Source organism: Parageobacillus galactosidasius, assembly GCF_002217735.1.
Classification (GTDB): Bacteria; Bacillota; Bacilli; order Bacillales; family Anoxybacillaceae; genus Parageobacillus_B; species Parageobacillus_B toebii.
In genome coordinates this window covers 1,091,394-1,206,736 of record NZ_NDYL01000001.1, presented here as the reverse complement: position 1 = coordinate 1,206,736, position 115,343 = coordinate 1,091,394, and the positions used below count along the sequence as shown (strand labels likewise).

At 43.4% G+C, this 115,343-nt stretch carries 117 protein-coding genes and 1 other annotated feature (2 of these 118 cut by a window edge); of the genes, 4 read left to right on the top strand and 113 right to left on the bottom strand.

Annotation, left to right across the window (positions count from 1 at the left end; translation table 11 throughout):
* The 46 genes from flgD to B9L23_RS06165 all read right to left on the bottom strand — a co-directional run.
* Window positions 1–270 carry the 5' portion of a flagellar hook assembly protein FlgD gene (flgD, locus tag B9L23_RS06390; protein ID WP_081188581.1) on the bottom strand. It extends 153 nt beyond the left edge of the window, so the window shows 270 of its 423 coding nt (coding positions 1–270); it begins with the start codon at window positions 268–270; its stop codon lies beyond the left edge, outside the window.
* 11 nt (window positions 271–281) lie between these two features.
* Window positions 282–1,505, bottom strand: a complete 1,224-nt coding sequence (locus B9L23_RS06385; RefSeq protein WP_089097072.1) for a flagellar hook-length control protein FliK — start codon at window positions 1,503–1,505, stop codon at window positions 282–284.
* Window positions 1,502–2,155, bottom strand: a complete 654-nt coding sequence (locus B9L23_RS06380; protein ID WP_089097071.1) for a MotE family protein — start codon at window positions 2,153–2,155, stop codon at window positions 1,502–1,504. The genes B9L23_RS06385 and B9L23_RS06380 overlap by 4 nt, the downstream gene beginning before the upstream one ends.
* Window positions 2,156–2,158: 3 nt before the next feature.
* On the bottom strand, window positions 2,159–2,602 hold the full coding sequence (gene fliJ, locus B9L23_RS06375) for a flagellar export protein FliJ (RefSeq protein WP_089097070.1): 444 nt from the start codon (window positions 2,600–2,602) through the stop codon (window positions 2,159–2,161).
* Between the two features lie 5 nt (window positions 2,603–2,607).
* Window positions 2,608–3,888, bottom strand: a complete 1,281-nt coding sequence (gene fliI, locus B9L23_RS06370) for a flagellar protein export ATPase FliI (RefSeq protein WP_245842298.1) — start codon at window positions 3,886–3,888, stop codon at window positions 2,608–2,610.
* Between the two features lie 10 nt (window positions 3,889–3,898).
* Window positions 3,899–4,687: a flagellar assembly protein FliH gene (gene fliH, locus B9L23_RS06365; RefSeq protein ID WP_089097068.1), complete on the bottom strand. Its 789-nt coding sequence runs from the start codon at window positions 4,685–4,687 to the stop codon at window positions 3,899–3,901.
* Window positions 4,671–5,690 carry a flagellar motor switch protein FliG gene (gene fliG, locus B9L23_RS06360; protein ID WP_015863445.1) on the bottom strand — a complete coding sequence of 340 codons (1,020 nt, stop codon included), beginning with the start codon at window positions 5,688–5,690 and terminating at the stop codon, window positions 4,671–4,673. Before fliG ends, fliH begins: the two co-directional genes overlap by 17 nt.
* A gap of 12 nt (window positions 5,691–5,702) precedes the next feature.
* Window positions 5,703–7,289, bottom strand: coding sequence for a flagellar basal-body MS-ring/collar protein FliF (gene fliF / locus B9L23_RS06355; protein ID WP_089097067.1), 1,587 nt, complete (start codon window positions 7,287–7,289; stop codon window positions 5,703–5,705).
* Between the two features lie 32 nt (window positions 7,290–7,321).
* Window positions 7,322–7,621, bottom strand: coding sequence for a flagellar hook-basal body complex protein FliE (gene fliE / locus B9L23_RS06350; protein ID WP_089097066.1), 300 nt, complete (start codon window positions 7,619–7,621; stop codon window positions 7,322–7,324).
* 19 nt (window positions 7,622–7,640) lie between these two features.
* Window positions 7,641–8,093: a flagellar basal body rod protein FlgC gene (gene flgC / locus B9L23_RS06345; protein ID WP_089097065.1), complete on the bottom strand. Its 453-nt coding sequence runs from the start codon at window positions 8,091–8,093 to the stop codon at window positions 7,641–7,643.
* Between the two features lie 2 nt (window positions 8,094–8,095).
* On the bottom strand, window positions 8,096–8,488 hold the full coding sequence (gene flgB, locus B9L23_RS06340) for a flagellar basal body rod protein FlgB (RefSeq protein WP_081188591.1): 393 nt from the start codon (window positions 8,486–8,488) through the stop codon (window positions 8,096–8,098).
* A 253-nt stretch (window positions 8,489–8,741) separates the two neighbouring features.
* Window positions 8,742–9,521 (bottom strand): GTP-sensing pleiotropic transcriptional regulator CodY, encoded by a 780-nt coding sequence (gene codY, locus B9L23_RS06335; protein ID WP_062753404.1) that lies wholly within the window; start codon window positions 9,519–9,521, stop codon window positions 8,742–8,744.
* Between the two features lie 27 nt (window positions 9,522–9,548).
* Complete coding sequence (gene hslU, locus B9L23_RS06330) at window positions 9,549–10,946, bottom strand: ATP-dependent protease ATPase subunit HslU (RefSeq protein ID WP_062753406.1); 1,398 nt, start codon at window positions 10,944–10,946, stop codon at window positions 9,549–9,551.
* Between the two features lie 19 nt (window positions 10,947–10,965).
* Window positions 10,966–11,508, bottom strand: coding sequence for an ATP-dependent protease subunit HslV (gene hslV, locus B9L23_RS06325; protein WP_015863438.1), 543 nt, complete (start codon window positions 11,506–11,508; stop codon window positions 10,966–10,968).
* A 33-nt stretch (window positions 11,509–11,541) separates the two neighbouring features.
* Window positions 11,542–12,444, bottom strand: coding sequence for a tyrosine recombinase XerC (xerC, locus tag B9L23_RS06320; RefSeq protein ID WP_081188593.1), 903 nt, complete (start codon window positions 12,442–12,444; stop codon window positions 11,542–11,544).
* Between the two features lie 39 nt (window positions 12,445–12,483).
* Window positions 12,484–13,806 (bottom strand): FADH(2)-oxidizing methylenetetrahydrofolate--tRNA-(uracil(54)-C(5))-methyltransferase TrmFO, encoded by a 1,323-nt coding sequence (gene trmFO, locus B9L23_RS06315; protein ID WP_062678230.1) that lies wholly within the window; start codon window positions 13,804–13,806, stop codon window positions 12,484–12,486.
* Window positions 13,807–13,824: 18 nt separating this feature from the next.
* Window positions 13,825–15,900 (bottom strand): type I DNA topoisomerase, encoded by a 2,076-nt coding sequence (gene topA / locus B9L23_RS06310; RefSeq protein ID WP_062678231.1) that lies wholly within the window; start codon window positions 15,898–15,900, stop codon window positions 13,825–13,827.
* Window positions 15,901–16,000: 100 nt separating this feature from the next.
* Complete coding sequence (dprA, locus tag B9L23_RS06305) at window positions 16,001–16,885, bottom strand: DNA-processing protein DprA (protein WP_089097064.1); 885 nt, start codon at window positions 16,883–16,885, stop codon at window positions 16,001–16,003.
* Window positions 16,886–17,017: 132 nt separating this feature from the next.
* Window positions 17,018–17,920 carry a succinate--CoA ligase subunit alpha gene (sucD, locus tag B9L23_RS06300; protein ID WP_015863433.1) on the bottom strand — a complete coding sequence of 301 codons (903 nt, stop codon included), beginning with the start codon at window positions 17,918–17,920 and terminating at the stop codon, window positions 17,018–17,020.
* Between the two features lie 17 nt (window positions 17,921–17,937).
* Window positions 17,938–19,098, bottom strand: a complete 1,161-nt coding sequence (gene sucC / locus B9L23_RS06295; RefSeq protein ID WP_015863432.1) for an ADP-forming succinate--CoA ligase subunit beta — start codon at window positions 19,096–19,098, stop codon at window positions 17,938–17,940.
* A gap of 141 nt (window positions 19,099–19,239) precedes the next feature.
* Window positions 19,240–19,512, bottom strand: a complete 273-nt coding sequence (locus B9L23_RS06290) for an EscU/YscU/HrcU family type III secretion system export apparatus switch protein (RefSeq protein WP_015863431.1) — start codon at window positions 19,510–19,512, stop codon at window positions 19,240–19,242.
* Window positions 19,509–21,083 (bottom strand): PLC family EF-hand domain-containing protein, encoded by a 1,575-nt coding sequence (locus tag B9L23_RS06285; protein ID WP_211278797.1) that lies wholly within the window; start codon window positions 21,081–21,083, stop codon window positions 19,509–19,511. Before B9L23_RS06285 ends, B9L23_RS06290 begins: the two co-directional genes overlap by 4 nt.
* Entirely contained in the window at window positions 21,040–21,873 is an 834-nt protein-coding gene (locus B9L23_RS06280) for a ribonuclease HII (RefSeq protein WP_015863429.1), read from the bottom strand. The genes B9L23_RS06285 and B9L23_RS06280 overlap by 44 nt, the downstream gene beginning before the upstream one ends.
* Window positions 21,874–21,955: 82 nt before the next feature.
* Window positions 21,956–22,807, bottom strand: a complete 852-nt coding sequence (gene ylqF / locus B9L23_RS06275) for a ribosome biogenesis GTPase YlqF (protein ID WP_375216525.1) — start codon at window positions 22,805–22,807, stop codon at window positions 21,956–21,958.
* 15 nt (window positions 22,808–22,822) lie between these two features.
* Entirely contained in the window at window positions 22,823–23,374 is a 552-nt protein-coding gene (lepB, locus tag B9L23_RS06270; protein WP_081188601.1) for a signal peptidase I, read from the bottom strand.
* A gap of 102 nt (window positions 23,375–23,476) precedes the next feature.
* On the bottom strand, window positions 23,477–23,824 hold the full coding sequence (gene rplS / locus B9L23_RS06265; RefSeq protein WP_041269613.1) for a 50S ribosomal protein L19: 348 nt from the start codon (window positions 23,822–23,824) through the stop codon (window positions 23,477–23,479).
* Between the two features lie 137 nt (window positions 23,825–23,961).
* Window positions 23,962–24,696: a tRNA (guanosine(37)-N1)-methyltransferase TrmD gene (gene trmD / locus B9L23_RS06260; RefSeq protein ID WP_169712545.1), complete on the bottom strand. Its 735-nt coding sequence runs from the start codon at window positions 24,694–24,696 to the stop codon at window positions 23,962–23,964.
* The gene (rimM, locus tag B9L23_RS06255; RefSeq protein ID WP_062753418.1) at window positions 24,696–25,214 is read right to left on the bottom strand and encodes a ribosome maturation factor RimM; all 519 of its coding nucleotides are present in this window, start codon (window positions 25,212–25,214) and stop codon (window positions 24,696–24,698) included. Before rimM ends, trmD begins: the two co-directional genes overlap by 1 nt.
* A gap of 14 nt (window positions 25,215–25,228) precedes the next feature.
* Entirely contained in the window at window positions 25,229–25,615 is a 387-nt protein-coding gene (locus B9L23_RS06250) for a YlqD family protein (RefSeq protein ID WP_062753420.1), read from the bottom strand.
* A 52-nt stretch (window positions 25,616–25,667) separates the two neighbouring features.
* Entirely contained in the window at window positions 25,668–25,904 is a 237-nt protein-coding gene (locus tag B9L23_RS06245) for a KH domain-containing protein (RefSeq protein ID WP_081188617.1), read from the bottom strand.
* A gap of 14 nt (window positions 25,905–25,918) precedes the next feature.
* Window positions 25,919–26,191 carry a 30S ribosomal protein S16 gene (rpsP, locus tag B9L23_RS06240; protein ID WP_015863421.1) on the bottom strand — a complete coding sequence of 91 codons (273 nt, stop codon included), beginning with the start codon at window positions 26,189–26,191 and terminating at the stop codon, window positions 25,919–25,921.
* A gap of 94 nt (window positions 26,192–26,285) precedes the next feature.
* Window positions 26,286–27,626 (bottom strand): signal recognition particle protein, encoded by a 1,341-nt coding sequence (gene ffh / locus B9L23_RS06235; protein WP_015863420.1) that lies wholly within the window; start codon window positions 27,624–27,626, stop codon window positions 26,286–26,288.
* A 17-nt stretch (window positions 27,627–27,643) separates the two neighbouring features.
* Window positions 27,644–27,976 (bottom strand): putative DNA-binding protein, encoded by a 333-nt coding sequence (locus B9L23_RS06230; protein ID WP_062753422.1) that lies wholly within the window; start codon window positions 27,974–27,976, stop codon window positions 27,644–27,646.
* A 161-nt stretch (window positions 27,977–28,137) separates the two neighbouring features.
* The gene (gene ftsY / locus B9L23_RS06225; RefSeq protein WP_062678234.1) at window positions 28,138–29,127 is read right to left on the bottom strand and encodes a signal recognition particle-docking protein FtsY; all 990 of its coding nucleotides are present in this window, start codon (window positions 29,125–29,127) and stop codon (window positions 28,138–28,140) included.
* 21 nt (window positions 29,128–29,148) lie between these two features.
* The gene (gene smc, locus B9L23_RS06220) at window positions 29,149–32,712 is read right to left on the bottom strand and encodes a chromosome segregation protein SMC (protein ID WP_089097062.1); all 3,564 of its coding nucleotides are present in this window, start codon (window positions 32,710–32,712) and stop codon (window positions 29,149–29,151) included.
* 91 nt (window positions 32,713–32,803) lie between these two features.
* Entirely contained in the window at window positions 32,804–33,544 is a 741-nt protein-coding gene (gene rnc, locus B9L23_RS06215; protein ID WP_062678236.1) for a ribonuclease III, read from the bottom strand.
* Between the two features lie 151 nt (window positions 33,545–33,695).
* The gene (locus B9L23_RS06210; RefSeq protein WP_003251806.1) at window positions 33,696–33,929 is read right to left on the bottom strand and encodes an acyl carrier protein; all 234 of its coding nucleotides are present in this window, start codon (window positions 33,927–33,929) and stop codon (window positions 33,696–33,698) included.
* Between the two features lie 74 nt (window positions 33,930–34,003).
* A complete protein-coding gene (gene fabG / locus B9L23_RS06205; RefSeq protein WP_089097061.1) occupies window positions 34,004–34,744 on the bottom strand; it encodes a 3-oxoacyl-[acyl-carrier-protein] reductase in 741 nt (246 codons plus the stop codon).
* 3 nt (window positions 34,745–34,747) lie between these two features.
* On the bottom strand, window positions 34,748–35,689 hold the full coding sequence (fabD, locus tag B9L23_RS06200; RefSeq protein WP_015863413.1) for an ACP S-malonyltransferase: 942 nt from the start codon (window positions 35,687–35,689) through the stop codon (window positions 34,748–34,750).
* Between the two features lie 14 nt (window positions 35,690–35,703).
* Window positions 35,704–36,693 (bottom strand): phosphate acyltransferase PlsX, encoded by a 990-nt coding sequence (gene plsX, locus B9L23_RS06195; RefSeq protein WP_062753429.1) that lies wholly within the window; start codon window positions 36,691–36,693, stop codon window positions 35,704–35,706.
* Complete coding sequence (gene fapR, locus B9L23_RS06190; RefSeq protein ID WP_015863411.1) at window positions 36,677–37,273, bottom strand: transcription factor FapR; 597 nt, start codon at window positions 37,271–37,273, stop codon at window positions 36,677–36,679. Before fapR ends, plsX begins: the two co-directional genes overlap by 17 nt.
* Window positions 37,274–37,393: 120 nt before the next feature.
* Window positions 37,394–39,442, bottom strand: coding sequence for an ATP-dependent DNA helicase RecG (gene recG, locus B9L23_RS06185; RefSeq protein WP_089097060.1), 2,049 nt, complete (start codon window positions 39,440–39,442; stop codon window positions 37,394–37,396).
* Complete coding sequence (gene sdaAA / locus B9L23_RS06180; protein WP_041269848.1) at window positions 39,432–40,322, bottom strand: L-serine ammonia-lyase, iron-sulfur-dependent, subunit alpha; 891 nt, start codon at window positions 40,320–40,322, stop codon at window positions 39,432–39,434. Before sdaAA ends, recG begins: the two co-directional genes overlap by 11 nt.
* A gap of 34 nt (window positions 40,323–40,356) precedes the next feature.
* Complete coding sequence (gene sdaAB / locus B9L23_RS06175; RefSeq protein ID WP_062753433.1) at window positions 40,357–41,019, bottom strand: L-serine ammonia-lyase, iron-sulfur-dependent subunit beta; 663 nt, start codon at window positions 41,017–41,019, stop codon at window positions 40,357–40,359.
* Between the two features lie 66 nt (window positions 41,020–41,085).
* The gene (locus B9L23_RS06170; protein ID WP_089097059.1) at window positions 41,086–42,762 is read right to left on the bottom strand and encodes a DAK2 domain-containing protein; all 1,677 of its coding nucleotides are present in this window, start codon (window positions 42,760–42,762) and stop codon (window positions 41,086–41,088) included.
* Between the two features lie 17 nt (window positions 42,763–42,779).
* A complete protein-coding gene (locus tag B9L23_RS06165; protein ID WP_015863406.1) occupies window positions 42,780–43,142 on the bottom strand; it encodes an Asp23/Gls24 family envelope stress response protein in 363 nt (120 codons plus the stop codon).
* A gap of 239 nt (window positions 43,143–43,381) precedes the next feature.
* On the opposite strand from B9L23_RS06165, the gene rpmB reads away from it, so the two are divergent.
* Window positions 43,382–43,567 carry a 50S ribosomal protein L28 gene (gene rpmB, locus B9L23_RS06160; RefSeq protein WP_015863405.1) on the top strand — a complete coding sequence of 62 codons (186 nt, stop codon included), beginning with the start codon at window positions 43,382–43,384 and terminating at the stop codon, window positions 43,565–43,567.
* A 46-nt stretch (window positions 43,568–43,613) separates the two neighbouring features.
* Here the strand turns inward: rpmB and spoVM are convergent, their stop codons facing one another.
* From spoVM to B9L23_RS06075, 17 genes are all read right to left on the bottom strand, one after another.
* On the bottom strand, window positions 43,614–43,694 hold the full coding sequence (gene spoVM, locus B9L23_RS06155) for a stage V sporulation protein SpoVM (RefSeq protein ID WP_003394991.1): 81 nt from the start codon (window positions 43,692–43,694) through the stop codon (window positions 43,614–43,616).
* Between the two features lie 69 nt (window positions 43,695–43,763).
* A complete protein-coding gene (locus tag B9L23_RS06150) occupies window positions 43,764–44,411 on the bottom strand; it encodes a thiamine diphosphokinase (RefSeq protein WP_081189366.1) in 648 nt (215 codons plus the stop codon).
* Between the two features lie 37 nt (window positions 44,412–44,448).
* Complete coding sequence (rpe, locus tag B9L23_RS06145; protein WP_015863403.1) at window positions 44,449–45,114, bottom strand: ribulose-phosphate 3-epimerase; 666 nt, start codon at window positions 45,112–45,114, stop codon at window positions 44,449–44,451.
* A 2-nt stretch (window positions 45,115–45,116) separates the two neighbouring features.
* On the bottom strand, window positions 45,117–45,998 hold the full coding sequence (rsgA, locus tag B9L23_RS06140) for a ribosome small subunit-dependent GTPase A (protein ID WP_015863402.1): 882 nt from the start codon (window positions 45,996–45,998) through the stop codon (window positions 45,117–45,119).
* A 4-nt stretch (window positions 45,999–46,002) separates the two neighbouring features.
* Window positions 46,003–47,964, bottom strand: a complete 1,962-nt coding sequence (pknB, locus tag B9L23_RS06135; protein WP_089097058.1) for a Stk1 family PASTA domain-containing Ser/Thr kinase — start codon at window positions 47,962–47,964, stop codon at window positions 46,003–46,005.
* 5 nt (window positions 47,965–47,969) lie between these two features.
* Window positions 47,970–48,719, bottom strand: a complete 750-nt coding sequence (locus B9L23_RS06130; RefSeq protein ID WP_015863400.1) for a Stp1/IreP family PP2C-type Ser/Thr phosphatase — start codon at window positions 48,717–48,719, stop codon at window positions 47,970–47,972.
* Window positions 48,720–48,723: 4 nt separating this feature from the next.
* On the bottom strand, window positions 48,724–49,803 hold the full coding sequence (rlmN, locus tag B9L23_RS06125; RefSeq protein WP_373467267.1) for a dual-specificity RNA methyltransferase RlmN: 1,080 nt from the start codon (window positions 49,801–49,803) through the stop codon (window positions 48,724–48,726).
* A 20-nt stretch (window positions 49,804–49,823) separates the two neighbouring features.
* Window positions 49,824–51,167: a 16S rRNA (cytosine(967)-C(5))-methyltransferase RsmB gene (rsmB, locus tag B9L23_RS06120; RefSeq protein ID WP_089097057.1), complete on the bottom strand. Its 1,344-nt coding sequence runs from the start codon at window positions 51,165–51,167 to the stop codon at window positions 49,824–49,826.
* The gene (gene fmt, locus B9L23_RS06115) at window positions 51,157–52,113 is read right to left on the bottom strand and encodes a methionyl-tRNA formyltransferase (RefSeq protein ID WP_015863397.1); all 957 of its coding nucleotides are present in this window, start codon (window positions 52,111–52,113) and stop codon (window positions 51,157–51,159) included. Before fmt ends, rsmB begins: the two co-directional genes overlap by 11 nt.
* Before the next feature lie 11 nt (window positions 52,114–52,124).
* On the bottom strand, window positions 52,125–52,598 hold the full coding sequence (gene def / locus B9L23_RS06110; protein WP_062753439.1) for a peptide deformylase: 474 nt from the start codon (window positions 52,596–52,598) through the stop codon (window positions 52,125–52,127).
* 14 nt (window positions 52,599–52,612) lie between these two features.
* A complete protein-coding gene (gene priA / locus B9L23_RS06105) occupies window positions 52,613–55,027 on the bottom strand; it encodes a primosomal protein N' (RefSeq protein ID WP_089097056.1) in 2,415 nt (804 codons plus the stop codon).
* Window positions 55,024–56,229, bottom strand: coding sequence for a bifunctional phosphopantothenoylcysteine decarboxylase/phosphopantothenate--cysteine ligase CoaBC (coaBC, locus tag B9L23_RS06100; protein ID WP_089097055.1), 1,206 nt, complete (start codon window positions 56,227–56,229; stop codon window positions 55,024–55,026). The genes priA and coaBC overlap by 4 nt, the downstream gene beginning before the upstream one ends.
* Window positions 56,230–56,286: 57 nt before the next feature.
* A complete protein-coding gene (gene rpoZ, locus B9L23_RS06095) occupies window positions 56,287–56,484 on the bottom strand; it encodes a DNA-directed RNA polymerase subunit omega (RefSeq protein ID WP_015863393.1) in 198 nt (65 codons plus the stop codon).
* A 3-nt stretch (window positions 56,485–56,487) separates the two neighbouring features.
* Window positions 56,488–57,102, bottom strand: coding sequence for a guanylate kinase (gene gmk, locus B9L23_RS06090; protein ID WP_015863392.1), 615 nt, complete (start codon window positions 57,100–57,102; stop codon window positions 56,488–56,490).
* 14 nt (window positions 57,103–57,116) lie between these two features.
* Entirely contained in the window at window positions 57,117–57,380 is a 264-nt protein-coding gene (remA, locus tag B9L23_RS06085) for an extracellular matrix/biofilm regulator RemA (RefSeq protein ID WP_015863391.1), read from the bottom strand.
* A 56-nt stretch (window positions 57,381–57,436) separates the two neighbouring features.
* Window positions 57,437–58,312 (bottom strand): YicC/YloC family endoribonuclease, encoded by an 876-nt coding sequence (locus B9L23_RS06080; protein WP_089097054.1) that lies wholly within the window; start codon window positions 58,310–58,312, stop codon window positions 57,437–57,439.
* Window positions 58,313–58,400: 88 nt separating this feature from the next.
* Window positions 58,401–61,073: a calcium-translocating P-type ATPase, SERCA-type gene (locus tag B9L23_RS06075; RefSeq protein ID WP_062753445.1), complete on the bottom strand. Its 2,673-nt coding sequence runs from the start codon at window positions 61,071–61,073 to the stop codon at window positions 58,401–58,403.
* A 104-nt stretch (window positions 61,074–61,177) separates the two neighbouring features.
* On the opposite strand from B9L23_RS06075, the gene B9L23_RS06070 reads away from it, so the two are divergent.
* Window positions 61,178–62,890, top strand: a complete 1,713-nt coding sequence (locus tag B9L23_RS06070; protein ID WP_089097053.1) for an Rqc2 family fibronectin-binding protein — start codon at window positions 61,178–61,180, stop codon at window positions 62,888–62,890.
* A 42-nt stretch (window positions 62,891–62,932) separates the two neighbouring features.
* On the opposite strand, the gene B9L23_RS06065 is transcribed toward B9L23_RS06070, so the two are convergent.
* The 47 genes from B9L23_RS06065 to B9L23_RS05830 all read right to left on the bottom strand — a co-directional run bounded on the left by B9L23_RS06065 (window position 62,933) and on the right by B9L23_RS05830 (window position 110,756).
* Window positions 62,933–63,496: a Uma2 family endonuclease gene (locus B9L23_RS06065; RefSeq protein ID WP_089097052.1), complete on the bottom strand. Its 564-nt coding sequence runs from the start codon at window positions 63,494–63,496 to the stop codon at window positions 62,933–62,935.
* A 126-nt stretch (window positions 63,497–63,622) separates the two neighbouring features.
* Window positions 63,623–64,246 (bottom strand): orotate phosphoribosyltransferase, encoded by a 624-nt coding sequence (pyrE, locus tag B9L23_RS06060; protein ID WP_081189372.1) that lies wholly within the window; start codon window positions 64,244–64,246, stop codon window positions 63,623–63,625.
* A complete protein-coding gene (gene pyrF, locus B9L23_RS06055) occupies window positions 64,243–64,962 on the bottom strand; it encodes an orotidine-5'-phosphate decarboxylase (RefSeq protein WP_089097051.1) in 720 nt (239 codons plus the stop codon). Before pyrF ends, pyrE begins: the two co-directional genes overlap by 4 nt.
* On the bottom strand, window positions 64,934–65,875 hold the full coding sequence (locus tag B9L23_RS06050) for a dihydroorotate dehydrogenase (RefSeq protein ID WP_089097050.1): 942 nt from the start codon (window positions 65,873–65,875) through the stop codon (window positions 64,934–64,936). The genes pyrF and B9L23_RS06050 overlap by 29 nt, the downstream gene beginning before the upstream one ends.
* Window positions 65,872–66,645, bottom strand: a complete 774-nt coding sequence (locus tag B9L23_RS06045) for a dihydroorotate dehydrogenase electron transfer subunit (RefSeq protein ID WP_089097049.1) — start codon at window positions 66,643–66,645, stop codon at window positions 65,872–65,874. Before B9L23_RS06045 ends, B9L23_RS06050 begins: the two co-directional genes overlap by 4 nt.
* Window positions 66,642–69,839, bottom strand: coding sequence for a carbamoyl-phosphate synthase large subunit (gene carB / locus B9L23_RS06040; protein ID WP_089097048.1), 3,198 nt, complete (start codon window positions 69,837–69,839; stop codon window positions 66,642–66,644). Before carB ends, B9L23_RS06045 begins: the two co-directional genes overlap by 4 nt.
* Complete coding sequence (locus tag B9L23_RS06035) at window positions 69,832–70,926, bottom strand: carbamoyl phosphate synthase small subunit (protein ID WP_089097047.1); 1,095 nt, start codon at window positions 70,924–70,926, stop codon at window positions 69,832–69,834. Before B9L23_RS06035 ends, carB begins: the two co-directional genes overlap by 8 nt.
* The gene (locus B9L23_RS06030) at window positions 70,927–72,210 is read right to left on the bottom strand and encodes a dihydroorotase (protein ID WP_089097046.1); all 1,284 of its coding nucleotides are present in this window, start codon (window positions 72,208–72,210) and stop codon (window positions 70,927–70,929) included. It lies immediately after the preceding gene.
* Window positions 72,173–73,102: an aspartate carbamoyltransferase catalytic subunit gene (locus tag B9L23_RS06025; RefSeq protein WP_015863379.1), complete on the bottom strand. Its 930-nt coding sequence runs from the start codon at window positions 73,100–73,102 to the stop codon at window positions 72,173–72,175. Before B9L23_RS06025 ends, B9L23_RS06030 begins: the two co-directional genes overlap by 38 nt.
* A gap of 178 nt (window positions 73,103–73,280) precedes the next feature.
* Window positions 73,281–74,585, bottom strand: a complete 1,305-nt coding sequence (locus tag B9L23_RS06020; RefSeq protein WP_089097480.1) for a solute carrier family 23 protein — start codon at window positions 74,583–74,585, stop codon at window positions 73,281–73,283.
* A gap of 136 nt (window positions 74,586–74,721) precedes the next feature.
* On the bottom strand, window positions 74,722–75,261 hold the full coding sequence (gene pyrR / locus B9L23_RS06015; RefSeq protein WP_089097045.1) for a bifunctional pyr operon transcriptional regulator/uracil phosphoribosyltransferase PyrR: 540 nt from the start codon (window positions 75,259–75,261) through the stop codon (window positions 74,722–74,724).
* A 189-nt stretch (window positions 75,262–75,450) separates the two neighbouring features.
* Complete coding sequence (locus tag B9L23_RS06010; RefSeq protein WP_015863376.1) at window positions 75,451–76,365, bottom strand: RluA family pseudouridine synthase; 915 nt, start codon at window positions 76,363–76,365, stop codon at window positions 75,451–75,453.
* Window positions 76,365–76,832 (bottom strand): signal peptidase II, encoded by a 468-nt coding sequence (gene lspA, locus B9L23_RS06005; RefSeq protein ID WP_015863375.1) that lies wholly within the window; start codon window positions 76,830–76,832, stop codon window positions 76,365–76,367. Before lspA ends, B9L23_RS06010 begins: the two co-directional genes overlap by 1 nt.
* Window positions 76,833–76,949: 117 nt before the next feature.
* On the bottom strand, window positions 76,950–79,721 hold the full coding sequence (gene ileS / locus B9L23_RS06000; protein ID WP_062753463.1) for an isoleucine--tRNA ligase: 2,772 nt from the start codon (window positions 79,719–79,721) through the stop codon (window positions 76,950–76,952).
* 105 nt (window positions 79,722–79,826) lie between these two features.
* Window positions 79,827–80,044: a binding site (T-box leader), on the bottom strand.
* A 46-nt stretch (window positions 80,045–80,090) separates the two neighbouring features.
* Window positions 80,091–80,603 (bottom strand): DivIVA domain-containing protein, encoded by a 513-nt coding sequence (locus tag B9L23_RS05990; protein ID WP_015863373.1) that lies wholly within the window; start codon window positions 80,601–80,603, stop codon window positions 80,091–80,093.
* Window positions 80,604–80,677: 74 nt separating this feature from the next.
* Entirely contained in the window at window positions 80,678–81,451 is a 774-nt protein-coding gene (locus B9L23_RS05985) for a YlmH family RNA-binding protein (protein WP_062678258.1), read from the bottom strand.
* 48 nt (window positions 81,452–81,499) lie between these two features.
* Window positions 81,500–81,769 (bottom strand): YggT family protein, encoded by a 270-nt coding sequence (locus tag B9L23_RS05980; RefSeq protein ID WP_062678259.1) that lies wholly within the window; start codon window positions 81,767–81,769, stop codon window positions 81,500–81,502.
* Window positions 81,770–81,775: 6 nt separating this feature from the next.
* Window positions 81,776–82,210, bottom strand: coding sequence for a cell division protein SepF (locus tag B9L23_RS05975; RefSeq protein WP_015863370.1), 435 nt, complete (start codon window positions 82,208–82,210; stop codon window positions 81,776–81,778).
* Window positions 82,211–82,222: 12 nt separating this feature from the next.
* On the bottom strand, window positions 82,223–82,900 hold the full coding sequence (locus B9L23_RS05970) for a YggS family pyridoxal phosphate-dependent enzyme (protein ID WP_041269847.1): 678 nt from the start codon (window positions 82,898–82,900) through the stop codon (window positions 82,223–82,225).
* Window positions 82,901–82,903: 3 nt separating this feature from the next.
* The gene (gene pgeF / locus B9L23_RS05965; RefSeq protein ID WP_015863368.1) at window positions 82,904–83,722 is read right to left on the bottom strand and encodes a peptidoglycan editing factor PgeF; all 819 of its coding nucleotides are present in this window, start codon (window positions 83,720–83,722) and stop codon (window positions 82,904–82,906) included.
* 93 nt (window positions 83,723–83,815) lie between these two features.
* Window positions 83,816–84,058 (bottom strand): YlmC/YmxH family sporulation protein, encoded by a 243-nt coding sequence (locus tag B9L23_RS05960; protein ID WP_015863367.1) that lies wholly within the window; start codon window positions 84,056–84,058, stop codon window positions 83,816–83,818.
* Between the two features lie 89 nt (window positions 84,059–84,147).
* Window positions 84,148–84,927 (bottom strand): RNA polymerase sporulation sigma factor SigG, encoded by a 780-nt coding sequence (gene sigG, locus B9L23_RS05955; protein WP_062753466.1) that lies wholly within the window; start codon window positions 84,925–84,927, stop codon window positions 84,148–84,150.
* Between the two features lie 119 nt (window positions 84,928–85,046).
* Window positions 85,047–85,766, bottom strand: coding sequence for an RNA polymerase sporulation sigma factor SigE (gene sigE / locus B9L23_RS05950; protein WP_015863365.1), 720 nt, complete (start codon window positions 85,764–85,766; stop codon window positions 85,047–85,049).
* A 51-nt stretch (window positions 85,767–85,817) separates the two neighbouring features.
* Window positions 85,818–86,744: a sigma-E processing peptidase SpoIIGA gene (gene spoIIGA, locus B9L23_RS05945; protein ID WP_089097044.1), complete on the bottom strand. Its 927-nt coding sequence runs from the start codon at window positions 86,742–86,744 to the stop codon at window positions 85,818–85,820.
* A 591-nt stretch (window positions 86,745–87,335) separates the two neighbouring features.
* A complete protein-coding gene (gene ftsZ / locus B9L23_RS05940) occupies window positions 87,336–88,469 on the bottom strand; it encodes a cell division protein FtsZ (RefSeq protein ID WP_062753470.1) in 1,134 nt (377 codons plus the stop codon).
* A gap of 25 nt (window positions 88,470–88,494) precedes the next feature.
* Window positions 88,495–89,769: a cell division protein FtsA gene (ftsA, locus tag B9L23_RS05935; RefSeq protein WP_015863362.1), complete on the bottom strand. Its 1,275-nt coding sequence runs from the start codon at window positions 89,767–89,769 to the stop codon at window positions 88,495–88,497.
* A gap of 283 nt (window positions 89,770–90,052) precedes the next feature.
* On the bottom strand, window positions 90,053–90,415 hold the full coding sequence (locus tag B9L23_RS05930; RefSeq protein WP_015863361.1) for a small basic family protein: 363 nt from the start codon (window positions 90,413–90,415) through the stop codon (window positions 90,053–90,055).
* A 1-nt stretch (window position 90,416) separates the two neighbouring features.
* Window positions 90,417–91,136, bottom strand: coding sequence for a DUF881 domain-containing protein (locus B9L23_RS05925; protein WP_089097043.1), 720 nt, complete (start codon window positions 91,134–91,136; stop codon window positions 90,417–90,419).
* A gap of 31 nt (window positions 91,137–91,167) precedes the next feature.
* A complete protein-coding gene (locus B9L23_RS05920; protein ID WP_081189425.1) occupies window positions 91,168–91,875 on the bottom strand; it encodes a DUF881 domain-containing protein in 708 nt (235 codons plus the stop codon).
* A complete protein-coding gene (locus B9L23_RS05915) occupies window positions 91,856–92,650 on the bottom strand; it encodes a cell division protein FtsQ/DivIB (protein WP_062753478.1) in 795 nt (264 codons plus the stop codon). The genes B9L23_RS05920 and B9L23_RS05915 overlap by 20 nt, the downstream gene beginning before the upstream one ends.
* A gap of 143 nt (window positions 92,651–92,793) precedes the next feature.
* On the bottom strand, window positions 92,794–93,705 hold the full coding sequence (gene murB / locus B9L23_RS05910) for a UDP-N-acetylmuramate dehydrogenase (RefSeq protein ID WP_062753480.1): 912 nt from the start codon (window positions 93,703–93,705) through the stop codon (window positions 92,794–92,796).
* A 176-nt stretch (window positions 93,706–93,881) separates the two neighbouring features.
* Complete coding sequence (gene spoVE / locus B9L23_RS05905; RefSeq protein ID WP_062753483.1) at window positions 93,882–94,982, bottom strand: stage V sporulation protein E; 1,101 nt, start codon at window positions 94,980–94,982, stop codon at window positions 93,882–93,884.
* Window positions 94,983–95,035: 53 nt separating this feature from the next.
* Window positions 95,036–96,391, bottom strand: coding sequence for a UDP-N-acetylmuramoyl-L-alanine--D-glutamate ligase (gene murD, locus B9L23_RS05900; protein ID WP_081189426.1), 1,356 nt, complete (start codon window positions 96,389–96,391; stop codon window positions 95,036–95,038).
* Window positions 96,392–97,366: a phospho-N-acetylmuramoyl-pentapeptide-transferase gene (gene mraY, locus B9L23_RS05895; protein ID WP_062753487.1), complete on the bottom strand. Its 975-nt coding sequence runs from the start codon at window positions 97,364–97,366 to the stop codon at window positions 96,392–96,394.
* A complete protein-coding gene (locus B9L23_RS05890) occupies window positions 97,360–97,815 on the bottom strand; it encodes a hypothetical protein (protein WP_062753489.1) in 456 nt (151 codons plus the stop codon). Before B9L23_RS05890 ends, mraY begins: the two co-directional genes overlap by 7 nt.
* Window positions 97,809–99,281: a UDP-N-acetylmuramoyl-L-alanyl-D-glutamate--2,6-diaminopimelate ligase gene (locus B9L23_RS05885; RefSeq protein WP_062753491.1), complete on the bottom strand. Its 1,473-nt coding sequence runs from the start codon at window positions 99,279–99,281 to the stop codon at window positions 97,809–97,811. The genes B9L23_RS05890 and B9L23_RS05885 overlap by 7 nt, the downstream gene beginning before the upstream one ends.
* Window positions 99,282–99,409: 128 nt before the next feature.
* Window positions 99,410–101,350: a stage V sporulation protein D gene (locus B9L23_RS05880; protein WP_089097042.1), complete on the bottom strand. Its 1,941-nt coding sequence runs from the start codon at window positions 101,348–101,350 to the stop codon at window positions 99,410–99,412.
* A gap of 71 nt (window positions 101,351–101,421) precedes the next feature.
* Window positions 101,422–103,635, bottom strand: a complete 2,214-nt coding sequence (locus B9L23_RS05875) for a penicillin-binding protein (protein WP_089097041.1) — start codon at window positions 103,633–103,635, stop codon at window positions 101,422–101,424.
* A 6-nt stretch (window positions 103,636–103,641) separates the two neighbouring features.
* On the bottom strand, window positions 103,642–103,995 hold the full coding sequence (ftsL, locus tag B9L23_RS05870) for a cell division protein FtsL (protein WP_015863349.1): 354 nt from the start codon (window positions 103,993–103,995) through the stop codon (window positions 103,642–103,644).
* 43 nt (window positions 103,996–104,038) lie between these two features.
* Window positions 104,039–104,971, bottom strand: coding sequence for a 16S rRNA (cytosine(1402)-N(4))-methyltransferase RsmH (gene rsmH, locus B9L23_RS05865; protein WP_081189430.1), 933 nt, complete (start codon window positions 104,969–104,971; stop codon window positions 104,039–104,041).
* A 334-nt stretch (window positions 104,972–105,305) separates the two neighbouring features.
* The gene (gene bshC, locus B9L23_RS05860; RefSeq protein ID WP_081189431.1) at window positions 105,306–106,934 is read right to left on the bottom strand and encodes a bacillithiol biosynthesis cysteine-adding enzyme BshC; all 1,629 of its coding nucleotides are present in this window, start codon (window positions 106,932–106,934) and stop codon (window positions 105,306–105,308) included.
* A 103-nt stretch (window positions 106,935–107,037) separates the two neighbouring features.
* The gene (locus B9L23_RS05855; RefSeq protein WP_062753499.1) at window positions 107,038–107,424 is read right to left on the bottom strand and encodes a DUF3397 domain-containing protein; all 387 of its coding nucleotides are present in this window, start codon (window positions 107,422–107,424) and stop codon (window positions 107,038–107,040) included.
* Window positions 107,417–108,316, bottom strand: coding sequence for a 2-dehydropantoate 2-reductase (locus B9L23_RS05850; protein WP_081189437.1), 900 nt, complete (start codon window positions 108,314–108,316; stop codon window positions 107,417–107,419). Before B9L23_RS05850 ends, B9L23_RS05855 begins: the two co-directional genes overlap by 8 nt.
* 96 nt (window positions 108,317–108,412) lie before the next feature.
* The gene (locus B9L23_RS05845) at window positions 108,413–109,006 is read right to left on the bottom strand and encodes an RsfA family transcriptional regulator (RefSeq protein WP_089097040.1); all 594 of its coding nucleotides are present in this window, start codon (window positions 109,004–109,006) and stop codon (window positions 108,413–108,415) included.
* Window positions 109,007–109,076: 70 nt separating this feature from the next.
* Entirely contained in the window at window positions 109,077–109,841 is a 765-nt protein-coding gene (locus B9L23_RS05840; protein WP_089097039.1) for an enoyl-CoA hydratase/isomerase family protein, read from the bottom strand.
* A 132-nt stretch (window positions 109,842–109,973) separates the two neighbouring features.
* Window positions 109,974–110,147 (bottom strand): 50S ribosomal protein L32, encoded by a 174-nt coding sequence (rpmF, locus tag B9L23_RS05835; RefSeq protein WP_003251950.1) that lies wholly within the window; start codon window positions 110,145–110,147, stop codon window positions 109,974–109,976.
* Between the two features lie 63 nt (window positions 110,148–110,210).
* Window positions 110,211–110,756 (bottom strand): YceD family protein, encoded by a 546-nt coding sequence (locus B9L23_RS05830; RefSeq protein WP_062753505.1) that lies wholly within the window; start codon window positions 110,754–110,756, stop codon window positions 110,211–110,213.
* Between the two features lie 145 nt (window positions 110,757–110,901).
* On the opposite strand from B9L23_RS05830, the gene B9L23_RS05825 reads away from it, so the two are divergent.
* Entirely contained in the window at window positions 110,902–112,107 is a 1,206-nt protein-coding gene (locus B9L23_RS05825) for a nucleotidyltransferase (protein WP_062678276.1), read from the top strand.
* Window positions 112,108–112,124: 17 nt separating this feature from the next.
* Here the strand turns inward: B9L23_RS05825 and B9L23_RS05820 are convergent, their stop codons facing one another.
* Together B9L23_RS05820 and B9L23_RS05815 are read right to left on the bottom strand one after the other, a co-directional pair.
* A complete protein-coding gene (locus B9L23_RS05820; protein ID WP_089097038.1) occupies window positions 112,125–113,138 on the bottom strand; it encodes a SepM family pheromone-processing serine protease in 1,014 nt (337 codons plus the stop codon).
* Window positions 113,138–113,923 (bottom strand): patatin-like phospholipase family protein, encoded by a 786-nt coding sequence (locus B9L23_RS05815; protein ID WP_081189433.1) that lies wholly within the window; start codon window positions 113,921–113,923, stop codon window positions 113,138–113,140. Before B9L23_RS05815 ends, B9L23_RS05820 begins: the two co-directional genes overlap by 1 nt.
* Window positions 113,924–114,074: 151 nt before the next feature.
* Here B9L23_RS05815 and ylbJ point away from each other — a divergent pair, with 151 nt between their 5' ends.
* On the top strand, window positions 114,075–115,295 hold the full coding sequence (gene ylbJ / locus B9L23_RS05810) for a sporulation integral membrane protein YlbJ (RefSeq protein ID WP_089097037.1): 1,221 nt from the start codon (window positions 114,075–114,077) through the stop codon (window positions 115,293–115,295).
* A 44-nt stretch (window positions 115,296–115,339) separates the two neighbouring features.
* Here ylbJ and coaD read toward each other — a convergent pair whose 3' ends face one another.
* On the bottom strand, window positions 115,340–115,343 hold the final stretch of the coding sequence (coaD, locus tag B9L23_RS05805) for a pantetheine-phosphate adenylyltransferase (protein WP_015863337.1). Its footprint extends 506 nt past the window's final position; 4 of the gene's 510 nt are visible here — the last part of the coding sequence; its start codon lies beyond the right edge, outside the window; its stop codon occupies window positions 115,340–115,342.

The window sequence follows — 115,343 nt, the reverse complement described above, 5'->3', positions numbered from 1 at the left end:
TTCGCTGTAACGAAGCAGGGCATGATCATGTTGTGTTTTTATAAATTGTTCGATCATGCTTGAAATATTGATCATTTGTTCCAAAGAGGAAAAGCTCGCCATTTGCGCAATAAACTCTTTATCCTCCATTGGATTTAACGGATCTTGGTTTTGCAATTGAACAAGCAAAATTTTTAAAAAATCATCTTTTCCTAATATTTGATTTCCCGTTTTCCGCTCGGGCGGCTTATAGTTATCCAATAGCAAACTTGAATCAATTCCATTTGTCACGCTTTTCCCTCCTATACTTTCCTATCGATCATTTCTGACATCAACGTATGGAAAGGAGGCTGTTTTTTCGCTTTCTCTTCTTTTCGCTGCTGCCGTTCTTTTTGTTCATGCCCGCGTTCTTCTTGATAAAATGCAGGCGCATGGCGATCTTGCGTCAATACATTCCATTTTTCCACCGTTATATTTTCCGTTGACAAAACTTGCTGAAGTTGCGATAAATTTGCATCTAAAAGCTCTTTTGCCGAATCCGTCGAAGCGATTAGCTTTGCTGTTAATGTCCCATGTTCCCGTACAATCTTTATGGTCAATGTTCCTAAATGTTCAGGATAAAGGCGAATGACAAATTGCGCATTTCCGTTTTTGAAACGAGTAAATCGGCCTGATTGGATAATATTTGTAAATTGTTGAAGAAATGCCTCATTTGCCTTTTGTTCTGACAACGTTTGATCAACGGCAATAATCGGTACGTTCTCTTTCGACATCATGATATTTCCATTTGGCAACAACCTATTAAACGGTTGTATAAGGGATTCTTTCTGTCTCTCTACGTTTTCAGCAGCCGCTTTGTCTCCTAATGTGGAATCAAAGCTTTTACTAAAAGCAGATGAAAGTGAAAACCGATTTTGCAACATCGATCTTTCTGTTTTTTTACTTTTCTCTTCTTGCCTATCCAATCTTGTCAGCACTTCTCGCAAAAACGATTGTATATCGATCTGTTTTTCACTTTCTTTCATGATGCTGTTTTGCTGCAAAGGCTGTATATCGTTATCAAAAAAGGAATACAAACGGGACGCTACTTCGTCATTTATAACATTGCTTATTTGTTCTACTGACATATCTTTATCCGCAACATTGCTTATTTGCTGGATTAACTGTATGATCGCTTCTTTATCTACTACATTATTTAACTGTTCGATTGAACGGTTGGGAAAAATAGAATGAAAATTAGTTTGATTGGTATCTATCATGTTGTTCAACAGGAAAAGAAGAAAAGAAAACGATTCTTCTATCCTAAATTCGCCGGTTACGTCTTCCTGTTCTTTCGATGGCGTGGAAAAACGCTCATTAGAAACAAGAACGTTTCCTTCTTCATTTTTTGCATCCGTTTCGATCATCGCCAGCAGCTGCTGAAACGGACTGCATTCCTCTTTTTCCCCTGCTAGCTTAAGAGTTGATTTTTTTGGCGGTCCTACTATTGGTTGACCGAACTGTTGATAGCTAGTTCCAATTTTCACCTTGCCGCCTCCTCAACGGGTGGATTTTCTTCAGCGCGTTTTGCCAGCATCGACGTATATTTTGCCGCATCATCTGGCGGCATTTTCTCTAAAATGGCCGCCGCTTTATCACTGTCTAGTGAGGATAAGATCGTCAGTACATCGCTTTCCGGCATTTTTGTTAAAATCATTGCAGCGTTTTTCTCTGACATCGTTTCATACATGCTCGCAATGTCTTCCATCGTTGTGTTGTTCGTTGTGTTCATCGTTGCGGCTTGGTCTTCAGGAAGTTCCTCTTTGTTTGCTTCCATCAATGATAATTGCTCCTCCAAACGTTCCATCTCTTTTTTTAGCCGGTCCACTTCCTGTTGTTTCGCCGATAATTCATTTTCCAGCTCGTTAATTTTCTTTTTTTGTCTGTCGATTATTTCGTTTTGCTTTTCAATCGTTGTTTCTAACTTTCTTTGTATTTTGTGCACATCTACCAATTGCGAGATAATCGGAATATTTTTGCTGAATGTTTTTACCGTATCAAGAACGTTAACTCCCGCAATGGTCATAATGACAAGAGCTAATGCCGCCGCAAACAACGATGGAATGACAATGATAAATAAAAACCATTGGAGTTTGCTTTCTTTTTCTTCTCTCTCCATTTCTTGATTTTGTGCCATCTTCTAATCTCCCCGATGTACAAAACGTTGAATCGAAATTTCATCCATCCATTTATTTTCTGCGGTTCTTTCCGCATCGAAAGCAACTTGTATATATTTTTCTTTCATTTTTTCATATTTTTTTACTTCTATGTTAAGCTCTGTTAATTTCATTTGCTTCCGGTGCATTTGTTCTCTTGCTTGCATCACTAGAAGCTGATAATGGTGGATCGTTCGTTCAAGATTGGAAATAAACTGCTGGAAGTGGCGAATTTCTTGAATGGACAATCCTGATTGAAGTTTTTGTTTATGGATTTCTTCATATTGTTCTTTTTGCTTAAGAAAGTGGTATAATTTTTCCGCCACTTCCTCAAAGCGCCGTACGGCTTCATTGTATTCTCCTGCTGCTTGATGTTTCTCATTTTCTTTCATTGTTAAAACTTTTTGCAGCTTAAATGCGTATCCCATTTTTTTCACCCTGCATGGATTAGGTCAATTAGCATTTCAATGCTTTTGTCTTTTGTTATTTTTTCATGAATATCTTGTTTGCAAAAGGAAATGATTTTTGGATAATAACGAATCGCTTCATCAATTTCGTTTGACGATCCTCGTTTGTACGCCCCTATATTGATTAAGTCTTCCGAATTAATATAAGTGGATAGAAGCTGGCGCAGTTTATCTGCCGCTTGCCGATGTTCTGGTGTAATAATATGATTCATTACGCGGCTAACGCTTTTCAATACGTTAATGGCTGGATACTGTCCCCTATTGGCTAAGCTGCGTTCAAGGACGAAATGCCCGTCCAAAATGCCGCGTACCGTATCAGCAATCGGCTCGTTCATGTCATCGCCGTCAACAAGTACGGTATAAAATGCGGTAATAGTGCCGTAAGCGCTTGTCCCTGTACGCTCTAATAATTTTGGTAAGATAGCAAACACGGACGGAGTATACCCTTTTGTTGTCGGCGGCTCGCCGATGGCTAGTCCAATTTCTCGCTGCGCCATGGCAACGCGTGTGACAGAGTCCATCATAAACATCACATCCATCCCTTGGTCGCGGAAATATTCCGCAATCGCTGTGGCGGTATACGCTCCTTTTACACGCATGAGCGCAGGCTGATCAGAAGTGGCAACGACAACGATAGAACGGGCCAAACCTTCCGGACCGAGGTCCCGTTCAATAAATTCACGGACTTCACGTCCGCGCTCACCAATTAATGCGATAACATTTATATCCGCATTCGTGTGACGGGCAATCATCCCCATTAACGTGCTTTTTCCAACTCCCGAACCGGCAAAAATTCCGACGCGCTGCCCTTTGCCAACCGTTAACAAGCTGTCAATGATCCGAACCCCAACTTCGATCGGTTCGTTGATCGGCGGCCTTGCAAGCGGATTGGGCGGATTGCGCTCAATCGAAATAGGATGCAATCCCTTCGGCAATGGGCTGCCATCTAGTGGATAGCCGAGAGGGTCAAGCACTTGCCCGATTAATGGCGAGCCAACGTGAATTTGCAACGGTTTTCCAGTTGCTTCAACAATACATCCTGGTGAAATATGCTGAACAGTCGAAAACGGCATTAACAATACATGTTGCTCTTTAAATCCAACTACTTCTGCCGCAATCAATTGTTTTTGCCTGCCGCTTCTAGTGTGAATATAGCAAATGTCGCCGACTGAGCTTTCCGGTCCTTTCGCTTCAATCATTAAGCCAATGACCCGTGAAACTTTGCCAAACCGTTTATAAGTGTCCATCTCGTCGATTTCATCGAGCAGAGCTTGCCAATTCAGTGGATACCCCCTCCTTCATTCGTTCGAACAGCTTCTCTTTTATTTGCTCAAGCTGTGTATCAACACTTGCATCGATGCGTCCGAACGGGGTTTCAATGATGCAGCTATATTCCGCAAGCTGCAAATCTGGATGAATGAACACATCCGCTTCATGGTGAAATAACGCTTTTAATTCTTCTTTTTGTTGCACGACCGTTTCATAAGAAAGCGGATGGACGTAAATCGTTACTTCCGTTTGTTCCCGAACTTCTTTAATCGCCCGCTTTACTAGTGATAAAAAATAGTCGTGATTTTCCGCTAATTTTTCACCGATAATACGCTCTGCTACTTTCATTCCAATGCGGAGGATCGTTTCTGCGGATGCATTGATTTGTTCATAAAATTGAACATTTGCTTTTTCTGTAATTTGTCTCGCCTGTTCAATCAGCTCGCGATAACGATGCAGCGCTTCTTCTTTTCCTTGATGAAATCCGTCTTGATATCCTTCTTCACGCGCTGATTGGATAAGCTGCTCCTTTTCTATATGCCACGCTTCTTGTTCTTTCAACAATTGCTGCCGAATAGATTCATAATATTGTTCTGCTTCCCGTTTGATTTGTTCCGCCTCATACTTGGCGTGTTCAATAATGGTCTCATGATTTTCTTGCTGTTTTGCCGTTTCGTTTTGCTGTTCAAGAAAAAGTCGTTTAATTTCAATCGTTTTTTTAGCAGTACGATTTGTTTTTGTAAAAGGAGCTTTAATGACGTTAGACAATAATATCATCTCCCCCACCGCGTGCAATCACAATTTCCCCTGCTTCTTCCAGGCGGCGAATCACTGCGACAATCCGTGACTGCGCTTCTTCAACATCACGTAAACGGACAGGACCCATAAATTCCATTTCTTCCTTAAATGTCTCTGCCATGCGCGTGGACATGTTGCGAAACACAATCTCTTTTACTTCATCGCTTGCCACTTTGAGCGCTAGCATTAAATCATTGTTATCCACTTCACGAATCACGCGCTGGATTGCGCGATTATCAAGAGTGACGATATCTTCAAAGACAAACATTCGTTTCTTAATTTCTTCGGCAAGTTCAGGATCTTGAATTTCAAGGGCATCGAGAATCGTCCGTTCTGTGCTGCGGTCCACCTGATTTAACACTTCCACTACCGCTTCGATGCCGCCGGCTTGTGTATAATCTTGCACAACCGTTGTCGATAGTTTTCGTTCTAAAATTTGCTCCACTTCATTAATAATGTCAGGAGATGTGCTATCCATTAACGCGATGCGTCGCGCAATATCCGCCTGCATTTCTTGCGGCAGTGCCGATAAAATTTGTCCTGCTTGCGCCGGTTCAAGATAAGAAAGAATAAGGGCAATCGTTTGTGGATGTTCGTTTTGAATAAAATTTAATAGTTGCGTTGGATCCGCTTTACGGGCGAAATCAAACGGCCGCACCATCAAGGCGGACGTTAACCGGTTAATAATATTCATCGCTTTTTCCGGACCGAGCGCCTTTTCCAGCACTTCTTTTGCATAAGCGATCCCGCCTTGTGCAATATAATCTTGTGCCAGTGCAATTTGATGAAATTCTTCCAGCACTTCTTCCTTTGCGTCTGCTGTCACTTGCCGCATATTCGAAATTTCTAACGTTAGTTTTTCAATTTCTTCTTCTGACAAATGTTTATAAACGGAGGCGGACACATCTGGACCAAGGGAAATGAGAAGGATCGCTGCTTTTTGTCTCCCTGTTAACCCTCCTTTTTTGTCGCGCTTTGCCATTTTCCGTTCCTCCTACTCTTCCGATAGCCATGTTCGCAACAGCTTTGCAAATTCGTCCGGCTTTTCTTTCGCTAATTTTTCCAGCTGCTTGCGGCGCATCGTCGATTCTGTTTCGTGCTCTTCGCGAATATCCGGAATTTCTTGAACCATTGGCTGCTCCAAAACGTCTTCCTCTTCTTCCTCTTCTTCCTCTTTACGTCTGCGCCACAATAAGATGAGCAATGCAATAAGAAGAACAAGGCCAATTCCACCGATGATGTATACCCACATTGGAATCGTCTGTTTTGGTTCCGTAAATGTTGGTTTTCCGTTAAATTTCTGAACAGAAACAACGATGCGATTTTGAATATCCTGATCGGTTAATGTTTGGCCATCTTGCTTATTAATCGATGTTCTGACAATCGTTCCTAATATTTTTTGAATATCGTCGATCGTTTGCTGTGACAAAGAGTTTGGATTTTTCGGATTTGGCGGCTCAACCATTACTTGAATGCCTAAATCACGAATTTTATATGGACTTTCGACGATATGTTTTTTGATCTTATTCACTTCGTTATTAATCGTTTCCTCGGTTCGCTCATAATCTCCATTTGTCTCGCTTGCTCCAGCCTGATAGCTTGGCACTTCGTTTTCTCCCGTACCAGCCACGCCTCCCGGCTGCGCTCCGTTTCCAGAGTACGTTTCTTTAATGCGTTGCACGCTGACGGCAATGCCTTCGTTATTTTTTTCATCCACCGGAGCAACAAGGTTTTCTTCCCGGTTTTCCTGCGTAAAGTCCACATCAGCCGTTACGGATACAACGACTTTATCCTGCCCCATCATTGTTCCTAACATTTGCTGTACTTGCCGTTGAATATCTCGTTCAATTTGTTTTTTAATTTCTTGCTGTGTGGCAAACGTTGTGCCTGTCGAAAAATTTTCGTTATTTTTCAAATCAAAATACTCAAAAAACTGGTTCATAATGACGATATTATCTGTAGGAAGGTTAGGAACACTTTTAGAAACAAGATGGTACAACGCCCTAATTTGCTGATCGCTAAATTGATAACCAGGTTTTGTTTTTAGCACGATCGATGCTGAAGCTTCCCCCTGATGTTCAGAAACAAACACGCTCGGCTGTGGAAGATTAATCATTACTTTTGCGTCTTCTACACCATCGATGCTTTTAATTAAATTTGCCAGCTCATTTTGCATTGCTTCGAGTTTGACAACATTAAACTCGTTATCCGTCATTCCGAAGCTTGCATTTTTTCCAAAATAAGAATAATCAATGGTGCCGCTGTTTGGAATTCCTTCTGCCGCTAAATCAACTTTTAAGGAGTTTACTAACTCTTTTGGCACTTTAATCGTGGTGCCGTTATCTGCTACTTCCGATTTGATTCCTCGCTGGTCTAACGTTGCTTTAATTTGCCCCGCTTCCTGTGGTGTTAAATTGCTATATAACGGCACAAACTCTGTTCTTGTCGCAAAAAAGATGGCTGCGCCAGCCATAAGCAAGAAAAGAGCGAGGCTAGCAATGATCATCCATTTTTGTTTTTTTGTTCTCTCTTTCCAAAATAAGGTAAATCGACTTAGCCATTCTTTTAATTTGTTGCTCATACTATTCCCCCGACTATTTCACAATCCATATGCTATATTTGCATTCGCATCATTTCTTGATATGCTTCAATCACTTTGTTGCGCACTTCCAGCGCAAGCTGCAAGGAAATGCTTGCTTTTTGCGCAGCAATCATTACTTGATGCAAATCGACATTTTCGCCTTTCACCAGCTTTTCTGTCAGCTGATCAGCCTGTACTTGCTGTTCATTTACTTTATTCAGCGCATCTTTCAAAAACGCGGAAAACGCCTTTTGCGCATCAGCTGGTTTCGTCGCTTGTGAAGCAGCGTTTGCCGCCTCTGAAAATAAAGTGCGATGAATTCCTTGTACCATCACGCATACCCCTTTATTTTTACTTTCCGATTTCTAATGCTTTCATTAACATTCCTTTTGTCGCGTTAAAAACCGTTACATTCGCTTCATATGAACGTGTTGCGCTTATTAAATCGACCATTTCCTTTAACGGATCGACATTAGGAAGACGTACATATCCGTCGCGGTCTGCGTCAGGATGAGAAGGATCGTAAACAAGTTTAAAAGGAGTTTGATCCTCCATAATTTTTGTTACTTTCACTCCGTTGCCAACGGAAGCACGGCTATTCATCGCGGTTTGTAAATATGTAGAAAATCCTTCCTGACGCGGTTCCATCACAACGAGCTTGCGCCGATACGGTTCCCATTGTCCATTAACGAATCGAGCGCGAGTCGTATCGACATTGGCCATATTGGAGGAAATTACATTCATGCGCAACCGCTGCGCCGTGAGCGCAGATGCTGTTATATCTAAACTTTGAAAAATAGACATAATTATTTTCCTCCCTTAATGACCGTTTTTAACGTTGTGAACTTTCCGTTCAATTGCTCGACTAAAGCGTTGTAATAAATTTGATTTTCTGCCAAATATGACATTTCTTGATCAATATCAACATTATTTCCATTATGATTGTATACTACATTGGTCCTTGACGTCACGAGAAATTTGTTTGTCATTTGACGGGTAAACGGAAGATGTTTCGGATTTGTTCGCTTTGCTTCTAGCGGTTGAAGCGCTCGGTCTAGTTCTGCCCGAAACCGCACTTCTTTTGCCTTATAATTGGGCGTGTCTACATTGGCGATATTGTTTGCAATCACTTTTTCCCTTAATGACGCATAATCCAGCCCTTGCTCTAGCATCATAAATGTACGCGAAAACAGTGACAAAGGTATCCCCTCTTTTATCCTATTTTTTCGACAATATATGCTAATATTCATTTTACGAGAATGAAAAAATATTGTATAGCCGGAAGATTGTACTATTTTTTTCATCCTAAATAGAAAAAAAGACGAAATTTGTCTATGTCTGTCGTTTTTATATTATTATAAATGTACTAAAATCGCTGTCCAAACAAATGTTTTGACATATAAAAAACCGGCCTAAAAGCAAGTCTGCTTTTAGGCCAGTTTTCTTATTTTATTAACTGGATTTCAATTTTTCTAATTCTGTCAAAAACTTATCATTTAACACTTTAATATATGTTCCCTTCATACCAAGCGAACGTGATTCAATCACACCGGCGCTTTCTAGTTTACGAAGAGCATTTACGATAACAGAACGAGTAATGCCGACACGGTCAGCAATTTTACTTGCGACAAGCAACCCTTCTGTACCGTCTAGCTCTTCAAAAATATGTTCGATCGCTTCTAGTTCGCTATAAGAAAGCGAGCTGATTGCCATTTGTACGACCGCTTTGCTGCGTGCTTCTTCTTCAATTTCCTCCGCTTTCTCACGCAAAATTTCCATGCCGACAACCGTTGCGCCATACTCTGCTAGAATGAGATCATCATCGTGAAATTCACGATCCAATCGCGATAAAATAAGTGTTCCGAGCCGCTCGCCGCCACCATTGATCGGCACAATTGTCGTCAAACCTGTTTTAAATAAATCGCGATTTTCCACTGGAAACGCGGTATATTCGCTATTAATATCAATGTTAGGAGACGTTTCTGTAATGTTAAACAGATTTTTCGTATACTCTTCTGGAAATTGACGTTCTTCTAACATTTTTTTCATTCTCTCATTTTCAATCGATTGCTTAATCGCAAAGCCGAGCAATTTACCGCGACGGCTCACAACGAATACGTTTGCTTCAATTACCTCGCAAAGCGTTTCTGCCATTTCTTTAAAGTTTACCGGTTTTCCCGCTGCTTTTTGCAGCATTGCGTTAATCTTTCTTGTTTTTTGTAATAAATTCATTTTTTTCATTCTCCTCCTCATTTAATGTTACAAAATGAATTCACTCAAATCTTTGTTTTTGACAATGTTGCCTAGTTTTTGTTCGACATACTGAGGTGTAATGACTACTTTATCTAGCGTAATATCCGGAGCTTCAAACAATAAATCTTCAAGCAGCTTTTCCATGATCGTATGAAGGCGTCTTGCTCCGATATTATCGGTTGTCTGATTCACTTCAAAGGCGACTTCGGCGATCTTACGAATAGCATCGTCAGAAAATTCAAGATTTATACCTTCCGTTGCAAGAAGCGCCTTATATTGTTTAATAAGAGCATTATCAGGCTCTACTAATATTTTTACGAAATCGTCAACTGAAAGTTTCGTTAGCTCGACACGAATCGGAAACCGGCCTTGCAACTCTGGGATTAAGTCGGACGGTTTTGCCATATGAAATGCTCCGGCAGCGATAAACAATATATGATCTGTCTTAACAGGTCCGTATTTCGTCATAACGGTGGAGCCTTCAACAATTGGCAAAATGTCGCGTTGCACACCTTCTCTCGATACATCCGCTGAAGAAGCGGCTTGCCCGCTGCGCGCAATTTTATCGATTTCATCGATAAAAATGATGCCAGACTGTTCGGCAAGACGTATTGCTTCCTGTGTTACTTCATCCATGTCGATTAACTTCTGCGCTTCCTCATTCGTAAGCACTTTACGCGCTTCTCTTACTTTTAATTTGCGTTTTTTGCGGCGCTTCGGAATGAGGCTGCTTAGCGCGTCTTGCATATTCATTCCCATTTGCTCAATGCCGGCCCCTTGCAAAAAGTCAAAAAACATCGGCTGTTGTTCTTCTACTTCGATTGTCACCATTTCATCTTCCAGCTGACCGTTCGCCAGCTGCCAAGCGACTTGTCTCCGTTTTTGTTCGATGTGATCGTCTTCATACGTTTGATTTGTATCTTGCTGCGATGTTTGCGCTCCACCGAATAATAGTTCAAGAGGGTTTTTCATCGTTTGTTTTTGCTTTCCCGGCACTAATAACTCAACAAGCCGTTTATTCGCTTGCTGTTCAGCGCGATCTTTCACTTCGTTCATTTTCCGTTCTTTTACTAATCGAACGGACGTTTCCACAAGATCGCGCACCATCGATTCGACATCGCGGCCGACATATCCAACTTCCGTAAACTTTGTTGCCTCCACTTTGACAAACGGAGCGCCAACCAACTTCGCCAACCGTCTGGCGATTTCCGTTTTTCCGACCCCTGTCGGACCGATCATTAAAATATTTTTCGGGACAACTTCATCCCGTAATTTTTCATCAAGCAAACTGCGGCGATAACGATTTCTTAGCGCAATCGCAACTGCTTTCTTCGCTTCCTTTTGCCCAACGATAAATTGATCAAGCTTTTCGACAATTTGCCGAGGCGTTAATGCTTCTGACACCGCTGTCCCTCCTCTCTTTTTATAGTTCTTCCACAATAATATGGTCATTCGTATACACACAAATATTTGCGGCTATTTCTAGCGCCGCTTTGGCAATCTCTTTGGCCGATAGCTGATCTCCTGCGTATTGTTTTAATGCACGTCCTGCCGCTAGCGCGTAATTTCCGCCAGAACCGATCGCTAATATTCCGTCATCCGGTTCAATGACTTCACCAGTTCCTGATACGAGAAGCAAATGGCGTTCATCCATCACGATTAGCATTGCCTCTAAGCGCCGCAATACTTTATCGCTGCGCCATTCTTTTGCTAATTCCACAGCGGCGCGCGGCAAGTTCCCATTAAATTCTTCTAGCTTTCCTTCGAACATCTCAAATAATGTAAACGCATCTGCGACCGATCCGGCAAATCCTGCTAACACTTTTCCTTGAAATAATCTCCGTACTTTTTTCGCTGTATGTTTCATCACCACTGCATTGCCAAACGTTACTTGACCGTCTCCTGCCATCGCAGCCTTTCCATTATGATGAATCGCAAAAATCGTCGTCGCGTGGAACTGTTCCATCGCTATCCATCCTCCTTTTTGCTCGCGGCAGAGTTATGCTCGCGGATGCGTATGTAAATAAATATGGCGCAGCCGGTCTTTCGTTACATGGGTATACACTTGTGTTGATGAAAGATGCGCATGTCCAAGCAATTCTTGAACTGTACGCATATCGGCCCCTTCATTTAATAAATGAGTCGCAAACGTATGTCTCAGCACGTGTGGGCTAATATTTTGAGTAAGCGCCGCTTTTTTTACTATTTCATCCAAAATATAACGCACTCCCCGAGGTGTTAACGGATTGCCGCGGGCATTGACAAACAAATAAGCATGAGCGCTTTTTGCTTTTTGCAAAAGCTCACGCCGTCCATGATGAATGTAACGCTCCAATGCTTCTTTGGCAAAACGGCCAAACGGGACATAGCGCTGTTTATTCCCTTTCCCATGAATCAAAATGGTGGAAACAGAAAAATCGATATCAGAAAGTTGAATGTGACAACATTCACTAACACGGACGCCCGTCGCGTAGAGAAGCTCAAGAATCGCTTGATTGCGTTGGCCGATCGCTGTATTAACATCATTGACATAAAAAAGTCTTTCTAATTCCTGCTCATATAAAAAATTAGGAATTTTTTGTTCTTTTTTCGGAAGTGCAGCGAGCGCAAACGGATTTTCTTTTACCTTTTTTTCCCGCAGCAAAAACTTATAGAAGCTTCGCAAACTAGAAATTTTCCGTGAAATGGAACGGCTTGACTGTTTTCGTTCATACAGCTTCGTCAAATAGAGACGAACATCATTATACGTTACTTCATGCAGATGATGAATCCCTTGTTCATTCATAAACTCGAAAAACTGCTCTACATCTCGTTGGTAACACACAATAGTATATTGTGAATAATTTTTCTCGATTTGTAAATATTCTATGAACAATTTTAACGCAATTTTCGAATTTTCCATTTTTCACACCTCACAAAGGCTACTAAATATTAACATATATTAATAGCCCTTGCAATCTTTTTTAATAAAATTCTGAATTGTATCCAATGCCCGTTGCGCGTATCGTTCATTGCGGCGCTGTTTATCTTTGATTTTTTCTTCTAGAGGTGCAAACAAACCGAAATTAGCATTCATCGGCTGAAAATGATTTGGATTCGTCGACGTAATGTAATGCGCCATGCTGCCAATTGCTGTTTCACGCGGAAAAACAACAAGTTCTTGCCCTAATACAAGCCGTGCTGCGTTAATTCCTGCGACAAGCCCCGATGCTGCTGATTCCACATACCCTTCGACACCGGTCATTTGTCCAGCAAAAAATAAATCGTCACGCTCTTTATATTGATACGTTGGCCGCAATAATTTTGGCGAGTTGATAAACGTATTGCGATGCATCACGCCATAGCGGACAATTTCTGCATTTTCTAGCCCCGGAATAAGGCGAATTACTTCTTTTTGCGGGCCCCATTTCAAATGTGTCTGGAATCCGACAATATTGTAAAGCGTACCTGCCGCATCATCTTGCCGAAGCTGAACAACCGCGTATGGACGCTTTCCGGTACGCGGGTCTTCCAAACCAACCGGTTTCATCGGCCCAAATAGAAGCGTCTTTTTCCCTCGCCGCGCCATTACTTCAATCGGCATGCAGCCTTCAAAATAAATTTCTTTTTCAAACTCTTTTAATGGAACCGTTTCTGCGGAAATGAGCGCTTCGTAAAAGCGGTCGAATTCTTCTTCTGTCATCGGGCAGTTGATATACGCAGCTTCGCCTTTATCATAACGCGATTTGACATATACTTTATCCATATTAATGCTTTCTTTTTCGATGATTGGAGCAGCGGCATCGTAAAAATATAAATATTCTTCTCCCGTTAGCTCTTTTAGCCGCTCGGATAATGCTTTAGACGTTAATGGCCCTGTTGCGATAATCGTTGGGCCAGACGGAATTTCTGTCACTTCTTCACGAATAACGGTCACATTCGGATGCCCTTGGACAAGATTGGTTACACGCGCGGCAAACTCATGCCGGTCTACAGCAAGCGCACTTCCCGCCGGAACAGAGCATTCATCTGCTGCCTTCATAATGACAGAATTCAAGCGGCGCATTTCTTCTTTTAATACGCCGACTGCATTTGTTAATGAATTAGCACGCAACGAGTTGCTGCAAACAAGTTCCGCAAATTTATCTGTATGGTGAGCAGGCGTTTGCTTCACCGGTCTCATTTCGTAAAGGCGGACATGGATGCCGCGGTTGGCAAGCTGCCATGCCGCCTCACTGCCTGCCAAACCTGCGCCAATGACATTTACCGTTCGTTCGTTCACCATATATTCCTCCTTTATTTGTCAAGATTGTGGTGCTTCTTCGTAATCACATGCCGTACATTGCACTTGCAAGCCTTTTTTCAGTTTCTTTTCCACTAGCAAGCCGCCGCATTTCGGGCAAGGGCGGGCAAGCGGTTTATCCCACGAGACGAAATCGCATTGTGGAAAACGGTCGCAGCCATAAAAAATCCGCTTTTTCTTACTGCTGCGCTCCACAATATTTCCTTCGCGGCATTTCGGACATTTTACCCCGATTTCCTTAACGATCGGCTTTGTATTGCGGCATTCCGGGAAATTGGAGCAGGCGACAAATTTGCCGAATCGCCCCATTTTATATACCATTGGGCTTCCGCACACTTCGCAGTCGACTCCCGCCGGCTCGTCTTTAATCTCGACTTCTTTCATTTCCTTTTCCGCGGTTTGCAGCCGCTTTTCAAATTCCTGGTAAAATTCGTCGACCACTTTCACCCATTCTACTTTTCCTTCCTCGATTTCATCCAAATTTTTCTCCATTTTCGCTGTAAACTCCACGTCAATGATTTCTGGGAAAAACTCTAACATTAGTTCTAACACGATTTCTCCAAGTTCTGTTGGAACAAAACGTTTATTTTCTAGCACGACATAGTTTCGTTTTTGAATCGTATCAAGCGTCGGCGCGTACGTAGACGGCCGGCCGATGCCAAGCTCTTCTAGCGTTTTCACAAGCCGCGCTTCCGTATAGCGAGGAGGCGGCTGAGTAAAATGCTGCTTTGGTTCAATATCTTTGCTGAAAACAGTTTCCCCTTCCTGCAAATCCGGAAGAAGGCGATCTTGTTCATCCGTTTGGTCATCCGTTCCCTCTACATATACTTTCATAAAACCAGGAAATTTTACTTTCGAGCCGCTTGCCCGAAAGATCACCCCTTCATTTTCAAGTTCAATGCTCATCGTATCTAACAGTGCGGCTGCCATTTGGCTTGCGATAAAACGTTCCCAAATTAACTTATACAACCGAAATTGATCGCGGGTTAAATATGGCTTTACCTTTTCCGGCTCGCGAAATGCAGATGTCGGACGAATCGCTTCATGCGCATCTTGCGCATTGGCATTTTTCTTTTCTTTTCGCTTTTCTTGTGCGACAAATTCTTTTCCAAACGTCGCTTCTATATAAGATAGTGCCTCTTGCCGTGCGCTTTCTGATACTCTTGTCGAGTCTGTACGCATATAGGTAATTAAGCCGACCGTTCCTTCACTGCCAAGATCAATTCCTTCATATAGCTGCTGGGCGATCATCATCGTTTTCTTCGTTCGAAAATTAAGCTTGCGCGCTGCTTCTTGCTGCAAGGAAGACGTTGTAAACGGCGGCACTGGATTTCGTTTCCGCTCCTTTTTTGCCACCGATGTCACCGTAAAGTGGTTGCCGTTTATGCGTTGTAAAATCGCGGCAACGTCTGCTTCCTTTTTTAATTCAAGCTTTTGCCCATCCACTCCGTAAAAAGAAGCAGTAAACGTTTCATTTCCTTTTACAAATTCGGCTTGAATCGTCCAATACTCTTCCGGCTGAAATTGTTTAATTTCTTTTTCGCGGTCGATGATCAAACGCAGCGCTACAGATTGAACACGCCCCGCGCTCAATCCTTTCTTCACCTTTTTCCAAAGAAGCGGGCTAATGTTGTATCCAACCAGCCGGTCCAACACTCGGCGCGCTTGCTGCGCGTCAACAAGATTCATATTGATCGGACGTGGATGTTGAAATGACTCTTTAACCGCATCCTTCGTAATCTCGTTAAATACAACGCGGCAGTCGGAATGAATATCAAGGTCGAGCATATTGGCTAAATGCCAAGCAATCGCTTCCCCTTCGCGGTCCGGGTCCGCGGCAAGAAACACTTTTTTTGCTTTTTTCGCTGCTGTTTTTAATTCTTTAATGATTGGCCCTTTACCGCGAATCGTAATATACTTTGGCTCATAGCCATTATTTATATCAACGCCCATTTGGCTTTTTGGCAGATCGCGAACATGTCCCATCGAAGCTTTTACTTTATATTTTTTTCCTAAATATCGTTCGATCGTCTTCGCTTTCGCTGGCGATTCCACGATGACAAGATAGTCTGACATCAAACTTCCTCCCCTAACGAGGTAAATTTAAAATCTTCATTATTATTAATGATTCTTATGATATTTGTCAAACAAGATATGAAAAATTCTTGCATTGCTTTTATCGAATGTAGGAAAATTCCTCGAATATATCGGTTGCCGAATGAACTAATTTTGCTCCTTGTTGTATTAACATGTTTGGCCCTTTTGATTGTTCCAAAAAAATTGGACCAGGAACGGCAAACACCTCTCTTCCTTGCTCTAGCGCTAATAGAGCAGTAATTAATGAGCCGCTTCTCTCTTTCGCTTGTACGACGATCGTTCCAAGCGATATTCCGCTGATAATCCGATTGCGCAGCGGAAAATGCCATTTTTGCGGCCGCACATGCGGCGGATGTTCCGATAAAATAAGGTGTCCGCCCATTAATTGGTCTGCTAGTCTTTTATTTTGTCTTGGATATATATGTTCAAATCCTCCTGCGATGATCGCGATTGTATGTCCACCGTTTTCAATTGTCATTTCGTGCGCTAACGTATCGATTCCTATTGCAAGACCGCTTACGATTACCCAATCGTTCGCCACCAGCGGCGGAACTAGTTGCCGCAACGATTGTATCCCTTCTTTTGTCGGCTGTCTCGTCCCAACAATACTAATCATTTTGAATGACGACAAAAGACGAGTATTCCCTTTTGCATATAGCACCCATGGGGGTTCGTATATATGTTTTAACAAAGGTGGATAGTCTGAGTCAAAAATTGTGATGACGTGGATATTTTTGTCCTTATATGTTTTTATCATACTTTCAATATGAGGGGAATGTAAATCTTGGAAAAATTGTGTATATTGTTGGGAGGATAAAGGAATACGCGTTCGCAATGCAGAAGATGGAAGGGTAAATACAGAGGAAAAGGTCGGATCGATTTCCAATAAGCGATGGATCGTTTTCCAGCCTGCCCCGCGGCAGTGGTGAAGATGAATAAGGCGCTCACGAACGGATGAATACATCATATCTTCCTTTCTATCCCTTTTGTCTGTTTTTGCACGGTTCCGATCATGAATCTGCCATAACGATGATAGAATTTGCCAATACCCAATAAAAAATCGTCCCGCCTGAAAAACGATGCGGGACGATGTATTTTAATGAGTTTTACATTTTTCGTAAAGGCCTTGTTCCTTCAAAACGGAAATTAATGTTTCGCCAATTACTGCAGGTGTTTCTGCCACTTTAATGCCGCATTCGTTCATTTTCTTAATTTTTTCTGCTGCCGTTCCTTTACCGCCGGAAATAATTGCGCCAGCATGTCCCATCCGTTTTCCTGGAGGCGCTGTTTGGCCGCCGATAAAGCCGACGACCGGTTTTTTCATGTTCGCTTTTACCCATTCTGCCGCTTCTTCTTCCGCGGTGCCGCCGATTTCCCCAATCATAATAACGGCATACGTTTCTTCATCTTCGTTAAACGCTTTTAATACATCAATGAAGTTTGTGCCATTGACCGGATCGCCGCCGATTCCGACCGCTGTCGATTGGCCGATGCCCGCTTGCGTCAATTGATGAACCGCTTCGTACGTTAAAGTACCAGAGCGGGAAACAATGCCGACATGGCCTTTTTTATGAATGTAGCCTGGCATAATGCCGATTTTACATTCTTCCGGCGTAATGACGCCAGGGCAGTTTGGTCCGATGAGACGAGTTTTCTTGCCTTCCATGTAGCGTTTTACTTTCACCATATCAAGGACAGGAATACCTTCCGTAATACAAACGACAAGGTCTAATTCTGCATCGACCGCTTCCATAATCGCGTCTGCGGCAAATGCTGGCGGAACGTAAATGACAGAAGCGTTTGCTCCTGTTTTTTCTACCGCTTCGGAAACAGTATCAAACACTGGTACTCCTTCAACTTCTGTACCACCTTTTCCTGGCGTGACACCGCCTACAATTTTTGTTCCGTACTCGAGCATTTGTTTTGTATGGAATAATCCTTGTGAACCCGTAATCCCTTGTACGATCACTTTTGTGTCTTTATTAATAAAAATGCTCACGTTTCTCCCTCACTTTCTTAACGTACTAGCTCCACGATTTTTTGTGCGCCGTCTGCCATCGAATCAGCAGCGGTAATGTTTAGACCCGATTCTTGCAAAATCTTTTTCCCTAGTTCGACATTTGTTCCTTCGAGACGGACAACAAGCGGAAGATTAAGGCCGACTTGTTTTGTCGCCTCGACAATGCCGCTAGCGATCACGTCGCATTTCATGATGCCGCCGAAAATATTGACGAAAATGCCTTTGACGTTCGGGTCGGAAAGAATAATTTTAAACGCTTCCGTTACTTTTTCCGCGGTTGCGCCGCCGCCGACATCCAAGAAGTTTGCTGGTTCGCCGCCGTAATATTTGATGATATCCATCGTTGCCATTGCAAGGCCAGCGCCGTTGACCATGCAACCGATATTACCGTCAAGGGCGATATAGTTTAAATCATATTTGGATGCTTCAACTTCTTTCGGATCTTCCTCATCTAAATCGCGGTATTCTAAAATGTCTTTATGGCGATATAAAGCGTTCGAGTCAAAGTTTAATTTCGCATCAAGCGCCATTACTTTGCCGTCGCCAGTGACAACAAGCGGGTTGATTTCCGCGATCGAGCAGTCTTTGTCAACAAACACTTGATAAAGCCCCATCATAAACTTGACTGCCTGATTGACAAGCTCTTTTGGAATGTTGATGTTAAACGCTAAACGACGTGCTTGAAACGCTTGTAATCCCACCGCTGGGTCGATATATTCTTTAAAAATTTTCTCTGGTGTTTTTGCTGCTACTTCTTCGATTTCGGTACCGCCTTCTTCTGAACCCATCAACACAACGCGAGAAGTTGCGCGATCCACAACGAGACCAATGTAATATTCTTTCTTAATGTCGCAGCCTTCTTCAATAAGTAAGCGTTTTACTTCTTTTCCTTCCGGACCTGTTTGATGAGTAACAAGCACTTTTCCTAGCAGTTCGCTCGCATATGTACGAACTTCATCTAAACTTTTTGCTACTTTTACCCCTCCGGCTTTTCCGCGCCCGCCGGCATGAATTTGCGCTTTTACAACGCAAACAGGGCTTCCTAATTCTTTCGCCGCCTCTACCGCTTCCTCAACAGTGAACGCTACGCGACCGTTTGGTACGCTAACGCCATAATTTCTGAGGATTTCTTTTGCTTGATATTCATGGATATTCATGCGCCAACCTCCTATGTATAAAACTAAAAAGTTCTAGCGCTTTCATTTTATAATGATACTTTCTATATTGTCCACCTTTTCGACACAAAATTAAAAAATTTCAAAAGGGAAAACCCTTTCAATCCTTTGATACAAGGGGATCTATTCTTTTTTTACATGTTTATCTAAACGATAAATAAACGCAAACAATTCAGCAACAAGATAGTACAAATCTTCAGGGATTGTTTCGTTTATTTCCAGTTCACTCAATAATTGGACGAGAGACGGATCTTCTTGTATAGGGATCCCGTGTTGTTTTGCGGCATCGATGATCGCTTCCGCTACATGCCCTTTTCCTTTGGCAACCACTACCGGAGCTTCATGTACATTCGAATCATAGGAAAGGGCCACCGCTTGTTTTTCTTTGTTTTTCATATACGGTAATCCACCCCGTTATAACGTTGTTGAAATACGATATCAATGGGCATTTTCTTTTGTTTAGATGTTTCGATTTTCAAAGCGGATAACGTATATCCATGCGCCTCTAGCCGTTCTTTCAGCATAGGTTGAAACTCATTGGCAATGCGGAGTAAATGGGGATGATCATTGAAAATGGAAATGTGAACAATACGTTGTTGCACGCGCACGTCGACAACCGTTTCTTTTAATTTGTCCAAAAATAAGCAAAAAACGATATGACAATAGTCTGGGTCGATTTTCCCATTTTTTTGTCTTTTTCCTTGCCAATGAATCGCTACATCCGTCCGTTGTTCTCCAATCTGAATCGGAATTTGGATAAATACATGTTGCAACGGTCCTTCGCCTCGGGATAATAGTTGCTGACCAGTAATATGATAAAGAAGCGTCTGTAACGTTTCTTTCAATACCGGTTCATGCGCGTTTTCTAACGCCTGCAAAAGAAGGGATTTTAAAGACGTTAGCGTCGTCATGGCAAGCGTTTTTGTTTCCAGCGCTCGGCGTATATTTGCTTCATACTGAAGCCCAAGCTTCTGAAACGACTCTTTTAATAGATGAAAAATCGATAAAGCAATATCATCATCCGATCTTGTTAAAATAGCAGAAAAAAGCTGTTGTTCCTCATTGGAGAGAAAACCGTTCTCATAGGATTCATAAAGCGTTTGAAAATGTTTAAGAAATTGCTGTTCTTCAAATCCTGGAAATAACAGCTGTAAATGCTGCTGTATTTCTTGGAAGTCGCCATTCCTAATGGCAGTTTGGAATTTTTTTAATTGATCAGAATCTATGTTGTGTAACGGTAAACCTAACTTGTTCAATAATTGTTGCGCGATCTTTTGTTCAGGTTGTTGTAATGATTGAAGTAAATTGGAAAGAATGTCATAGGCGTTTTTTCGATCGGTTGCAATGTGCTGTAAATAGCGATGCAACGCTTGCAATGAATCTTTTTGCTGTTCCGTTGGCAAAGACACCAGCAGTTTTTCCGTATATTGCAGCTGCTGAAAAAGCGGGGGATTGGTTTTTACCGCAAGCAATGAAAAGAAAACATCTTTCGTCACCGGAAAACGACGGGCAAACATATAGCGAAGCGTTTCCCATCCTTGTTCCTTATCTTCTAATTGCTCTGTCCATTGAACGATTTTACTCATTTCTTCTTTCGCAACCGGTATTTTTTCTTGTAATACAAAGCGAAGAAAAGAATGCGCATCACGCGGTAATTTCCATTTTTGAATAAGATGCTGCGCCGCTTCATCGATGTTGAAAGAGAGCCCTCTCTCTTTACCTATTATTTTCCAATATATATTGTCATTTTCGGCTTTTACTTCGAATAAATAATAATTTCCCGCTTGTAAAGAAGCGCGTAATCTTGCAGTTACAATTTCATCCCCGACGCGCACATGAGCGATCTTTTCAGCTTCTCCTTGTATGCTCTCAATTTTTCCATAGACAACTTGTCCATGGCGAAAGCGGCCGTGCGTTGCATCGCTAGCTGGAAAAACCGGCAATGCTTTGTCGATGCGTTTGATCATATTCCTTTCCTTCTTTCTTCATTTCTATCATTTCTTTAATCGGAGAAAAAGAACGACGGTGTTCATCAATGGTACCGTATACGCGAATCGCTTCTAAATGCTGGGCAGTGCCATATCCCATATTTTTTTCAAATCCATATTGTGGATATTGCTTTGCGAGCTGTTTCATAAAATGGTCGCGCGTCACTTTTGCAATGATGGAACTAGCCGCAATCGAAACGCTATTTGCATCGCCTTTTACAATGCTTTGTTGCGGTGTTGATATAGGCAGTGTCATTGCATCAATTAATAAATAATCCGGTTTCGGTGAAAGCTGTTCGACCGCTTTGATCATCGCTTTTTTTGTTGCTTCATAGATGTTCATTTCATCAATTTCCGCAGCTGTGACGACGCCAATGCCAATCGAAATCGCACAGGATTGAATCATATGAAATAACATTTCCCGCTTTGCTTCCGATAGCTTTTTCGAGTCATTTAATCCCGGAATGTACGCATCTTTCGGCAGCATGACGGCCGCGGCAACAACTGGACCAGCAAGCGGCCCTCGTCCCGCTTCATCGATGCCGGCTATATACTCGATTCCTTGTTCAAACAACTGCCGCTCATAGCGCGACATTTCCTGCCATTGTCTTTTTGCTTGTTCTTCTTGTTTTTTCTGTTTATACCAGCGAGCAACGAGCTTTTGTACGCTTTTTCGCTCATCTTGAACAATCTCTTTAAACAAGGGAGCATTCTCATCATCGATTTGCTGTAATAGAGCTTGTATTTCTTTTACAGTATATTTATTCATTTCTCCTGTCCCTCTCTTCTTTCTCTATACATTTTATCGGCATTGCAATAAAAAAATAAAGCCCGATTCATTTAGCGGGCTTTTATGGAGTTTCAAAACTCAATCTTCCTAATTTTTCCGTACGAATATCGTGAAGCACAATTTCGGATACTTTATCATAGTCAACGGCACCCCCGCTGACAAGACAGCCGCGCCGTTTGCCAATTGCATCAAACAATGCCACAATTTCTCCAGGAATATCATCAAGAGAATACCGCTCTTTTAATCGTTCTGGATAATGCTGTTTTAAAAAATTTAACGCATATACAGCAACATCTTGCAAATTTAAAATCGTATCTTTAATGGCCCCGGTTGTGGCAAGCTTCAGACCAACTTCCTCATCCTCAAATTTCGGCCATAAAATACCTGGTGTATCAAGAAGCTCCATTTCTTTGCCGACTTTAATCCATTGCTGCGCTTTCGTGACCCCCGGTTTATCCCCTGTTTTTGCAATATTCCTTCCAGCAAGACGATTAATTAGCGTAGATTTTCCAACATTCGGAATTCCAACAATGAGCGCGCGCATCGGTCGAGGATTTTTTATTCCTTTCGCCGCCATTTTAGCAAATTTGTCTTTCAACATCTCTTTCGACGCTGCTACAATTTGTTTGATCCCTGTGCCTGTTTGCGCATCGATCGCCAACGCATGCAACTGCTGCCGTTCGAAATAGGCAATCCATTGCTCCGTCACCGTCTCATCAGCCATATCCGCTTTATTTAGTAAAACGATACGCGGCTTGTTGCCGAGAATTTCATGAATCATCGGATTTCTCGATGACAGCGGAATGCGGGCATCGAGCAATTCGAACACGATATCGATTAGTTTCAGTTTTTCTTGCACTTCCCGTTTTGCCTTCGCCATATGGCCTGGAAACCATTGAATCGTCATGTGCATCACCCATTTATCGCGTTATTTCACAATCCGTGCGTCAGACAACGGCCAATAGACGATGCTGGCCTTGCCAACAATTTTGTCCATTGGGATAAACCCAATATGGCGGCTATCTTTGCTAAAACGGCGGTTATCGCCCATCACAAACAGATGGCCTTCCGGTACGGTTTTCCGGCCGGTAAGTTCCTCTAAAGTAAACGGTTCGGTCCATGGACCATCGACCACTTGTTTTTTATATTCGGCCAAGTACGGTTCGTCGTACGGTTTGCCGTTTATATATAACGTGTCGTTTTTATATTCAATATGGTCGCCCGGCAAACCGATCACCCGCTTAATATAGTCTTTTCCCTCTTCGGCATGAAAAACAACAATGTCAAAACGATGAGGCGTACCGATTTTATAAGAGAGCTTATTGACAATCATACGGTCATGATTGTGCAGGGTTGGCATCATTGACTGGCCGTCGACAATAATCGGCGCGAAAATAAAATAACGAATGCCGCCCGCGAGCAAAACGGCAATCACAATCGCTTTTAACCATTCCCGCAGTTCGCTTCTTTTCTTTTCCATCATTCTCCCACCTAAATGATTTTTTATCTATTATGACACAATTACGGGTAGTGAAAAAAGGAGCTTGCCATCAAGCTCCTTTTTCTCCATTCATAATGTTCATTATCGAACGATTTCTTTAATGCGTGCTGCTTTACCACGAAGTTGACGTAAATAATACAATTTCGCACGGCGTACTTTACCGCGGCGAACAACTTCTAACTTCGCGATTTTCGGTGTATGCACTGGGAAAGTACGCTCTACACCAACACCGTAAGATACTTTGCGGACGGTGAATGTTTCGCTAATACCAGCACCGCGGCGTTTAATTACAACGCCTTCAAACACTTGGATACGTTCACGGTTTCCTTCGATGACTTTCACATGAACGCGCACCGTGTCACCAGGACGGAAATCTGGTAAATCTGTCCGCAATTGCTCTTTCGTAATTTCTTGGATTAAATGATGCATCATTTTCCACTCCTTCCAACAGATGTTCATGACAATGCTTATCCATCATTGCAGCGGAACATCGTTTTCCTCACTTAAGCAAATCACTTAAGTCACACAAAGAATATACTAGCATAAACTTGCATCATGCGCAATAGTTACCGCTCTTCTTTTTTCCACTCTTCAATCCATCGTTTTTGCTTTTCTGTTAATGGATAATTTTCTAGTAAATCCGGTCGGCGCAAAAACGTTCGTTTTAACGATTGTTTTTCACGCCATTCTTCGATGAGGCGATGATTTCCCGACAAAAGTACTTCTGGAACTTTCATGCCGCGGAAATCGGCAGGACGCGTGTAATGTGGGTGTTCGAGCAAGCCGGAACTAAACGAGTCATGAACAGGGGAAGCTTCGTTGCCAAGCACACCCGGAAGCAGCCGGACAACGCTATCGACGATCACCATTGCTCCTAATTCCCCGCCTGTTAATACATAATCCCCAATCGAGATTTCATCGGTCACTAAATATTCGCGAATTCGTTCATCATAGCCTTCGTAATGGCCGCAAATAAGCACTAAATGGTCCTCTTTCGCCAGTTCTTCCGCTTTTTTTTGCGTGTAGCGTTCACCTTGCGGGCAAAGCAAAATGATGCGTGGATATTCGGAATGCTTTGTCACATGGGCAACTGCGTCAAAAATCGGCTGCGGCTTTAACACCATTCCCGCTCCGCCGCCGTATGGGTAATCATCCACTGTTTTATGCTTGTTATCCGCGAAATCGCGAAAATTGATCACATTAAGCGAAACCGCCTTTTTCTCTTGTGCTTTTTTCAAAATCGACTCATTAAAAACTCCAGTAAACATATTCGGAAATAATGTTAATATATCGATTCTCATCATTCGAGCAGCCCTTCCATTGGGCGAATGGTAATGGTTTTCGTTTCTACATCGACATTTTTTACAACGTCTTCTATATACGGAATAAGCACTTCTTTTCCGTTATTCCGTTTTACCACCCATACATCGTTGGCGCCCGGAGTTAAAATTTCTTTCACGGTTCCGATCGTTTCCCCTTCTTCTGTAACGACCGTACAGCCAATAATTTCATGGAAATAATATTCTCCTTCATCTAACTCGCCAAGCTGGCTCTCCGGCACCTTCAACATCGCCCCTTTAAACTTCTCGACAAGATTAATGTTGTCATATCCTTCAAACGCAAGCAAATCAAATGATTTATGAACACGATGGCTTTTGACGGTTACTGCGACTGGTTCTTTCGATTTCTCCATAAAAATATATAACGTATTTCCTTTTTTATAACGTTCCTCTGGAAAATCAGTGCGGGAAATAACACGTACTTCGCCACGAATCCCATGCGTATTCACAATTTTTCCGACATTAAACCACTTTTCCATTCCATTCACCCCTTCTAGCGAATTTCTTTGACGATTCCATCTTCAATAATAATGGCACGTTTGGAAATGACATTTTCCCATTTGTCACCGACCTCTACGTCAATGAGCGCTTGTACTTCCCGCTCTTTTAATTCGCTTCCTAACGGTAGGATATGTAATTGTTCCAGCTGAAAATCAAGAAGTTTGATCTTTTCCATCCTTGCATCCATTTCTTTTGCAAAGTGCTGCTTTAGAAGGGAAGAAGAATATTTTCCTGTTTTTTCGAGCCGTTTCTGTTCGAAACGAAGCTGATCACATTCCCGCATGAGTTGTTGTTTTTGGGCTAAAAATGCCTCACGAAGCGCTTGTTTGCTCTTTTCCGTTACGATTTGCCGCACTTCTATCGTTTGAATAATTTTCATAATGTCACTCCTAACGGAAATAAATATAGAAAAAGGGAGAGGAAAATCACCCTCACCCTTTTTCTTTTACTTGCACGATCACACGTTTTGGCTGCTTTACTGCTGCAGCGTACACGACCGTGCGAATCGCATGAATCGTACGACCTTGCTTTCCAATCACTTTGCCGATATCTTCTTCGTGCACTGACACCTCATAAACGATTGTCCGTTCATCCTCGATGTTTGTCACGAAAACCTCTTCGGGATGATCGACAAGCGCTTGTACGATCGTTTCAATTAATTGTTTCATGTACACCACAGACATTATTTGCCGTATTTTAAGTTATGGAACTTCTCTAAAATGCCTTGTTTGGATAACAGGTTGCGGACCGTATCCGATGGTTTTGCGCCGTTTTGCAGCCATTTAAGCGCAAGTTCCTCGTCGATTTTGATTTCTGCTGGTTCTGTAATCGGATTATACGTACCAATTGTTTCGATGAAACGTCCGTCACGCGGAGAACGAGAGTCCGCAACAACGATACGATAGAAAGGTTTTTTCTTCGCACCCATGCGTTTTAAACGAATTCTTACTGCCATGTTATTTTAGCACCTCCGTAAATAGTTCACACAAGATAGTATATTAACAATAATTACGTAGTTTGTAAAGTGTTTTTTCTTAACACATCATTCTCTACATAAACGGGAATTTAAACCCTCTTTTCTTTCCTTTTGGCATATTTGTCATCATTTTCATCATCTTTTTCATTTCTTCAAACTGTTTTAAAAGCCGGTTTACCTCTTGCACGGATGTGCCGCTTCCTTTTGCAATCCGCTTTTTCCGGCTTCCATTAATAATTTCCGGATGCATTTTTTCTTCTTTCGTCATCGAGCGAATAATCGCTTCAACGCGGCTAATTTGTTTTTCATCAATTTGTAAGTTGTTCAACCCTTTTATTTTATTCGCACCCGGAAGCATTTTTAAAATTTCATCAAGAGGGCCGAGTTTACGCACTTGCCCAAGCTGCTCTAAGAAATCTTCAAGTGTAAACGTAGCAGTGCGCATTTTTTGTTCGAGCTCTTTGGCTTTTTCTTCATCGACAGCGGCCTGCGCTTTTTCAATAAGTGTAAGCACATCACCCATTCCTAGAATGCGCGAAGCCATGCGCTCCGGATGAAACGGCTCGAGTGCGTCGAGCTTTTCACCCATTCCGACGAATTTAATCGGGGTGTTCGTAACCGCTCGAATCGAAAGCGCCGCCCCGCCGCGCGTGTCGCCGTCAAGCTTCGTTAAAATAACGCCGGTGATGCCAAGCTGTTCATGAAAGCTTTGCGCGACATTTACCGCATCTTGCCCCGTCATCGCGTCGACAACGAGGAAAATTTCATCTGGCTTCGCTACTTCTTTCATTTGCTTTAATTCATCCATCAATGTTTCGTCAATATGGAGACGTCCGGCCGTGTCGATGAGCACATAGTCGTAATGCTCTTCTTTTGCTTTTTCGATGGCTTGCTTGGCAATTTCCACAGGGCTGACTTGATCGCCCAAGGAAAAAACGGGCATATTCAGTTGTTTTCCAAGCGTTTCAAGCTGTTTAATCGCCGCTGGACGATAAATGTCCGCCGCGGCTAACAGTGGTTTGCGATTATATCGTTTCCGCAGCAAGTTCGCTAATTTCCCGGTCGTCGTCGTTTTTCCGGCGCCTTGCAATCCAACCATCATAATGACGGTCGGCGGACGGCTGGCAACCGCAATTTTGCTTTGTTCGCCGCCCATCAGTTCGGTCAGCTCTTCTTTGACGACTTTAATGACTTGCTGTCCCGGCGTTAAGCTTTTTAACACTTCCTGCCCAACCGCGCGTTCGCTGACCCGCTTGACAAAGTCTTTGACAACTTTAAAGTTGACGTCCGCTTCAAGAAGGGCAAGGCGAACTTCACGCATCATTTCCTTAACATCCGCTTCCGTTACTTTTCCTTTGCCGCGGATTTTGTTCATCACGTTTTGCAAACGTTCGGATAATCCTTCAAACGCCATCTGTTTTCACCTCCTTATCATTCTAATTCTTCTAGTTCTTTAATCATATCGAAAAGTTGTTTGTCCTCTCCATATTTTTGTAAAACATAATCTTTTAGTTGGTTCATCAGCTGTTTTCGTTTTTGAAACTTCTGAAAGAGCGATAATTTTTTTTCATATTCTTCTAGCATCGCTTCGGTTCGCTTTATATTATCATAAACAGCCTGACGGCTGACTTCATACTGCTGGGCAATTTCACCGAGGGAGTAATCGTCTAAATAGTAAAGCGACATATAGCTGCGCTGTTTTGGCGTCAGCAGCGCTTGATAAAAGTCATACAAATAATTCATTCTCGTCGTTTTTTCGAGCATGAAACTCCCTCCTTTTTTGTTAAGTGAAACACCTTTACAGATGTTTAGTGTATCTTTTTTTATTATACATGTCAAGATTTTATCTTTACAAAAAAGAAGCTGGCTCAAAAAGACCATGAATCATGATGTCTCGAGCCAGCCCCGTCTTTTAGACCTATATGTTACTCATTTGTTTCATCAAATAAATCCGCAAACAAACCATATACATATTGTTCCGGATCAAACGGCTGCAAATCATCCATTTTTTCGCCAAGCCCAACGAATTTCACCGGAATATGAAGCTCATTGCGGATCGCAAGCACGATCCCGCCTTTGGCCGTGCCGTCGAGCTTCGTCAACACGATGCCAGTGACGTTAGTTACTTCTTTAAAAATTTTCGCTTGGCTCATCGCATTTTGTCCGGTTGTCGCATCAAGTACAAGCAGCACTTCATGCGGCGCTCCTGGAATTTCCCGTTCAATGACGCGTTTTACTTTTTCAAGCTCTTTCATTAAATTCACTTTGTTTTGCAAACGTCCAGCTGTATCGCATAAAAGCACATCGACATTGCGCGCTTTTGCCGCTTGGATCGCATCATATATAACGGCCGCTGGGTCTGAACCTGCCGATTGTTTAATGACTTCCGCACCGACGCGCTCCCCCCAGACTTCAAGCTGCTCAATCGCTCCGGCGCGGAACGTATCGCCTGCCGCGAGCATAACCGTCTTTCCTTCTGATTTCAACTTATGGGCAAGCTTGCCGATCGTCGTCGTTTTGCCGACTCCATTGACACCGACAAACAAGATAACGGTTAAGCCATTTTCTTGGATATTTAATTCGGCTTTCGCGTCATCATCGCCGCGGTAAATCTCAACAAGCTTTTCGGAAATGACCGCCTTCATTTCTTTCGGATCTTGAATATTGCGGCGTTTCACTTCCATTTTCAGTTCATCAACCAGCTCCATAACGGTATTCACACCAACATCCGCACTAATCAAAATTTCTTCGAGTTCTTCAAAAAATTCTTCATCGACTTTCCGATAGCGGGCGATTAAATCGTTGACTCGGCCAGCGAATGAATCACGCGTTTTCGAAAGGCCTTGCTTAAACTTTTCCGTAACCGAATCCGCTTGTTTTGTAATTTTTTCTTTTAACTTTTTGAAAAAACTCATATCGACGCCATCCTTTCTACATTATGACTTTACGAGTTGTTTCGAATCTTCTAAACGGACGGAAACGAGTTTCGATACGCCAGATTCCTGCATCGTGACGCCATACAGCACGTCCGCTTCTTCCATCGTTCCTTTTCGATGGGTAATGACAATAAATTGTGTCTGGTCGCTGAATTGTTTTAAATATTGGGCGTAGCGATGCACGTTCGCTTCATCCAGCGCTGCTTCCACCTCATCAAGCACACAAAACGGAACAGGGCGCACCTTTAAAATGGAGAACAATAGAGCAATCGCCGTTAGCGCACGCTCCCCGCCGGAAAGCAAGCTTAAATTCTGTAATTTCTTTCCTGGCGGCTGTGCGACGATTTCGATGCCTGTTTCGAGCAGATCGTCCGGATTCGTCAGGCGCAAATCAGCGTTTCCTCCGCCGAACAGCTGGCGAAACACGTCGCCGAAGTGGGAACGAATATGTTCAAACGTTGATAAAAATCGTTTTTTCATTTCTTGGTCCATCTCGTCAATGACTTGATGGAGCGTTTCTTTTGCTTGCTGAAGATCCGCTTTTTGTTCTGTTAAAAATTGATAACGCTCTGATACCCGTTCGTATTCATCAATTGCGCCTAAGTTCACCGTTCCGAGCTCATCGATCGCCCGTTTAATAAGCTTTACTCGTTTGCGCGCTTCTTGAACGTCCACCGTTAACGGATACGCTTCTTTTGCCGCCTCAAACGAAAGCATATATTCTTCGCGAAGACGGCTTAACAAATTTTCCAACTCTACATCAAGGCGGTTCAGCTTGACTTCTTCGTCTTTTACAATATCCGCAAGCTGTTTATGCTGGCGTTTTTTCTCTTTCCATTCCCGTTCCAAATGCTCGAGCTTCGTCTGATATTGCAAGCGCTGTTCACGGCGGCTGGCGATCAGTTCAATCGTTTTTTGCTTATCTTGTGATTTTTTTTGCCGCATTTTCTCTAATTCTTCTTCTCCAAAATGGCTCGAATTCATCTCTTCGATCAGAGAGGCAAGTTCTTGTTTGGACGCCTGCAGCTGTTTTTCTGTATCTGCTAGCTCGTTATGGAACTGTTCTACTTTTTCTTGAACATTTTTTAGGCGCTGCTGTGTTTCGGCTAGAGCGATTTTTTGTTCCGTCATCGCTGTTTGCAGCGCTTCTTTTGATGTCTGCTCTGTTTGTTTTTGCGCTTGAAGCGTTTCAATCGTCCGATCGATTTCCTTCAATTTTTCTTCTAAGTCGCAAAGCTGTTGTTCAATCACAGCAAGCTTTTCTGTCATCTGTTTTGCTTCTTGTTCATCATTGGCTTTTTCATGGTCGTAGAGAGCAAGACGTTCATTCATATTTTTTTCCTGCAATTGTACTTCGCGCAATTCGCTTTTTACTTCTTGAAGCGCAAAACGTTCCTCCTCTATTTGCTTTCGCAATGCAAGCAATGCCGCTTCCTCTTGATGAATCATTTTCTTCTTCGTTTGTACAAAACGTTCAAGCTGTTCTGTTTTTTGCTCCATTTCATGCAGCTTTGCCGTAATCGTTTCTAATTCCCGGTTTCTGCTTAAAAGCGAATTCGCTTTTTTTGCGACTCCGCCGCCGGTCATTGCCCCACCCGGACTAACGACGTCGCCGTCAAGCGTTACAAGACGGTAACGGTAATGAAGCAAGCGCGCTAGTTCATTCGCTCCTTTTAAATCGGTCGTGATAATCACATTTCCAAGTAAATTGGCAATGACAGAACGATAGGCGCTGTCATAATGAATGAGCTCGCTTGCAATTCCGACAAATGCCGGATGTCCTTTAATAAGAGCAAGTTGTTCGGAAGAAATCGTTTTTGGCTGCATGACATTCATCGGCAAAAAAGTTGCCCGACCGTAATCATGCGCTTTCAAGTAACGAATCGCCTTACGCGCTACTTCTTCATTTTCTACGACGATATGCTGCATCGCACCGCCAAGCGCTATTTCCATCGCCGTTTCGTAGCGGTCCGGCACTTGAATCAATTCGACGATGGCTCCATGAATGCCCGGAAACTGTGCACGTGCTTTTAATATTTCTTTTACTCCTTGGAAAAAGCCTGCATAGTCTTGCTGCATTTCTTCAAGCATTTCTTTGCGCGATTTCGTTTGTTGCAAATATTGGTATGCTTGATAAAGCATGGATTCTTTCTTTTCCAAATCGGCTTTCATCGCCGCAACTTCGTTTGTTTTTTGCTGCAAGAGCGCTTCCTTTTGTTGCAGCGTTTTTTCCATTTGTTGACGCTTTTGGTCTAGTTTTGCGTATTGCTCTTCGAGATATTTGCGCTCGTCTAAATATTTGCGGTTTTCTTCGGCAAGCGCTATTTGTTTTGCCTGTAATTTTTCTAGCAGTGTTTGCAAATGGGAGCGCTCATTTTTTAGCGAAGCTTGTTCATGAACTAGTTCAATATAATCGCTTTTTAACTGCTCGATTTTCTCTTCGACGTTTGCGTCATAGGCTGAAAGAGACGCTTGTTTCTCTTTTAGTTCCGCTTGAATAGTAGAAACGGTCTTCTTTAACTGAGCAAGCTGTTCTTTCTCATGCTTTAACGTTAGCTCGAGGCGTTCCTTTTTTTCGGAAAGAGATGAAATTGTATCTTCGAGCTGCTTTTTATATTGAGCGGCATTTTTCTTTCGCTCTTTTAATACTTCTTTTTTCCCTTCGAGCTTTTCCAATTCTTCGCTCGCAACGAGCAATACTTGCTGCAGGCCGTCAATCGACTCATCAAGCGCCGTAATATGATCGCGAAGCTGTTCGATTTCCGCTTCCTCTTTTTGCAATGTGGAAGATAGCTGTATCTCTTCGTTTTGGTGCTGGGCAAGCAGTTGCTTTAGCGATGTCCATTGCTGATGCAATTGTTCAATGTCATGCACCATCAGTGCTACTTCAAATCTTTCGAGTTCATCGCGTTTTTCTAAATAATCTTTCGCGATGGATGCTTGCATTTTCAGCGGCTCTAGTTGTTGTTCTAGTTCATGTAAAATATCGCTGACACGGTGCAAGTTTTCTTGCGTTTCCGCAAGCTTATTTTCCGCTTTTTTCTTGCGGATTTTATACTTTAACACACCGGCTGCCTCTTCAAAAATGGTCCGTCTTTCTTCCGGCTTGCTGCTTAAAATTTCCTCGACGCGACCTTGACCAATGATGGAAAAGGCTTCTTTTCCTAACCCGGAATCCATCAATAGATCTACAATATCTTTTAAACGACACGGCTGTTTATTAATGAAAAATTCACTTTCTCCCGAGCGGTAAACACGCCGCGTAATGCTGACTTCTTGATAATCGAGCGGCAAAAATTGATCTTCGTTGTCAAGAGTGATCGTCACTTCTGCCACATTCAGCGGTTTCCGGGAATCACTCCCAGCAAAAATAATATCTTCCATTTTCGCACCGCGCAACGACTTTGCTGACTGCTCGCCAAGCACCCAACGAATCGCATCGGTTATATTGCTTTTTCCGCTCCCGTTCGGACCGACAACCGCCGTCACCCCGGGAACAAATTCAATGGATACTCGATCAGCAAATGATTTAAATCCGATAATATCCAACCGTTTGAGGAACATTCATACCCGCCTCACAATCTTTCCTATGTTGTACCATCACTATAACATAAAGAACCGAAAGAAGGGCTGACTATATTGGAGAGCCAGCCCCTTATTCTTTTCCTATTGTTTTTAACTTTTGCAATGCCATTTGCGCTGCATGTTGTTCTGCTTCTTTTTTTGACTTTCCGATTCCGATGCCAAGTGCCTGTCCATTTAGCGAAACGCGAGAGACAAATTCTTTATTATGTGCCGGTCCTTTTTCTTCTAAAATGCTATATTCAAGCACACCGATGCCATCGCGTTGAACGAGTTCTTGCAATTGGCTTTTAAAATCCATCACATGAGAAAAAGCACCTTCATCAATTTTTGGGAAAATCGTTTGTCCCAAAAATTGCATGACCGCATCCATTCCTTGGTCTAAATATAGCGCACCAATGAATGCTTCGAATACATCAGCCAACAGCGCTGGCCTTGTTCTCCCCCCTGTCAACTCCTCCCCTTTTCCTAAAAGCACGAGTTCACCGAATGATAAGGCGTTGGCAAATTTGACAAGCGATGGTTCACATACAATGGCCGCGCGCAGTTTTGTTAATTCTCCTTCACTCATATGCGGAAATTTTTTAAACAAATATTGCGAAACGGTAAGCTCAAGCACCGCGTCACCTAAAAACTCGAGCCGTTCATTATCTTCATGCGGCCGTCTCCGATGCTCATTCACATACGATGAATGGGTAAAAGCCTGAATAAGAAGTTTTTCATTCGTAAAAAAAATGCCGATTTTTTTTTGCAGTTCCTTAAATTTCGCTCGCCTTTTTTCATTTATTCGTTCTTTATCTTTTGGTTTCGACATACATAAGGCCCTCCGACTTCATTCCACACAAAAATATATATATAGAAAAAGCAATGTTTTATCCTTCCTTATTATATCCGTTCATCCGTACGTTACACTGATAAAAAGCATAGAAAGCCCCGCTTTTGTAACGGGACTTTTCTATACGATATTACATGTGGCTTTTTATGTAGTTCACAGCATCTCCTACTGTGACAATTTTTTCAGCCTCTTCATCAGAAATTTCCATATTAAATTCATCTTCTAATTCCATCACAAGCTCTACGATATCTAGAGAGTCTGCACCTAGATCATCTTTGAAAGAAGCATCCAATGTAACTTGGGATTCTTCGACACCCAAGCGGTCGACGATAATTTTCGTAACACGCTCTAACACGTCTGCCATCACATTCACCTCCCTTCATGATTATAGTAGATTCAGCTAGAAAATACTAGCGGCTATTTCAAAAACATATGATTTTACATGACCATTCCGCCGTCGACATGAAGCGTTTGCCCTGTCATGTAGCTAGCGGCATCCGATACAAGGAATGAAACGACTTTCGCAACATCTTCCGGTTCGCCGAAGCGAGCAAGCGGAATTTGTTTTAACATTTCCGCCTTCAGTTCTTCACTAAGACGGTCGGTCATATCGGTTGTAATAAATCCAGGAGCAACCGCATTAACGGTAATGTTGCGGCTCGCAAGCTCACGGGCTGCTGTTTTCGTTAACCCGATGACGCCAGCTTTTGCGGCGACGTAGTTTGCTTGTCCCGGATTTCCGCTGACGCCGACGATAGAAGCAATGTTCACGATGCGGCCGTACCGCTGTTTCATCATCGGGCGTGTCACTGCTTTCGTGCAGTTAAACACCCCTTTTAAGTTAATATTCATCACGTCATCCCATTCTTCTTCTTTCATGCGCATTAATAAATTATCGCGGGTAATGCCGGCATTGTTCACTAAAATATCGATGCGCTCAAATCGTTCTAATACCGCTTTGACCATCTGATCAACGGCTTTGGCATTGGATACGTCCGCTTGAATGGCGAACGCTTCCCCACCCATATTTTTAATTTCTTCGACAACTTCATTCGCTTTCGCTTCATTGCCGGCGTAATTGACCGCTACTTTTGCGCCTTGACGCGCCAGCTCCAATGCAATCGCCCGGCCGATGCCGCGCGATGCTCCCGTGACAAGCGCAACTTTTCCTTGCAACATCGTTTATTCTCCTTTCAATGCCGCAACGGTCGCTTGTAAAGACTCAAGATCGTTCACTGCGTACACGCTCACGTTGCGGTTAATTTTTTTCACAAGTCCTGACAGCACTTTCCCCGGACCGATTTCAATAAATGTATCTACTCCTAAGCCGATCATCATTTCTACCGATTGTTCCCAGCGTACAGGAGAATACAATTGCTCGATTAATAGACGCAAAATCTCTTCTTTTTTCACGACCGGCTGTGCAGTAACGTTTGAAATAACAGGAATTTCAGCATCACGAATCGCAATGGTGTTTAGCACATCCTGCAATTTGCTTGCTGCCGGTTTCATAAGGGAAGAATGAAACGGACCGCTCACCTCAAGCGGAATAACCCTTTTTGCTCCTCGCTCTTTCGCAAGCTGCCCGGCTTTTTCTACTCCCGCTTTTGAACCGGAAATAACGATTTGCCCTGGACAGTTTAAATTCGCCAGCTGTACTGGATCGCCTTGTTCCGATACTTCTTTTGTCACCGCTTCAAGCGCGGCCGCATCCATTCCCAGCACCGCGGCCATCGTTCCTTCTCCTGCCGGCACCGCTTCTTCCATAAACTCCCCGCGTTTTCTTACCGCATACACCGCATCGGTAAACGAAATCGCTCCCGCTGCCACAAGCGCCGTATATTCTCCTAAACTATGGCCAGCGACGTAATCCGCCGTAATGCCGGCTTCTTTTACTTTTTCAAGAAGCGCAATGCTCGTCGTTAATAAGGCCGGCTGTGCGTTGTACGTTAAAGTCAGCGTTTCTTGCGGCCCTTCAAAAATAAGCGAAGAAAGCGAAAAACCAAGACGTTCGTCCGCGGACTGAAACACCGCAGCGATGTTGGCATCGCTTTGCGCGACGTCTTTTCCCATGCCTACCGTTTGCGACCCTTGTCCTGGAAAAATAAAAGCAATTTTCCCCATATGTTCCACTTCCCTTATGAATGATTTTGTTCAATCGCTTCTTTTATTGTAGTGATGATATCGTTCGCTACCATTTCCCGCGCCTGACGGACGGCGTGAAAGATGGCGTTCGCATCAGACGAACCGTGAGCTTTTACGACAGGAGCGTTTAGCCCAAACAGCGCAGCCCCTCCATATTCGGAATAATCCATCGTTTTTTTCAAATCTATTAATTTCGGCTTTAAAATAGCTGCCGCTAATTTGCTTAAAAAACTGCTTGTTAATGCTTCTTTTAACATAGAAAAAACGGAAATAGCCGTACCTTCAATCGTTTTTAATGCAACGTTGCCAGTAAAACCATCCGTGACAACCACATCGGCGACGCCTTGCAATAAATCGCGCGCTTCTACGTTGCCGATAAAATTAAGATCGGTTTCTCGCAAAAGTTGGAACGCCTTCTTGGCAACATCGTTTCCCTTTTGGTCTTCTGTTCCAACGTTTAATAGGCCGATGCGCGGGCGTGGAATTCCACGAACTTTTTCCGCGTACACCGCTCCCATTAAAGCATATTGCAACAGATGTTCCGGACGGGCATCGACGTTTGCTCCGACATCTAAAAACAAAAATCCTTCGCCGCCAATCGTCGGGAGCGTTGGTGCTAATGCAGGTCGATCAATCCCCGCGATTCGTCCGACGACGAATAGCCCTGCCGCCATAAGCGCGCCCGTATTTCCCGCCGATATACAAGCATCAGCGCGTCCTTCTTTCACTTCTTCGGCCATTAACACCATGGACGATTGTTTTTTTCTTCTTACCGCCCGCACTGGTTCATCCGTTGCTTCGATCACTTCATTAGTATGAATGACAGTGATCCGTTCGTCTGATGTAAGATAAGGGCGAATTTTGCCCTCGTCTCCGAATAGAGTAATATGTACATCTGAAAAGTGCTGAACGGCTTTCATCGCCCCGAGAACGATTTCTTTTGGTGCATGGTCTCCTCCCATCGCATCAATTGCTATTTTCATTGCTGTCTCCATCCTTTTTTTCGCGATTTGATCGATACATTTCAAACGTTCCGGAAAAGACAAGTTCTTGACCGACGTAGCTGTTTACTTCCACAATCGTTCGTCCGTTCTCTTTTTCGCCGACCACTTTTGCTTTCGCTACCACTCGTTCATTTTCTTTCACTTGTCTTGTAAAGCGAATGTTCGCTTTTGCTGTCAATGCAAGTTCATCGTTGATGACGGCAACGGCAAGTGAATTGGCTTGGGCAAATAAATGATGACCGCGCGCAATACGATTCCGCTTAAACACATGTTCTGATTTCACATCGAAAATAGAAATGGCGCTATGGTCGGGCTCAATGTCGATAATTTCCCCGATTACTTCCTCAATCGGAAGCGACCTGACTTTATCGGCCAGCGATTGCTGCGCGACATGTTTAATTCGCTCACGCAGTTCAGGTATCGACAACTCTAAACGGTCTAAGCGGATCGTTTGAACGCTGACGGAAAATTTTTCAGCTAATTCCTCATCGGTAATAAACGGATTTTCTTGAATCGTTTCTTGCAAAAGCCGTTGTCGTTCCCGTTTGCTTTTTCGCATCTATTTACACCGTCCACTTCTATGACTAGGTACTAATAGTAGTATATAATCTCAAAAAAAAGATTGCAAGCAAAAAAAGTGGTTTCATTCTTCGGTAAAAATGGCGAAAACAGCTCCGCATCAATCTAATTTTTCGCCATCCAGCACACCGGATTCTTGTAAATAAAGACGCAGCCATTGATACGGCTCATCGCGCCAAAAAGCAGTAGATTGAACTAATTTTGCCGCATCGTTGCGCGCTACTTCCAGAATGCGATAATCATGTACGACGTCTCCAAATTTAAATTCAGGCATACCACTTTGTTTGGTGCCAAAAAAATCACCAGGGCCGCGCAACTGCAAGTCTTTCTCTGATAGAACAAATCCGTCTGTCGTTTCCGTCATAATGCGCATTCTCTCTTTTCCTGTTTCTGATTTTGGATCAGCAATTAAAATACAATATGATTGCTCATCACCGCGGCCGACCCGACCGCGCAATTGATGCAGCTGTGCCAGTCCAAATCGTTCCGCATCGTAAATCACCATGACAGTGGCGTTCGGGACATTTACGCCAACTTCCACAACCGTAGTAGAAACTAACACTTGCACACGATTTTCGCTGAACGCTTTCATTACTTCCTCTTTTTCCTCCGAAGAAAGCCGTCCGTGCATAAGGCCGATATGATATTTCCCTTTGTAATAATGTGTCAACATGCTATGAACATCAATCGCGTTTTGCACATCTAATTTTTCCGATTCTTCAATGAGCGGACAAATGACATATGCTTGGCGTCCTTTTTGAATTTCTTTTTCGATAAAATCAAGAACGCGTTCAAACATATGGTGTTTTACCCAATATGTCTGCACTTTTTTTCTTCCGGCCGGCATTTCGTCGATCACCGACACATCCATTTCGCCAAACGCAGTAATGGCAAGCGTTCGCGGAATTGGTGTCGCCGTCATCATCAACACGTCAGGCGATTGCCCTTTTTCGCGCAAAATCCGGCGCTGTTCCACTCCAAACCGATGTTGTTCGTCTGTAATCACCAAACCAAGCTGCTTGAAATTTACTTCTTCTTGAATAAGTGCATGTGTCCCAATAATAATGTCAATATCTCCACAAGCAAGCTGTTCTAAAATTTCCTTTCTTTTCTTTCCTTTCACAGAACTTGTTAGTAACGCCACCGTTACATTGGTTGATGTGAATAATGTTTGCAATGACTGCGCGTGCTGCTCCGCTAGAATTTCCGTCGGCACCATTAGCGCTCCTTGATAGCCGGATAGAACGGCAGCATATAATACAATCGCCGCAACGACCGTTTTTCCCGAACCAACGTCTCCTTGAAGAAGGCGGTTCATACGGTATGGGGATCGCATATCCGCTAGTATTTCATGAACAACGCGCTGCTGTGCTTTTGTCAACGAAAATGGAAGCTGTTGGATGAAGGCATGCAATTTTTCCTCCGAAAACGAATGGGCGATTCCTTCCGAATATTCTCTTTGCACTTTACGAAGAGCATGAATTTTTAATTGAAAAAGCAAAAATTCCTCGTATACAAGCCTCCGTCTCGCCTGCTTCAATTCCTCATGAGAACGTGGAAAATGGATCGCCCGAATCGCTTCCTGCTTTGAAATAAGCCGGTACGTTTGCCGTATCGATAGCGGGAGCGGATCCACGATTGCTTCGCCGTATTGCGTTAAAGCCAACTTGATAAAACGACGCATTCCTTTCACTGTGATGGATCCACGAACCGAGTAAACAGGTTCAATTTCCCGCTTTTGCGGCAGCGGTCCTAATTTCAATTCATATGCCGTAATCATTTGACGGTGTTGATCCCATTTTCCAATGACTGTAACGGTATCGTTAATGGATAATTTTCCTTTTAAATAAGGACGATTGAAACAAACGACGGTGATTAAATACCGTCCCACAAGCAGACGAAATGTTAAGCGCGATTTTTTTTTCGCATAATAGGTAAGAGAAGGCTCGCTATGAACCTTCCCTTCGACTGTTACTTTTTCGTCGTGTTTTACTTCCGCTAAATCTTTTATCTCATAATCTTCATAGCGGTATGGAATATGCATAAACAATTCCTCGATCGTTGTAATCCCCATTTCTCGAAGCGCTTCACTTGTTTCTTCTCCAATTCCCTTTATTGCTGTAACAGGTTGTTGCAACTCACGATTCACGGCTATTAGCTGAAACGCCGAAAATTTTTGCCGCTAAAGCGCGGCCGGTCGGCGTTGCTGCTAACCCTCCTTCTGCAGTTTCTTTCAATGCAGTTGGCATCGTTTCACCGATGCGAAACATCGCTTCAATGACCTCATCACATGGAATGCGGCTTTTAATACCAGCAAGCGCCATGTCTGCTGCTACCATCGCATTTGCCGCTCCCATCGCATTTCGCTTTACACATGGAACTTCGACAAGACCAGCGACAGGATCACATACTAATCCTAACATATTTTTTAAAGCGATCGCCATCGCTTCCGCTGCTTGGCTCGGCGTTCCCCCGGCAAGTTCGACTAACGCTGCCGCCGCCATTCCCGCGGCTGAGCCGACCTCCGCTTGACACCCTCCAGCCGCGCCAGAGATGGAGGCGTTATTGGCAACAACAAAACCGAATGCCCCCGCTGTAAATAAAAATTCAATCATCTCTTCACGCGTCGGCTTTAATTTTTCTTTTACTGCAAAAAGCGTCCCCGGAACAACTCCGGCGGAACCCGCAGTCGGCGTCGCGCAGATGACGCCCATTGCCGCGTTTACTTCATTTGTCGCCACCGCTTTACTAACGGCATCTAAAATCGTTTCTCCTGATAAAAAATTCCCTTGTCTGATATATTGTTGCAACAACACCGAATCCCCGCCAGTGAGCCCCGATCTGGAGACAACGCCGGCAAGCCCTTTTGCAACCGCTTGTTCCATTACTTGCAAGTTTTTATCCATTTGCGCAAAAATTTCTTCACGGCTTCTCCCCGTTACTTCTATCTCTTGCCGAATCATTACTTCGGCAATTTTAATGTTTTGGCTTTCCGCCAATTGCACAAGTTCAGCAACGTTGCGAAACATCATGATGCGGCCTCCTTTTTTGCAAACGCTTACGCTAATCCGCAATGTTTGTTACTTGGATAATATGCGGCAACGCTGTCAGTTCATCAATCACTGTTTGATCAATCGGCTGATCTATTTCAATGGTCATCAACGCTTCTTTTCCTTTTTCTTTCCGTGACACTTCCATATGTCCAATATTAATCGCATATTTCGCTAAAACATTCGCCACCGACGCGATCGCCCCGTACCGGTCATTATGCATAATGAGCAATGCCGGATGATGGCCAGACAACTTCAACTCAAATCCGTTTAACTCGATAATCTCGATTTTTCCACCGCCAATGGAAATACCGACAAGTTCCAATTCCCCTTTTTCATCTCCAATGCGCACTCTCGCAGTGTTAGGATGATGAGGAATCGCATCTTCTTCATAAAAAGTGACTTCCATTCCTTCTTGTTTCGCAATTTCAAGCGAATAAGGAATTCGCTCATCAAATGTATCGAAATCAAGAAGGCCACCAACAATGGCTACATTGGTTCCATGCCCTTTATACGTTTGCGCAAAAGAGCCGTAAAAAGAAATATGTGCCCATTTCGGTTTTCTGCCAAATAAGCTGCGCGCCACTCTCCCGATTCGCGCCGCTCCCGCTGTATGCGAACTCGACGGGCCAATCATAATCGGTCCGATAATATCAAAGACGCTTTTATATTTCACATTTTCACTCCCTTAATATTACAATAAAATAGAAGGGGAACTCCCCTTCTACTATTCTAACATAATTTATTCAACAGAAAAGATAAATGGATATAACGGCTGTTTTCCGTTATGCACTTCCACTTCTACGTCCGGATATGTTTCCTCAATATAAGAAACAATTGCTTCGACTTCCTCTTCTGTTGCTTCTTCCCCATATATCATTGTAACGATTTCACTATCTTCATCAATTAGCGTATTAAGCAGCTGCTTCGTCACCAAAAGCTTATCTCTTTCCGCCGCAACGATTTTATTATCAGCAAGACCCATATAATCGTCTTTTTCAATCTCCACCCCATCGATCGTTGTATCCCGTACTGAAAACGTAACTTGTCCTGTTTTGACACGCGACAAGGCGACCGTCATTGCTTTTTCATTTTGTTCCTCAGAAAGTGATGGATTAAACGCCAGCAATGCCGACATCCCTTGAGGGACTGTTTTCGATGGAATGACGATCACCTTTTGGTTGACGACGGTCGCAGCTTGTTGTGCTGTCATAATAATGTTTTTATTATTTGGAAGCACGAATACTGTTTCTGCGTTAATGCTTTCAATTGCTTTTACGATATCCTCCGTGCTCGGGTTCATCGTTTGGCCGCCTTCAATGACAACGTGTGCGCCGATGCTTTTAAACAGCTCGGCAACGCCGGATCCCATCGCTATTGTCACAATTCCATATTTCTCTTTTTGTTTCGCCTTCGATGCGCTCGAAGCAGCATTGCGTTCTTGATTTACTATATTTGCGTGCTGTTGGCGCATATTTTCAATTTTAATGTTTATTAAACTTCCGTATTTTTGTCCATATGTCAGTACTTCGCCAGGCTGTTCTGTGTGAATATGCACTTTTACAAGTTCATCATCAGCAATGACTAATAATGAGTCACCGAATCGGCTTAAATCTTGACGAAACGCTTCTTCAGAGAATGGATGTTTTTGCAATTTATCTCGTTCAAACCGTACCATAAATTCGGTACAGTAACCAAACTCAATTTCATCCGTATCGATATGGCTTTGTGCACTTTTATGATGTTCAGCATTGATTAATTCTTGCATCGAGACTTCTATAGGCTTTCGATCAGCAACATTTTCCCCTTTTAATGCGCTCAAAAATCCTTCATATACGTAGACAAGTCCTTGACCGCCGCTATCGACAACCCCCACTTCTTTTAATACCGGCAATAATTCAGGTGTGCGTTGCAAAGACGCCTTCGCTTCCTTCACTACCTCTTCCATCACAATGGCAATGTCTTGTTCTTTTTTTGCGACTTCTACCGCCCGCTTCGCCGCGTCTTTCGCTACGGTCAGTATCGTGCCTTCCACCGGCTTCATTACCGCTTTATAAGCGGTGGTGACACCTGCTTCAAGCGCAGCAGCAAATTCCGCACTATTAATTTCTTTTTTCGCTTCCACCGCTTTCGCAAAACCACGAAACAATTGCGATAAAATCACTCCTGAATTTCCGCGTGCTCCCATCAATAGCCCTTTTGCTAATGCACTGCCGACTTTTCCAATATGATCAGAAATGTTATTTTTTACTTCCTTTGCACCAGAAGTCATCGATAAATTCATATTCGTGCCTGTATCGCCATCCGGAACCGGAAAGACGTTCAGCGCATCGACCGCTTTTGCATTGTTGGATAAATGCGCCGCTCCTTGAAAGACCATTTCTGCAAACAGTCTTCCGTCAAGTATCCTAATTGTCACCTACTAACTCCTCCTTACTACGGATTCGTTACACGAACCCCTTGAACATAAATATTAATCGACTGTACAGAAAGCCCTAACATTTGATCAAGCGTATATTTCACTTTTGTTTGCACATTGTGAGCAACTTCAGAAATTTTCGTTCCATAGCTAACAATAATGTACATATCGATATGCACTTCCCCATTTTCTTCTCGGACAATCACACCTTTAGAAAAGTTTTCCCTCCGCAAAATTTCAGAAATTCCGTCTTTAATTTGATTTTTCGATGCCATTCCAACGATTCCGTAGCAATCGACCGCAGCGCCCCCTGCAATCATCGCAATTACATCATTGGAAATTTCGATTCTCCCGTATTTCGTTTGCAATTCAATGGACATGACAGTTCCCCCTTCGGAATTGTTCGCATAGCTACAGTCATTGTACTATAACGCTCTGCTTTTTAAAAGTTCTCCCATCGCCCACTAGTATTATTTAGCCGAAAATAAAAATATATGTCAAGGATATTTTCTTGAAAGATAAAACATCATATATTGAAATTTAACTGTTTGTATGGTAAATTATAATAGTGTTTTTTAGACTCACATCGGAATGCGGTACGAGTAAGGAGGGAAAAAAGATGGCAAAATGCTTTGTGACAGGAAAGAAAAAATCTTTCGGCAATTCACGTTCACATGCGATGAATGCAAATAAACGCACATGGAAAGTAAACCTTCAAAAAGTTCGTATTTTAGTCGATGGAAAACCAAAACGTGTATGGGTGTCTGCCCGCGCATTAAAATCTGGAAAAGTACAACGCGTTTAACGGACACCGCATAATAAAAAAGCACCAAAAAATTGGTGCTTTTTTATTATCCTTTTTTAAAGGAATTTAACATGGCACGCACAATTCCACCAAGAAATTTCGGTAATTTAATGGTATAAAATTTCATTCCGATTCCCTCCTCACTGCCATCATAACGGACTTTCCTTCATCTCTTTATAAGTATATTCCCTTCACTTTAAATCGTACCTACATCGCTACTTCTTATCATCATTAATATGCCTTTGGAAAATGAAAAAGTACCAGAAGATTGGATAAGTTCGTTACTAATACATAGTGTCGAACCTCGAAAAATATGACTATTTGTTAGCGGATATTTAAATCCATCCAACGTCATTCCTTTAATATCATTGGAAATCGGAATGTAAGAAACGTATCGATATCGTTCATCGTAAAAAACGGTGTACGTGCCTGGAAGATGGACAGTCACAATATTTTGTCTGTCGATCATCTCAATCGGTTTCCCTGCGTATTTGATCAGCAATTGAACATTGCCAAATAAATGGTCAAGGCGGCCGCCGGTTGCTCCAAAAATGCGGATTTTATCCGCTTCTTGCTGCACCGCCCAATCAAGCGCAATTTCCATATCGGTTTTATCTTTTTCCGCCGGCCATATATCAAGATCATCGAGTGTTTTTTGTAGTAATATAATCTCTTCCGTCGTCATGGAGTCAAAATCACCAAACGCTTTTATCGGCCGGATTCCCGCTTCAAGCAGCGTCTTTGTTCCACGATCCACCCCGATCCATCGTACATGTTCTCCATCGTAACTAGCTAAAGAGGGAAGATGTTCACTCGGTCCGCCGCCGACAATATGAATAAACATACGTTTCTTCCTTTCTTGCTTACTCTAAAGCGGAAGGTTATACACCTTCCGCCTCATTTTCGCCACGAATGGCACGAATCGCCGCAGCACGGTCACGTTCATTATAAATAGCAGAACCAGCAACAAGCACGTTTGCCCCAGCCTCCATGCATAGGCGGGCTGTTTTGGCATTAATCCCGCCATCTACTTCAATTTCTACAAATCGTCCTCTTTCTTTCACCAGTTGCGCAACTTGTCGAATTTTTGGCAATACAGATGGAATAAATTTCTGTCCTCCAAATCCTGGATTAACTGTCATCAATAACACTAAATCAACATCATCGATAATATGTTGAATCATTTCTACCGGCGTATGTGGATTTAAGACAACTCCGGCTTTTACTCCTTGCTCTTTAATTAAATGAATCGTACGATGCAAGTGTGGGCACGCTTCCACATGAACGGATAAATAATCCGCTCCCGCCTTTGCAAAAGCAGGAATGTATCGGTCAGGCTGCTCAATCATTAAATGAACATCTAAAGGAAGCTTTGTAATGGGACGAATCGCTTCGACAATTAGCGGTCCGATCGTAATGTTCGGCACGAAATGGCCATCCATCACATCAACATGAATGTAATCGGCTCCACCTTGTTCCACGTCACGGATCTCCTCAGCAAGCCGCGCGAAATCGGCGGATAAAATCGATGGTGCAATTTTTACCATAGTTAATACCTCGGCTTTCGTTCTTTAATTTCTTCGACAAAACTAATGTAATTCTCATATCGGTAAGAAGGGATTTTACCCGATTCGACCGCTTCTCTCACAGCGCATTTTGGCTCCGCGATGTGCAAACATCCGCGGAATTTACATTCCTCGCTGCGCTCACAAAACTCTGGAAAATAAAGCGGCAGCTCTTCCAATTCTATATCATCAAGCTCTAACGCACTAAAACCTGGCGTATCAGCAACAAGGCCGCCGCCAATTTCCAACAATTCTACATGGCGGGTTGTATGTTTTCCACGTCCTAAATGTGTAGAAATATCATTGGTTTTTAACTGCAAATCCGGACGGAGCGCATTTAAAAGCGAGGATTTCCCGACGCCGGATTGCCCAGCAAAAACGGAAATATGCCCTTCTAAATATGAAAGCAACTGTTCTACTCCTAATTTGGTGATGGTTGACGTTTCAATGACATCATAGCCTATTTGCCGATAATCACGAATATATTGTTCCATTGTTGGTTTTGTCTGGTCGTCCACTAAATCCATTTTATTCACGACAATAATCGGACGAATATGTTTGGATTCGACAAGAACGAGAAAACGGTCGAGAAGTCTTGTGCTAAAATCTGGCTCCACTGCCGAAAACACTAAAATCGCTTGTTCTACGTTAGCGATTGGCGGACGAACGAGCCAGTTTTTTCGTTCGCGTATATTCATAATATATCCTTCTGTTTCGCTCGTCGCCTGAAACTCGACATGATCCCCGACAAGAGGAGTAATTTTCTGCTTTCGAAATACTCCTCTGCCTCGGCATTGAAACACCTTTCCTTCCGATAATACATAATAAAATCCGCTTAGCGCTTTAATAATCTTTCCTTCTGCCATAGCCTCACTCCTTTGTGACATTGTTTGGATATGGAATTGTTCCTTCATCCTTTACTACATTGTTTACAATGACACGATAATACGCCGTTTCCTTATATGGAATTTCAAATTCCACCGTCTCCGTTACCGGTGCGGTCAGACGGTATGTTTTATACGGCGTTGTCATATTATGTTTGGCATCTTGAATATATAATTGCGCTTCCATCACTTGTCCTTCTTCTTCCGGTTCATATGGAATTTCAATATCTTTTATCACCGTTTTCACAGGAAGCGTCTCCTTGCCGCGTGAAATAATTACTGTAATGGTATCGCCTTTATCTACTTTTTCATTGGCTGTAGGTGTTTGAGAAATAACGAGCCCTTCCGGAACTTTATCCGAATATTCGTATTTTACCTTCAAGTACAACTGTTGATCATCTACATAATCACGCACACTCTTTTCTGTATATCCCGTCAAGTCTTTCAACATAATTTTTTCCGGACCAAGGCTGACAGTGAAAATCACTTTTGTTTCTTCAGGAATGACTTTATCTCCTGCATAAGGAAATTGATCGATAATGGTACCAGGAGGCTTGTCGCTATAACGTTCATTGCGTGTAACATTCATAAAATTTTCGTTTTTCAGCTGTGCTTCCGCTGTTTCGATATCTTCGCCGATAAAATCGCCAAACTCTACTTTCTTTTTACCGATGCTTTTATAAATAATAACAGCAGATCCTTCCTTTACCATCATTCCTGCTTCCGGTTTCGTGCGTACAACCTTTCCTTCTGCGATTTCGTCATCCTCGACGTCAATCGTATCTTTAATCTCCAATCCTAGCGATGATAACTTTTCGACCGCCTCGTCATAATCTTCATTGACGACATTCGGCATTGTCACTTCTTTCGGAAAAATCAAATCGGGAATCCACGTAACAGCGCTCACCCCCGCTGCTGCAAGAAATAAAAATAACGCAGTAAGCCAAACAATCCATTTTCGCTTTTTCTTCGGTTTTGTTTCTTTTTTCTCTTCTTCCTTTTTTTCTTCGTAAACAATGGTTTGCTGTTCCAGCCCGGCGCTGACAAGGCTCTCTCTAATAACAGGAATCGCCTTTGTCGGTTCTTCATCATCGGCAGGAATCATAAATTTTTGCTCATTGACGCGTTCCGGATCTAAAGCCGTGCTGATATCCTCATTCATTTCCCTTGCCGAACGGTAACGATAAAACGGATCTTTCGCCATCGCTTTTAAAATAATATTCTCGACACTTTGAGGAATACTAGGATTCCATGCTTTTGGAGAAGGAGTTTCCGCCTGCAAATGTTTGAGCACAATCGATACGGCAGACTCTCCAGAAAAAGGGAGCCGCCCTGTTACAAGCTCAAACATGACAATTCCTAGGGAGTAAATGTCGGATTTTTCTGTCGCAATTCCGCCTCGCGCTTGTTCGGGGGACAAATAATGAACAGAGCCAAGCACCGAATTTGTTTGCGTAATCGTAGTAGAACTACGGGCAACGGCAATCCCGAAATCAGTTACTTTTACATCTCCATTCTCATCAATTAAAATGTTTTGCGGCTTAATATCCCGATGAATAACCCCGTTTTCATGAGCGTGCGCAATCGCTGATGTTAATTGCTCCATAATATGAAGCGCCTTTGGAACCGGGAGGGGGGCGTGCTGATGAATATATTGTTTTAATGTATACCCGCGCACATACTCCATGACAATATAATAAATGCCTTCATCTTCTCCAACATCATAAATGGTGACGATATTTTCGTGATTCAAACTCGTTGCCGCCTGTGCTTCGCGGTGAAACCGTTTGATAAACTGTTCATCATTGGCAAAATCAAAGCGCAATACTTTTACGGCGACGTCGCGGTCTAAAATGATATCTCTCGCTAAATAAACATTTGCCATCCCACCGCCGCCAATTAAACTAATAATTTTATAGCGATCATTTAACCGTTTGCCGATGAGCATGCGGATCACCTACTTTCACGTTCCAATGAAAAATCAATAATTGCCAGCGTAATATTGTCTTCTCCTCCATGTTCATTTGCCAAGTCAATTAGCGCTTGCGCCTTGTGCTCGAGCGAGTCGTCTGATGTCAAAATATGTACCATCATTTGTTCCGATACTTTGTTTGACAAACCATCCGAACATAAAAGCAACATATCATGCTCATCGATGCTGATTGTCTTCATATCCAATTTCACTTCTTTTTCCGTGCCGAGCGCGCGCAACAAAACATTTTTACGCGGATGGTGTTCTGCATCTTCCTTTGAAATTTGCCCCGTTTTCACTAATTCATTGACGAGTGAATGGTCTTCCGTAATTTGCTGAAATCCATTTTTATTTAAAAGGTAACAACGGCTGTCGCCAATATGGCCGACCGTGACAAACTGGTCAGTGCAAATCGCGCTGACAATCGTTGTCCCCATTCCTTGGCATTCCGTATGCTTCAAGGAATGCTCGAATAAAATCCGGTTCACAGCCGCTACATGATCTTTCAACCATTGCTCTGCTATATCTGGAGAAGAGATGTGCTCTGACTGTTCCCATTCTTCTTTTAAATAGGAAATCGTCATTTCACTCGCAACATCGCCGGCGCGATGTCCCCCCATCCCATCTGCAACAACCGCCAAATAATGCCCGTCTTTATTTTGAAAAACTCCGCCGCTGTCTTCGTTGTGAGCCCGAATTTTACCAATGTCGGTTTGAAAAACGACTTTCATTATTTCACCTCGTCTCTTCTTTTCGCTCCTTCGCGCGAAGCTGCCCACATGCTGCGTCAATATCGTGTCCGTGTTCGCGGCGAATCGTAACATTGATTCCATGTTTTTTTAATGCGCGTTCAAACGCAAAAATTTGGTCGCGCGGTGTCCGCACATAATTTCGTTCCGGCACATAGTTTACCGGAATTAAGTTAACGTGGCATTTCAATCCTTTAATGAGCTCGGCTAGCTGTTCCGCATGTTCGATTTGGTCATTGACTCCGCCAAACAATCCGTATTCAAACGTAACGCGTCGCCCTGTTTTTTCAATGTAATAACGGACAGCATCCATTAATTTTGGAAGCGGATATGCTTTATTGATCGGCATTAACTTCGTGCGCAGCTCTGTCGTCGGGGCATGCAGCGAAATCGCAAAATTCACTTGCATTCCTTCATCCGCAAATTGGTAAATTTTCGGGATGATCCCGCTTGTAGAAACGGTGATATGTCGTGCACCGATGTTCAACCCTTTTGAATGGTTGACGATTTTCAAAAATTTTATCAGCTCATCGTAATTGTCAAACGGCTCGCCGATTCCCATGACGACAATGCTGCTTACGCGCTCTCCTTGTTCATCAAGCGCTTTTTGTACTTTTACGACTTGCGCTACAATTTCTCCTGCTTCTAAATGACGCTTTAATCCGCCAAGCGTCGAAGCGCAAAATGTGCAGCCGATGCGGCAGCCAACCTGTGTCGTTACACAAATGGAATTTCCATAATTGTGACGCATCAACACTGTTTCAATCGAATATCCGTCATGAAGTTCAAACAAAAATTTAATGGTGCCGTCTTTTGATGTTTGTTTCACTAACGTTTTTAATGTTGTAATATCGAAATGTTCGCTTAGTTTTTCACGTAACGTTTTCGGAAGGTTGGTCATCTCAGAAAAATCGGTTGCCCGTTTTTGATATAACCATTCATATATTTGCGTGGCACGAAATGGTTTTTCTCCTTGCTCGATGATCCAATCTTTTAACTGTTCGAACGTAAGTGAATAAATCGATGGATTGCGTGATACTGTTTCTTCTTTTTTCTGTTTTGCAATATTCGTCTGTTCCAACGAAGCTACACCTTCTTTCGTAATGATGCGATAAAAAATCCGTCCGACCCAAAATAATGTGGAAGAAGATGCAGTTGCCCGTTGTGAACGTATGGTTGTACTTTTTCGGGCAACCGCAGTTTCATCGTTTCATCTGGTGAAAATTCTGGGTGATCGTCTAAAAATTGAGCAATGACCGCCTCATTTTCATCACGGTCAATCGTACATGTGCTATATACAAGCGTACCGCCCTTTTTTAACAATGGCGCAACTGCGTGCAAAATTTCACGTTGCAACGCCACAAGGGAAGGAATATCTGCTTCCGTTTTTGCATATTTAATATCTGGTTTACGGCGGATGACGCCAAACCCCGAGCACGGGGCATCAACTAAAATTTTATCAAACATCTCCCGCTCAAATACTTCGCCTAAACGTCTGCTATCAAGCACACGCGCAGAAATATTCGTAAGCTGCAGTCGTTTCGCATTCTCCTCGATTAAATTCACTTTATGTTCATGAATATCCGCACATATTACTTGTCCGGTGTTGTTCATTAACTCTGCGATATGGGTCGATTTTCCGCCCGGCGCAGCACAACTGTCAAGAACGCGCTCATGTTCTTTCGGTCCAAGCGCCCGCGCCACTAACATCGAGCTTTCGTCTTGAATCGTAATCCATCCGCGGCGAAACGCATCCGTGTGCGCAAGATTTCCTCTTTTCGCTTGAATCGCTTCCTCTGCCACCTCGCCGAGTACCACTTCCATTCCTTCTTGCTTGAGCTTGTCTATTGCTTCCTCGACAGTTATTCTTGCGGTATTCACCCTAGCCGTTTGCTTTGGCGGCAACAAGTTCGTTTCACACATCCGTTTTGTTTCTTCAAGTCCGTATTGCTCGACCCAGCGCTTGACAAGCCAGAGTGGATGGCTTGTCGCAACGGCTAGCCGCTCCACTTCATCTTCTATTTTCTCAAGAGGCGGCATCCCTTGACGTTGAATGGCGCGCATCACCCCGTTAACCAGCGAAGCGACCCCTTGATGCCCTCGTTTTTTCGCAATTTCCACCGCTTCGAAAATCGCCGCGCGGTCAGGGATGCGGTCTAAATACAATACTTGATAAAGGGTCAAGCGAAGAAGCACGCGAACCCACCGCTCTAGTTTGCGCGCTTTTTTCAAAAACGGGGTCAAATAATAATCGAGCGTATCCCGGCGCTGAATCGTTCCGTACACAATTTCCGTCAACAGCCGGACATCTCTTTCGGAAAGACGATGCGTCTCAATCATTTTATTTAATAATAAATTGCTGTACGCTTCTTTTTCTTCGACAGCCAACAATGTTTCCAAAGCGACTTCTCGTACGTTTTTAGCTTTCATGTTCATCTCCTAGCTTCATTCCAATAGTGAGATGGGCGCCGGCGCCGCGCAAAAATTGCGCCGCATTCATCCGTTTTTTCCCCGCCGGCTGCAATTCTGTAATTTTAATTGCCGTTTCATTGCCGGTCGCAACAACAATTCCATCCTGTACGATATCAATAATCGTTCCGGGTTCTGCTTTTTTCGGAGCCGGAACTTTTTCTCCCCACCAAACCTTCCATACATTTCCGGCAAACGTTGTATATGCAACTGGCCACGGGTGCAAGCCGCGTATATGGTTATAAATGTCTTCTCCCGGCTTTGTCCAATCAATCTTTTCTTGTTCGCGTTTAATATTATACGCATATGTTGCTTTTTCATCGTCTTGTTTGATTGGAGTTAATTTTCCAGCTACTAATTGCGGAATCGTTTCTGATAACAGTTTTGCCCCGGCAATGCTTAATTTATCATGAAGCGTGCCAACCGTATCGGTTTCGGTAATCGGTACTTCCACTTGTGTTAAAATATCGCCGGCATCGAGCTTTTCCACCATATACATAATCGTGACGCCTGTTTTTGTCTTTCCTTGCAAAATCGCATAATGAATCGGAGCGCCGCCACGCAATTCCGGAAGCAATGAAGCATGGACGTTAATGCAGCCGTATTTCGGAGCATCGAGCAATGCTTTCGGCAAAATTTGGCCAAACGCCGCTGTCACAATTAAATCTGGCTTGAACGCCAACACTTGTTCATATTGTTCTTTTTCACGAATTTTTGTCGGCTGCAATACCGGAATTCCGTGTTTTTCCGCTTCCACTTTGACAGGCGGCGGTGTCAACTCCCGCTTTCTTCCTTTCGGTTTATCCGGCTGTGTAACGACGGCAGCAATGTTATAGCCATCTTCTATTAGCTGCTTCAATATAGGAACAGAAAAATCCGGTGTTCCCATAAACACAACTTTTATCATCTTTCCATCATCTACCCTTCTAATTCCTCCGGATCGTAATAACGAATTACTTTCGAAGTAAACAATATTCCGTTTAAATGGTCGATTTCATGTTGAAGCGCGCGCGCTAAAAATTCGGTTGCTTCAAGCGTAAACACCCGACCGCGCCGATCTTGAGCACGGACTTTTACATAATTGGCGCGTTTTACTTCACCAAACAGCCCTGGAAAACTTAGACAGCCTTCCGGACCGATTTGCTCCCCGCGCGCTTCTATAATGCGCGGATTGATCAGTTCAATCCGGCCGTGCTTGTCACCGACATCGACAACGGCAATTTGTTTCGCGATTCCGACTTGAGGCGCGGCTAAGCCGACGCCGTCCGCATCTATCATTGTTTCATACATGTCATTTAACAGCTGAATAAGCTGACGGTCAAATTGTTTTACCGGTTCGCACACCGTTTCTAAAATATCCGCTGGGTATGTCACAATTGGTAAGATTGCCAACACAATTCCTCCATTTACATCATTGTATATGGGTTCGTATCGATCGTAATCGATAAATCTCCTTGGGAAACATCGTGCTGATAACGATCGATAACCGCTTTTAATACCCGTGTCATGTTCGGCTCCCGTTTGTATTTTATCATGCATTGATAGCGATATCTATCATGAAGGCGAGCAATCGGTGAAGCAACGGGACCAAGAATAATGGCTTCATTCGACAGCTGTGCCCGCAAATACGCCGCGATCTTTTCTGTCACGGCCACCGCTTTCGTTATTTCCGGATGTGATACGGTGATTAATGTCAAATAGTAAAATGGCGGGTAGCCGTACATTTTACGAAGCACCATTTCTCTTTGATAAAATGCATCATAATCGTGTTTAGCGGCAAGCGTGATGCTGTAATGCTCCGGCGTATACGTTTGGATGACGACTTCGCCGGGAAGCTCGTGGCGCCCGGCGCGCCCGCTTACTTGTGTCAACAGCTGAAATGTTTTTTCTGAAGCGCGAAAATCAGGAAGATGGAGCATCGTATCTGCGGCCAACACGCCGACAAGCGTTACTTTTGGAAAATCAAGACCTTTGGCAATCATTTGTGTGCCAAGCAAAATATCGGCCTTCCCTGCGCCAAACTCAGCAAGCAGCCGTTCGTGGGCGCCTTTGCGGCTCGTTGTGTCGACATCCATGCGGATCACGCGCGCTTCGGGAAGCAGTTTCGTCAATTCTTCTTCCACTTTTTGCGTTCCCGTTCCAAAAAAGCGAATATGCTCACTTCCGCATGATGGACAGCGATACGTAATCGGCTCCTCGTGCCCGCAATAATGGCATTTTAATCGCTGCTCGACCCGATGATACGTCAATGAAATATCACAATGTGGACAACGAATCACATAACCGCAATCACGGCACATAACAAATGTCGAGTAGCCGCGCCGATTTAAAAACAATACAGATTGTTCTCCTTTATGAAGACGGTCTTTCAACTTCTCAAATAACGAGCGCGAAAACATCGAACGGTTTCCGCTCCGCAGTTCTTCCCGCATATCTACAACATGAACGTCCGGCATCCCATTATCGCTTACCCGCTTTTGTAATGTCAGTAACTGATATACCCCTTTTTTCGCCCGCGCAAACGATTCGAGCGAAGGAGTAGCGCTGCCGAGTACGACAGGACATCCGTGGACGCGGGCGCGGTAAATCGCCACATCACGGGCGTGATAACGCGGATTTTCTTCTTGTTTGTAACTTGTCTCATGTTCTTCATCAATAATAATCATGCCGAGATTTTCAAACGGAGCGAAAATAGCAGAACGGGCGCCGACGACAAGCTGCACTTCTTTCCGATGAATTTTTCGCCATTCATCATATTTTTCACCGACAGACAAGCCGCTATGAAGCACTGCCACTTGTGAACCGAAACGCCCTTTAAACCGTTCGACCATTTGCGGCGTCAGCGAAATTTCTGGAACAAGAACAATCGCTTCTTTTCCTTGCCGCAATACTTCTTCAATCGCTTGCATGTAAACTTCTGTTTTTCCGCTTCCCGTCACGCCGTATAGCAAAAACACCTCATGCTCATTGGCTCTTACGCGCTCAACAATGGCGGAAAGTGCTTTTTCTTGCTCATCGGTAAGCGGAAGCGGCGCTGTTTTTGAAAACGAACGATGCTCATATGGATCGCGATATACTTCGATTTCTTTTTCTACAACGAGTCCTTTTGCGGTCAACGCTTTCAGCGAAGCATAGGAAGCATCGGTCTGCTCTAACAGCTGCTTCAACGGCATTGCTTCATCCGCAGACAGAAGAACCGTTAACAACTGTTTTTGCTTGGCGGCGTTTGCCGGCAATGCGTTAATGGCACGCGCGATTTCTTCATGCGATTGCGCCAGTTCCACGTACTTCACCGTTTTTGCTGTTGCTTTTTCTTTTACATGGTATACGACTTCTAAATGGCCTTGTTGAATCGCCTTTTGCAACGGCCAAAGCAGATCGCTATGCTCCACTTCTTTCCAATCAATGGCAGTGCGATCCACAAAAAGCGGCTGAATCGCTTCTGGCAGTAAAAAGCGATTTTCTGTACGAACGAGCCGGATTTCCTTTTCATATTTTGCTTTCATCGCTGCCGGAAGCATCGCTTGGTAAGCGGAAATCGCAAAACAAAGCGTCGTTTCTGTTAAATATTTCCCTAACTCGAGCAGCTCTTCGTTTAATACAGGGGTGACATCTAACACTTCTTCAATCGGTTTCAATGTTTTTACGTCCGAGTGGGACTTAATATCGATCACAAACCCTTGCAATCGCCGCGGACCGAACGGAACGGTGACACGCATGCCTGGCTGCAATACATCTTCCCATTTTTTTGGGATGGCATAATCAAAAGGCCGATCCGTCTGACGCGAAGGAACATCTACAATAACCGCTGCTACTTTCATCGAATCGCCTCGATATAATGATGAATTTCTTTTAAAATTTCTTCTGCTACTTGTTTTTTCGGCAAAAGTGGCAGCGAACGTACGGAGCCGTCGCGTTTGAAAATGGTCACAATATTCGTGTCGCCAGCAAACCCCGCTCCTTCTTCCGAGACGTTGTTGGCAACGACCAAATCCAGCCGTTTGCTTTCTAATTTTTGCCGGGCATATTCCTCAACATGGTCCGTTTCCGCCGCAAATCCGACTAAAATTTGCGTCGTTTTTTGTTCACCTAGCGTTTTTAAAATATCAACCGTTCTTTCCATTTCAATCACATAGTCGCCCGGCTGTTTTTTTATTTTTTGATCAAACACATGCTTCGGTCGATAGTCAGCCACCGCCGCCGTTTTGATGACGATATCCACATGCGGAAAGCGATCCATCACCGCTTCATACATTTCTTGCGCAGACTCTACTCGAACGGTTTCTACGTTTGCTGGCGCATCCAGCTCCGTAGGGCCAGAAATGAGTGTCACCTCCGCACCAAAGCGCGCTGCCGCTTCCGCAATCGCATAGCCCATTTTCCCTGTGGAACGATTAGAAAAAAAGCGGACAGGATCTAATTTTTCACGCGTCGGTCCCGCGGTGACAAGAACTTTTTTTCCTTTTAAGAAAGGATTGAGAGAGGCAAAATATGTTTCGATATTGTCAATAATTTTTTCTGGTTCTTCTAGCCTCCCTTTTCCGACATATCCGCAAGCTAAATACCCTTCCGATGGCTCAATAAAGCGATAGCCAAAGCGATATAGCGTTTCGATATTGGCTTGCACTGCCGGATGTTCGTACATATGAACATTCATTGCCGGCGCGATCCATACCGGCGCTTTTGTCGCTAAAAGCGTTGTTGTAATCATGTTGTCGGCAATGCCGTTTGCCAATTTTCCAATTGTATTGGCGGTAGCAGGGGCAACAAGAACAAGATCAGCCCAATCTGCGACATCAATATGAGCAATTACCGCTGGATTTTTTTCTTCAAATGTATCCACATATACTTCGTTGCGTGATAATGCTTGGAATGTAAGCGGAGTAATGAATTGACAGGCAGCTTCACTCATCATTACTTTCACATTGGCACCGCGCTGGGTTAATTGGCTCGTTAAGGCAGCGGCTTTATAAGCTGCAATTCCCCCTGTTACACATAATAAAATGTTCTTTCCATTCACCATATTAGAAACACCTCTACTATACTTTTGTAAAAAAATAACAACCTAACAGCTAGGTTGTTATTTTTCTTCTACTAATTCGATATGGTCCGCAGCAATTTCCTCTAAAGCTTGCCCAACAAATTTTTTCGACACCGGATTTTTAATGGTTAATTCTTCATTTTCCTGAAGTTGACGCGCGCGTTTCGCTGCAACCGTAACAAGCTTATATTTCGAATCGACCTTTTGCATCAATAGATCGATGGAAGGATATAACATGTTTTATTCCACCCCCAACATTTTTTTATAGCGTTTTGCCACACGTTCTCGTCGGCAATGTTCAGCAATCACGATCGCTTTAATCCGCTCGCACGCGAGCTCGACTTTATCGTTTTCCACGACATAATCGTAAGCATCCATCATTTCAAGTTCTTCTTTTGCTGCTTTCAAACGATTTTGAATGAGCTCTTCTGACTCTGTACCGCGCGCTATAATTCGTTTTTCCAATTCGCTTAAACTTGGAGGGGCAAGGAAGATAAAAAGACCTTCCGGAAACACTTTGCGCACTTGAAGCGCCCCTTGCACTTCAATTTCCAAGAACACATCTTTTCCTTCTTGCAACGTTTTTTCCACATAATCAATTGGAGTTCCATAGTAATTGCCAACGTATTCTGCCCACTCAAGCAATTTGTTTTCACGAATCATTTGCTCAAATTCTTCGCGCGTTTTAAAGAAGTAATCGACACCATCGACTTCTCCTTCCCGCGGTTTCCTTGTCGTTACGGAAACGGAATAATGCAAATTAATATCCGGCTGGGAAAACAATGCTTTTCGCACCGTTCCTTTTCCAACGCCAGACGGTCCAGACAACACAATCAATAATCCTCTTTCACTCATAGATATATAAAACCCTACCCTTCCTCCGATAAATCATCGCTTCCATATAAACGATTGGCTACTGTTTCCGGTTGAACGGAAGATAATATGACATGATCGCTGTCCATAATAATGACAGCCCGTGTTCTCCTTCCATGAGTGGCATCAACTAATTTTCCGCTTTCTCTCGCATCTTGAATAATTCGTTTAATTGGTGCTGAATCGGGGCTGACAATCGTAATAATGCGAGCGGCTGATACCATATTTCCATATCCGATATTAATAAATTTTATCCCCACGAAATGCCCACCTGCCATAAAAATTATTGTTGCCGCAATTGGGCAGTTCTAAACGATTACTCGATATTTTGCACTTGCTCTTTCATCTTTTCGAGCGCGCTTTTCATCTCTACTACTTGCGCAGCAATTCGGCTATCGTTCGCTTTTGCCCCGATCGTATTCACTTCTCGGTTTAACTCTTGTACTAAAAAGTCAAGCTTTCGACCGATTGGTTCGTCTTTTTCGAGCGTTGCGGCAACTTGCTTAAGGTGGCTGCGAATCCGCTTTAGCTCTTCGTTAATGTCCGCTTTTTCCGCGAAAATCGCCACCTCTGTTAAAATGCGTGACTCATCGGCAGGAAGTGGAACAAGCTCATTGATACGTTTCATTAACCGCTCGCGATAATGATCAATGACGCAAGGGGCCCACTCCTCAATCGCTTGCACGCTTTTTTCAATACTAGAAAGCTGCGTTTTTATATCAACAAGGAGCGCCTCACCTTCCTGCTTACGCATAAATGCAAGTTGCTCTGCTGCCTCTTTGACTGCTGCAAGTAACAGTTGCTCCATTTCCTCATTGTTGGTTTCTTCTTCAATAATTTCCGCAACACCTTCGAGCTGAAATAAGTGGGAAAGTGTCACACGATCATGCAAAGAAAACTGCTCATTCGCTCTTTGCAAACTATTATAATACTCCTTCATTAAATCCCAATCAATATGTAATTTTCGCTTCACCAATCCATCGCCTTCGATATTGACAAAAACTTCGATTTTTCCCCGTTTCACGTACTGCAAAATTGCTTTTTTTATTTTATCCTCAAAAACAATCCATTGTCTAGGGATGCGGATGGAAATTTCACAAAAGCGGTGGTTCACTGACTTCATTTCCACGGTAATGCTTAGCTGTTCATTCTTTTTCGTGCTGCGTCCAAAGCCTGTCATGCTATAAACCATGTCATCACATCCGTTTATGTGAAATCCAAAAAAGAAAAGGTCATAGAGTGATCCTCTATCACCTTGGATATTATATCATATCTCTTTTTCATTTTCTCGTAAAAAGTGAACCGGAAAACAAAAATGTTGGAAGTGCCGCTAAACCAATAATGAGCAGCCAATCAAACGAAGCGATCGGCACGGTATGAAAAATTCCCTGCAGCGGTGGATAGTAAATCACGACAAGCAATAACAATATTGATATGATGACTGCTCCAACAAGGTATATATTTTCAAGCGGATTGCGGTCAAAAATCGAGCGCTCACACCGGCAGTCAAATACATGAATAAGCTGCGCCATCACTAACGTCGCAAACGCCACCGTCTGTGCATAAACAAGCTCATGCCCGCTTCGTTCATACGCGGTCATAAACGCCGCCAACGTCACCATTCCGATGGCAAAGCCGCGGCTGACAATTTTCCAGCCAAGTCCGCGAGCAAACACCCCTTCTTTCGGATGGCGCGGAGGACGTTTCATTACATTTTCTTCCGCGCGGTCAATCCCTAACGCCATCGCCGGAAGACCGTCGGTAACGAGGTTCACCCATAAAATTTGAATCGGCACAAGCGGAAGAGGCAAAGCAAGCAGCATCGCAAACAACATGACTAAAATTTCTCCAACATTGGATGCTAACAAATAGCGGATAAATTTGCGAATGTTTTCGTAAATATTTCTTCCTTCTTGAATCGCCGCTTGAATCGTTGCGAAATTATCATCTAATAACACAAGCGAAGCCGCTTCTTTCGCAACATCCGTTCCGGACCGTCCCATCGCCACACCTATATCGGCCGCCTTAATTGCCGGGGCATCGTTCACGCCGTCGCCCGTCATCGATACAATATGCCCTCGCCGTTGCAATGCTTTTACAATTTTTAATTTATGTTCCGGAGAAACGCGGGCAAATACATAAATATCATCGACTACTTCTTCAAGTTCATCTACCGAAAGCCGCGACAACGTTGGGCCGTCCATTATTTTTCCGTTCGGCGGCAGCACCCCAAGCTGCTTGGCAATCGCTTTGGCGGTAAGCACATGATCACCAGTGATCATGATTGTTTTAATGCCCGCTTCCTTGCACTGCTGCACCGCTTTTTTCACTTCTGGGCGCGGCGGGTCGATCATTCCTTGAATTCCGATAAACACGAGATTTTTCTCGGCCTCTTTTTCTGAAGTAATTCGCTCATAAGCTTGAAGCGGGCGATAAGCAATCGCAATCGTGCGGAGCGCTTGGCTCGCCATTTGATGGATGACATCTTTTACAGTCTTTCTCCATGCCGTTGTCATCATTTGCTCACGGCCGTTCCACCAAATTTGCTTACTCACTTGCAACAATACGTCTGGGGCTCCTTTTGTCACAATGAATCGTTTGCCTGCTTTATCTTTCACAATGACCGTCATCATTTTCCGGTCCGAATCAAATGGAAATTCTTGCTCCACGGTAAATTCGTTTTCGATGCGTTCTTTCGTCAATCCCGCCTTCATCGCGGCGACAAGCAAAGCGCCTTCGGTCGGATCGCCGTCAATGTAACGGCGTTTTTCTTTTTCTCTTAATTGTGAACTATTGCAAAGAACTCCAAACGTAAGCAATTGATGTAAGACTGTATCCTTTCTTGGATCAACAGGATGGCCGTTTTCATAAAATTGCCCGGATGTTTCAAGCCCTGTACCGCTGACTGAAAAGCTTTTCCCGCTTGCCCAAATATGCGTCACCGTCATCATATTTTCCGTCATTGTTCCTGTTTTGTCGGAACAAATGACAGAAGCGCATCCTAACGTTTCCACAGCCGGTAATTTGCGGACAATCGCGTTTTTCTTAATCATCCGCTGCACACCAAGCGCGAGCGCAATCGTTACAATCGCTGGCAATCCTTCTGGGATCGCGGCAACCGCTAGCGAAACACCTGCTAAAAACATTTCATATAAGCCGTGCCCTTGAATAACACCGACTGCGACAACGAGAATCGTAAGCAGCAGGGCAACAGCAATTAAAATTTTCCCAAGCTGCTCGAGCCTGTGCTGCAACGGAGTCATCACCGTTTCCGCTTCTTGAAGCAGATTCGCGATTTGTCCCATCGCCGTTTTCATTCCCGTTGCAATCACAATGCCAACGCCGCTTCCTCTTGTTACAAGGGTGCCCATGAAAGCCATATTATGTAAATCACCAATCGCAGCATTTTCGTTCATAAGCGGTGCGGCTGATTTCGCCGTTGGCACCGACTCACCCGTTAGCGCCGATTCTTCGATTTCCAGCCCTTTTGCATCAATTAAGCGAACATCGGCTCCGATTCGGTCTCCGCTTGAAAACTTGATAATATCGCCGACAACAAGTTCTTGCGATGGAATTTTCACCCATTCCCCATCGCGCAACACCGTCGCCTGCGGTGCCGATAATTGTTTCAGCGCCTCTAATGATTTCTCGGCACGCCGTTCTTGGAAAAATCCTAAAAATCCGTTCATGATGACAATAACAATGATGGCAACCGCATCGACATATTCGCCTAGCAGTCCCGAAATAACGGTAGCAACCAGCAACACAAGCACCATAAAATCTTTAAACTGATTCAAAAACAACAAAAGCGCCGACTGTTTTTTCGCTTCTTTTAACTCGTTATATCCGAACCGTTTCAGACGCTTTTTCGCTTCTTCTGTCGTTAATCCTGTAGCGATGTTCGTGTTCGTTTCCTTCGCGACTTCATTGGATGCGAGCGTATGCCATTGCATCGACGTTTCTCCCTCCTCTTCGCTTCTCTATGAAAGCTTATTCAGACATGTCCAAAAAAATGATATGATATTAATGTAAAAAATAAGCAGAAAGGTGTTTTTCCATGGCATTTGACGGAGTATTTACATACGCAATGACAAAAGAGTTGCAACAAGCGCTTGAAGGAGGGCGCATCACGAAAATTCATCAGCCGTTTGCCCACGAACTCGTATTGCAAATCCGCTCGTACGGGCGAAATTATAAATTGCTGCTGTCTGCGCATCCGAGCTATGCGCGCGTTCATTTAACGAATGAAACGTATGACAATCCGGCAGAACCGCCGATGTTTTGTATGCTTTTGCGCAAACATTTAGAAGGAAGCATCATCGAAGCGATCCGCCAAGTCGATTTCGACCGCATCATCACTATTGAGACAAAAGGGAGAAACGAGATTGGCGATATCCATACTAGACAGCTCATCATCGAAATTATGGGACGGCATAGCAACATTATTTTGATCGACAAAGATACAAACACGATTATCGACAGCATTAAACACCTCTCCCCTGCCGTCAACCGGTATCGTACGGTGCTTCCTGGCCATGAGTACATCGCACCGCCATCGCACGGGAAAATAAATCCGCTTGAAGCAACCGAAGAAACAGTCTTGAAAAAAATTGATTTTCATGCGGGGAAATTAGCGGAGCAGCTCGTTGCTGCATTTTCGGGCATTTCGCCGCTCTTAGCAAAAGAAATCGTTTTTCGCGCCGGGCTGGCGAATCGGGCAACACTGCCGAAAAGCTTTATCGCAGTGATGGATGAGGTGCGCTCCCATCGCTTTGCGCCCGCAATGTACACAAACGGGGAAAAAGAATGGTTTTACGTGCTTCCGCTTGCCCACCTGCAGGCAGAAGCAAAGCCGTTTGACACGCTCAGCAAGCTTCTTGACCGCTTTTACTTTGGCAAAGCCGAGCGCGACCGCGTCAAACAGCAAGCTCACGACCTCGAGCGGTTTATCGCAAACGAAAAAGCGAAAAATGAAAAAAAGCTGATCAAGCTGAAACAAACATTAGAGGAGGCAAAACAAGCGGAACAATATCGGCTTTACGGGGAACTGTTAACCGCTAACCTGTACGCCATCGAGCGGGGAATGAAAGAAATCGAAGTGATCAACTATTACGACGAAAACGGCGCGACGGTGACGATTCCGCTCGATCCGCAAAAATCGCCATCGGAAAACGCGCAAAGCTATTTTCAAAAATACCAAAAAGCGAAAAACTCGTTAAACGTCGTCCAAGAACAAATTAAGCGCACGAACGAAGAAATCGCTTATTTCAATACGCTTCTCCAGCAGCTGGAAACCGCTGCGCCGAAAGATGTCGAGGAAATTCGCGAGGAGTTGATCGAACAAGGATATTTGCGGGCGCGCGCCACGAAACAAACGAAAAAGCAAAAACCACGGAAGATCGAGCTGGATCGCTACGTCGCAAGCGACGGCACGGAAATTCTGGTTGGGAAAAACAACAAGCAAAACGATTATTTAACAACAAAACTAGCGCATAAAGACGAGATTTGGCTGCATACGAAAGACATTCCCGGCTCACACGTCGTCATCCGCAGCAAAAACCCGTCAGAGCAAACAATTGCGGAGGCGGCCAACCTCGCCGCCTACTTCAGCAAAGCGCGCCAATCGAGCTCCGTTCCCGTCGACTACACGCGCGTCCGCTATGTGAAAAAACCGAGCGGCGCCAAACCGGGTTTTGTGATTTACGAAAACCAGCAAACGATTTACGTCACGCCGGATGAGGATTTGGTGATTCGAATGAAAAAGCAATAACATAACAAATACCTCCCACGCTTCGTGTTGGGAGGTATTTCTTTATGTGAATATTTCTTCGAGATTTAATGCCAACCCCAGAAAACAAACCGATTGGACAACGCCCGTCCCTGCTTTGATATCGGCTTGTTCATATAATCCTTCCTCATTTAACGTATAAACCGTAATCGCGTCCTTCATCGGATTCACAATCCAATATTCTTTCACACCGTAGGCCATATATAAGTTAAACTTTGTCACTAAATCATGCGCCTGATTGGAAGGGCTTAATATTTCCACAATCAGTGTAGGAACACCGATATATTTCGTCTCGGTAAACCCTTTTTCATCACAAATAATGCTAAGGTCGGGAATGACCACTTTTCGATCAGGAAACTTCTCGCTAACTAACTCGATGTCTGTCGGCGCGGCAAATACTTTGTACTTTTCCCTTTTCAAATAAATTCCGAACTGCGTATGAATATTGCTCGAAACAAGCTGATGTTTAATGCTTGGGGAAGGAGTCATATACACGACGCCGTCAATATATTCCAAGCGTTCTTCGCTTTTCTCCCGCAGCGCTAAATATTCTTCATACGAAACGTTGGAAAATCGCGGTAAGGACATCATAATCCCTCTTTTCCTCTCTTATATACTTCTATTATATTACCTGCTCTCCTTAATCAAAAGAACGGAGCCGGATCATGAAAAAAAGAGCGCGTTCCGCTGTGCGCTCTCTTACTCGCATCCATTTTATTTTCCCCACTCTTCCGGGTTTTCCCGCCATTTTCTTAAAGTGGTGAGGTCTTGTTCTGTCACGACGCCCAGTTCGACTGCGGTTTCAATAAGTGTGTCGTAATCTGTCAGTGTATACACTTCTACGTTATTTTCCGCAAATGCTTGTTTTGCTTTTTCGAGTCCGTACGTAAAAATGGCGACGATACCAAGTACTTGACAGCCTGCTTCCCGCAATGCGCGGACGGCATTCAAAGAGCTTCCGCCTGTAGAAATTAAGTCCTCAACGACAACGACCTTTTGTCCTTTGTCGACTTTTCCTTCAATCTGCTTTCCTTTTCCGTGGCCTTTTGCTTGGCTGCGCACGTAGCACATCGGCAGGTTTAGCCGTTCACTGACCCATGCCGCATGTGGAATGCCGGCTGTGGCCGTTCCGGCGATTGCTTCGATGTTGGAAAAATGTGCGCGGATCAGCTTAGTGAGCCCATCGGCGATCGCGTTTCGTACGTTCGGATACGCAAGTGTAAGACGGTTATCGCAATAAATCGGCGATTTTAATCCGGACGACCAAGTAAACGGTTCTTGCGGCTCTAGCGATACCGCACCAATTTCAAGCAAATGTGCAGCGATTTCTTTTTTCATTTCTTCTCTTCTCCCTTCCATTCCTGTTGCAAACGCTCATAAGCCGCAATTGGATTTTCTGCGCAGGTAATGCTTCTACCGATGACAATAAAGCTTGCGCCGAGTTTTTTTGCTTCATATGGGGTGACGACGCGGACTTGATCGTTTTTTTCATCATCGGCAAAGCGAATGCCTGGGGTAACGGTCAAAAAGGCTTCTCCGCAATGTTTGCGGATAAGCGGCACTTCTTTTGCCGAGCAGACGACCCCGTCAAGCCCGCTTTGTTTCGCCAGTGCCGCGTAATGAAGCACCGTTTCTTCCATTGTCCGGCCGATCCAAAGTTCGTTATGCAGCATTTGCTCGCTTGTGCTTGTCAGCTGCGTGACGGCGATGCAATATGGACGGCGCGCTCCGTTTGGCGTTCCCGCTTCTAATCCTTCGAGCGCCGCTTCCATCATCCGCGTTCCACCGGCGGCATGGACGTTGACTAAATCGACCTCTAAACGGGCCAATCCCTGCATGGCGCGTTTGACCGTATTCGGAATATCATGCAGCTTTAAATCAAGGAAAATCCGGTGTCCTTGTTCTTTTAAGCTATGAATGATCGCGGGACCTTCTTGATAGTATAATTCCATGCCCACTTTGACAAATAGCGATGTATGAGAAAATGGCTGTAAAAATGTTCGTACTTCCTTGCCCGACGAAAAATCAAGCGCCACAATAAACGGATCGTTCACCTTTTTTCCAGCTCCTTCCCATGCATTCGGAAATGTGGTCGATGCCAAGCTCGTCCAAAAGCGCCGGCAGTTTGTCAATAATGTTCGGGCAGACAAACGGGTCGATAAAATTCGCCGTCCCAATTGCGACGGCGCTGGCGCCGGCATAGAAAAACTCAATGACATCTTCAGCAGATTGAATGCCGCCCATGCCGATAATCGGAATCGAAACGGCTTGGCTTACTTCATAAATCATGCGGATCGCAATCGGCTTAATCGCCGGTCCCGATAATCCCCCGGTTCGGTTCGCCAAAATCGGCTTTGCCGTTTTCACATCGATGCGCATGCCAAGAAGTGTATTAATCATCGTTAGTCCGTCCGCTCCCGCCGCTTCAATCGCTTTCGCCATCTCGACAATGTTGGTGACGTTTGGCGAAAGCTTGACATAGACAGGCACTTCGGACACTTCTTTCACGAGCTTCGTGAGTTCTGCGGCAATTTCCGGAACGGTGCCAAACGCAATGCCGCCTTTTTTGACATTTGGACAGGAAATATTGAGCTCGAGCGCGTGAACATTTGGCGCTTTGGAAATATGTTTGGCAACCTCTACATATTCCTCCATCGTCGAGCCAGCCACATTCGCGATAATCGGAACATCAAATTGCGCAAGCCACGGCAGTTCTTCTTTCATTACTTTTTCTAAGCCAGGGTTTTGCAGACCGATGGCGTTTAGCATTCCGCTTGGCGTTTCCGCCACTCTTGGCGTCGGATTGCCAAAGCGCGGTTCTTTTGTTGTCGCTTTGATCATAATCGCGCCAAGCTTGCTTAAGTCATAAAATTGCGCATATTCGCGGCCAAATCCGAAACATCCTGATGCCGGCATAATCGGATTTTTAAGCGAAAGCCCCGGCAGTTCAACCGCTAAACGGTTCATAACACCACCTCCCCAGCTTTAAACACAGGACCGTCGCTGCATACTTTTTTATACGCCGTTTCACTGCCAGGAACGCGGCAGACACAGGCAAAACACGCGCCGATGCCGCAACCCATCCGTTCTTCTAATGAAAGATATACTTCTTTATCTGGAAACATTTGTTCTAGCGCCTTTAACATCGGTTTCGGCCCGCACGCGTACAAGACGTCAAACGAAATCGCCCGCTCATGGATGACATCGGTGACAAATCCTTTCGTTCCGTGAGAGCCATCGACAGTAGCGATATACGTTTCCCCGAACTCGGCAAACTCCCGTTCATAAAAGACGACCTCTTTCGTTTGAAAGCCGAGCACGCTTGTGACGATAACTCCTTTTTTGACAAGTTGTTTCGCTAATTCGTAAAGCGGAGGAACACCGATGCCGCCGCCGACAAAAAGCGCGCGCTGTCCTTTCTCTACGGCATCGAGTGGAAATCCGTTTCCGAGCGGGCCGAGCACGTCGATTGTTTCCCCAGGCCGTTTTTCCGAAAGCAATGTCGTGCCAATTCCTTCTTTCCGATAAATGAGCGTACATTCCCTCGCATCTTGATCGATGCGGCAAAGGCTAAGCGGACGGCGCAGGAGCGGGTCCGCTTGCGAAGTCACTTTCACATGGACAAATTGGCCTGGTGCATTCATTTCCTCAACTAAATGGCCGCTTAACGTTAGTTCATAAATGTTTTTTGCAATCGGCTTGTGACGGACAACCGTCATTTGTTCTTGTTTCATCATACGCGCACCATCCCTTGTGTCATCGCCGTTGTCGAAAACGTCATCGATTCGATGACTTGAAGCATCGCCTTCGCCGTATCCAGCGAGGTTAAGCATGGAATGCCGTTTTCGACCGCTTCACGGCGAATGCGGAATCCATCGCTTTCCGGCTGTTTTCCTTTTGTAAGCGTGTTGATGACAACTTGCGCTTTCCCTTGACGAATCACATCTAAAATGTTCGGCGATGCGGAATGGATTTTATTGACGACGGTTACCGGAATGTCCACCGCTTTTAACGCTTCCGCCGTGCCGTTTGTCGCGAGCAGCTGATAGCCAATTTGATAGAAACGTCTTGCAAGTTCAATCGCATCTTCTTTATCTTTATCGGCAACCGTCAATAGGACAGCTCCGTATGGACGAATATGGATTCCCGAAGCAACTAACCCTTTATATAACGCTTTTTCAAATGTCACGTCTTTGCCGATCACTTCGCCGGTTGATTTCATTTCCGGACCGAGCGAAATATCGACGTTGCGCAGTTTGGCAAATGAGAAGACCGGCGCTTTCACGTATACTCCTTCGATTTCTTGCCTCAAGCCTGTTTCATAGCCAAGTTCCGCGAGTTTCGCTCCTAAAATGACTTTCGTCGCGATATTCGCCATCGGCACATTGGTAATTTTGCTTAAAAACGGCACCGTGCGGCTTGAACGCGGATTCACCTCCAGCACGTACACTTCGCCTTGATACATAACAAATTGGATATTCAATAATCCAACAATGCGCAATCCTCTTGCCAATTTAATCGTGTAATCGACGATTTTTTGCTTGATGTCCTCCGTTAACGTTTGCGGCGGATAAACGGCAATCGAGTCGCCGGAATGCACGCCCGCCCGTTCGATATGTTCCATAATTCCCGGGATAAACACCGTTTCTCCGTCAGAAATCGCATCCACCTCGATTTCTTTTCCGATTAAATAACGATCGATGAGAACCGGATGCTGCGGGTTCACTTTGACGGCGTGCTCCATGTAGTGCAATAGCTCTTCTTCTTGATACACGATTTCCATTGCGCGGCCGCCAAGAACATACGATGGACGAACAAGCACCGGATAGCCGATTTCCTCAGCAATCCGCACCGCTTCCTCGACGGAAAATGCCGTTTTTCCTTGCGGCTGCGGAATGCCTAGCTCCGATAACGTTTGTTCAAATTTGTCACGGTCTTCGGCGCGGTCTAAGTCCTCAAGCGACGTTCCTAAAATGCGGACGCCTCGCGCCGCTAATTCGGCCGCCAAGTTGATTGCCGTCTGGCCGCCGAATTGCACGATAACCCCGATCGGCTTTTCTAAATCAATGACATGCATCACATCTTCAATGGTTAACGGCTCGAAATATAATTTGTCCGATATGCTGAAGTCGGTCGACACCGTTTCCGGATTGTTGTTGATAATAATCGCCTCATAGCCCGCTTCTTTAATCGCCCAGACCGAATGAACGGTCGCATAATCGAATTCAATCCCTTGCCCGATGCGAATTGGTCCTGAGCCGAGCACAACGACGCTTTCTCGGTCGGTGACGACCGATTCGTTTTCGTCTTCGTACGTGCTGTAGTAATACGGCGTTTCTGATTCAAATTCCGCCGCGCATGTATCCACCATTTTATATACAGGAATGATTCCTGCTTGTTTGCGCATCTCATACACATCGCGCTCACTCTTGTTCCAAAGCTTGGCGATGGCTACATCGGAAAAGCCCATTTCTTTCGCTTTTCGCAGTACTTCGATATCCCCCTTATAGTCACGAACAACGTTTTCAAAGCGGACGATGTTTTCGATTTTGGTTAAGAAAAATCGGTCAATTTGGCTCCACTCGTGAATTTGCTCGACAGTAAATCCGCGGCGCAGCGCCTCGGCAATATAGAAAAGGCGTTCATCTCCCGCTTTGCGAATCCGCTTTTCGATTAACTCATCTGATACATTTTCGGCATCTTTAAGTTCGAGATGGTAGACGTTCGTCTCAAGGGAGCGAACCGCTTTTAACAGTGACTCTTCTAGCGTCCGTCCGATCGCCATCACTTCGCCTGTAGCTTTCATTTGCGTGCCAAGACGGCGGTTGGCCGATTCGAATTTATCGAACGGAAAGCGCGGAATTTTCGTCACAACGTAATCGAGCGTTGGTTCAAAGCAAGCGTATGTTTTTCCTGTCACCGGATTAATGATTTCATCTAACGTTAAGCCGACGGCGATTTTCGCGGCGAGCTTGGCAATCGGATAGCCCGTTGCTTTCGACGCTAACGCCGATGAACGGCTGACGCGCGGGTTGACTTCAATGACGTAATAATGGAAGCTATGCGGATCGAGCGCCAGCTGCACATTGCAACCGCCTTCGATGCCAAGAGCGCGAATGATTCTTAGCGACGCGTTGCGCAGCAATTGATATTCGCGGTCGCTTAGCGTTTGGCTTGGAGCGACGACGATCGAATCGCCGGTGTGAATGCCGACCGGATCGATATTTTCCATATTGCAGACGACGATCGCGTTATCGTTGGCGTCGCGCATCACTTCATACTCGATTTCTTTATAGCCCGCGATGCTTTTTTCTAGCAAGCATTGATGAACAGGGCTTAGTTTTAACCCAGTAGAAACGATATCGATCAATTCTTCCTCGTTTTTGCAAATGCCGCCGCCAGTGCCGCCGAGCGTAAACGCCGGGCGGACGATAACCGGATAGCCGACCTTTTCCACGAAAGCGTATGCTTCTTCCAAGCTATGAATAATTTCGCTTTCCGGAACCGGTTCGCCAAGTTCGTTCATGAGCGCGCGAAATTGTTCGCGGTCTTCCGCTTTTTCAATTGCTTCTAATTTTGTTCCTAAAATTTCAACGCCGCATTCTGCGAGCACCCCCGTTCTAGCAAGCTCGACCGCCAAGTTTAGCCCAGTCTGTCCGCCAAGTGTCGGCAAAATCGCGTCCGGACGTTCTTTGCGGATAATGCGAGAAACGAATTCGAGCGTGAGCGGCTCCATATATACTTTGTCGGCAATTTCCGTATCGGTCATAATCGTTGCTGGATTGGAGTTAACTAAAATAACTTTGTATCCTTCTTCCTTTAGCGCCAAACATGCCTGTGTGCCCGCATAATCAAACTCCGCCGCCTGGCCGATGACAATCGGGCCGGAACCGATCACTAAAATTGTTTCAATGTCTTGGCGTTTAGGCATGAACGATTTCCCCTTTCTTTTTAAACTCGCGAATCATCTCAATAAACTCATCAAATAACGAGTTGGCGTCCTCAGGACCAGGTGAGGCTTCCGGGTGGTATTGCACCGTAAACGCCGGATAATCAAGATGCCGCAATCCTTCTACCGTGCCGTCGTTTAAAGCGATGTGGGTTACTTCTAATCTTGTGTGTTGCAATGATTCTTTTTTGACAGTATAGCCATGATTTTGTGAAGTGATCGCTACTTTTCCCGTCGCCAAATGCTTCACTGGATGGTTTGAGCCGCGATGGCCGAATTTCATTTTTTCCGTATCGGCGCCACAGGCGAGCGCGAACAGCTGATGGCCGAGGCAGATGCCAAAGAGCGGCACTTTGCCGAGAATGCCTCGAATCATTTCGATCGCTTCCGGCACATCTTTCGGGTCTCCAGGACCGTTTGATAACATTACTCCGTCCGGATGCAAACGTAATACATCTTCCGCGGTCGCGTTATATGGAAGCACAATCACATCGCAATTTCGTTTATTTAATTCGCGCAAAATGCCATGTTTCATGCCGAAATCAACGAGGACGACGCGATAGCCTCGCCCCGGGCTTGGATACGGGCTTTTTGTCGAGACGCGCTTCACTTGATCTCTCGGCAGTTCCGTTGTTTTCAAGTATTCGACAACCTCTTGCACGCTTGCATCTAAATCGCAGATCATTCCTTTGAGCGTGCCATATTTTCGAATAATCCGCGTTAATTTTCGCGTATCGATTCCTGATAACCCCGGGATCCGTTTTTCTTTTAAATACTGATCGAGCGTCATTTCGTTTCGCCAATTGGATGGTGAGTCGCACACTTCTTTAACAATGAAACCATGAACATGCGGTTCAATCGATTCAAAATCATCGTGATTAATGCCATAATTGCCGATGAGCGGATACGTCATTGTTACAATTTGTCCGCAATAAGAAGGATCGGTTAAAATTTCTTGATAACCGGTCATTCCCGTGTTAAACACCACTTCTCCGACCATTTTTTCCGTGCTGCCAAACGCGTCGCCGATAAAAAACGTACCGTCTTCTAATACAAGCTGCCGTTTCATTTATTCTCTTCCTTTCTGCCAAACTAGTTTTCCGCCGACAAACGTCATCACCGGCCAACCCTTACATTTCCAACCGGCAAATGGAGTATTTTTCCCTTTGGATACAAACGTCTGTGGATCAATTACTTCTTCGGTCTCTAAATCTATAATCGTAATATCCGCCCGCTCGCCGACAGCAAGCTTTCCAAGCGGCAAGCCGAAGCATTCAGCCGGCTTCACCGTCAGCAAATCAATCAGCTGCTTCAGTGTCAATATGTTCGTTTCGACCAAGTGGGTATAAAGGAGCGGAAACGCCGTTTCCAAACCGACAATGCCAAACGGGGCGGCATTGATTCCTTTTTGTTTTTCCGCTTCCGTATGCGGGGCATGGTCGGTTGCGATAAAGTCGATCGTGCCATCAAGCAGCCCCTCGATTAACGCCTCGCGGTCTTCTTTGCTGCGAAGCGGCGGATTCATCTTATAATTCGCGTCAGGGCCTGGAATATCTTCATCGCATAAAAGAAGATGATGCGGCGTCACTTCCGCGGTGACGCGAATTCCTGCCCGTTTTGCATCGCGGACAACGCGGACCGATTCTTTCGTGCTAATATGGCACACATGGTAGTGACATCCTGTTGCTTCCGCTAATAGCACATCACGTGCGATATGTACCGATTCGCATACGGATGGAATTCCATATAGCCCGTAGCGGTGCGCAAATTCGCCATCATGCACCACACCGCGATTCGCCAGCGTGTTATCTTCGCAATGGGCGACAATCGCCATATCTAGTGCAGCAGCCCGCTTCATCGCTTCATACATCATGCCGGCAGACTGCACGCCTACCCCGTCATCGGTAAACGCGAACGCACTTGCTTCTTTTAATGCGGCAAAGTCGGTCAGCTCTGTTCCTTGCTGGCCGACCGTAATGGCCGCATATGGAAGCACATGGACATAAGCCGTTTCGCGGATTCGCTTGCAAAGCCATTCCATTTGTTCTTTCGTATCCGGCACTGGTCGCGTATTCGGCATTGCCGCCACTGTGGTAAAACCACCTTTTGCTGCTGCCAGCGTTCCGGTGGCAATCGTTTCTTTCGCTTCGCCGCCCGGTTCGCGCAGGTGAACATGCAAATCGATAAATCCGGCTGATATCAACTTCCCTTGTACATCGATAACTTCGTCTGCTTCTTCACTGTGAAGCTTGGAGCCGATGGCGGTAATAAATCCATTTTCGATTTTTAGTTCTGTCCGTTCGATCACACCATCTTTATTGAACGACTTGCCATTTTTCAAAATAATTGCCATTGGCCATTCTCCCTTCTTCGATTGCTCGTTTTAACACAGCCATCCGCACATAGACTCCGTTTTCCATTTGCTTAAAAATGCGCGAGCGTTCCGATTCAACAAGGCTGCTTTCAATTTCGACATCGCGATTGACTGGCGCCGGATGCAAAATAATGCTGTTTGCTTTCATCTTTTTCGCCCGCTTTATCGTCAGTCCATAGCGCTCATGATACTGTTCTTTTGTCAGCCCCATTTTTTCCGCGTGCCGTTCATGCTGGATGCGCAGCAGCATGATGACATCCGCCTCCGCTACCGCTGTATCAATATCTACATACGTACCATATGGATTTGCTTCATCTTTCCATTCTTCGGGACTCGAAAATAACACCTTCGCTCCGAGTCTTGTCAGCACTTCGGCATTAGAGCGGGCTACGCGGCTGTGACGAATATCCCCGATGATTGCTGCAGTCAGCCCGGCAAATGTGCCAAACTCCTGCCGGATGGTGAGCAAATCTAAGAGCGATTGCGTCGGATGATGCCCGCAGCCGTCACCAGCGTTAATGATGGGAGTGCGGACCGTATGACGAAGCTCTTCAAAATACGCATCTTGCGAATGACGAATAACAAGCGCGTTTACCCCGATCGCCTCAAGCGTGCGGACCGTGTCGTACAATGTTTCTCCTTTTTGTACGCTCGACATATCGGCATCAAACGGAATCACGTGAAGCCCTAGTTTCCGTTCCGCCATTTCAAAGCTGCATTTTGTCCGTGTGCTTGGTTCAAAAAACAAATTGGCGATAAACATCGGTTCAGGCGGACGCCAAAAATGTCCTTTTCTAAATTGCTCCGCATCCTCTAATAATCGGATAATTTCCGTGACGGACAGTTCAGATAATGTAAACAAATGTGCCATCGTTTTCTCTCCTTTGCTTGATTTCTCATAAAAAAACACCCTGCCTAGAGACAGGGTGTTACACAGTTCGCAAAAAGGGACCAGAAAGCAACTTTCGTCTTTCCAGACAACGATCTACCTTTTTCCTTCTCGTCGTAACACCCTTTTAAGTCTCTCTGGACTTAATTAAAAGGTGCAGTTATGCCACATGATCGTTACTATTTTCTTTTACTTCAAACATATTTTCGTTTACTTCCGGGCGACCCGGTAAAATAAGGTTTAAGAGGACACCAATAATTGCCGCAAGCGCCATACCTTGAATTTGGAATTGTTCTGTCACTTTTAACACCGCGCCGCCAATTCCAATGACTAAGATAACAGAAGAGATGACTAAGTTGCGTTTGTCTCCAAAATCGATGCGGCTATCGACAAGCATGCGCAAGCCGGAAGAGGCGATAATTCCGAACAACAAGATCGACACGCCTCCCATCACCGGGGTTGGAATCGAGCTAATAAGCGCGGTTACTTTTCCGATAAATCCAAAGATAATCGCAATCATCGCCGCGCCCGCTAACACGTAGACGCTATAGACCCGTGTAATCGCCAATACTCCGATGTTCTCGCCGTACGTTGTTTTTGGCGGTCCGCCGATAAGCGCAGAAATCATCGTCGCAGTACCATCTCCTAAAATCGAGCGATGCAAACCTGGTTTTTGAATTAAATCGCGTCCGACGACTTTACTTAACACAAGCTGGTGCCCGATGTGTTCAGATAGCGTCACTATCGCGACTGGCGTCATTAGCAGCACAATGTCCCACGTGATGTGAACTGGATAATCGACAAATGGAAGGAGAAAGTCCGGCATTTCGAACCATTTTGCTTCCACGACTTTCGAGAAATCAACAACCCCGACAATAAGCGCGTATACATAACCAACGATAATCCCTGCTAGCACTGGGACTAAACTGAGCATGCCGCGCAAGAAAATAGAGCAAACAATCGTTGCCGCAAGCGTGACAAGCGCAACCGAAAAGTATGTGAAACTGTATTTTCCATCCGGGTTGTTCATCGCCATATTCACGGCGGTATTCGCCAATCCAAGACCGATCACAATGATCACCGGTCCGACGACAATTGGCGGCAATAGCTTCATAATCCAACGGTAGCCAGCCTTTTTAATGACGAGCGCCACAATGCCATACACAAGTCCTGCCAGAAAGCTGCCGATCATCGCCGCTCCTGGCCCTCCCGCTGTTTTTGCTGCAATAATCGGAGCGATGAAAGCGAACGATGAACCGAGGTATGCAGGAACCTGCCATTTCGTGATCATGAGAAAAGCAAGCGTTCCGAGCCCGCTGGAAATGAGTGCGATCGACGGGCTTAATCCAACTAAATAAGGCACTAAAATCGTCGCCCCGAACATGGCGAACAAATGTTGTAAACTAAGGGTTAACCATTGCATCGGCGATGGCCGGTCTTGAATATCTAACACAGGTTTGTTCATCGTAAAAACTCCTTTCTTCTTTTGCATAAAAAAACCTCTTTGCCCTTGAGGGTGCAAAGAGGGTACAGAGATAGTCCGAGCCTATCTTTCCGTCCCTTTTGCAGCCTCTCGGGACTGCATTTAAAAGGGATTGCTTTTATTTTTCATGAATGCTGACTTGATCCAACTGATCGACTTCCGTCAACTCAACGACAATCAATTCGGAGCTTGATGTTGGAATGTTTTTGCCGACGAAATCAGCGCGGATCGGCAGTTCGCGATGGCCGCGATCGACAAGCACCGCAAGCTGAATTTGCGCCGGACGCCCAAGGTCCATCACCGCGTCCATCGCCGCGCGCACCGTTCGGCCGGTAAACAATACATCATCCACTAATATTACTTTTTTATTCGTCACATCAAATGGTACATCCGTTCCTTTCACGAGCGGCTCGTGGTCGATTGTTTTTACCGTTAAATCATCGCGATACAATGTAATATCTAATTCACCAACGGGAATCGCTTTTCCTTCAATTTGTTCAATCCGTTCCGCTAATCGTTTCGCTAAATAAATGCCGCGCGTTTTAATGCCGATAAGCACACAGTCATCAATGCCTTTGTTGCGTTCGATAATTTCATGGGCAATCCGCGTCAATGCGCGGCGAATCGCTTGTTCGTCTAATACGACGGCTTTTTGCATGCCATTTCACCTCCATAAAAAAATCCTCCCGCCCAGGAAGCGAGAGGAACCGTTCACGCGTACAGAACAAGACATACTGCGCCTTACGTTATCATATTGATATTGATCCGATCCCTTCTCAGCCTCACAGGACTGAATTTAAAGGTTCTTATTCATTTGACCTTATTGTACGTTTTCTTTGTCTAGTTGTCAATCACCTTTTCGCAACAATTGTAAAAGATGCTCAAACTCAGGCGGAAGTGGCGCCTCAAACTCCAAATATTCTCCTGTACGCGGATGGGTAAATCCGAGCACTCCTGCATGTAAAGCCTGCCCGTCAATTGGCAGCGTCTTTTTCGGTCCGTATTGCGGATCGCCCGCTAACGGATAGCCAATATATTTCATATGCACGCGAATTTGATGGGTTCTTCCTGTTTCTAATTGGCATTCGACAAACGTATAGTGGCGAAAACGTTCTAACACACGGAAATGAGTGACCGCCTCTTTTCCGTTTTCTTCTGTTACCGTCATTTTTTTACGATCTCGTTTATCGCGGCCGATCGGCGCGTCAATCGTGCCGTAATCGTGTGGAATTACTCCATGAACAATCGCTTTATATTTTCGCGTCACCGTTTTTTTCACAAGTTGATCGACAAGCGACTGGTGCGCCATATCGTTTTTGGCAACCATCAATAATCCAGATGTATCTTTATCAATGCGATGCACAATACCCGGACGAAGCACTCCGTTAATGCCTGATAAATCGGTGCAATGGGCAAGCAAGGCGTTTACGAGCGTGCCGCGCATATGCCCTGGTGCTGGGTGAACGACCATGCCGCGCGGTTTATTGACAACAAGAACATCAGCATCCTCGTAATAAATATCTAACGGAATATTCTCTGGCACGACATGAAGCGGCTCCGGTTCCGGAAGGCGAACGACAACGACATCGCCGGCTGAACTCTTGTAATTCGCTTTGACATGCTGATCGTTAACGGTGACAAGCCCATCTTTTATCCATTGCTGCACTTTGGAACGAGACCATTCTTCATTTAATGCTGCAATCACTTTATCAATCCGTTCATTGTCGTATTCCGCATCAATATGAAATTGAATAACATCCATTACCGATTCTCCTTTTCTGTTTTTCCAGCAAAAAACGTTTTAATAAAGACAAGCGCTACACCGATACAAAGCGCGGAATCAGCAATATTAAACACTGGAAAGCTATATGTGCCAATGTATGTATGAATAAAGTCAACGACTTCTTTGCGGAAAACCCGGTCAATAAAGTTGCCGATCGCTCCTCCAAGCATAAGGCCCAAAGCGATTCCAAACAACCGCTCTCCGCGCGGCAAACGCTGAATATAGACGACTAACCCAATGACAACGATTACGGTAATCAAATAAAACAGCCAAAACTGCCCTTGTAAAATACCCCATGCCGCTCCGCGGTTACGATGTGAAGTGATATAAAGCACGTTCGGAATGATCGGAATACTTTCACCAAGCTGCATATATTTTACAACGAGCCATTTCGTCCACTGATCGATGGCGATGACCGCCAGCGCAATGATATAGTATATCACCATATCCCCCCACTCACGTATATCATACCTAATGCATTGTAGCATAATCAGGCAATTATAGACAATTGGATGATGCGATAAAAACAGCGGAGCCGCCGCAATCCGGCAGCTCCGCCAGCTTTAGGCGGAATAATGTTCTTTCACAATATGGGCGCATCGAGGGCATAATGTCGGATGATCCGCATCTTTTCCTACTTCCGGAGTCACCACCCAGCAACGCTCGCATGTTTCTCCTTCCGCCGGTTTGACGATAACGGCCACATTGGCCAATTTTTGCGCATCTTCTGGAGCATGTTCATAGTCATCTGCAATCGTAAACTCGGATACGATAAATAACTGTTTTAGATCTTCTTCGATCGATCCAAGCAATTGTCGCGCTTCTTTTGTCGGATATACCGTAACGCTTGCGGTCAACGATTTGCCAATCACTTTTTCGTTGCGCGCCACTTCTAACGCTTTTAACACATCATCGCGCAAGTTCATAAACGCATCCCATTTTGCAACAATCGCGTCTTCTTCGTCAATGTTTATTGTCTCTGGCATATCAACAAGTTGAACGCTTTCTTCTTTTTCTTTTCGATTTGGAATGTGCTCCCATACTTCCTCTGCAGTATGCGGCAAAATCGGCGCTACAAGCTTTGTTAACGCGACAACCGTTTCGTACAATACCGTCTGAATCGAACGGCGGGCGCGATCGTTTGGCGCTTCGATATATAAAATATCTTTTGCAAAATCTAAATAGAAAGCACTTAAATCAACAGTACAGAAATTGTTCACATCGTGATAAATGGACGCAAAATCATACGTTTCATAGGCATGCTTTACGTTTTCAATCAAATGGTTTAATTTTACAATCATGTAGCGGTCGACTTCACGTAATTCGTTAACCGGAACCGCATCTGTTTCTGGATTAAAGTCGAATAAGTTTCCGAGCATAAAGCGGAACGTATTGCGAATTTTGCGATATACTTCCGCCACTTGTTTTAAAATGCTGTCAGAAATGCGAACGTCCGCTTGATAATCAACAGAAGCAACCCATAAACGCAAAATGTCGGCACCAAGCTGTTCCATCACTTTCGCCGGCACAACGACATTGCCAAGCGATTTGCTCATTTTCCGTCCTTCTCCATCGAGAACAAATCCGTGGCTTAATACAGCTTTATACGGTGCTTTACCGGTAACAGCGACGGCAGTCGAAAGCGAAGAGTTAAACCAGCCGCGATATTGGTCGGAACCTTCTAAATATAAATCTGCCGGGCGTTGTAAATCATCACGTTCTACAAGCACTGCCTGATGGGAAGAACCGGAATCAAACCATACATCCATAATGTCTGTTTCTTTCGTAAAGATACCGTTCGGGCTTGATGGATGAGTAAATCCTTCCGGTAATAAATCTTTCGCCTCACGCTCAAACCAAACGTTCGAACCATATTGACGGAACAAGTTAGATACATGTTCAATCGTTTCGTCCGTAATAATTGGTTCACCGTTTTCCCCGTAAAAGACTGGAATCGGTACCCCCCATGCACGTTGACGAGAAATGCACCAATCGCCGCGGTCGCGAATCATATTATGGATGCGGATTTCGCCCCATTCCGGAATCCATTTTGTTTCTTTAATGGCCTGAAGCAGTTCACCGCGAATTTTATCGATGGATGCAAACCATTGTGTCGTAGCACGGAAAATCGTCGGCTTTTTCGTACGCCAGTCGTGCGGATACGAGTGAGTGATGAAACTGAGTTTTAAAAGCGCCCCGACTTCTTCTAATTTTTGCGTAATCGCTTTGTTTGCTTCATCGTAAAACAGTCCTTCAAAGCCTGGCGCTTCGCTTGTCATATAGCCGCGCTCATCGACTGGACATAGCACATCCAAGCCGTATTTTTGCCCGACAATAAAGTCATCTTCCCCATGTCCAGGCGCGGTATGAACGCATCCTGTTCCGGCGTCTGTCGTAACATGTTCACCGCAAATGACTAAAGAATCGCGGTCATAAAACGGATGTTTTGCCACGACATATTCTAAGTCTTTTCCTTTGATCGTTTTCACAACCGTTACTTCGTCCCAGCCGATTTCTTTCGCAACAGATTCTAATAACGCAGCAGCAACGACATATTTTGCACCGTTTGTTTCCACCACTTGATAATCAAGGTCTGGATGGACGGCAATCGCTAAGTTTGCTGGAATCGTCCAAGGCGTTGTTGTCCAGATAACGATCTTTTCATCCCCGTCAAGCACTCCTTTTCCATCTTTCACTGGGAATGCAACATAAATGGAAGGGGAACGTTTGTCTTTATACTCAATTTCCGCTTCCGCCAACGCCGATTCGCTTGATGGAGACCAATATACCGGCTTTAGGCCTTTATAAATAAGTCCTTTTTTCGCCATCTCGCCAAACACTTTAATTTGTTGTGCTTCATATTCCGGTTTCAACGTAATATATGGATTTTCCCAATCGCCGCGCACGCCAAGACGCTTAAATTGCTCGCGCTGATTATTAATTTGTTCATACGCATATTGTTCACAAAGCTTGCGAAATTCCGCAACGCTCATCGATTTTCGGTCAACTCCCTTTTTCGTGAGCGCTGTTTCAATCGGAAGTCCATGTGTATCCCATCCAGGAACGTATGGCGCGCAATAGCCGCTCATCGATTTATAGCGGACGATAATATCTTTTAAAATTTTATTTAAAGCGTGTCCCATATGAATATCGCCGTTCGCGTACGGCGGCCCGTCATGCAGAACAAACAATGGACGTCCTTTTGTCCGTTCTTGCACTTTTCGATAAATGTCCATTTCTTCCCATTTTTTCTGGATTTCCGGTTCACGCTTCGGCAAGTTTCCGCGCATCGGAAATTCCGTTTGTGGCATTAACAGCGTTTCTTTATAATCCATGTTCATTCCTCCTATCCTTATTATTTCATGTATAAATGAGCGAAATAGATAAGCAGCTGATCAAGTTGGAAAGACAGTAGAAACGTAAAAAACCGCTCTCTCCCAAAAAGGGACGAGAACGGTCTCGCGGTACCACCCTTATTGGCTATGTATGCCATAGCCCACTTTGCATTCGTAACGTGAATGACACGCCACTGCCTACTTTTCCGTTCAGCATGGAACTCCAGGGTGATCTTCACTCTTTCGCTTATGCCAGGCTTCCACCATCCCCAGCTCGCTGAAATAAGCGTTGAAAGAGCTACTGTCCCTTTCATCGTTAACGCCTATGTTCATTTTATTCGATATTATATGCGAAAAAATCAATGGTCGTCAAGATTGGGAGAGTTCTTCCTTCTCCTTTGTTTCTAATTCTGGCACTTCATATTCCATTAAATCATCCCAATCGCGATTATTCAACATTTCTAGCTGTGCTTCAATGAGCATGCGAAAACGCATGCGAAATACTTTCGATTGCCGCTTTAGTTCTTCAATTTCAAGAGAGATTTTCCGCGATTTCGCAAGCGCTTCGCTGATGATGCGCTCCGCATTTTTTTCCGCTTCTTTAATGATTAGTTTCGCTTCTTTCTCCGCGTTTCGCTTTACTTCTTCCGCTGTTTCTTGGGCAACTAAAATCGATTTGTTTAATGTTTCTTCAATATTAGTAAAGTAATTTAGTTTTTCTGTCAATTCCGCTACTTTTTCCTCAAGTTGCTTTTTTTCGCGAATCACCATTTCATAATCTTTAATGACTTGATCAAGAAATTCATTTACTTCATCTTCATCATAGCCGCGAAAACCTCGGCTAAACTCTTTATTATGAATATCTAATGGCGTTAAAGGCACAATGGCCACCTCCGTCTCGAAATTCCTTTTCCTTATCATTCGACATTTTTCTATCAATTCCTGCAACCATTCGATTATTTTTGTATTCCGATTCGAATGCGCCACTTTTCTTTTTTTGTTTTTCCTTCAATGGATATAATTTTACAGCGGCCAAATCCGCGCGCGGAAAGAATGTCTCCTTGTTGGCATTCAAAATGTGCTTGTTCAACGATTTTCCAATTTACTTTTACAAATCCATTTTCAATGAATGACTGAATTTTTTGCCGTGATACATGAAATGCTTGTGATAATATTGCATCCAGCCTTAATGATGAAGCGGTAATGGTCGTATCTTGCCACTTTTCTTCTAACGTGATAATCTCTGTCAATGGCCTTTTTTCTACCGAAACATTTGCTTTTCCGATTGCGTGCAAATGTAGGCGGATATAGTCCGCCACTTCGTTGGCCGCCAAAAATTGAACCCGTTCCTCCTTCATTAAAATATCACCAAATTTTCCGCGCCTCAACCCAAGCGACATGAGCGCCCCTAGCACTTGGCGATGCTCTAGGCTGATAAATTTGCTCGGATAATGGACCTCAAACAAAGCAATTTCATAATCTTCATCCGTGGGCTGAAAATATGGCGGGAACAATAGCGCTCTTTTGCGCTCCACAAACGGGGCGCCGCCAAAAAAAGCAATGCGAACCTCCTCATCGCGACCGATGACGCTTTGCACAATTTGTTGCTCACGTGGATCTAAAAAGTCAGTAAGCTTTGGTGCGTATTGTCTCTTTACCGTTTCTTGCCACTCTAATACCTGGTCAATAAAATGATGTTCTTCTTTGCGAAAATGCTGGTATATTTCCATCTGTTCACACCTAACTTCCATGAAGAAAGGAACCCTATGATGGATTCCTCACACTAAATTTAACATATCAAAAAGGGCATACAACCCTTTTGTCGCAAATTCAAGCACTAAAAAAGCGACGATCGGAGAAATGTCAATCATTCCGATTGGTGGAATAATGCGGCGAAACGGTTCTAAATATGGCTCGCAAATCGTCGCAAGCATTTGGCCGACTTTTGTATCACGAGCATTGGGAAACCATGACATCAAAATGTAAATAATTAGCGCATACGAATAAATTTGAATCAATGTACTCAAAAACCAAAGCAAACTGTGCATAAACGGCTACCACCTCTTCATTGATGTATCATCGTCACTATCGATGGAAATCGAACCAGTCACATCTACGTTATCTGGCGTGCACAAAAAAATTTTTGTGCCAACTTGTTGAATATCTCCTCCAATGGCATATACGGTACCGCTTAAAAAGTCGACAATACGCTTTGCTTGTTCGTGTTGAATTCGTTGTAAATTCACCACAACCGCGCGGCGATTTTTTAAATGGTCAGCGATTTCTTGCGCTTCCGCATATGCTCTTGGCTCAATTAATACTACTTTCGACGACTTTTGCACGCTTTGTAAGCTCACCACATTGGATTTGGTATTTGCCTTTGTCGCTTGCCGCATTTCTTCCTCTTCCTCATATTCCTCTTCATATTCTTCATATTCCTCATAGTCTTCCTCTAAAAAATAATCTTTAAATTTTTTTATCAATCCCATTGATTTCACCTCCTAAAATTCTTTTCCAACAAGCGATGTGCCAAGGCGAATAAAAGTTGCGCCTTCTTCAATGGCGATCACGTAATCGTTGGACATCCCCATAGACAGTTCCGTACATGGAGCGTTTGGAATATGTAATGCTTGTACATTTTCTTGCAATAATTTTAATTGACGAAAGCATGTACGTAAAATAGATTCATCATCTGTATAAGGCGCCATCGTCATTAAACCAATCACTTCAATATGCGAAAAATCTTGCAGCTGTTGAATAAACGGAATCACTTCTTCTTTTGCTAATCCATGTTTAGTCGCTTCACCCGATACGTTCACTTGAACAAAACATTTCACCCGCTTCGTTGCTCGCTTTTCGATTTCTTTAGCAAGCGACATACGGTCAAGCGAGTGAATATAATCCACTTTGTCAATAATATTTTTCACTTTTCGTGATTGCAGTGTGCCAATAAAATGCCATGTCGGCTCCGCGCCCAACGCTTCATATTTTTTCAACAACCCGTCATCACGATTTTCTCCCAAATCGGTAATGCCGGCTTCTAGCGCCTCTCTCGCCCGCTTTACACTTACATATTTCGTAACGGCAACAATGCGAATGTCGGCAGGGTTGCGTCCTACTCGTTGGCACGCTGCTTCAATGTTTTCTCGAATGATTGCTAAATTGTCGCGAACCGTCATCATTCATTCCTCCTTCCTGCCGATAAACGCCATCATTCTTCCTGTTTTTCCTTGATCACGGCGATGAGAGAAAAACAAATGATCAGCACAACTCGTACAATACCCGGAAACATCAATATGTTCTTCATGAATTCCTGCCTTTATCAGTAATACTTTATTCAGCTCTTTTAAATCAAGAGCATATTGCCCTATGCTCACCTGCTTATACGGAAGCTTCTCTTCCCCTTCCAAAACGCGATCGACGCGCGTGATCACACGGTCATCGACGATATAGCAACAAGCGCCAATCGAAGGGCCGATCACAACGTATATATCCTCAAGAGGAATTTGCTCACACTCATGCCAAAGACGAACCATTTCTCCCGCAATGTTTTTTACTGTTCCTTTCCATCCGGCATGAGCAAGGCCAATCATGCCATGTTTCGGAGCCATAAAATAAAGCGGTACGCAATCAGCAAAACATAAGGCAAGCAACAATCTTGCCTCTTCTGTATACAGACCGTCCGTACCCGCTATAGCGGACTGATAATCCGTTGTTCCTTTTCCACCGTGGTCGGTTGTCACCTTTTCAATGTGAACATCATGTATTTGGTCGCAACATATCCACCGTTCAAGTGGAAATTGCAACAAATCCGCCAAACGCTGTCGATTGCTGCAAACAAAAGAAGGGTCATCCCCAACATGCAGCCCTAAATTGAATGTCGCAAACGCTCCTTTACTCACTCCTCCATGTTTCGTCGTAAATCCAGCGACGATCTGAGGAAACGAATGCGACTGCAGCATCAACAATTCCTTTTCTATTTGTTGAAAAATGTCTGACATCCTCGTCTACCTCATATCTTTTTTGTTGATTTTTATCACTTTTTTTCCTATTTTATCATAGTTTGCTTAAACGTGATAATCTTTATTTTTTATTTACTCGCTTTCATGCAAACGTACTAAAATAACGTCCGCACCAATTTTGACGATATTTTGCCACGGGATGACTGTCGTTTCCTCCCGGCCAAATAAACCGAGTACTTTCCCTGATCCTAAAATAATCAGTGATTGTATTTGCCCTGTCTCTAAATCAATATCTATGTCCCCGATATTGCCTAATTTTTTTCCGTTTGCAACGTTTACCACATCTTTTGTTTGAAACTCAGAAATTCTCATCATTCAACATCCCCCGCTTTCTTCTCTTATCATAACTATATGAGTTTGCCTAGTGGCTTATGTAAAAAAGAAAAGAGCTGAACGAGCAGCTCTTATACTTGAATGTTTTTATTCATTTGACGAATCGCCGCCTTTTCCAACCGCGATACTTGCGCTTGGGAAATTCCAATTTCTTCGGCAACTTCCATTTGCGTTTTTCCTTGGAAAAAACGCTTGCGGATAATCATTTTTTCTCGTTCATTTAGACGGCGCAGTCCTTCTTTTAGCGCAATTTCTTCAATCCATTGGCTATCACGGTTGCGTTCATCACTTAATTGATCCATCACGTAAATCGGATCACCGCCATCGTTATAAATTGGCTCAAATAACGAAACAGGGTCTTGGATTGCATCTAAGGCAAACACCACTTCCTCATGAGGAATGCCAAGCACCTTTGCAATTTCTTCCGCCGAAGGCTCTTTCGCCGTCTCGCTCATCAACTTTTCACGCACTTGCAACGCTTTATAGGCAATATCACGAAGCGAGCGAGATACGCGAATCGGATTATTATCGCGCAAATATCTGCGAATTTCTCCAATAATCATCGGTACTGCATATGTCGAAAATTTTACATTTTGGTTTAAATCAAAGTTATCAATCGATTTCATAAGTCCGATACAACCAACTTGAAATAAATCATCCACAAATTCACCGCGATTATTAAAGCGTTGAATGACGCTCAATACAAGCCGCAAATTGCCATTCACTAATTTTTCCCTTGCCTCCAAATCCCCTTCATGCATTCGCTTAAACAGTTCTCTCATTTCTTCGTTTTTTAGTACAGGGAGCTTAGATGTGTCTACTCCGCAAATCTCAACTTTGTTTCTTGTCAAGTTGTTCCCTCCCATCAGGAGATGCTAAGTCGTCCATTTTCAGTATCTCCTCCGGAAGGAAAAATATGCACGCAGATCCATGCATAAAAAAACGGCAATGCGAAACCATTGCCGTCATTTTACATCATTTTATTGAATTCTTTGCGAAGCCGCTTAATAATCCGCTTTTCTAGCCGTGATATGTAAGATTGCGATATGCCAAGCAAATCGGCAACATCTTTTTGTGTTTTTTCTTCTCCGCCTGAAAGCCCGAAACGAAGTTCCATAATTTGTTTTTCACGGTCGCTAAGCTGCCTTAGCGCATTGAATAAAAGACGCCGATCAACATCTGCTTCAAGGTCTTTCGTAATCACATCATCTTCCGTGCCAAGCACATCTGATAACAATAATTCATTACCATCCCAATCAATATTTAAAGGTTCATCAAACGATACTTCCGCACGCACTTTATTATTGCGGCGCAAATACATTAATATTTCATTTTCAATGCAACGAGAAGCGTATGTCGCTAATTTAATTTTTTTCTCTGGATTAAACGTATTTACTGCTTTAATAAGTCCGATCGTTCCAATGCTAATCAAATCCTCGATATTAATTCCCGTATTTTCAAATTTGCGCGCAATATATACAACAAGCCGTAAATTGCGCTCAATAAGCAGTGACCGTGCAGTTTCATCCCCAGATGAAAGCTTTTTAATCAACATCTCTTCTTCTTCTTTTGTCAACGGTGGCGGCAGCGCCTCACTTCCACCGATATAATACACTTCATCCGCTTTAATCCTTAACTTCGCCAATAACTTATACCAAAAATAAATGATACGAAGTTTCCACGTTTTCATCAAAATCCCCCCTTCTAAATTAGCAAAAAGCGAGTATGATATAGTAACGAATCATGAAGCTGTGAGCCTCTTCCCCGTTTGTACCATTTTCGGATGTATAATACACTCATATTCTCCATCAGCAGATAAATTGGTTTCGTTTAATCCGACAAGCCCTTTTTGGATTTCCAGCCATTGTTGTTCGTAAAAAATCATGATGCGGTCTGGTCTAATCGCAACTAAAAATTGTTGTTCGCTCCCTACAACCCGATATGGAACAATACGCAGACGATGCACCCACTTTTCCAATTGCTCATTATTGATCCAATCCATTGATTTTCCTAACTGGATATGTTGCACTAATTCTTCCGGCAGCACTTCCTTTACTTTATTCATCTCAACAATCATGACAGGCATTTTCGATAGTGGATCATATAGTTGGTTGCCGCTATCAATGAGTCCTTTTAATTGAAGAGGTATGCCATCAAATACAATAAGGACGTCGACAATATGTTCAAATCGCAACTTTTTTTCGCGAATCCCGTTGATGCGTGCTCGCGAAAATAACCATAAGGCTGGGAATCCTAATAAAACAAACATCCAACTGACCGGGTCGCCCACACCGAGCGAATACGTTGTTAACACACTTGCATGAATATCGATTTGCCGCTGCAAAAAATAATGGACGGCAATCATACCTCCTCCGACCGTAAACGTCACAAAATAAAAGGCAAATAAATTTTCCAAAAAATACCTTATTCGTTTAAATCCAAATGTAACGAAAACGATGAGAAATGAGAACACAATTTTGATTGCCGGATGCTGAGCATACATAGAAAACGGTGTAAACATCATTACAACAAGAGATGCGCCAATAAACGCTCCAAACAACACTCGCCACCACACGACATCCCGCTTTAACATAATTGCTGTCAACCAAAGCAATAAACTGTCAAAACAAACATTTAATAACCAAATGACATCCAAATAAACGGCCAATCAAACAGCCTCCTTCACTCACAACAAAAACAAGCAGTTTCTGAAAATAGTATATAGTACATCTTATTGGAAAGTCTGTCAATTTATGATGGTGAAATACAGGAATTTTTGTCAAAGAAACAAGAAAAGCGGAGGCGGCGCGATTAGCTCTCGAAGCGAAATGTTCTTCGACCGCTGAAGTGCTTGCACTTCAAGGGAGAAGGTTATTTCGCACAAGAGAGCTAGCCGCCGAGCTAGACAATAAAGAAAAGCGGAAGGCGCCCAATTTCGCCTAAAAGCTGCCCACGTCCTGTGGGCAACGGCGAAATGTCGCCATCCTGGCTCCGCGACACGCGCTGAAGGACCCGCGAGGAGGCTCAGACCAAACAAAGTTTGGTCTTGCGTGGGTTGTTCAGAGAAGTTAATTCAATGTGTTGCCGCCGCAACTAGGCAAATGGAAAAGCAAAAGGCGCCCCTATTTCTCCTAAGAGTGACCCCGCGTCCTGCGGGCAACGGCGAAATGTCGCCATCCTAGCTTCGCGATACGCGCTAGGAAAAAATATTAACTAAAAGAAAAAGAGCACGAACCATAAAAGATTCGCGCTCTTTCGTTTAGCGGCGGCGATTGCGATTGCGAAGAAAAGCAGGAATGTCAAGCGGATCTTCGGCTTGCGCGGAACGCAACGCCGCATAATCTTGTACGGCTTCTTCGTGTTTTTCCCGTTTTGGTGCTGCTGTTACTTTCGGAATCGTACCAATTCCAATACGGGATGGGCGCGATTGTGATGCCACATTTTCATTAAACCCAGTCGCAATAACCGTTACAATAATTTCATCTTTTAAGTTTTCATTAATGACCGAGCCGAAAATCATATTAACATCTTGGTCAGCCGCAGATGCGACAATATCGGCAGCTTCTTGTACCTCATAAAGGCTTAAATTCGTGCCGCCGGTAATGTTCATCAAAACACCTTGTGCTCCATCAATCGATGTTTCTAACAATGGACTAGAGATTGCTTTTTTGGCCGCTTCCGCCGCCCGGTTTTCCCCGCTTGCAATCCCGATGCCCATTAGCGCAGAGCCCTTGTTGGACATAATTGTTTTCACATCGGCAAAGTCTAAGTTAATAAGACCTGGCACTGCGATTAAATCCGAAATACCTTGTACACCTTGACGAAGAACGTTATCTGCTTCACGGAATGCCTCTAACATCGGTGTGTTTTTATCGACGATCTCTAGCAAGCGGTCGTTTGGAATGACAATTAATGTATCGACTGCTTCTTTCATCGCGGCAATACCACTTGCTGCCTGTGTCGCCCGTTTTCTCCCTTCAAATGTGAATGGACGGGTAACGACACCAACAGTCAATGCTCCTAATTCACGGGCGATTTGAGCAATAACTGGAGCAGCCCCAGTTCCTGTTCCACCGCCCATTCCTGCAGTAACGAACACCATATCAGCGCCTTTCAGCGCTTCTTCAATTTGCTCCTTACTTTCTTCCGCTGCTTTTTTCCCTACTTCCGGATTTGCACCTGCGCCTAAACCGCGCGTTAATTTTGCGCCAATTTGCAGCTTTGTTGGTGCTTTCGATAAATTTAACGCCTGTGCGTCCGTATTGACAGCAATAAACTCAACACCTTGTACACCGTGCTCAATCATTCGATTTACAGCGTTGTTACCGCCGCCGCCAACACCAATCACCTTAATCGTTGCCATTTGATCAATTGTAGTGTCAAACTCCAACATAACTAAATCCTCCCAAATTCAATCTCTATTCAAAGAAATACCCGAAAAATTTTTTTACTTTTTTTCCAAGAGTCGCTTCTTTCTTTTTTTGTTTCGGTTGTGATTGCTTTTGCGGATGTTTTTCAACAGGCTCCGCAACCGATGCAGCAACAGGAACCGATTTCCCTTGCAGCATCGCTTGTTGATAAGCAAACTTGATCAGCCCTACTCCTGTCGTATACTGCGGATCGCGCACACCTATATAATCAGGCATAGCAATGCGAACGCTGCTTCCTAATACGACATGAGCCAATTCTAATATTCCTGGCATATTTGCTACTCCGCCAGTTAGCACATAGCCGCCTGGCAAATCACGAAATCCTAGCTTGCGGATTTCATGTTGAACCATTTGAAAAATTTCTTCCAGCCTTGCCTCAATAATATCGGCAATGTCTAATTGACTAAATTGCTGATGCTGATCAGTCCCGATAACCGGCACGATAAATACTTCTTCTTCAGAAGCATAGTCATAAAAAGCATGTCCATGCTTTAGTTTAATCCTTTCTGCATCTTCCGTCGATGTTCGGAGCCCGATCGATAAATCTTTTGTAATATGATCCCCTCCTACTGGCAAAACGGAAGTGGCCTGTAAAAATCCTTGTTCGAAAATAGCGATAGTCGTGGAACCGCCACCGATATCGACTAACGCCACCCCTAAGTTTTTCTCATCGTTTGACAAAGCAAGAGAACCAGCAGCAAGCGGCTGCAGGCAAATATCGCTTATTTCCAGTCCAGCTCTTTCTACACAGCGGAGTAAGTTATGTAAAATCGTTTTCGAACCGGTAATAATCGTTCCTTCCATTTCAAGACGGACACCGAGCATTCCGCGCGGATCGTTAATGCCATCTAACCCATCAACGATAAACTGCCGCGGAATCACGCCAATAATTTCCCGATCTGGAGGAATCGATACGACTTGCGCGGCATCCATCACGCGCGCAACATCTTCATCGGTAATTTCGCGGTTTTCACTGGAAACAGCAACGATGCCGTGGCAGTCTTGAAGCTGGACATGATTGCCCGTCACACCAACAATGACACGGCGGATCGTTAAACCAACCATCCGTTCCGCTTGCTCAACCGCTCTTTTGATCGATTGCACCGTTTTATCTATATCCACTATGGACCCTTTTTTAAGTCCTTCCGATTTTACATTTCCTACTCCAATAATGTTAATAGATTCATTTAGCATTTCTCCGATTATGACTTTAACACTGGACGTGCCAATGTCAAGACTAACGACGATCTCATTGCTGCTCATCTTTTGGTACCTGCCTACTAAAATCGTATATGCACCGCTTCCGTCTGCAACTGTGGCTTCTCATCCATTTTCTTGCGGCCCTATTACGTATTTTAGTAAGCAGTGACACCTCCTTTAAGCTGAAATTTATATATCTCGTATATGCCACACAATTGCGTTATTCTCTATTCATCTTTTAATCTATAACGGATACGCTTGCTTATCATCAGCAATGTTAAAAAGCGAACCAATCATTTTTTACTCCATATATTCAACATTTTAAGAAACTTTCCCTTTTTTCCAATTAACTTTTTTCACGGTTCTGTCGCCTTTCCATCCATTCGGCAAGAAGGAGGCGGCGAATGACAGCGATATTTTGAAAAAGGCGCACCCCAAATGCAAATACAGCTGCTAAGTACAAGTCTACACCAAGATGGACACCAAGAAAAGTTAAAGTTGTAGCCAAAATAATGTTAAAAAAGAATCCTGTTATAAATACTATTTCGTCATATGTTTGCTGTAAATGGGCGCGGAGTCCACCAATTAATGTATCAAATGCAGCAAGGATTGCAATGGATAAATAATTGGAATATTCGTCAGGGACGCGCAAATCGCTCAAAAATCCTACTATTAAGCCAACGAATAAGCCGATGAGCGGGAGCCACATATTATTTCTCCTCCTTTTCGGCTTTTACCGTTTCCATATATTTCACGTTCCATTTTTCTTTAGACGGCGGAATAACCACCGATGTCAACGGTTCAGAAATTGTAAGCTGCAAATTTTCAACGACAAAATCATCACGAATTGTCGATACTTTTAAACGATTACATAACATTTCTGCATCATCTGCGATTACTTTTACTGTAATTGGCAATGAAGAGATTTTGCTATCTCCGATTTTCGTCGCACCATTAACATCGCGAATCGCCGTCGTGTTTGTAATCCGCTCCTCGGCAATAGCAATTTCTTTCGCACCGTACATGTTTAATTCATTAATAAGCCGGTGCAACAGTTCAGGCGACACCGTTTCCGCAATGGGACCTACGTAATGATCCGAATAAAATGGTTCAATTGTCAAAACAATTCCTGGACCTTCTGTTTTCGTTAAACCAGCTTCCTGTTCCAATTCACTTACTGTTTCATGCAAAACGGCTTCTTGATTAGATCGCTGCTTTTGCTTGTAATTCCGTAATTTTTCCTCATAATCCCCGATTTCTAATACAAGTTGTCGCTGCAATTGTTGTTCTTTTTTTAAATCAGCGCGCAGCTCCCAAATATCACGTGTATCGCGAACTTTAGGATGTGACGTTGTCTGAAGTTGAACAGCTAGCATAAATCCAAAAATGGCCGTAATACAAGTAAAATAGATCGTTTTTTTCCGTTCCAATCATCTTCACCATTCTTTCTGCCGAGGCAATTTATGGATGATTAGCATGAAAGATAGGATCTAACACTATTTCATCTTTACTAGCAATCCTTACAATTATGTTATCTTGAATAAGCTGATCCTTTACCCCGCCGGGAATGTTCAAAGCGGAAGCGAGAACCGTTGGATTGCCAATTGCGGAGATGACAAAAGGGGCTGCGTGTTGCGTGCCATCTACTTCGATTACGGGACCATTGCAAACAATATACGAACGATGGGAAATTCGTTGCCCATTAATGGCGATTGCTTCTGCTCCGGAAATGAGCAGCTCATGAATGACTTTAAAGACATGTTGTTCGTGAACAATGTAGTCTGTCGCACTTTGTTCAGAAGGAATATAAGATGCATCCGATAACGTTATTTCAATTCCTTTTCCTTTTACTTTCGCCTCTCCAACATACATGCGTAGTTTTTCTGCTTGTTTTGCCAAATCCGTATACGATGTTTGTTGTTCTGCCAACGCTTTTTCCATCTCCACAACTTCATTTTGTTTTTGTACTAACTCGTTTTTTAATCGTCGATTTTCTTTCTGTATCTTAATCAATCGCTCTCGGTAATCATACTCCTTTTGCCATTGCCGATCTGTTATATTTCGCTTTGATGCTTCCCTTTTTGTATATTGATAAGAAAACGCCAGCATAGATCCTAGTATAAAACAGATAAAAGAAAGGATGACACGGTTACCTTTCCGCTTTGTCATTGTCATCCTCCTTTTTCGGTTGTTTATAAGCGGTAAAATAATTGCTTACTTCTAAATGGATTACCCCTTTTACGTTTGGATCTAATTGCTGGACAATAGACGGATACAATGACATTTTATCGGCAAAATTTTGTACGTTCGCACTCACTTCAAAACCATCATTCATATAAACAGTAATATGATAACGGTTATCATCGCTCGGTGTATAATGAATTTCAGAAATGGCGTTTAATATCGATGGGGAAAGCTGCGCCAACTGTCCTGCGATTTCTTGAATATCTTCTCCCTTTTTCCAATTAATTAAAATCGGCGCATCGCTTGGCGCGGTTTTTGATGTGTGTTTCTTTAGTATGTAACCATTTTCTAAAAGCGGAAAAAATGTTTGTTGGTCATAAATATAAGCGATTCTCCTCCGCTCTTTCACATGAATGATGATCGTATTTGGGAAATGTTTTTCCAATGATACGCTCTTCACTTCCGGATGTTTCTCCACATTCCGCTTAATTTCGTCTTCTTTTACTTTCCAAAAGCTTGTCCGTTTTGTGATGCCGCTTAACTGTATCACTTGTTTTGCGGAAAGATGATGATTTCCGTTTACTTGAATATGACGGACATAGCTTAATGGTGATTGAAAATAAATCATGCATAAAATGAGAAGAAAAAAGAAAGAGATATACGCGATTAAACGACGATTCGCTTTTTGTCTCCGCCGTTCCTTTAATTTCGGCACCCGTTCCTCAAGAACAACGATTTTTTTTCCTTTTTCCAAAGCCATTCACCGCTTTCCGACATAAGCTCGAAAGCACATCTATAAAAACAAACGGCACACCTCGATGCCGTTGTATTTCTATGTTCGATAAACATAGACAAACTCAATTTTATTATATCATAGCATTATAATATATAGAGAGATAGATTTTACAACTTCCGGCCAATAATTTCTACTTCTGTCCGCAAATGAATGCCATGCAATTCATGAATCGTTTTTTTCACAAACTGAATTAAGTCCAGTACATCTTTTGCTTTTGCTTTTCCTGTATTAACGATAAAATTGGCATGCTGTTCAGAAATTTTCGCGCCGCCAATCGTATATCCCTTTAAACCAGCCTCTTCAATCAGTTTTCCAGCATATTGCGGCAAAGGATTGCGGAATATGCTGCCCGCACAAGGTTTATCCCACGGTTGTGTCTCACGGCGATAATCTTTGTTTTTCCGCATTTTTGCAACAATTTCTTCACGGTTCCCGGAAGTAAGCTGAAGTTCCGCTGCTATACAAATTCCACGTCTTTTTGTTTGCAACACAGAAGTGCGATACGCAAATTGCATTTCCTCATTCGTCAGCCATTCCATCATCCCGTCTGGAAATAAAATTAACGCCCTTTTTACGATTTGTGACATATCGGAGCCGTGCGCCCCCGCATTCATATAAACAGCTCCCCCGACCGATCCAGGAATTCCGCCGGCAAATTCTAAACCAGACAACCCTTGTTTGCTCATTAACGTGGCAAGGCGTACTAATGAGTATCCTCCACCGACCGTAACGGTTTCCCCATCAACATGTAATTCATCTAACCCTTCGCCAATTTTGATTACAACCCCTTCGACCCCTTCGTCAGAAACAAGTAAATTCGAACCACGGCCAATCGCGCGCCATGGCACTTCATGCTTTTTTATAATCGCCATTGTTTTTTTCAGGTTTTCTACACTATCTGGTTCGATCAATACATCTGCAGGGCCGCCAACTTTTATCGTCGTATGGTTCGATAAAGGTTCCATTTCCTTCACTTTCCCAACGTTAGCGCTTAATAATTCATTTACCATTGCCTTCATCGCTTTCATCTCCTTTCCCAAACCGCCTATGTATATACGTATGCTCCTTTCATCGTAGATGTCACCTTAACAAAATGAGAGGGTGTCTCTCTAATTTGAGAGATACCCTTCTAGATCGATGAAACTTGAACATTTTGTTTTTTGGTTGTTGGATGCAACGCAACGAATTGGTTTTATTAATATTTTGCATGCTTGCTAATGTTTAGTAAAACCCCAATTGCCATTAACATAAGCGTTAATGATGAACCACCATAGCTTAAAAACGGCAGCGTAATTCCCGTTACCGGCATTAATCCTGTAACAACGCCGATATTAATCATTACTTGAATGGCCACCATCGAAATAATGCCGATGGCAAGAAAACTTCCATACAAATCCGGCGCCCCAAGTGCAATACGCACTCCGCGCCAAAGCAGCAAGCTAAATAAAAGTAAAACAAGCGACCCGCCAATAAACCCAAGTTCTTCTGCTAAAATCGCAAAAATAAAGTCAGTTTGCGGCTCAGGCAAATAAAAAAACTTTTGTCGGCTTTGTCCCAGCCCTAAGCCAAACAAACCTCCAGGGCCAATCGCATATAGCGATTGAATAATTTGAAACCCGCTTCCAAGCGGATCTTCCCAAGGATTCAAAAAAGAAGTAATCCGCTTAATTCGATATGGCGCTGACAAAACAAGAGCAGCAAATCCTGCCAGTCCAAGTATTCCTAATCCGATAAAATGGCTGATGCGCGCACCAGCAACAAAAATCATTGCAATACATGTGCCGACCATTACGGTGCCGGTTCCTAAGTCCGGTTGAAGCATGATCATTCCAAACGCAAAAAACACAAGTGCCAAAGCGGGAAGCAATCCTCGTTTAAACGATGTAATATTTTTTTGGTTTTCCGACAAGTACTTTGCCAAAAAGGCAATCATTGCAAGTTTCATAAATTCGGACGGCTGAATGGAAAACGCCCCAACACCAATCCAGCTGCGTGATCCATTGCGAACCATTCCGACTCCGGGGATTAATACGAGAACAAGCAACAAAAAACAGACGATAATAAGCACTTTCGACCAGTCGCGCCATGTCCAATAATCAATATTCATAATAAAGAACATTGCAATGACTCCCGCGCTGGCAAACAAAAGCTGACGTTTTGCAAAGAAAAACGAATCATGAAACTTATATTCCGCCCAAATGGCACTGGCGCTATACACCATAATAAGCCCAATTGCCAACAACGAAAACGTAAGGATAATCAGCAAAAAATCAGGCGTAGACTTTTTCCGCGGCAATGCCCAACACCTCTACTTTTCTAAACTAGGAGAGAAAAGGCTGTCCTTTCTCTCTATTTCAACTTATGCACGGCATTGATAAAAATGTCTCCTCTTTGTTCAAAAGTTTTATATTGATCCCAGCTTGCACATGCCGGCGACAGTAAAATGACATCACCTGGTTCGGATAGTTGATAAGCAACTGGTACAGCTTTTTCCACATTATCGACATATTCAATCGTTTCTATTCCTGCCTGTTTAGCGACACGAGCTATTTTTGGCGCGGTTTGGCCAAACAATATGATTGCTTTTACGTTATGCAAATAAGGAAGAAGACCATCAAACTCATTGCCGCGGTCTAGCCCACCTGCCAAAAGGATGACAGCATCTTTTTCAAAAGCGGACAGTGCTTTTTGTGTCGCAAGAATATTGGTTGCTTTGGAGTCATTGAAAAACTTTCTCCCATTAATAGTAGCAACATATTGAAGCCGATGCTTCACCCCTGTGAATGCCGTTAAGACTTGGGAAATAGCTTTATTGTCTACGCCTACTAATTTTGCCACAGAAACAGCTGCCAATATATTTTCCAAATTATGTTTTCCTGGAAGTACTATATCGCTGACAGCAATTACCGCTTCATCGTTCCAATAGATCAAACCATCTTTTATATAAGCACCGCGGTCTAACACTTTTGTTGTCGAAAAAGTAACTTTTTGTGCATGAATGTTCTCAGCAAGCTGCATCACAAGTTCATCATCTGCATTAATGACCGCATAATCATCATTTGTCTGGTTTTTAAAAATATTTGCTTTTGCCTGTGCATAAGCTTCTTTTGAACCATGGTAATCTAAATGGGCATCAAAAATGTTTAATAAAACGGAAATACGCGGGCAAAAATCGCGAATTCCCGCTAGCTGGAAGGAGGAAAGTTCCGTTACAAGCCAATTGCCTGCTTCCGCTTTTTTTGCCACTTCACAAGCAGCCATCCCTATATTTCCCGCAAGCAGCGGGCGTTTTTCTCCTTCACGCAGCATCTCAAAAATTAATGTTGTAGTTGTTGTTTTTCCATTGGAACCTGTAATCCCAATAAAAGGTGCCTCCGAAATGTGATACGCTAACTCCACTTCTGTGACAACGGGCAATCCTTTTTCCATTGCTTTTTTTACCATTGGATTCGTATATGGAATGCCAGGGTTTTTCACAACAAAATCAAACGGCTCATCCAAGAGCTCAAGCGGATGCCCGCCGCAAATCACTCGGATTCCCATTTGTTCTAGCTGTTGCGCTTCTTTATTTTCTTCAAACGTCTTTTGATCATTTACCGTGACGTTGGCACCTAGCTCATGAAGCAGTTTTGCCGCTGCAAATCCGCTTTTTGCCAAACCAATGACTAACACCTGACGTTGTTGATAGAAAGCTGCCTGTTTCAATTAAATCCACACCTCGATATAGATTCCTAGCATTGCAAATAATAAGCCGACTGCCCAGAATGTGACGACAACACGCCACTCCGACCAGCCAATCAACTCATAATGATGGTGCAACGGGCTCATGCGAAATACACGTTTTCCCGTTGTTTTAAATGAAATGACTTGAATAATAACGGACAGTGTTTCGATAACAAATACACCGCCAATAACAACAAGCAATATTTCCAACTTCGTTAAAATTGCCACTGTAGCAATCGCGCCGCCTAACGCAAGCGACCCGGTATCTCCCATAAATACTTTTGCTGGATGGGCATTAAATACTAAAAATCCTAGTACAGCCCCAACAACGGAAACACAAAAAATAGCGATATCATATTGGCCTTGGTTCCAGGCAAGAACGGCATAAGCGCCGAAAGCAATGGCCGCTGTCCCAGCCAATAAACCATCGAGCCCGTCGGTTAAATTGACCGCATTCGAACCGCCGACAAGCATGAAAATAAGCAATAACACATATCCAAAGCCAAGATTAATAGAAAGATCTGTCCCTGGAATATGTAAGGCAGTAGAAAAACCACTGCGCTGATATACAAAATAAAAAACAATTGCAATAATTAATTGCCCAATTAACTTTTGTCTGCTCGTCAACCCAAGATTCCGTTTCATCACCACTTTAATAAAATCATCCAAAAAGCCAAGCAATCCATAACCAATCGTTACAAAAAGCAATAAATATGTTTCAACGGAAAGAGTTGCAAATTTTCTCGTCATCAATAACGTTGTCACAACGATGGAAAGTAAAATCATAATACCTCCCATCGTCGGGGTGCCTGATTTTTTTTGATGCGATTTCGGTCCTTCTTCCCGTATGCTTTGCCCGAATTTTAACCGTCTTAAAAACGGAATAAACAATGGCGATAATATAACAGTAATCAGAAAGGAAAGAACAATGGCTAAAACAATGACTTGCTCTAGCATGATCGGTCACATCCTTCTTGTCCTTGAACACGCATCCATTTCTGTTGCAGCCGTTTAAGAGCAGCGAGCACCGCTATATCATATGAATGATTTTGTTCATTATGAGCAGAAATGGTAAGGTTAAACTTTGTTTTTTCGCTCTTATTGTTTTCCCATTGCCCATACATATCTAAAAGCTCCTCTAATGCTTGAATTGGTGATGAAACAAAAAAGACCGGAAACTGATTTGGAATGTAACGCGGCAATTCATCGCCTTCTTGCCAAAACGCGGCGATTGCTCCATGTTCAATCGCAATTTTTAACGTTTCCATCCCATGCCCAAGCGGAACGAATAACCCTTTTGGGGCATGTTCATAAGGATCTACAAACACATGGTGAAACGTAATCGCATCATCGACAATGCCACGAGCCTGTTTACATAACCGTTTGACCATTTCATATGTCAACATATGTTCTTCCGCTCCTTAATCGCTTCCCGGGCAACAAGCCGATCATCAAAATCAATGACGCGATCGCCAATAATTTGGTACGTTTCATGCCCTTTGCCTGCGATTAAAATAATATCTCCTTCTTGCGCTTGTTCAATCGCGTAATAAATCGCCTCCTTGCGATCGACAATCGTTACATAACGCTCGCTGGAAACACCTGCTTCCATATCGCGCAAAATTTGTTCAGGCTCTTCGGAACGCGGATTATCAGAAGTGAAAATGGCCACATCGGCGTATTTGACCGCTGTTTTTGCCATAAGCGGCCGTTTTGTACGGTCTCGGTCACCGCCGCAGCCAACAACAACGTAAACTTTTTTCTGAGCAAATTGCCGAATTGTTTTTAAGACATTTTCCAAACTATCTGGCGTATGAGCATAATCAACGATTACTGTAAAGTTTTGCCCTTCATCGACTGTTTCAAACCGTCCCGCAACCCCAGAAATTTCTTCAATCGCCTCTACAATAACAGAAAATGGAATACCAGACACAAGAGAGGCGGAAACAGCTGCGAGCAAATTATATACGTTAAACAATCCGATTAACCTTGTTTTGACCCGAACAGTACCGTGCGGTGTGATCAGATCAAACGACATTCCGCTTGGAACAATATCAATTCGCTTTGCCATAATATCGCTATCTGTTTCAATTCCGTATGTAATAACGGTTGCAGCCGTCATATGCTTATAATATTGTGAAGCAGGATCATCGTTGTTTAATACCGCAAACTTTGGCCGTTTGTGATCATAACGATTTCCGAGCTGGGAAAACAGCAATCCTTTCGCATTGCGGTATTCTTCCATTGTCTCGTGGTAATCGAGATGATCTTGCGTTAAATTAGTAAACACAGCAACATCATAGTCACAGCCGTGCACGCGTCCCATATGAAGGGCATGCGAAGACACTTCCATGACCGCAACATCGACACCTTCGTCCACCATTTGTTTAAACGTTCGTTGCAACAGCAACGATTCTGGCGTCGTATTTTTCGTTGGATACGTATCATCGCCAATTTTAATATGCACCGTTCCAATTAGCCCCGTTTTTTTATTCGCCTTTCTAGCGATGTGCTCTATTATATGAGTCGTTGTCGTTTTCCCATTTGTGCCCGTAACCCCGATTAAATGTAACTGATGGGTCGGCTGTCCGTAAAACGCATCGGCAAGCACCGCCATTGCGCGCCGGCTATCACGAACGACAATAACGGGCGCATCTACATCAAGTGGTCGTTCGGCAATGATGGCTACAGCACCATTTTCGACTGCCTGTTTCGCAAAATCGTGGCCGTCCACTGTAAATCCTTTGATGCAAATAAATAATGATCCTTTTTTTACTTCTCTCGAATCCATTTCAATGGAAGTAATTGTCGGGTTTTCACCGACATACGTTGTAAAATCATGCAAATACGAAAGCAGCGTCTGCAGCTTCATTTTTGTTCATTCCTTTCGCTTCATAGTCCTTTAGAAGAAAACAATGAAAAGCGGAAAAAAGGGGCGAGATAGGATATATGACAACTTACATCAGCCGCCCCCTTGATACATCGATATATTGATCGCTTTCATCGAACTTCTTTTTTAGAAGACGTCTTTGATGCTAAGTAAATGCGAATAGTGGAACCTTCTTTCACTTTCACCCCAGGTTCTGGGGCTTGCTCAATAACAACATCACCTTCTCCACTAACATCTAATTTTAAGTTAAAAAGTTGCTCTTGCAAGTCTTTTTTTGATAAGCCGATTAAATTTGGAACTTCGACCATTTTCGGATCATTCCACGCCCGTTCTTTTTCTATTTGGCCTTTGCGTGGTTTCACGCCAAGTGTACGTAGACTATCCTCCATAATTTTTCCGACGATTGGAGCAGAGACGACACCACCGAATTGAACCGTTCCTTTCGGATTGTCGACAGCAACATAAACGACAAGCTGTGGGTCATCCGCCGGTGCAAATCCGATAAAAGAAACGATATGATTATCTTTTAAATATCGGCCGCCTTTCGCTTTTTGTGCTGTTCCTGTTTTTCCGCCAACACGATATCCCTCTATATAGGCACCTTTTCCTGTCCCTTGTGCAACAACGCTCTCTAGAGCATAACGAATTTGTTTCGACGTTTCCTCGGAAATAACGCGTCGCTTCGCCTTTAGTGTATTGCGGCTTACTACCTTTCCTGTTTCAGGATCAACCCATTGCTTCGCAATATATGGCGTGTACAAAATTCCACCATTTACTGCCGCAGAAACAGCTGCCACTTGCTGAATCGGTGTCACCGACACCCCTTGCCCAAAGGCCGTTGTTGCTTGTTCGACAGGCCCAACGCGTTTCAAATCAAATAAAATTCCGGTTCCTTCCCCCTGCAAGTCAATGCCTGTTTTTTCACCAAAGCCAAACTCCTTAATGTAGTGAAACAATTTTTCTTTCCCAAGGCGTTCCCCTAACTCTACAAAACCTGGGTTACAAGAGTTTTGCACAACTTCTAAAAAAGTTTGCGATCCATGCCCGCCTTTTTTCCAGCAACGTAATGTTGCACCGGCAACTTTTACATATCCTGGATCATAAAAATGATCTTTCAATAAATTTACTTTTTTTTCTTCCAACGCCGCAGCAAGCGTAATAATTTTAAACGTCGAACCAGGTTCATACGTACTCCAAATCGGCAAGTTGCGGTTATAAATTTCCGCTGGGACGTTTCGATAGTTTGCCGGGTCAAATGTTGGACGGCTCGCCATTGCCAAAATTTCTCCCGTATTCGGGTTCATTGCAACTGCAATAATGCCGTCTGGATTATACTTTGCTTCGGCAATATCGAGTTCCCGCTCCACGATTGTTTGGATACGCGAATCAATCGTAAGCACTAAATTTAACCCATCTGTTGGCGGCGTATAATCATCTGCCATATTAGGCATTCTTTTTCCTTTTGCGTCCGAATAAAATTGCACCGAACCGCGTTGACCGCTCAATTCTTTATCATAATAGAGCTCTAATCCCATCAAGCCCTGGTTATCGATGCCGGTAAATCCTAAAACATGGGACAAATAACTGCCGAACGGATAATAACGTTTCGTATCTTCCGCGATATATACCCCTTTTAAGCCGAGTGCCCGAATTTCTTTTGCTTTTTCATTCGATATTTTCCTACCTTCTGGAATACGCTCGATCGACGTTTTTTTCGTAATATGTTTATACGCTTTTTCGACGGGCATATTTAACACTTTCGCTAACTTTTCTGCCGTCTCGGCCGGATTTTCAATCTGGCGCGGAATGACGTATACTGTTGGAGCGCTCATATTCGTAGCGAGCGGAACGCCATTGCGATCCAAAATTTCTCCGCGCTTCGGCTCAAATGGAATATTTCGGCTCCATGAATCTTTCGCTCTTTCTGTTAACATATCACCTAATATAAATTGAACATATCCGAGACGAATGTCAATAATCGCAAAAATAAACACCCCAACTAGAAACACGATCATTAGCCGTTTGCGGACAGTGACGTGGGAAACACGCATATAGTGGAACCTCCTTTGTGATAGGCTCGTTCCACTATATGCTTGTACGCTTCATTATAGAACGTCTTAAATCAATCCACTGGTCCGTCGCTTTTTTTCTCGGATGCTTCTTTTTGTTCTTGTTCCATTCTCTCATTCCATTTTCGCGGTTCTTCTAATTCTACAATTAAGTAATCACCTTTCTTTACTAATGCACCTGGCCGAATATTTTGGCTGACGACATACCCATTTCCTTTCGTGCTCGGACGAAGCTCTAGCAGTTCCGCTACTTTCATCACATCTCTTAGCGACCAGCCGCGCACATCCGGCATCACTGCTTCCCCGTCCGTTTTTAGCACAACCCGCTCTCCAGCGATTACTTTATCACCAGATAACGGTACATGTTCTTCAATTTGCCGCCCATTTCCAATTACAATTGGGACAAGCCCTCTTTCCTTTAGTTCTTTCACTACTTCTTCTGTAGAACGACCCGCGTAAGAACCGATTTCAATTCCTTTTGATTTTTCTTTTGACGCCTTCTTATTGGAAGAAGGCTGAATGTGCAAATATTGAAGACTATTTTTCATCACGCTAGTAAAAATATGTGAAACAGGAGCTGCCCCTGTCTCCGTATAGGATAGTTTTGGCTGCTGAACTGCGACATACATAATTAAACGCGGGTCTTCTTTCGGGGCCATTCCTAAAAAAGAGAAAATATAGTTTTCATAGCCGGTTAAATATCCTCCTCTTGGTGACGGAATTTGTGCTGTTCCTGTTTTTCCAGCAACTCGGTACCCTTCAATTTGATACGGACGCCCCGTTCCTTTCTCCGAAGTAACTACCGTTTCTAATATATCTAACACTTGTTTAGCCGTTTCTTTTGTAATTGGTTGTTCCACTACTTCTGGCTTGTTTCTTGCAATCACTTTTCCTGTATCCGGGTCAACAATACGATCGACCACATATGGCTTCATCATTTTTCCGCCGTTTGCAATCGCGGTTGCAGCTTGAATTTGTTGGATTGGTGTCACCGATGTTCCTTGACCAAATCCTGTCGTTATTCTTTCAATCGGATATTTGTAATGAATTTGCCCTACCGCTTCTCCTGGAAGGTCTATACCAGTTTTTTTGTCAAAACGGAAACGATGCAAATATTGCAAAAAGCGGTCTTCTCCTAACCTTTCTTTTACTAAAATAGAAAAAGCGACATTAGAAGAGCGTTGTACTCCTTCGTTAAACGTAATCGTTCCCCAACCTACTTTGTTATGGTCACGAATAATATTTGGTCCCACTTTATAATAGCCAGACCGATACTGTTCATTCCCGTTATACACACCTTCATTAATTGCAGCCGCAAGCGTAAAAATTTTCATTGTCGAACCAGGCTCATACGGATAGGAAATCGCATCGTTGAAATAGTTTTGTATATTGCGCTTATTTGGATCAAAACTCGGTCTTGTTCCCATTGCTAAGATCTTTCCTGTTTTCGGATCTGCAACAATCGCAATTATTTTTTTCGGCTTATATTGTTTTTCCACATCGTTCATCGCATCTTCTAAAAACGTTTGAATCTTTTGGTCGATCGTTAAATAAACATTCGCTCCATTATCCGGTGGAACGACGGTTTCTTTCGTATTTGGAAGGCGAAATCCGCTGATATCCCCGGCAAAAGATACGTAACCGTCTTTTTCACGCAAATGCTTATCTAAGCTTTTCTCAATCCCCATTTTTCCAACTGTTTCATTTTTTTTATTATTTTTTTGTACGTAACCAATTACGTACGAGGCAAAATTGCCATTTGGATAAAATCGTTTTGTATCACGAATAAACCCAATCCCTGGCAGATTTAATGCTTCAATTTTTTCTTTCAGTTCATAGCTAATATTTCGTCCATTTGCGCCAAATTCCACTTGTTTTGCATCTTTTGTTAAAATTCGTTTCACTTCATCTACATCCATCTTTAGCAATGGGGCTAATTTTTTTGCTGTTTTTTGTGGGTCAACAACATGTCTCGGATGATCAGGATCTGTCGTCATTTTTGGATCAAGGACAGCTATAACTGTATATGACGGCACATCTTGAGCAAGCACTTCGCCATTTCGGTCAAAAATGGTTCCGCGCTTTGCTTCGATCGTTCGCTTTTGTTTATACTTTTCCTCCGCCTTTGCCGCTAACACTTGGCCATCAGCAACTCCCGTTACCTGCAACTGAATAAAACGAGCCAATAACACAAAAAAGAGCAGACTGAATAAGAAAAATAATATAGCTGCTCCTTTATGTGTATTGCTATGCTTTTTCCTTTCCATCGGCGATCATTCCTGTACAACTTTTACATTATTTTCGTTTAGTGAGAGACCGAGTTCTTTCGCTTTTTGCAAAATCCGTTCATATGTGCTTAATTGTTGAACTTCAACATATAAATCATTATTTTGCTTTTTCTGTTCTTGAACCGTTTCTTGTAGCTGTTGAATTTCTTTATTTACTTGATAAATCTTCACTTGATTGGACACAATATGCACTGCTGCATACATAGCAAATACGCAAAACGATAGGAATAAAAGCTTTTCCCCTAACGTAAAGCGAATTTTTAGCTTTCGTTGCTTTCTAGTGCGCGGACGTGATGACGGACGTTGTCGTTCATGAATTTTTACTGCCGTATTATTCATTGTTTTTCCCTCCTGTCATTAGTGATTCAACATCGTTTTTTGTTCATAGCTTTTCGGCGATACGCAGCTTTGCGGAACGCGCGCGATGATTATGTTCGATCTCTTCCTCGGAAGGGACAATCGGCTTTTTCGTGATAATTTTTAATGCCGGGCGGTATTGATCAGGAATGAGCGGAAGCCCAGGAGGAAGCTGTGGGCCTTGGCTTGCTTCTTTAAAAGCCACTTTACAAATGCGGTCTTCTAATGAATGGAACGTAATAACACTAATTCTTCCACCTGATTTTAATAAATCAATCGCCTGTGTAATCGCCTCTTTGAATGCTTGCAGCTCATCATTTACGGCAATTCGTATCGCTTGAAAAATTCGTTTGGCCGGATGCCCTCCGCTTCGCCTTGCCGGCGCCGGGATAGCTTCTTTAATGATGTCAACTAATTGCCCGGTTGTTTCAATTCGCTTTTCTTTGCGAACTTCTTCAATTTTCCTCGCCACTTGCTTCGAAAATTTTTCTTCACCATAATGGAAAAAGATATGTACGAGCTCCTCATATGGCCAATGATTAACGATATCATAAGCCGTTAATGATTGCTCGCGATTCATTCGCATATCTAACGGTGCATCATGGTGATAACTAAATCCTCGTTCTGGTGTATCTAACTGCGGTGAGGACACTCCTAAGTCAAACAAAATTCCATCCACTCTATGAACTCCCCTCGCCGCTAGCTCTTCCGCAAGAAAGCGAAAATTTCTGCGAATAAACGTCACCTGTTTTTCATAACGGGCTAATCTTTTTTTCGCATACTCGATCGCCATATCATCTTGATCAAACGCAAATAGTCTTCCATCCTCTGACAGTTGTGAAAGTAAATATTCACTATGTCCTCCACCGCCAAGGGTGCAATCGACATAAATTCCATCCGGTTTTATATGGAGTCCATCTACTGCTTCCTTTAATAGCACTGTCGTATGTTGAAACACATGTTCACCACCTTTAATCACTCATTGCTGCAACATATGGTATACGAAAATAAACGTCGTGGAAAATCAGCTAGGAAAGCTTCGTTATTCATATAGAGCGATCATTTACTTATTATACTGCAAAACACAACAAAATTTTAGCTTTTTTTGTAAAAACTCGTCTTCTTCTGTTTACTTTTGTCGTATTTCGGCAGCTCACAATAAATACGAACTAATATTTGTTATTTTACTTTTATTTCCATTTTAATTTCTGTATGTCTACTATTTCATTCCGATAAAAAAAAATCCTGCATAAAACAGGACTTTTCTTTTCGACTTTTTCTTGTAAAAACTATTATATATATACAATTTTATGCATGCCGTTCCATTGGTAATTAAGATGTAAAAGTTTCTCTAAAAAATTGAACCCATATTTATTGATGTAGTAGAAAATATTCCAAATCCGCTCCTGAGGCGCTTGATTCGGCATTAACGACATTTCCACGCGAGAAAATTTTCGCAACTCCACCTCATATTTCCTTATTAATGCTCGTTGCAACGTTTGCTGAAGAAAATCGATTTGCGCTTGAAGAAGAGTTGCATTTTTCGTCAACAACCCCGCCAATCCGCGATCAATTTCCATTCCAAATTCCCGAAGCGGGCGATGAATTTCTTCGATTTCCGCTTTTGCTTTCGCAAACATTTCTTCAAGCGGATAACGAGTTTGCTGCGCTAACCATTGCTGTTTCGCTTCTTCTAGCCGTCCTTTGAAAACATCCATGATATCGATCCCGATTTCAGCTAAATCGGTTTGAATGGAGCGTTCTACAATAGTGATGTTGACACGCGGGATGACTGGCGGCATTTTGAAACCAAATATCGAAAACGCCTCTTTCAGCTCTGCCCAATATGCAATTTCTCCAGGACCAGCGACAAACGCCAATGTCGGCAACAAAAATTCTTGCATAAGCGGCCGGGTCACGACATTATTGCTTAAATGGCCAGGTTTGGTTTTAGCAAGTTGTATTAATTCATCTTTGGAGAAAACAAATTCTCCTTTTTTACTATGAAATACCTCTTTTTGTGGATCATGCTCGAGCAGCCACCGTTGTCTCCCATCATAATAAAACAAGTTTGCACAATGTGGCTGAATATCTAACGTATTTTTATATCCGAGCTGCCGAAGCTGATGCTGCTTTCGCAAAACAGCATCCGTCACCTTGCGATGGCATTCAATCAAAGCAGTAAAAAAGCTACTCTCGATTGCGCGCAACGGGACATCGGCTGCATTAAGAACAACCAATCCTTCAGAAGCAAATAGACGTAAAACGATAGAAGCAAAAAAGTCAACGAACGTTTTCGATTGGTCTAAACATTGGAATAGAAAATCAAGCAACTTATTTGTCGTTTCTGTTTCTCCATATGTTTTCACAATATTAGTAATCCAAGTGGAACAAACTTGATGATCTAATGGTACATCCGATACCATACGCTTTTCTTGCGGAATATCAGGGTAAACATATTTCTTAATTTTTCTATCTTCGGCAATGTACACGTGGTTTACTTCGGCAATATCATGGTCTTCACCAGCAATCCAAAAAAGCGGAACGACCGGCACGCCTAATTTTCTTTCTTGCTCTTTAGCAAGCTTGATGATCGAGATAATTTTATAAATCGTATAAAGCGGCCCGGTCAATAATCCGGCTTGTTGCCCGCCTACTACTACTACACTTTCAGGATGAAGCAATTTTTCAATATTGTAAAATGTTTCGGAACTCGCGTGAAATCGCTGATGATACGAACGTAAATATTCCACAAGTTCGCGGCGTGGATACGCTCTTCCTTTTATATCATCGAGCCGCCTCCAAAATACATCTTCCGCCTGAAGGGAGTAAGAAAAACCTTTTTCAATCGGAAAAGTACCATTTATGTAATCGGTTGCTAACGGTGTCGTAGCAGCCAGAGAAATTTCCCGAACTTCCATGTTTAGAAACTTCCTTTCTTATCTTATCATGTTCTTACATGAGTATAGCATTTCTTTTTTGCAAATGAAAAAACAGTTGCTCACTGTCACCCAATTTTTTTATTTATAAATTGCTAGATACTCTCACAATCATTCCGTAGACAAGCAGACTAAAATAAAGCGAGGAAAACAATAAGAAGTTCGCTCGCCAAAACAAACGAAAAACAGCGGAAAAATGAAAATCTTCTTTTTTGCGCCAATACCCGATCGAAATCAACATGTGCATGATCAGTAAAAAGAAGACAATGTGCCATAAATACGATTTTCCTGAAAGAACAGTAATCAAAAAGTGAACAGCAATAATAAAAAAAAGTGTCGAAACATTCACTGCCACATAAAACGACTTTCGTTTTCTTTTTAATAATTTGCGGGAAAAAAAGTAAACGACGAAAAATGATAATAACGGCAGCGTAACGAATGCCGCGATCAGATGCGCAAACAGCTCATTCATTTTTCGTCCCCCCTTCTTCCAACCCCTTTATGGCATAAAATAAAAATTGTGAGAGCGGCAACGTAATCCCGAGTTCTTTCCCTTTTTCTAAAACATAGCCTAAAATGGCATCAATCTCTGTTTTTCGGTTTTGGGAAATGTCCATTAACATTGATGAATAATTTTCTGCTGTCTTTTGACAAACACTCACAATATGTTCCCATGCCTTTTGTTCGTCTTCGATCGGCAACACTTGCTTAAATTCGGAAAACAACAATTTCATCATTTCATAATATGGTTTCACTTTAAGCAAATCTCCGTTTTTGATGCGTAAAAGCGCTGTCAACGGATTAATGGCTGCATTCACGATCAATTTTTTCACTAACACATTCTCCCAATTATTAGCAAATTCAAATGGAAAATCAGAGATGCTCTTTGCCGATAAATTTACAGCTTGTCCAAATGTCCCATACAAGCTTGCAAGCACAATCTTTCCAATTCCTGTATGTTCTACCGTACGATCATCATGTTTGAGTGCACCGTGCTCGACAATTCCAACAATAATATTTTTTTCCATGAGTGGAGAAAGCAACTTAATATGCCCCATCCCGTTTTGTAGAAAAACAACCGTTTTCACCTGATCAAACAGGTTTCGGTGATTGATAATCGTTGCAATATCATACTGCTTCACCGTTATAAAAACAAGATCATCGTTAATGTTCGCTTCCGCAAATGCCATGGCTTGAAGTGAAACACGCTTTGTTTCCCCGCGTTTCACAAACCGCAATCCTTCGTTCATTAATCGTTGCGCTTGTGCTGAACGTCTTGTATAAACAGTGACTTCATATTCATTACTTAAATAAGCAGCGATTAATAGACCAATGGCTCCGCCGCCAACAATTCCAATTTTCACAATTTCTTCCTCACCTTCCATCAATCCATGCTATTCCTATTTTAGCAAATAGCCAATTTATCCGCTAAGAAAAAAAGCTGACGATGGGGTCAGCTTTTACGATTTTTCCACTTTTTCTAGGACCGTGTTTCCCGAGAGTGGAGCTTTTCGTTCTTGTTCTTCTTCAAGCTCCGCCATTTTTCTTGCACGTTCCATAATGGCAAGCAATGTTTTATACTCCTCTTGAACAGCAAATAGCTGTTTTTGCAATGCTTCTTTCTCGGCTTGGAGTTTTGTAATCATTTGTTGTAATTGCTCCATGTCTTTCTTTAAAGCACGGTTTTCATCCGCTATTCTTTGCGAATCATGCGCCTTTTGCCCATGTGTTTGCAAAAATGTGATGACATCAGACCACGTCAAGCTTTTGTCTGTTATTTCCTCTTTCCTTTTTCGTTCTCTTTCTTCACTAGCCGCAGCCTCTTTTTTTCTCTCCTTTCTCTGTTTTTTCGCTAGTTCAATTTCTTCTTTATACTGCTTTCGAACATAGGAATTCCATCGAAAGCCGCATGCAGCTGCGGTGCGTGACAAAAGCTGTCCTACTTCTTCAAAAGCCTGAAGCTGCGTACCTCCTTCGCGAATATAGCGCAATACGACTTCTGCCAATAGCAAATCTTCGTCTTGCGTCCACGCATCCTGACGTACACTTGTCATCTTCTTCCCCCTCTATAGCTGCTTTTTTACTATATTTATGCAGCTAATAGAAAAGATAGAAGGGAGAAAATTATGATTTATTTAAAAAAGATTGGATAGCTCTTTTATGTTCTTCTGACCCCCATAATTCGGAACAACGGCGGATTTCCGCAAAAAATCTCATCCGAAATTCATCGCTTTTCCACTTTTCTGCAGCTGCCATTTTATATGCACGCAATACAGAAACTGATTGTGATAAATAAGGGGCAAGCAGCTCGCGGCATTCTTCCCGCAAATTGTTTCCTGGCAGCACCGCGTGTATCCATCCATACTCGTACATTTTTTCTGCGCTTATTCTTTCTGCACGCAAAAGTATATCAAGCGCTTGAGTGTACGGAAGTTTTTCAAAAAGCATTGTCGCTCCGCCCCACCCAGTCGTTATTCCAAGTTTTCCTTGAATAAAGCCGATTTTACTTCCAGATTTCGCATAGCGGAAATCACATGCTGATGCTAACTCACAACCGCCGCCAATAGCAGTGCCGTTAATGAGCGCGACAGTTGGTTTAGACAACGTAAGCAATGAATACAAAATCGTCCCCATTTTTTCTAACATTTGTTTTGCATTTTCTGTCGTATGTAAATGTTGAAATTTGCTTAAATCCCCTCCTGAACAAAACGCTTCATCACCTGTTCCCGTAATGACAAGCATTTTCACATCATCATTTTTTTCTACCATCGCAATCGTTTCTTCCAGCTTGTCCATTACTTCAAAATTGATCGCGTTTCGTTTTTCAGGGCGGTGAATAGCAAACCAAACAATCCCATTACTGTCATATTCCACTATAGCTACTTTCATATTTTTCCGTTTCCTCCTTTCCTTAAAATCAATTGGGCATCGGGCGGGCATTTTCCTGCTTATTTTCATAGCTAAAAATAAAAAACAACAAGCACAAGTACTTTCCTTCCTTGTGCTTGTTGTTAAAGATAATTATTTGTTAACAACTTCTCTTCCTTTGTAAGTTCCGCAAGATTTGCATACGCGATGAGCTAATTTCATTTCACCGCAATTTGGGCATTCTACCATGCCTGGCACTTGCAATTTAAAGTGAGTGCGGCGCAATCTTTTTCTTGTTTTTGATGTTCTTCTAAAAGGTACTGCCATGCTTCCCACCTCCTTATCAGCATGTCGAAGTATCAAAAGCCCGGATCATCCCGGCTACTTCGCTTACTCTTTTTTGTCTTTATCAAAAAACTTCGCTAATGCAGCAAGACGAGGATCGATTTTCTGTTTGGCCTGTTCTTCTGCCATCGCTTCCCAACGTTCTTCTTTAATGACTTCCCAGCCTTCTCCAGACTGCGGAGCCCCGTCCTGCACCGTTTCTTCTTCCGCAAATATTTGCAACGGAATTTCCAAAAGAATAAGTTCTTTGATAATCGGTAACAAATCTACTGTTTCGTCTTTCACTAGATGCGTATCTTCATCTGTCGATACTACATCATAATCATTCATAAAAAATGTTTCCGTCGTTTCGATCGAAAATGGATACGAAACGTCGACCAACGTCCGCGAACAAGGCAGTACCATCGTTCCCGACACTTGCAAGTGAAACGTAAATTTTGTCGAACCGATATCTGCCCTTCCCTGTACATGCACAGGCGAAATATCGCGGATCAGTTTATCAATCTCTTTTAAATCAGAGACATCAACATATTCATCAATAACGATTTCTTTATGATGAAACTGATGAAGCTGATGGACTGTCCATTTCATAAAAAATCACCTCAAGACAACAAAGAAAATTATACGTTTCGTTTTCCTATTTGTCAATATTTTTTCTTTACAGTATAATTGTTGTCAGTTTATATACAATTTATCACTCTTTTGAAAAAAACAACTAAACAGCAGGGAGAGCAAAATGAAAGCGGTCGGAATCATTGTCGAATATAATCCGTTTCATAACGGGCATTTATATCACTTAGAAGAAACCAAAAAACAAACTGGAGCAGATTGCATTATTGCCGTCATGAGCGGAAATTTTCTGCAGCGCGGAGAACCTGCGCTTGTATCAAAATGGGCGCGAACAAAAATGGCATTGTCAGCCGGGGTAGATATTGTCATTGAGCTGCCGTATGCATTTGCGGTTCAATCTGCTGAACGATTTGCCAGCGGCGCGGTTACATTGCTTCATTCCTTATTTTGTGAAGAAATTTGCTTCGGAAGCGAAAATGGAAATATAACCGCATTTATCGATGCGGCAAAAACGTTTTTAGAGCAAAAACAGCAGCATGACAGTTATGTGCAAGAAGCGCTTCAGGAAGGGGTAAGCTATCCGCGGGCGAACGCAGAAGCCTGGAAACGATTGAACGCCACTAACCTTGATTTATCTAAGCCGAACAATGTGCTCGGTCTTGCGTATGTCAAAGCGATTTTACAAAAACAAATTCCGATCACTCCTCGTACGATTCGCCGCATCGCTTCCGATTATCATGACAAAACGTTCTCTCATCCATCGATCGCTAGCGCGACAAGCTTAAGAAAAGCGCTTAAAGGGTCGCTTGCACATTTAGAAACCATCGCCCCGTATATTCCAGGCACTACAAAACAAACACTCGAGCAATATTATGATACATACGGCATGTTTCATGAATGGGAAGCCTATTTTCCGTTTTTAAAGTATCGCATCATGACAGCGGAAGAGGCGGAGCTGCGCCAAATTGCCGGCGTTGACGAAGGTATCGAACACCGCTTAAAGCAGGAAATTGTTGCTGCCCCGACGTTTTCCGCTTTTATGAACTCGATCAAAACAAAACGATATACGTGGACGAGGCTGCAACGAATATGCACTCATATTTTAACGAATTTTACAAAAGACCAGCGAAAAAAAACAGAAACGCCGACATATATTCGTTTGCTTGGAATGAGCAGCAACGGGCGCCGCTATCTACAACATGTAAAAAAACATCTGCCGCTTCCGCTCGTTACAAAAGTGTCAAATTTAAAACATGACCCGATTTACCAGCAAGAAAAAAAGGCGTCTTTTGCTTATGCCGCAATATTTCCTGAACCTGCTCGCACCAATGTGCTGAAAGAGGAGTACGCTACTCCTCCTCTTTTGCAATAACAGCCGCTTTACGATGGTTATTTTAAATTTTCTAAATAACGAATCGCATCATCAAACGTATCGACCGGAACAATTTTCATTTTTGTTCCGATTTTTTTTGCCGTTTTCACTGCTTCTCGATAGTTCGAATCTGCTGCCCCATTTTCGTTTGGTGCAAAGAAAATTTCTGCTCCCTCCCGATCAGCAGCAACAATTTTTTGCGAGATGCCGCCGATCGGTCCGACTTCGCCATTCATATTAATCGTACCTGTACCGGCAATTTTATGCCCTTTCGTAATATCTTCTTCGACAAGTTGATTATAAATTTCTAACGAAAACATTAATCCTGCTGATGGCCCGCCGATTTGTTCCGAATCAATGCGGACTGGCGGGTTTGTTGCAATGTCATAATCGGTAGTAAGCGAAACCCCTATACCTATTTGTTTTGGATTATGCGCAAATGGCATTAATGTAAGAGTTGCCTCTTTTTCCTTTTTACCGCGCACAAATGTAATATGAACTTTATCTCCCTTTTTCTTTGTACGAATATATTGCACCATTTGTTCCGATGTATCCATCCTTTTTCCATCTATTTTAATAATGCGATCGCCAACTTTTAATTGCCCCTCTGCCGGCATATGTGGAAGCACACTCATCACGTATACGCCTTTTGCTTTATAAGAAACTGGTTTCCCCGCTTTTTTATAGGCAACAGCAATCGCTGCCTCTTTTGACTGCTCCATAAGCTGAAGCTGACGCATTGTATATTCCTCATCTGTTTCCCCTTCTTGTTTTATTTCTTCTAACGGATATAGTTCATAAAAGGAGCGAACATGTGCAAGAAAATAGGAAATAGCATTCGCCCGTCCCATTTTCACCGTTGTTAGCATAAACGTTCCTTCATCATCATCCCCATGCTCCACATGAACAAGCGGCTTTAAGTCTTGCGCAGTTCCAGGCATCGTAACGTAATAAGGAAATTTAATAAAAATAAGCAGCAATGCTACGATGACGCCAAAGAAAAATGCAACCACATACATTCGTTTTTTCATCAGCGTGAATGCTCCTTCCAGTTTTGAATTGCTTGGCGGATTTCTGGCACATATTTGCGTGTTTCCTGTTCCCCGATAGCAATAATTTCCTGTGCATGAGTAAATGCTCGCGAGCTATATTGCTCTACGTGCGGCCGAATCATCACATCGGAGGCAAGTTGACGATGGCGGACAAGCTCGTCTTGCAGAATATCAATGCTTTGTAAAATCACATCAAATATCGACGTAATTTCTCCGTCCACTTTCACATGGGAAACATCGACTGCAATAACAATATCCGCACCCATTTCTCGGACAACGGAAACGGGAACGCGATCAACAACTCCTCCATCTACAAGCAATCGCCCGTCTACCCTTTCAGGGACAAAAATACCGGGAATGGAAATGCTGGCTCGTACGGCGCGGGCAACATCCCCTTGGCGAAACACCACTTTTTGACCTGTCTGTAAATCCGTCGCTACAATTGCCACCGGGATGGACAGTTCCTCAATTTTTTTCCCTTTTGTGAGAAGCCGAATAAATTCGGTAATTCGCTTTCCAGCAATTAGCCCCATTTTTGGAATTGTAAAATCGATGTAGTCATTTCGACGAAACGACTTTGCTAACTTATATAAACGCTCAAGACCGAGATCGCTAGCATATAGAGCAGCGACAAGCGCCCCGATGCTGCTTCCGGCTATGTAGGAAATTGGGATTTTCTCCTCTTCCAATACTTTCAGTACTCCAAGATGCGCGAAACCTCTCGCCCCTCCAGAACCTAGCGCTAACCCAATTTTCGGAAACACCGTTTCTCTCCTCTCTACATGACCACCTTGTTTCATCTTATGGTCTAAAACTCCCCCCTATACTCGTATATTAAACTATATGAGGTTGTACACGTAATATGGTGTTAAAAAGGGGAGAGAGGATGTGTCGTTACCAGGAGGCAGAACAGATATGAAACCAAAAGCAAAAACCGTCTTTCTCGCTTCAACGGTTACTTTATTTGCACTGTCATTAATTTGCTACCCTCAGCAATCATTAGAAGCATCCATCCGCGGTTTAAATATGTGGTGGGAAGTCGTTTTTCCATCACTATTACCTTTTTTTATCGTTTCTGAATTATTGATTAGCTTCGGTGTCGTTAATTTGCTTGGAGTTTTGTTAGAACCGCTTATGCGGCCGCTTTTTAGAGTTCCTGGCGTCGGCGGTTTCGTTTGGGCAATGGGAATGGCTTCCGGCTATCCATCAGGAGCAAAACTAACTGCACGGCTTTATCAAGAAAAACAAATTTCTACGATCGAAGCAGAACGGTTAGCCTCATTTACTAATTCATCCAACCCATTGTTTATTTTTGGCGCGGTGTCGGTCGGATTTTTTCACAATCCAAATCTTGGCATTATTTTAGCACTTTCCCACTATATAGGAAACATTTGTGTAGGAATGATTATGAGATTCCATGGAAAATCACAAGAAAAAGGAAAGCAAAAACGATCGAAGCATTCGTTTTCTTTTCCTTACGCATTCCGAGTGCTTCATGAAACCCGTCTAAAAAACGAACAGCCGCTTGGAAAATTGTTAGGAGACGCCGTTCGGTCTTCTGTACAAACATTGTTGATGATCGGTGGGTTTATTATTCTCTTTTCTGTCATTAATAAGCTGCTTTACATGATGCATATTACGGAATATATATCCTTTATTTTCCAGTATATTCTTCACTTATTTCAACTTCCAAAAGAACTAAGCATCCCGATGATTTCCGGTCTATTTGAAATTACGCTCGGCAGTCAGATGATTAGCCAAACCGATAAAGCCGAACTGTTGGAAAAAGCCATTGCAACAAGCTTTATTCTTGCTTTTGGCGGATTTTCCGTGCAAGCACAAGTAGCAAGCATCCTCGCTGAAGCAAACATCCGCTTTAAACCATTTTTTATCGCCAGAATCATGCATGGATGTTTTGCCGCATGTTTTACATATATACTATGGAAACCGCTCTACGTCCACCCAGCCGATGGAAATATGCGCGTTATTCCAACATTTTTGATAGAACGCTCACCAAGCTGGATCAACCATTATTGGGAGCTGTTGCATCAATTCGGACCAATCATTACGATCGTCTTTTTATGTCTATATATATGGCTTACTGCTGCTCAATGGCAAAAAAAGGTCATAGAATAAAGACAAAATAAAATTAGGCTGACTTAAAAGAAGCTTCTTTTAAGTCAG

Bases quoted from the DNA above. Each gene is read 5' to 3' on its own strand.
- B9L23_RS06380 (WP_089097071.1), bottom strand. From the start codon at position 2,155: ATGGCACAAAATCAAGAAATGGAGAGAGAAGAAAAAGAAAGCAAACTC.
- fliJ (WP_089097070.1), bottom strand. From the start codon at position 2,602: ATGGGATACGCATTTAAGCTGCAAAAAGTTTTAACAATGAAAGAAAAT.
- fliI (WP_245842298.1), bottom strand. From the start codon at position 3,888: ATGGACACTTATAAACGGTTTGGCAAAGTTTCACGGGTCATTGGCTTA.
- fliH (WP_089097068.1), bottom strand. From the start codon at position 4,687: ATGATATTATTGTCTAACGTCATTAAAGCTCCTTTTACAAAAACAAAT.
- fliG (WP_015863445.1), bottom strand. From the start codon at position 5,690: ATGGCAAAGCGCGACAAAAAAGGAGGGTTAACAGGGAGACAAAAAGCA.
- fliF (WP_089097067.1), bottom strand. From the start codon at position 7,289: ATGAGCAACAAATTAAAAGAATGGCTAAGTCGATTTACCTTATTTTGG.
- fliE (WP_089097066.1), bottom strand. From the start codon at position 7,621: ATGGTACAAGGAATTCATCGCACTTTATTTTCAGAGGCGGCAAACGCT.
- flgC (WP_089097065.1), bottom strand. From the start codon at position 8,093: ATGTCTATTTTTCAAAGTTTAGATATAACAGCATCTGCGCTCACGGCG.
- codY (WP_062753404.1), bottom strand. From the start codon at position 9,521: ATGAATTTATTACAAAAAACAAGAAAGATTAACGCAATGCTGCAAAAA.
- hslV (WP_015863438.1), bottom strand. From the start codon at position 11,508: ATGGAACAGTTCCACGCGACGACGATTTTTGCGATTCATCATAATGGA.
- xerC (WP_081188593.1), bottom strand. From the start codon at position 12,444: ATGGAAAATTCGAAAATTGCGTTAAAATTGTTCATAGAATATTTACAA.
- trmFO (WP_062678230.1), bottom strand. From the start codon at position 13,806: ATGGTGAACGAACGAACGGTAAATGTCATTGGCGCAGGTTTGGCAGGC.
- topA (WP_062678231.1), bottom strand. From the start codon at position 15,900: ATGTCAGACTATCTTGTCATCGTGGAATCGCCAGCGAAAGCGAAGACG.
- dprA (WP_089097064.1), bottom strand. From the start codon at position 16,885: ATGTATTCATCCGTTCGTGAGCGCCTTATTCATCTTCACCACTGCCGC.
- sucC (WP_015863432.1), bottom strand. From the start codon at position 19,098: ATGAATATCCATGAATATCAAGCAAAAGAAATCCTCAGAAATTATGGC.
- B9L23_RS06290 (WP_015863431.1), bottom strand. From the start codon at position 19,512: ATGAAAAACAAAGAAAAACAAGCGGTGGCCCTTTCCTATGATTCGAAT.
- B9L23_RS06285 (WP_211278797.1), bottom strand. From the start codon at position 21,083: ATGATCAAACGCATCGACAAAGCATTGCCGGTTTTTCCAGCTAGCGAT.
- B9L23_RS06280 (WP_015863429.1), bottom strand. From the start codon at position 21,873: ATGAATAAATATACTGTAAAAGAAATACAAGCTCTATTACAGCAAATC.
- ylqF (WP_375216525.1), bottom strand. From the start codon at position 22,807: ATGCACATGACGATTCAATGGTTTCCAGGCCATATGGCGAAGGCAAAA.
- lepB (WP_081188601.1), bottom strand. From the start codon at position 23,374: ATGGAAAAGAAAAGAAGCGAACTGCGGGAATGGTTAAAAGCGATTGTG.
- rplS (WP_041269613.1), bottom strand. From the start codon at position 23,824: ATGCATCATTTAATCCAAGAAATTACGAAAGAGCAATTGCGGACAGAT.
- trmD (WP_169712545.1), bottom strand. From the start codon at position 24,696: ATGAGAATCGATATATTAACATTATTTCCGAATATGTTTACTGGAGTT.
- rimM (WP_062753418.1), bottom strand. From the start codon at position 25,214: ATGGAAAAGTGGTTTAATGTCGGAAAAATTGTGAATACGCATGGGATT.
- B9L23_RS06250 (WP_062753420.1), bottom strand. From the start codon at position 25,615: ATGAAAATTATTCAAACGATAGAAGTGCGGCAAATCGTAACGGAAAAG.
- B9L23_RS06245 (WP_081188617.1), bottom strand. From the start codon at position 25,904: ATGAAACAATTAATTGAAACGATCGTACAAGCGCTTGTCGATCATCCC.
- rpsP (WP_015863421.1), bottom strand. From the start codon at position 26,191: ATGGCAGTAAGAATTCGTTTAAAACGCATGGGTGCGAAGAAAAAACCT.
- ffh (WP_015863420.1), bottom strand. From the start codon at position 27,626: ATGGCGTTTGAAGGATTATCCGAACGTTTGCAAAACGTGATGAACAAA.
- B9L23_RS06230 (WP_062753422.1), bottom strand. From the start codon at position 27,976: ATGCTCGAAAAAACGACGAGAATGAATTATTTGTATGACTTTTATCAA.
- ftsY (WP_062678234.1), bottom strand. From the start codon at position 29,127: ATGAGTTTTTTCAAAAAGTTAAAAGAAAAAATTACAAAACAAGCGGAT.
- smc (WP_089097062.1), bottom strand. From the start codon at position 32,712: ATGTTCCTCAAACGGTTGGATATTATCGGATTTAAATCATTTGCTGAT.
- rnc (WP_062678236.1), bottom strand. From the start codon at position 33,544: ATGTCGAAACCAAAAGATAAAGAACGAATAAATGAAAAAAGGCGAGCG.
- B9L23_RS06210 (WP_003251806.1), bottom strand. From the start codon at position 33,929: ATGGCAGACGTGTTAGAGCGTGTTACGAAAATTATCGTCGACCGCTTG.
- fabG (WP_089097061.1), bottom strand. From the start codon at position 34,744: ATGTTGCAAGGAAAAGTTGCGCTTGTCACGGGAGCATCGCGCGGCATC.
- fabD (WP_015863413.1), bottom strand. From the start codon at position 35,689: ATGGGGAAAATTGCTTTTATTTTTCCAGGACAAGGGTCGCAAACGGTA.
- plsX (WP_062753429.1), bottom strand. From the start codon at position 36,693: ATGAAAATAGCAATTGATGCGATGGGAGGAGACCATGCACCAAAAGAA.
- fapR (WP_015863411.1), bottom strand. From the start codon at position 37,273: ATGCGAAAAAGCAAACGGGAACGACAACGGCTTTTGCAAGAAACGATT.
- sdaAA (WP_041269848.1), bottom strand. From the start codon at position 40,322: ATGTTTCGCAACGTTGCTGAACTTGTGCAATTGGCGGAAAGCCAAAAC.
- B9L23_RS06165 (WP_015863406.1), bottom strand. From the start codon at position 43,142: ATGTCCATTGAATTGCAAACGAAATACGGGAGAATCGAAATTTCCAAT.
- rpmB (WP_015863405.1), top strand. From the start codon at position 43,382: ATGGCAAAATGCTTTGTGACAGGAAAGAAAAAATCTTTCGGCAATTCA.
- spoVM (WP_003394991.1), bottom strand. From the start codon at position 43,694: ATGAAATTTTATACCATTAAATTACCGAAATTTCTTGGTGGAATTGTG.
- B9L23_RS06150 (WP_081189366.1), bottom strand. From the start codon at position 44,411: ATGTTTATTCATATTGTCGGCGGCGGACCGAGTGAACATCTTCCCTCT.
- rpe (WP_015863403.1), bottom strand. From the start codon at position 45,114: ATGGTAAAAATTGCACCATCGATTTTATCCGCCGATTTCGCGCGGCTT.
- rsgA (WP_015863402.1), bottom strand. From the start codon at position 45,998: ATGGCAGAAGGAAAGATTATTAAAGCGCTAAGCGGATTTTATTATGTA.
- pknB (WP_089097058.1), bottom strand. From the start codon at position 47,964: ATGCTCATCGGCAAACGGTTAAATGATCGCTATAAAATTATTAGTTTA.
- B9L23_RS06130 (WP_015863400.1), bottom strand. From the start codon at position 48,719: ATGAAAGTCGTTTTTCAAACCGACATTGGTAAAATTCGGGCTCACAAC.
- rsmB (WP_089097057.1), bottom strand. From the start codon at position 51,167: ATGAAAGCTAAAAACGTACGAGAAGTCGCTTTGGAAACATTGTTGGCT.
- fmt (WP_015863397.1), bottom strand. From the start codon at position 52,113: ATGATAAAAGTTGTGTTTATGGGAACACCGGATTTTTCTGTTCCTATA.
- priA (WP_089097056.1), bottom strand. From the start codon at position 55,027: ATGAAAGTAGCAGCGGTTATTGTAGATGTTCCTTCGCGTCAGACGGAT.
- coaBC (WP_089097055.1), bottom strand. From the start codon at position 56,229: ATGGTGAATGGAAAGAACATTTTATTATGTGTAACAGGGGGAATTGCA.
- rpoZ (WP_015863393.1), bottom strand. From the start codon at position 56,484: ATGTTATATCCTTCCATCGATCTATTGATGCAAAAGGTCGATTCGAAA.
- gmk (WP_015863392.1), bottom strand. From the start codon at position 57,102: ATGAGTGAAAGAGGATTATTGATTGTGTTGTCTGGACCGTCTGGCGTT.
- B9L23_RS06080 (WP_089097054.1), bottom strand. From the start codon at position 58,312: ATGGTTTATAGCATGACAGGCTTTGGACGCAGCACGAAAAAGAATGAA.
- B9L23_RS06075 (WP_062753445.1), bottom strand. From the start codon at position 61,073: ATGCAATGGCATACGCTCGCATCCAATGAAGTCGCGAAGGAAACGAAC.
- B9L23_RS06070 (WP_089097053.1), top strand. From the start codon at position 61,178: ATGGCATTTGACGGAGTATTTACATACGCAATGACAAAAGAGTTGCAA.
- B9L23_RS06065 (WP_089097052.1), bottom strand. From the start codon at position 63,496: ATGTCCTTACCGCGATTTTCCAACGTTTCGTATGAAGAATATTTAGCG.
- pyrE (WP_081189372.1), bottom strand. From the start codon at position 64,246: ATGAAAAAAGAAATCGCTGCACATTTGCTTGAAATTGGTGCGGTATCG.
- B9L23_RS06050 (WP_089097050.1), bottom strand. From the start codon at position 65,875: ATGAACCGTTTAGCGGTTGAACTGCCGGGGCTTTCGCTTAAAAATCCG.
- B9L23_RS06045 (WP_089097049.1), bottom strand. From the start codon at position 66,645: ATGATGAAACAAGAACAAATGACGGTTGTCCGTCACAAGCCGATTGCA.
- carB (WP_089097048.1), bottom strand. From the start codon at position 69,839: ATGCCTAAACGCCAAGACATTGAAACAATTTTAGTGATCGGTTCCGGC.
- B9L23_RS06035 (WP_089097047.1), bottom strand. From the start codon at position 70,926: ATGAAACGGCAGCTTGTATTAGAAGACGGTACGTTTTTTATCGGCGAC.
- B9L23_RS06030 (WP_089097046.1), bottom strand. From the start codon at position 72,210: ATGGCAATTATTTTGAAAAATGGCAAGTCGTTCAATAAAGATGGTGTG.
- B9L23_RS06025 (WP_015863379.1), bottom strand. From the start codon at position 73,102: ATGGCACATTTGTTTACATTATCTGAACTGTCCGTCACGGAAATTATC.
- B9L23_RS06020 (WP_089097480.1), bottom strand. From the start codon at position 74,585: ATGAACAAACCTGTGTTAGATATTCAAGACCGGCCATCGCCGATGCAA.
- pyrR (WP_089097045.1), bottom strand. From the start codon at position 75,261: ATGCAAAAAGCCGTCGTATTAGACGAACAAGCGATTCGCCGCGCATTG.
- B9L23_RS06010 (WP_015863376.1), bottom strand. From the start codon at position 76,365: ATGGATGTTATTCAATTTCATATTGATGCGGAATACGACAATGAACGG.
- lspA (WP_015863375.1), bottom strand. From the start codon at position 76,832: ATGGTGATATACTATATCATTGCGCTGGCGGTCATCGCCATCGATCAG.
- ileS (WP_062753463.1), bottom strand. From the start codon at position 79,721: ATGGATTATAAAGAAACGCTGTTAATGCCACAAACGGAATTTCCGATG.
- B9L23_RS05985 (WP_062678258.1), bottom strand. From the start codon at position 81,451: ATGGAAATATACCAGCATTTTCGCAAAGAAGAACATCATTTTATTGAC.
- B9L23_RS05980 (WP_062678259.1), bottom strand. From the start codon at position 81,769: ATGCACAGTTTGCTTTGGTTTTTGAGTACATTGATTCAAATTTATTCG.
- B9L23_RS05975 (WP_015863370.1), bottom strand. From the start codon at position 82,210: ATGGGATTGATAAAAAAATTTAAAGATTATTTTTTAGAGGAAGACTAT.
- B9L23_RS05970 (WP_041269847.1), bottom strand. From the start codon at position 82,900: ATGACGGTTCGCGACAATTTAGCAATCATTCGAGAAAACATTGAAGCA.
- pgeF (WP_015863368.1), bottom strand. From the start codon at position 83,722: ATGTCAGACATTTTTCAACAAATAGAAAAGGAATTGTTGATGCTGCAG.
- B9L23_RS05960 (WP_015863367.1), bottom strand. From the start codon at position 84,058: ATGATGAGAATTTCTGAGTTTCAAACAAAAGATGTGGTAAACGTTGCA.
- sigE (WP_015863365.1), bottom strand. From the start codon at position 85,766: ATGAAAACGTGGAAACTTCGTATCATTTATTTTTGGTATAAGTTATTG.
- ftsZ (WP_062753470.1), bottom strand. From the start codon at position 88,469: ATGTTGGAGTTTGACACTACAATTGATCAAATGGCAACGATTAAGGTG.
- ftsA (WP_015863362.1), bottom strand. From the start codon at position 89,769: ATGAGCAGCAATGAGATCGTCGTTAGTCTTGACATTGGCACGTCCAGT.
- B9L23_RS05930 (WP_015863361.1), bottom strand. From the start codon at position 90,415: ATGTGGCTCCCGCTCATCGGCTTATTCGTTGGCTTAATAGTAGGATTT.
- B9L23_RS05920 (WP_081189425.1), bottom strand. From the start codon at position 91,875: ATGACAAAGCGGAAAGGTAACCGTGTCATCCTTTCTTTTATCTGTTTT.
- B9L23_RS05915 (WP_062753478.1), bottom strand. From the start codon at position 92,650: ATGGCTTTGGAAAAAGGAAAAAAAATCGTTGTTCTTGAGGAACGGGTG.
- murB (WP_062753480.1), bottom strand. From the start codon at position 93,705: ATGAAGGCAATGGTAAATGAATTATTAAGCGCTAACGTTGGGAAAGTG.
- mraY (WP_062753487.1), bottom strand. From the start codon at position 97,366: ATGCTAGAGCAAGTCATTGTTTTAGCCATTGTTCTTTCCTTTCTGATT.
- B9L23_RS05890 (WP_062753489.1), bottom strand. From the start codon at position 97,815: ATGTTGACATATGAAATGGTCAAACGGTTATGTAAACAGGCTCGTGGC.
- B9L23_RS05885 (WP_062753491.1), bottom strand. From the start codon at position 99,281: ATGAAGCTGCAGACGCTGCTTTCGTATTTGCATGATTTTACAACGTAT.
- B9L23_RS05880 (WP_089097042.1), bottom strand. From the start codon at position 101,350: ATGCGTGTTTCCCACGTCACTGTCCGCAAACGGCTAATGATCGTGTTT.
- B9L23_RS05875 (WP_089097041.1), bottom strand. From the start codon at position 103,635: ATGGAAAGGAAAAAGCATAGCAATACACATAAAGGAGCAGCTATATTA.
- ftsL (WP_015863349.1), bottom strand. From the start codon at position 103,995: ATGAATAATACGGCAGTAAAAATTCATGAACGACAACGTCCGTCATCA.
- bshC (WP_081189431.1), bottom strand. From the start codon at position 106,934: ATGGAAGTTCGGGAAATTTCTCTGGCTGCTACGACACCGTTAGCAACC.
- B9L23_RS05855 (WP_062753499.1), bottom strand. From the start codon at position 107,424: ATGAATGAGCTGTTTGCGCATCTGATCGCGGCATTCGTTACGCTGCCG.
- B9L23_RS05845 (WP_089097040.1), bottom strand. From the start codon at position 109,006: ATGACAAGTGTACGTCAGGATGCGTGGACGCAAGACGAAGATTTGCTA.
- B9L23_RS05840 (WP_089097039.1), bottom strand. From the start codon at position 109,841: ATGAAAGTAGCTATAGTGGAATATGACAGTAATGGGATTGTTTGGTTT.
- rpmF (WP_003251950.1), bottom strand. From the start codon at position 110,147: ATGGCAGTACCTTTTAGAAGAACATCAAAAACAAGAAAAAGATTGCGC.
- B9L23_RS05830 (WP_062753505.1), bottom strand. From the start codon at position 110,756: ATGAAATGGACAGTCCATCAGCTTCATCAGTTTCATCATAAAGAAATC.
- B9L23_RS05825 (WP_062678276.1), top strand. From the start codon at position 110,902: ATGAAAGCGGTCGGAATCATTGTCGAATATAATCCGTTTCATAACGGG.
- B9L23_RS05820 (WP_089097038.1), bottom strand. From the start codon at position 113,138: ATGAAAAAACGAATGTATGTGGTTGCATTTTTCTTTGGCGTCATCGTA.
- ylbJ (WP_089097037.1), top strand. From the start codon at position 114,075: ATGAAACCAAAAGCAAAAACCGTCTTTCTCGCTTCAACGGTTACTTTA.